General features: G+C 70.7%; 108 protein-coding genes and 1 pseudogene (2 of these 109 only partly in view). 46 read left to right on the top strand and 63 right to left on the bottom strand.

Translation table 11 applies throughout. From position 1 onward, the window contains the following. On the top strand, positions 1-304 hold the end of the coding sequence (locus tag ACWCRJ_RS23865) for a M28 family metallopeptidase (protein ID WP_450941172.1). 665 nt of this gene lie to the left of the window's left edge; the window shows 304 of its 969 coding nt (coding positions 666-969); the start codon falls outside the window, past its left edge; its stop codon occupies positions 302-304. 105 nt (positions 305-409) lie between these two features. Here ACWCRJ_RS23865 and ACWCRJ_RS23860 read toward each other — a convergent pair whose 3' ends face one another. The 7 genes from ACWCRJ_RS23860 to ACWCRJ_RS23830 all read right to left on the bottom strand — a co-directional run bounded on the left by ACWCRJ_RS23860 (position 410) and on the right by ACWCRJ_RS23830 (position 8589). Further along, positions 410-1099: a hypothetical protein gene (locus ACWCRJ_RS23860; RefSeq protein ID WP_450941171.1), complete on the bottom strand. Its 690-nt coding sequence runs from the start codon at positions 1097-1099 to the stop codon at positions 410-412. Further along, complete coding sequence (locus ACWCRJ_RS23855) at positions 1089-1697, bottom strand: hypothetical protein (RefSeq protein ID WP_450941170.1); 609 nt, start codon at positions 1695-1697, stop codon at positions 1089-1091. Before ACWCRJ_RS23855 ends, ACWCRJ_RS23860 begins: the two co-directional genes overlap by 11 nt. A gap of 1467 nt (positions 1698-3164) precedes the next feature. Further along, complete coding sequence (locus ACWCRJ_RS23850) at positions 3165-4661, bottom strand: ABC transporter permease (RefSeq protein ID WP_450941169.1); 1497 nt, start codon at positions 4659-4661, stop codon at positions 3165-3167. After that, positions 4658-5557, bottom strand: coding sequence for a nucleoside hydrolase (locus ACWCRJ_RS23845; protein WP_450941168.1), 900 nt, complete (start codon positions 5555-5557; stop codon positions 4658-4660). The genes ACWCRJ_RS23850 and ACWCRJ_RS23845 overlap by 4 nt, the downstream gene beginning before the upstream one ends. A 202-nt stretch (positions 5558-5759) precedes the next feature. Then, a complete protein-coding gene (locus ACWCRJ_RS23840; RefSeq protein ID WP_450941167.1) occupies positions 5760-6716 on the bottom strand; it encodes a hypothetical protein in 957 nt (318 codons plus the stop codon). A 74-nt stretch (positions 6717-6790) separates the two neighbouring features. Next, a complete protein-coding gene (locus ACWCRJ_RS23835) occupies positions 6791-7540 on the bottom strand; it encodes a hypothetical protein (protein ID WP_450941166.1) in 750 nt (249 codons plus the stop codon). A gap of 68 nt (positions 7541-7608) precedes the next feature. Then, complete coding sequence (locus ACWCRJ_RS23830) at positions 7609-8589, bottom strand: peptidoglycan DD-metalloendopeptidase family protein (protein ID WP_450941165.1); 981 nt, start codon at positions 8587-8589, stop codon at positions 7609-7611. Between the two features lie 362 nt (positions 8590-8951). On the opposite strand from ACWCRJ_RS23830, the gene ACWCRJ_RS23825 reads away from it, so the two are divergent. From ACWCRJ_RS23825 to ACWCRJ_RS23745, 17 genes are all read left to right on the top strand, one after another. After that, positions 8952-9365: a DUF6668 family protein gene (locus ACWCRJ_RS23825; protein ID WP_450941164.1), complete on the top strand. Its 414-nt coding sequence runs from the start codon at positions 8952-8954 to the stop codon at positions 9363-9365. Between the two features lie 12 nt (positions 9366-9377). Beyond that, positions 9378-9647, top strand: a complete 270-nt coding sequence (locus ACWCRJ_RS23820) for a hypothetical protein (RefSeq protein WP_450941163.1) — start codon at positions 9378-9380, stop codon at positions 9645-9647. Between the two features lie 207 nt (positions 9648-9854). Further along, positions 9855-10139, top strand: coding sequence for a hypothetical protein (locus ACWCRJ_RS23815; RefSeq protein ID WP_450941162.1), 285 nt, complete (start codon positions 9855-9857; stop codon positions 10137-10139). 36 nt (positions 10140-10175) lie between these two features. Then, on the top strand, positions 10176-10946 hold the full coding sequence (locus tag ACWCRJ_RS23810) for a hypothetical protein (RefSeq protein WP_450941161.1): 771 nt from the start codon (positions 10176-10178) through the stop codon (positions 10944-10946). Position 10947: 1 nt separating this feature from the next. Continuing rightward, positions 10948-12123, top strand: a complete 1176-nt coding sequence (locus ACWCRJ_RS23805; protein WP_450941160.1) for a hypothetical protein — start codon at positions 10948-10950, stop codon at positions 12121-12123. Between the two features lie 101 nt (positions 12124-12224). Continuing rightward, positions 12225-13718, top strand: a complete 1494-nt coding sequence (locus tag ACWCRJ_RS23800; RefSeq protein WP_450941159.1) for an SCO6880 family protein — start codon at positions 12225-12227, stop codon at positions 13716-13718. Beyond that, positions 13715-15217 (top strand): ATP/GTP-binding protein, encoded by a 1503-nt coding sequence (locus tag ACWCRJ_RS23795; RefSeq protein ID WP_450941158.1) that lies wholly within the window; start codon positions 13715-13717, stop codon positions 15215-15217. The genes ACWCRJ_RS23800 and ACWCRJ_RS23795 overlap by 4 nt, the downstream gene beginning before the upstream one ends. Next, on the top strand, positions 15214-16971 hold the full coding sequence (locus ACWCRJ_RS23790; RefSeq protein WP_450941157.1) for a type IV secretory system conjugative DNA transfer family protein: 1758 nt from the start codon (positions 15214-15216) through the stop codon (positions 16969-16971). Before ACWCRJ_RS23795 ends, ACWCRJ_RS23790 begins: the two co-directional genes overlap by 4 nt. Next, positions 16968-17354 carry a DUF4913 domain-containing protein gene (locus ACWCRJ_RS23785; RefSeq protein ID WP_450941156.1) on the top strand — a complete coding sequence of 129 codons (387 nt, stop codon included), beginning with the start codon at positions 16968-16970 and terminating at the stop codon, positions 17352-17354. Before ACWCRJ_RS23790 ends, ACWCRJ_RS23785 begins: the two co-directional genes overlap by 4 nt. Positions 17355-17442: 88 nt before the next feature. Continuing rightward, on the top strand, positions 17443-18804 hold the full coding sequence (locus ACWCRJ_RS23780; RefSeq protein ID WP_450941155.1) for a hypothetical protein: 1362 nt from the start codon (positions 17443-17445) through the stop codon (positions 18802-18804). A gap of 362 nt (positions 18805-19166) precedes the next feature. Then, a complete protein-coding gene (locus ACWCRJ_RS23775) occupies positions 19167-20348 on the top strand; it encodes an amidase (protein ID WP_450941154.1) in 1182 nt (393 codons plus the stop codon). Continuing rightward, on the top strand, positions 20345-20899 hold the full coding sequence (locus ACWCRJ_RS23770) for an NUDIX domain-containing protein (RefSeq protein ID WP_450941153.1): 555 nt from the start codon (positions 20345-20347) through the stop codon (positions 20897-20899). Before ACWCRJ_RS23775 ends, ACWCRJ_RS23770 begins: the two co-directional genes overlap by 4 nt. 104 nt (positions 20900-21003) lie before the next feature. Then, positions 21004-21954, top strand: coding sequence for a hypothetical protein (locus ACWCRJ_RS23765; protein ID WP_450941152.1), 951 nt, complete (start codon positions 21004-21006; stop codon positions 21952-21954). Continuing rightward, complete coding sequence (locus ACWCRJ_RS23760) at positions 21951-24746, top strand: ATP-binding protein (RefSeq protein WP_450941151.1); 2796 nt, start codon at positions 21951-21953, stop codon at positions 24744-24746. Before ACWCRJ_RS23765 ends, ACWCRJ_RS23760 begins: the two co-directional genes overlap by 4 nt. Before the next feature lie 650 nt (positions 24747-25396). Beyond that, positions 25397-26452, top strand: coding sequence for a C2 family cysteine protease (locus ACWCRJ_RS23755; protein ID WP_450941150.1), 1056 nt, complete (start codon positions 25397-25399; stop codon positions 26450-26452). Between the two features lie 4 nt (positions 26453-26456). Beyond that, positions 26457-26729 (top strand): DUF6406 domain-containing protein, encoded by a 273-nt coding sequence (locus ACWCRJ_RS23750; protein ID WP_450941149.1) that lies wholly within the window; start codon positions 26457-26459, stop codon positions 26727-26729. Positions 26730-26859: 130 nt separating this feature from the next. Further along, the gene (locus ACWCRJ_RS23745) at positions 26860-27462 is read left to right on the top strand and encodes a flavodoxin family protein (protein WP_450941148.1); all 603 of its coding nucleotides are present in this window, start codon (positions 26860-26862) and stop codon (positions 27460-27462) included. A 7-nt stretch (positions 27463-27469) separates the two neighbouring features. Here ACWCRJ_RS23745 and ACWCRJ_RS23740 read toward each other — a convergent pair whose 3' ends face one another. The 4 genes from ACWCRJ_RS23740 to ACWCRJ_RS23725 form a co-directional block, all read right to left on the bottom strand. Then, positions 27470-28438 carry an ABC transporter permease gene (locus ACWCRJ_RS23740; protein WP_450941147.1) on the bottom strand — a complete coding sequence of 323 codons (969 nt, stop codon included), beginning with the start codon at positions 28436-28438 and terminating at the stop codon, positions 27470-27472. Next, on the bottom strand, positions 28425-29402 hold the full coding sequence (locus tag ACWCRJ_RS23735; RefSeq protein WP_450941146.1) for an ABC transporter ATP-binding protein: 978 nt from the start codon (positions 29400-29402) through the stop codon (positions 28425-28427). Before ACWCRJ_RS23735 ends, ACWCRJ_RS23740 begins: the two co-directional genes overlap by 14 nt. Before the next feature lie 69 nt (positions 29403-29471). Continuing rightward, the gene (locus ACWCRJ_RS23730) at positions 29472-30821 is read right to left on the bottom strand and encodes a LolA family protein (RefSeq protein ID WP_450941145.1); all 1350 of its coding nucleotides are present in this window, start codon (positions 30819-30821) and stop codon (positions 29472-29474) included. Positions 30822-31487: 666 nt separating this feature from the next. Further along, entirely contained in the window at positions 31488-32498 is a 1011-nt protein-coding gene (locus tag ACWCRJ_RS23725; RefSeq protein WP_046919435.1) for a polyprenyl synthetase family protein, read from the bottom strand. 968 nt (positions 32499-33466) lie between these two features. Between ACWCRJ_RS23725 and ACWCRJ_RS23720 the strand changes: the two genes are divergently transcribed. Continuing rightward, positions 33467-34210 (top strand): transglycosylase SLT domain-containing protein, encoded by a 744-nt coding sequence (locus ACWCRJ_RS23720; protein WP_450941144.1) that lies wholly within the window; start codon positions 33467-33469, stop codon positions 34208-34210. Positions 34211-34273: 63 nt separating this feature from the next. Here the strand turns inward: ACWCRJ_RS23720 and ACWCRJ_RS23715 are convergent, their stop codons facing one another. Beyond that, positions 34274-35080 carry an HAD family hydrolase gene (locus ACWCRJ_RS23715; RefSeq protein ID WP_450941143.1) on the bottom strand — a complete coding sequence of 269 codons (807 nt, stop codon included), beginning with the start codon at positions 35078-35080 and terminating at the stop codon, positions 34274-34276. 347 nt (positions 35081-35427) lie between these two features. Between ACWCRJ_RS23715 and fahA the strand changes: the two genes are divergently transcribed. The 7 genes from fahA to ACWCRJ_RS23680 all read left to right on the top strand — a co-directional run bounded on the left by fahA (position 35428) and on the right by ACWCRJ_RS23680 (position 44184). Further along, the gene (gene fahA / locus ACWCRJ_RS23710; RefSeq protein WP_450941142.1) at positions 35428-36696 is read left to right on the top strand and encodes a fumarylacetoacetase; all 1269 of its coding nucleotides are present in this window, start codon (positions 35428-35430) and stop codon (positions 36694-36696) included. 397 nt (positions 36697-37093) lie between these two features. Beyond that, entirely contained in the window at positions 37094-37900 is an 807-nt protein-coding gene (locus ACWCRJ_RS23705) for a GntR family transcriptional regulator (RefSeq protein WP_450941141.1), read from the top strand. 42 nt (positions 37901-37942) lie between these two features. Beyond that, positions 37943-38170 (top strand): 4Fe-4S dicluster domain-containing protein, encoded by a 228-nt coding sequence (locus ACWCRJ_RS23700; protein ID WP_010986276.1) that lies wholly within the window; start codon positions 37943-37945, stop codon positions 38168-38170. A 27-nt stretch (positions 38171-38197) separates the two neighbouring features. Continuing rightward, positions 38198-39550 (top strand): ABC transporter substrate-binding protein, encoded by a 1353-nt coding sequence (locus ACWCRJ_RS23695; RefSeq protein ID WP_450941140.1) that lies wholly within the window; start codon positions 38198-38200, stop codon positions 39548-39550. Next, entirely contained in the window at positions 39547-40479 is a 933-nt protein-coding gene (locus tag ACWCRJ_RS23690; RefSeq protein ID WP_450941139.1) for an ABC transporter permease, read from the top strand. Before ACWCRJ_RS23695 ends, ACWCRJ_RS23690 begins: the two co-directional genes overlap by 4 nt. Further along, positions 40463-41287, top strand: coding sequence for an ABC transporter ATP-binding protein (locus tag ACWCRJ_RS23685; protein ID WP_450941138.1), 825 nt, complete (start codon positions 40463-40465; stop codon positions 41285-41287). The genes ACWCRJ_RS23690 and ACWCRJ_RS23685 overlap by 17 nt, the downstream gene beginning before the upstream one ends. A 38-nt stretch (positions 41288-41325) precedes the next feature. Continuing rightward, positions 41326-44184 carry a fumarate reductase/succinate dehydrogenase flavoprotein subunit gene (locus ACWCRJ_RS23680; protein ID WP_450941137.1) on the top strand — a complete coding sequence of 953 codons (2859 nt, stop codon included), beginning with the start codon at positions 41326-41328 and terminating at the stop codon, positions 44182-44184. Between the two features lie 154 nt (positions 44185-44338). Here the strand turns inward: ACWCRJ_RS23680 and recQ are convergent, their stop codons facing one another. The 15 genes from recQ to ACWCRJ_RS23605 form a co-directional block, all read right to left on the bottom strand. Continuing rightward, positions 44339-46399, bottom strand: coding sequence for a DNA helicase RecQ (gene recQ / locus ACWCRJ_RS23675; RefSeq protein ID WP_450941136.1), 2061 nt, complete (start codon positions 46397-46399; stop codon positions 44339-44341). A gap of 265 nt (positions 46400-46664) precedes the next feature. Then, on the bottom strand, positions 46665-48314 hold the full coding sequence (nuoN, locus tag ACWCRJ_RS23670) for an NADH-quinone oxidoreductase subunit NuoN (RefSeq protein ID WP_450941135.1): 1650 nt from the start codon (positions 48312-48314) through the stop codon (positions 46665-46667). Beyond that, positions 48311-49882 (bottom strand): NADH-quinone oxidoreductase subunit M, encoded by a 1572-nt coding sequence (locus ACWCRJ_RS23665; protein WP_450941134.1) that lies wholly within the window; start codon positions 49880-49882, stop codon positions 48311-48313. The genes nuoN and ACWCRJ_RS23665 overlap by 4 nt, the downstream gene beginning before the upstream one ends. A 5-nt stretch (positions 49883-49887) precedes the next feature. Continuing rightward, positions 49888-51783 carry an NADH-quinone oxidoreductase subunit L gene (gene nuoL, locus ACWCRJ_RS23660; protein WP_450941133.1) on the bottom strand — a complete coding sequence of 632 codons (1896 nt, stop codon included), beginning with the start codon at positions 51781-51783 and terminating at the stop codon, positions 49888-49890. 15 nt (positions 51784-51798) lie between these two features. After that, the gene (gene nuoK, locus ACWCRJ_RS23655; protein WP_005481399.1) at positions 51799-52098 is read right to left on the bottom strand and encodes an NADH-quinone oxidoreductase subunit NuoK; all 300 of its coding nucleotides are present in this window, start codon (positions 52096-52098) and stop codon (positions 51799-51801) included. Continuing rightward, positions 52095-52931: an NADH-quinone oxidoreductase subunit J gene (locus tag ACWCRJ_RS23650; RefSeq protein ID WP_450941132.1), complete on the bottom strand. Its 837-nt coding sequence runs from the start codon at positions 52929-52931 to the stop codon at positions 52095-52097. The genes nuoK and ACWCRJ_RS23650 overlap by 4 nt, the downstream gene beginning before the upstream one ends. Next, positions 52928-53569, bottom strand: a complete 642-nt coding sequence (nuoI, locus tag ACWCRJ_RS23645) for an NADH-quinone oxidoreductase subunit NuoI (RefSeq protein WP_450941131.1) — start codon at positions 53567-53569, stop codon at positions 52928-52930. The genes ACWCRJ_RS23650 and nuoI overlap by 4 nt, the downstream gene beginning before the upstream one ends. Beyond that, positions 53562-54926, bottom strand: coding sequence for an NADH-quinone oxidoreductase subunit NuoH (gene nuoH, locus ACWCRJ_RS23640; protein WP_450941130.1), 1365 nt, complete (start codon positions 54924-54926; stop codon positions 53562-53564). Before nuoH ends, nuoI begins: the two co-directional genes overlap by 8 nt. Next, the gene (locus ACWCRJ_RS23635) at positions 54923-57427 is read right to left on the bottom strand and encodes an NADH-quinone oxidoreductase subunit G (RefSeq protein ID WP_450941129.1); all 2505 of its coding nucleotides are present in this window, start codon (positions 57425-57427) and stop codon (positions 54923-54925) included. Before ACWCRJ_RS23635 ends, nuoH begins: the two co-directional genes overlap by 4 nt. After that, a complete protein-coding gene (gene nuoF, locus ACWCRJ_RS23630) occupies positions 57424-58779 on the bottom strand; it encodes an NADH-quinone oxidoreductase subunit NuoF (protein ID WP_450941128.1) in 1356 nt (451 codons plus the stop codon). Before nuoF ends, ACWCRJ_RS23635 begins: the two co-directional genes overlap by 4 nt. After that, positions 58779-59609 (bottom strand): NADH-quinone oxidoreductase subunit NuoE, encoded by an 831-nt coding sequence (nuoE, locus tag ACWCRJ_RS23625; protein ID WP_450941184.1) that lies wholly within the window; start codon positions 59607-59609, stop codon positions 58779-58781. The genes nuoF and nuoE overlap by 1 nt, the downstream gene beginning before the upstream one ends. Positions 59610-59638: 29 nt before the next feature. Then, positions 59639-60979, bottom strand: a complete 1341-nt coding sequence (locus ACWCRJ_RS23620) for an NADH-quinone oxidoreductase subunit D (RefSeq protein ID WP_450941127.1) — start codon at positions 60977-60979, stop codon at positions 59639-59641. Then, on the bottom strand, positions 60976-61752 hold the full coding sequence (locus ACWCRJ_RS23615) for an NADH-quinone oxidoreductase subunit C (RefSeq protein ID WP_450941126.1): 777 nt from the start codon (positions 61750-61752) through the stop codon (positions 60976-60978). Before ACWCRJ_RS23615 ends, ACWCRJ_RS23620 begins: the two co-directional genes overlap by 4 nt. Further along, complete coding sequence (locus ACWCRJ_RS23610; protein WP_450941125.1) at positions 61749-62303, bottom strand: NuoB/complex I 20 kDa subunit family protein; 555 nt, start codon at positions 62301-62303, stop codon at positions 61749-61751. Before ACWCRJ_RS23610 ends, ACWCRJ_RS23615 begins: the two co-directional genes overlap by 4 nt. A gap of 15 nt (positions 62304-62318) precedes the next feature. Beyond that, positions 62319-62678, bottom strand: a complete 360-nt coding sequence (locus ACWCRJ_RS23605; RefSeq protein WP_005476348.1) for an NADH-quinone oxidoreductase subunit A — start codon at positions 62676-62678, stop codon at positions 62319-62321. A 717-nt stretch (positions 62679-63395) separates the two neighbouring features. On the opposite strand from ACWCRJ_RS23605, the gene ACWCRJ_RS23600 reads away from it, so the two are divergent. After that, entirely contained in the window at positions 63396-64232 is an 837-nt protein-coding gene (locus tag ACWCRJ_RS23600) for a C40 family peptidase (protein WP_450941124.1), read from the top strand. Positions 64233-64560: 328 nt separating this feature from the next. On the opposite strand, the gene ACWCRJ_RS23595 is transcribed toward ACWCRJ_RS23600, so the two are convergent. Then, the gene (locus ACWCRJ_RS23595) at positions 64561-65853 is read right to left on the bottom strand and encodes a geranylgeranyl reductase family protein (RefSeq protein ID WP_450941123.1); all 1293 of its coding nucleotides are present in this window, start codon (positions 65851-65853) and stop codon (positions 64561-64563) included. Positions 65854-65998: 145 nt separating this feature from the next. Between ACWCRJ_RS23595 and ACWCRJ_RS23590 the strand changes: the two genes are divergently transcribed. Together ACWCRJ_RS23590 and ACWCRJ_RS23585 are read left to right on the top strand one after the other, a co-directional pair. After that, positions 65999-66505 carry a GNAT family N-acetyltransferase gene (locus tag ACWCRJ_RS23590; RefSeq protein ID WP_046913400.1) on the top strand — a complete coding sequence of 169 codons (507 nt, stop codon included), beginning with the start codon at positions 65999-66001 and terminating at the stop codon, positions 66503-66505. A gap of 146 nt (positions 66506-66651) precedes the next feature. After that, positions 66652-66975 carry a PASTA domain-containing protein gene (locus ACWCRJ_RS23585; protein ID WP_450941122.1) on the top strand — a complete coding sequence of 108 codons (324 nt, stop codon included), beginning with the start codon at positions 66652-66654 and terminating at the stop codon, positions 66973-66975. A 76-nt stretch (positions 66976-67051) separates the two neighbouring features. Here the strand turns inward: ACWCRJ_RS23585 and ACWCRJ_RS23580 are convergent, their stop codons facing one another. The 3 genes and pseudogenes from ACWCRJ_RS23580 to ACWCRJ_RS23570 all read right to left on the bottom strand — a co-directional run. Beyond that, positions 67052-69013 (bottom strand): zinc ribbon domain-containing protein, encoded by a 1962-nt coding sequence (locus ACWCRJ_RS23580; RefSeq protein WP_450941121.1) that lies wholly within the window; start codon positions 69011-69013, stop codon positions 67052-67054. 198 nt (positions 69014-69211) lie between these two features. After that, on the bottom strand, positions 69212-69910 hold the full coding sequence (locus ACWCRJ_RS23575) for a demethylmenaquinone methyltransferase (RefSeq protein ID WP_450941120.1): 699 nt from the start codon (positions 69908-69910) through the stop codon (positions 69212-69214). 66 nt (positions 69911-69976) lie between these two features. After that, positions 69977-70119, bottom strand: a pseudogene (locus tag ACWCRJ_RS23570) (acyltransferase family protein); the annotation flags it as partial. Between the two features lie 333 nt (positions 70120-70452). Here ACWCRJ_RS23570 and ACWCRJ_RS23565 point away from each other — a divergent pair. After that, positions 70453-71493, top strand: a complete 1041-nt coding sequence (locus tag ACWCRJ_RS23565; RefSeq protein WP_450941183.1) for a chitinase — start codon at positions 70453-70455, stop codon at positions 71491-71493. A 38-nt stretch (positions 71494-71531) separates the two neighbouring features. Here the strand turns inward: ACWCRJ_RS23565 and ACWCRJ_RS23560 are convergent, their stop codons facing one another. From ACWCRJ_RS23560 to ACWCRJ_RS23540, 5 genes are all read right to left on the bottom strand, one after another. Continuing rightward, positions 71532-71981: an imidazolonepropionase-like domain-containing protein gene (locus tag ACWCRJ_RS23560; protein ID WP_450941119.1), complete on the bottom strand. Its 450-nt coding sequence runs from the start codon at positions 71979-71981 to the stop codon at positions 71532-71534. A gap of 7 nt (positions 71982-71988) precedes the next feature. Then, positions 71989-73188 carry a cyclic dehypoxanthinyl futalosine synthase gene (mqnC, locus tag ACWCRJ_RS23555; protein ID WP_450941118.1) on the bottom strand — a complete coding sequence of 400 codons (1200 nt, stop codon included), beginning with the start codon at positions 73186-73188 and terminating at the stop codon, positions 71989-71991. 115 nt (positions 73189-73303) lie between these two features. Beyond that, a complete protein-coding gene (locus ACWCRJ_RS23550) occupies positions 73304-74071 on the bottom strand; it encodes a prepilin peptidase (RefSeq protein WP_450941117.1) in 768 nt (255 codons plus the stop codon). Between the two features lie 104 nt (positions 74072-74175). Then, positions 74176-75903, bottom strand: coding sequence for a serine/threonine-protein kinase (locus ACWCRJ_RS23545; protein WP_450941116.1), 1728 nt, complete (start codon positions 75901-75903; stop codon positions 74176-74178). Positions 75904-76120: 217 nt separating this feature from the next. Beyond that, positions 76121-76966, bottom strand: a complete 846-nt coding sequence (locus ACWCRJ_RS23540; RefSeq protein ID WP_005476378.1) for a menaquinone biosynthetic enzyme MqnA/MqnD family protein — start codon at positions 76964-76966, stop codon at positions 76121-76123. Between the two features lie 380 nt (positions 76967-77346). On the opposite strand from ACWCRJ_RS23540, the gene ACWCRJ_RS23535 reads away from it, so the two are divergent. After that, entirely contained in the window at positions 77347-77550 is a 204-nt protein-coding gene (locus tag ACWCRJ_RS23535) for a cold-shock protein (RefSeq protein WP_007490911.1), read from the top strand. Between the two features lie 144 nt (positions 77551-77694). Here ACWCRJ_RS23535 and ACWCRJ_RS23530 read toward each other — a convergent pair whose 3' ends face one another. Beyond that, positions 77695-78234, bottom strand: a complete 540-nt coding sequence (locus ACWCRJ_RS23530; protein ID WP_450941115.1) for a DUF4115 domain-containing protein — start codon at positions 78232-78234, stop codon at positions 77695-77697. Between the two features lie 309 nt (positions 78235-78543). Between ACWCRJ_RS23530 and ACWCRJ_RS23525 the strand changes: the two genes are divergently transcribed. Next, positions 78544-79053: a GNAT family N-acetyltransferase gene (locus tag ACWCRJ_RS23525; protein WP_450941114.1), complete on the top strand. Its 510-nt coding sequence runs from the start codon at positions 78544-78546 to the stop codon at positions 79051-79053. On the opposite strand, the gene ACWCRJ_RS23520 is transcribed toward ACWCRJ_RS23525, so the two are convergent. Next, entirely contained in the window at positions 79037-79519 is a 483-nt protein-coding gene (locus tag ACWCRJ_RS23520) for a hypothetical protein (RefSeq protein WP_450941113.1), read from the bottom strand. The genes ACWCRJ_RS23525 and ACWCRJ_RS23520 overlap by 17 nt on opposite strands. Positions 79520-79671: 152 nt before the next feature. On the opposite strand from ACWCRJ_RS23520, the gene ACWCRJ_RS23515 reads away from it, so the two are divergent. Beyond that, a complete protein-coding gene (locus ACWCRJ_RS23515; RefSeq protein WP_450941112.1) occupies positions 79672-80163 on the top strand; it encodes a hypothetical protein in 492 nt (163 codons plus the stop codon). A 23-nt stretch (positions 80164-80186) separates the two neighbouring features. On the opposite strand, the gene ACWCRJ_RS23510 is transcribed toward ACWCRJ_RS23515, so the two are convergent. Then, complete coding sequence (locus ACWCRJ_RS23510) at positions 80187-82154, bottom strand: AMP-dependent synthetase/ligase (RefSeq protein WP_450941111.1); 1968 nt, start codon at positions 82152-82154, stop codon at positions 80187-80189. Between the two features lie 294 nt (positions 82155-82448). On the opposite strand from ACWCRJ_RS23510, the gene ACWCRJ_RS23505 reads away from it, so the two are divergent. Next, entirely contained in the window at positions 82449-83564 is a 1116-nt protein-coding gene (locus ACWCRJ_RS23505; RefSeq protein WP_450941110.1) for a MaoC family dehydratase, read from the top strand. Between the two features lie 391 nt (positions 83565-83955). Here the strand turns inward: ACWCRJ_RS23505 and ACWCRJ_RS23500 are convergent, their stop codons facing one another. The 7 genes from ACWCRJ_RS23500 to ACWCRJ_RS23470 all read right to left on the bottom strand — a co-directional run bounded on the left by ACWCRJ_RS23500 (position 83956) and on the right by ACWCRJ_RS23470 (position 88784). After that, on the bottom strand, positions 83956-84615 hold the full coding sequence (locus tag ACWCRJ_RS23500; protein WP_450941109.1) for a TetR/AcrR family transcriptional regulator: 660 nt from the start codon (positions 84613-84615) through the stop codon (positions 83956-83958). Positions 84616-84651: 36 nt separating this feature from the next. Continuing rightward, the gene (locus ACWCRJ_RS23495) at positions 84652-85032 is read right to left on the bottom strand and encodes a DUF4229 domain-containing protein (protein ID WP_450941108.1); all 381 of its coding nucleotides are present in this window, start codon (positions 85030-85032) and stop codon (positions 84652-84654) included. A 98-nt stretch (positions 85033-85130) separates the two neighbouring features. After that, a complete protein-coding gene (locus ACWCRJ_RS23490) occupies positions 85131-85655 on the bottom strand; it encodes an N-acetyltransferase family protein (RefSeq protein WP_450941107.1) in 525 nt (174 codons plus the stop codon). Positions 85656-85764: 109 nt separating this feature from the next. Further along, positions 85765-86199, bottom strand: a complete 435-nt coding sequence (locus ACWCRJ_RS23485) for a hypothetical protein (protein WP_450941182.1) — start codon at positions 86197-86199, stop codon at positions 85765-85767. A gap of 107 nt (positions 86200-86306) precedes the next feature. After that, entirely contained in the window at positions 86307-87470 is a 1164-nt protein-coding gene (gene mqnE / locus ACWCRJ_RS23480) for an aminofutalosine synthase MqnE (protein WP_013001539.1), read from the bottom strand. Between the two features lie 66 nt (positions 87471-87536). Beyond that, a complete protein-coding gene (locus ACWCRJ_RS23475; protein WP_005476412.1) occupies positions 87537-87992 on the bottom strand; it encodes an Lrp/AsnC family transcriptional regulator in 456 nt (151 codons plus the stop codon). Positions 87993-88085: 93 nt separating this feature from the next. Further along, positions 88086-88784 carry a UbiX family flavin prenyltransferase gene (locus tag ACWCRJ_RS23470; RefSeq protein ID WP_450941106.1) on the bottom strand — a complete coding sequence of 233 codons (699 nt, stop codon included), beginning with the start codon at positions 88782-88784 and terminating at the stop codon, positions 88086-88088. A gap of 91 nt (positions 88785-88875) precedes the next feature. Between ACWCRJ_RS23470 and ACWCRJ_RS23465 the strand changes: the two genes are divergently transcribed. Beyond that, on the top strand, positions 88876-89499 hold the full coding sequence (locus ACWCRJ_RS23465; RefSeq protein ID WP_450941105.1) for a rhomboid family intramembrane serine protease: 624 nt from the start codon (positions 88876-88878) through the stop codon (positions 89497-89499). Here ACWCRJ_RS23465 and ACWCRJ_RS23460 read toward each other — a convergent pair. Genes ACWCRJ_RS23460 through ACWCRJ_RS23450 form a run of 3 tightly spaced genes read right to left on the bottom strand, consistent with a single transcriptional unit; the run spans position 89489 to position 92463 of the window. Then, positions 89489-90061 carry a Uma2 family endonuclease gene (locus ACWCRJ_RS23460; protein WP_450941104.1) on the bottom strand — a complete coding sequence of 191 codons (573 nt, stop codon included), beginning with the start codon at positions 90059-90061 and terminating at the stop codon, positions 89489-89491. The genes ACWCRJ_RS23465 and ACWCRJ_RS23460 overlap by 11 nt on opposite strands. A 45-nt stretch (positions 90062-90106) precedes the next feature. Beyond that, a complete protein-coding gene (gene mqnP, locus ACWCRJ_RS23455) occupies positions 90107-91009 on the bottom strand; it encodes a menaquinone biosynthesis prenyltransferase MqnP (RefSeq protein WP_450941103.1) in 903 nt (300 codons plus the stop codon). Then, positions 91006-92463 (bottom strand): menaquinone biosynthesis decarboxylase, encoded by a 1458-nt coding sequence (locus ACWCRJ_RS23450; RefSeq protein ID WP_450941102.1) that lies wholly within the window; start codon positions 92461-92463, stop codon positions 91006-91008. Before ACWCRJ_RS23450 ends, mqnP begins: the two co-directional genes overlap by 4 nt. 116 nt (positions 92464-92579) lie before the next feature. Between ACWCRJ_RS23450 and ACWCRJ_RS23445 the strand changes: the two genes are divergently transcribed. Then, the gene (locus tag ACWCRJ_RS23445) at positions 92580-92987 is read left to right on the top strand and encodes a PLD nuclease N-terminal domain-containing protein (protein WP_450941101.1); all 408 of its coding nucleotides are present in this window, start codon (positions 92580-92582) and stop codon (positions 92985-92987) included. Between the two features lie 36 nt (positions 92988-93023). Here ACWCRJ_RS23445 and ACWCRJ_RS23440 read toward each other — a convergent pair whose 3' ends face one another. Next, complete coding sequence (locus ACWCRJ_RS23440; protein WP_319696715.1) at positions 93024-93350, bottom strand: ArsR/SmtB family transcription factor; 327 nt, start codon at positions 93348-93350, stop codon at positions 93024-93026. A 115-nt stretch (positions 93351-93465) separates the two neighbouring features. Here ACWCRJ_RS23440 and ACWCRJ_RS23435 point away from each other — a divergent pair, with 115 nt between their 5' ends. After that, positions 93466-94464: a quinone oxidoreductase family protein gene (locus tag ACWCRJ_RS23435; RefSeq protein ID WP_450941100.1), complete on the top strand. Its 999-nt coding sequence runs from the start codon at positions 93466-93468 to the stop codon at positions 94462-94464. Between the two features lie 175 nt (positions 94465-94639). Here the strand turns inward: ACWCRJ_RS23435 and ACWCRJ_RS23430 are convergent, their stop codons facing one another. Beyond that, complete coding sequence (locus tag ACWCRJ_RS23430) at positions 94640-95323, bottom strand: response regulator (protein ID WP_450941099.1); 684 nt, start codon at positions 95321-95323, stop codon at positions 94640-94642. Further along, positions 95320-96444 carry a sensor histidine kinase gene (locus tag ACWCRJ_RS23425; protein ID WP_450941098.1) on the bottom strand — a complete coding sequence of 375 codons (1125 nt, stop codon included), beginning with the start codon at positions 96442-96444 and terminating at the stop codon, positions 95320-95322. Before ACWCRJ_RS23425 ends, ACWCRJ_RS23430 begins: the two co-directional genes overlap by 4 nt. 251 nt (positions 96445-96695) lie before the next feature. Between ACWCRJ_RS23425 and ACWCRJ_RS23420 the strand changes: the two genes are divergently transcribed. Beyond that, positions 96696-97001, top strand: a complete 306-nt coding sequence (locus ACWCRJ_RS23420; RefSeq protein ID WP_450941097.1) for a hypothetical protein — start codon at positions 96696-96698, stop codon at positions 96999-97001. Between the two features lie 157 nt (positions 97002-97158). Here ACWCRJ_RS23420 and ACWCRJ_RS23415 read toward each other — a convergent pair whose 3' ends face one another. After that, complete coding sequence (locus ACWCRJ_RS23415; RefSeq protein ID WP_046704127.1) at positions 97159-97536, bottom strand: SH3 domain-containing protein; 378 nt, start codon at positions 97534-97536, stop codon at positions 97159-97161. A 403-nt stretch (positions 97537-97939) separates the two neighbouring features. Next, entirely contained in the window at positions 97940-99148 is a 1209-nt protein-coding gene (locus ACWCRJ_RS23410; protein WP_450941096.1) for a sensor histidine kinase, read from the bottom strand. A gap of 249 nt (positions 99149-99397) precedes the next feature. Between ACWCRJ_RS23410 and ACWCRJ_RS23405 the strand changes: the two genes are divergently transcribed. From ACWCRJ_RS23405 to ACWCRJ_RS23390, 4 genes are all read left to right on the top strand, one after another. Continuing rightward, the gene (locus ACWCRJ_RS23405; protein WP_450941095.1) at positions 99398-99880 is read left to right on the top strand and encodes a nucleoside deaminase; all 483 of its coding nucleotides are present in this window, start codon (positions 99398-99400) and stop codon (positions 99878-99880) included. Beyond that, entirely contained in the window at positions 99864-100847 is a 984-nt protein-coding gene (locus ACWCRJ_RS23400) for an isopenicillin N synthase family dioxygenase (protein WP_450941094.1), read from the top strand. The genes ACWCRJ_RS23405 and ACWCRJ_RS23400 overlap by 17 nt, the downstream gene beginning before the upstream one ends. A 173-nt stretch (positions 100848-101020) precedes the next feature. Next, positions 101021-101812, top strand: coding sequence for a hypothetical protein (locus ACWCRJ_RS23395; RefSeq protein ID WP_450941093.1), 792 nt, complete (start codon positions 101021-101023; stop codon positions 101810-101812). Further along, on the top strand, positions 101805-102200 hold the full coding sequence (locus ACWCRJ_RS23390) for a GntR family transcriptional regulator (protein ID WP_450941092.1): 396 nt from the start codon (positions 101805-101807) through the stop codon (positions 102198-102200). Before ACWCRJ_RS23395 ends, ACWCRJ_RS23390 begins: the two co-directional genes overlap by 8 nt. Positions 102201-102206: 6 nt before the next feature. Here the strand turns inward: ACWCRJ_RS23390 and ACWCRJ_RS23385 are convergent, their stop codons facing one another. From ACWCRJ_RS23385 to ACWCRJ_RS23375, 3 genes are all read right to left on the bottom strand, one after another. Beyond that, positions 102207-102515 carry a peptidoglycan-binding domain-containing protein gene (locus tag ACWCRJ_RS23385; protein WP_450941091.1) on the bottom strand — a complete coding sequence of 103 codons (309 nt, stop codon included), beginning with the start codon at positions 102513-102515 and terminating at the stop codon, positions 102207-102209. A 184-nt stretch (positions 102516-102699) separates the two neighbouring features. Beyond that, complete coding sequence (locus ACWCRJ_RS23380) at positions 102700-103077, bottom strand: peptidoglycan-binding domain-containing protein (protein ID WP_046914235.1); 378 nt, start codon at positions 103075-103077, stop codon at positions 102700-102702. A 245-nt stretch (positions 103078-103322) separates the two neighbouring features. Further along, entirely contained in the window at positions 103323-103754 is a 432-nt protein-coding gene (locus tag ACWCRJ_RS23375) for a DUF7848 domain-containing protein (RefSeq protein WP_450941090.1), read from the bottom strand. On the opposite strand from ACWCRJ_RS23375, the gene ACWCRJ_RS23370 reads away from it, so the two are divergent. The 4 genes from ACWCRJ_RS23370 to ACWCRJ_RS23355 all read left to right on the top strand — a co-directional run bounded on the left by ACWCRJ_RS23370 (position 103743) and on the right by ACWCRJ_RS23355 (position 106205). Further along, entirely contained in the window at positions 103743-103892 is a 150-nt protein-coding gene (locus ACWCRJ_RS23370; RefSeq protein WP_450941089.1) for a hypothetical protein, read from the top strand. The genes ACWCRJ_RS23375 and ACWCRJ_RS23370 overlap by 12 nt on opposite strands. A 196-nt stretch (positions 103893-104088) precedes the next feature. Next, complete coding sequence (locus tag ACWCRJ_RS23365; protein ID WP_450941181.1) at positions 104089-105045, top strand: helix-turn-helix domain-containing protein; 957 nt, start codon at positions 104089-104091, stop codon at positions 105043-105045. Next, positions 104987-105115: a DUF397 domain-containing protein gene (locus ACWCRJ_RS23360; protein WP_450941180.1), complete on the top strand. Its 129-nt coding sequence runs from the start codon at positions 104987-104989 to the stop codon at positions 105113-105115. The genes ACWCRJ_RS23365 and ACWCRJ_RS23360 overlap by 59 nt, the downstream gene beginning before the upstream one ends. A gap of 73 nt (positions 105116-105188) precedes the next feature. Then, positions 105189-106205 carry a hypothetical protein gene (locus tag ACWCRJ_RS23355; protein WP_450941088.1) on the top strand — a complete coding sequence of 339 codons (1017 nt, stop codon included), beginning with the start codon at positions 105189-105191 and terminating at the stop codon, positions 106203-106205. 110 nt (positions 106206-106315) lie between these two features. Here ACWCRJ_RS23355 and ccsB read toward each other — a convergent pair whose 3' ends face one another. The 6 genes from ccsB to ACWCRJ_RS23325 form a co-directional block, all read right to left on the bottom strand. After that, positions 106316-107440, bottom strand: coding sequence for a c-type cytochrome biogenesis protein CcsB (gene ccsB / locus ACWCRJ_RS23350; RefSeq protein ID WP_046920343.1), 1125 nt, complete (start codon positions 107438-107440; stop codon positions 106316-106318). Then, a complete protein-coding gene (resB, locus tag ACWCRJ_RS23345) occupies positions 107437-109236 on the bottom strand; it encodes a cytochrome c biogenesis protein ResB (protein ID WP_450941087.1) in 1800 nt (599 codons plus the stop codon). Before resB ends, ccsB begins: the two co-directional genes overlap by 4 nt. Before the next feature lie 4 nt (positions 109237-109240). Beyond that, positions 109241-110026, bottom strand: coding sequence for a cytochrome c biogenesis CcdA family protein (locus tag ACWCRJ_RS23340; RefSeq protein ID WP_450941179.1), 786 nt, complete (start codon positions 110024-110026; stop codon positions 109241-109243). Between the two features lie 10 nt (positions 110027-110036). Beyond that, entirely contained in the window at positions 110037-110636 is a 600-nt protein-coding gene (locus tag ACWCRJ_RS23335) for a TlpA family protein disulfide reductase (protein WP_450941086.1), read from the bottom strand. A 65-nt stretch (positions 110637-110701) separates the two neighbouring features. Further along, positions 110702-111943 (bottom strand): hypothetical protein, encoded by a 1242-nt coding sequence (locus ACWCRJ_RS23330; RefSeq protein ID WP_450941085.1) that lies wholly within the window; start codon positions 111941-111943, stop codon positions 110702-110704. 723 nt (positions 111944-112666) lie between these two features. Next, positions 112667-113204, bottom strand: the 3' portion of a protein-coding gene (locus tag ACWCRJ_RS23325) for a histidine phosphatase family protein (protein WP_450941084.1). It continues 137 nt past the right edge of the window; the window shows 538 of its 675 coding nt (coding positions 138-675); its start codon lies beyond the right edge, outside the window; it ends in the stop codon at positions 112667-112669.

The following is a 113204-nucleotide window of genomic DNA, read 5'->3' as shown; positions in this document are numbered from 1 at the left end:
CATCGAGCAGACCTTCAAGGACTACTTCACGGGCATCGGCGTCCCGACCGAGATCGAGACCGAGGGCGACGGCCGCTCCGACCACGCGCCCTTCAAGAGCGCGGGTGTCCCCGTCGGCGGCCTCTTCACGGGAGCCAGCCGCACCAAGACCGCCGCGCAGGTCACCAAGTGGGGCGGTACGTCAGGCCAGGCCTTCGACCGCTGCTACCACTCGTCCTGCGACACCACGTCCAACATCAACGACACGGCGCTCGACCGGAACAGCGACGCGCTGGCGTACGCGGTGTGGGAGCTGTCGGAGTAGTCCGAGGCAGGGTTCGAGGTGGTCCATGCCCGGGGTCGGCCGGTCGGCGGGGAGCGCCGTGGCCGGGCCCGGGCCGGGTACGTGGTGATCGCGTGACCGGGCGGGTCAGCGTCGCGGCTGGTGAGTGGGTGCGCCGGGGGTGCCCGAGCGGGTGGGCGCGTAGGACGGTGGGCGGGTGGCGGTCACGGTGTGCCGTGTCGTCAGGGCGTGGGTGTGGGCCGGGGTCGCGCTCGCCGACCTGAGGCGGGACGCGACCGCCGTGGGCATGCGGGTGCTCTCGGCGAGACCGGCGGCCGCTTCCGAGCGCAGGGCACCGAGCCGGGCCAGATGGCTCCGCCGGCCCGCCGGGGTGAGCGCCGTGATGTCGACGCTCAGGGCGGACCGTACGGTCCCGGGGTGCGTCGGAATCGGGGCGGCGCCCTGTCCGGGGGCGCGGGACGGGTCCAGGCCGGCGGACCGCAGGGCCGCGGCGCGGGCGCTCCAGGGGGCCTTCTCGGGTGTACGGCGGTGCGGGGTGCGGGGGTTGCCGTCCCGGGCGCCGGGTGCGGGCGCCGATCGGTCGAGGGTGCGCCAACTCATCGTGCCGGTCAGCTCGTTGAAGGTGACCTCGACCCGGGGGCGGGGACTGGGGCGTTCGGGGGACGACGGGTGCGGGGAGCGGCGGCGGGCCGCGTGGGAGCGCCGGGCGACGGCCGGGTCGCGCGGCGTGTCCAGGGGGCGGGGAGGGGCCGGCTGCGTGGCACCGGCCCCGGCGGGTCCCCTGTCGTGGTGGTTGCCGGCGGGGTCACTGACCATGGGCGTAGGGGGCGGAGTCGAGGGCGCGGGCCCGTTCGGTGAGGCGGGTCATACGGGTGCGGGCCTTCTCCAGTTGCTCCAGGTCGTCGGCGGCGGGCCCCGCGTCGGCGGCGAGGTCGGTCCAGACGGCGATCAGGTCGCGGCCCAGGTGCAGGCCCTGGAGCGGGTCACGGACCGCGCGCCAGGCGGCCGCCGCGCTCTGGATGTTGCCGTACGCGGCACGCTCGTCGCGCAGACGGTGACGCAGACCCGCCAGGTCGAGGGAGAGGTGGAAGGAACGGAGGGCGTCGCCGGCCAGGTAGGCGATGTAGGCGGTCAGTTCACGAAGCTTCAGCACCTCGGGGTGGTGCGGGCCCAGCGCCACGGTCGCCTGGGCGACGGCCTGCTCGGCCATCTCCGCGGCCTCCTGGATACGGCCCAGCTTCACCGCCTCGTTGATGTGGGACAGGGGCTCCGCGAAGGGGGATGCCGCACCGCCGCTCGTCCCCTCCAGCTCCAACACGGCTTCAGCCACCCCGTCGAACTCCCGAACCGGCGCTGGTTTGGGACCGGGGTCCTCTTCCTCGACCTTCCACTCGGGAGCGAGATAGGAATCCATCGCGGACTCCTCTGGAGGCGCGAGCACGGGTGCCGGCGCCGAAGGGGGCACGATCGCGGGCATCGGATCGGAAGGCTGGTTGGGGGTCGGCGGCCAGGGTTGCGGCTCCAGCAACGCAGGAAGCACACCGCAGTCCGAGGTAAGAGCCGGTTCCCGACCCTGGCTCGGCGGCCACGGTTGCGGAGCCACGGCCGCCCCCGGGGCGGGGATGAGTTCGGTCACCGGGCCGAACTCACCCGTCGGGGGTGAGACGGTACCGATGGCCGGGGCCTGGTGCCGACTTCCGGCAGATGACGGATCCGCCCTGCCTGCCTCGGCCGTGATGCCGGGCGGGTCCTGCGAGGGCCTCGGGGCCTCGGGTGACTGCGCGAGTGGACCGTGCTTCGGTTCCGGAACCTTACGCAGGACGAACGTCGACGGCGCGACGCCACCCGTCGCCGGCTCCGATGGCCCTTGTTTCGCTCTGGTGAGAGGCATCGTCCGGGGCTCTCCGGACGGGCGCACCGGAGCGATGGACTCCGCCGCAGCCATCGGCTCCACCGCCGACAACCGCATGGTGCTCGACTCCCGCCTCGTCCGAGAGGCGAGGTCGCCGTGTGAGGAGTCACCGCCCTCTGCCTGTGTGTACGGGACTTCGGAAGCCACCACCGGCTCGGCAAGAGGTGCGGCTTCAGATGCAGGGCGCCCGGCGGTCGCGTGCTGCGGCGCGGGCACCCCGGCCGAGGCGGAAGGCGCGCCCCGCGTTGCGTGCCGCGCCTCAGGCTCTTGCCGCACCTCGTCCGCGGCGTTAGGCGCGGCTACGGCCGAAGGGCCGACCGCTTGTTCCGGTACCGCCGACTCCGGTACGGCACGCAGGATCTGGGTCGACCTGTCGCGGCGAACTGCCGGCGAGATCTCCGGACGCGCGACTGCCACGGCGGTCTCGGACAGCTGCCCGCCGGCAAACCGAGGCTCGACCGCGTCCCCGGCCCGTGGCTCGGCAATCGCCTCGCCGACGAGCCGGGGCTCTCCCACCCGGACCGGCTCTCCGGCGAACTGGCTGGCACCGTCCACGCACACACGCAACGGCACCACAAACCCGATGCGCTCATCGTGCACCGTGGCGTGCACAGGGTGGCCGGCAGCGAGGGCGATTCGGTGGAGGTGCTGAAGGACGGCCTCCTGGATCTCCTGGCCGTGCGCCGCGACGACCGATACGCCTCCGATCCAGGCAGCACCCGCCCCAGGGCCGACCGCGGGGACGTGAACATCGACCGGCACCGCCGCCGGGGCGGCCGAGGATGCCGAACGCTTTTGTTCCCTCTTCTTCTCCCGGCTGGGTCGACGCATCTGTTCCCTCACTCTGTCGTGCCGGGGAACCGGCCACACACTTGGTCCCAAGTCTCCCGGCTCGCCCACGGTTTCACGTCACCACGGCGTCACAGACACGTCGCAGAAGCCTGACCGGCTCGGCCTGGTGGCCATGGTTCAGCGCTTCGGCCCTCCCTTGTCGCTCCCCGGCGGTGGCGGCCCGGGCTGCCGAGGTACTCGCCAGGAGCCTGCGCCGGTGGTCCTGCCGGTCTGCTGGTTTGCGGGGTTCGGTGCACCAGGAGTGCCCGGAGACCTTCCCTTCCGGTGAAGCCCGGCGGCCTTGGCCACCGACGTTGCCCCACCGCCGGCCTGCGTCGAGAGGGAGGCACCAGAGGCGGTCACGACCCCGCGCAGGTGCTCCTGCGGTGTCTTGCCGCTGCCGGGCGCCGGCGTGATGGCGTCCTTGGCGAACCGCTTCTTCTCTTCGAGAGTCCTCAACTCGCCGAACCGCTTCCAGAGCGGTTCGGCCGCCTGCTGGTTCACTCCTGCGTGCTTCAGTGCCTTGTCCAGGTCCTTGACGACGTTCTTGTCGCCGCGCCGGACGAAGCTGTCCAGGACAGTGGAGAGCCTGCCGTCGGTCCCCCCGTCCCTGGCCACCCAGGACCGCACCTGGTCGGTGAACCTCTCCCGGGACTGCTGGAGTTCACCCTTCCAGTCGCGCCCCGCGTCGCGGCTCCGTGCGGTCTCGAGCGCGCTGTCGTGCACGGCGAGCACAGCGGCCGCCTTGACGGCTTCACGCACCTTCGGATCGCGGTACTGATCGGCGACGCGCACCGGATTGATGCCCACCAGAGGCTGCGGGTCGAACTGTTGCGGTAACTGCTGAGGACCCTGCACGGTGACGTTGACCGGACTGCCCATCGGCCCGTGCAGCGTCTCCTCGATCACACCGAGAGCATCCTGGTTGCCGAAGGTCTGTGAACGCTGCTCCGGAAGGTACGGTTGAGGAAGCCCCTGCCAGACGGCGTCCGGCTCCTGATGGAAGACATAGCCCTGCTTGGCCTCGGGGTGCGGGTCGTCCGGGGAGAGCGCCAGAAACGCGTACCTGCCCTGTATCTCCGTTTGTGGATAAGCCGACGTCATCAGTTCCTGAACGGTGCCTTTGAAGCTGGTGTCCACCACCGTGACCGAACTGTCCGGCAACCCCATCGGGACTCCCGAGGCGCGGAGGTAATCCGTGAGATGCCGGTAGGAACCGTCGACGTCCGCCGGATCCACCTTCTTGCGGGCGCCACGGAATGGCTCGGCCTCCGGGAAACTCGCTCCGGCGTTCTTCTCCAGGTCCTGGAGCGCCGCATCGACCACTGCCCGGGAGACCACCACCTCACGGCAGTGCCGGTCGAAGAACTCCGGATCCAGCCCGCGCACCGCCGCGGCGAGACTGTGACCGTCCCTACCGAGGAAGGCGATGACTCGGTCGGGGTTCTGCCGGACGTCGGCACGCAGATCGTCGAGCATCTCCGCGGAGACGGACACGATGAACGGCCCGCTGTGTTCGCGGAAGGCTGTGTATGCCTCGTCCACCGCCTGACGCTGTGCGGGGTCCTGGAGACCATAGGCCGCGTGGATGTCGGCCACCTGGCCATACAGTTCGTCAACAGGGCGCAGGGTCATCTGGATCCCTCTTCAGCCGACTTCCAGGCCGGGTCCAGCCGCTGGGAGAGCCACTGCATGAAGGCGGGGTAACGCGCGGACAGGCTCAGCCAGACCTGCACGCCTGCTTCAGAGCGGGTGGTGCGACCGATTCCGTCGACCGCCACCGGCATCCTGTCGAACTCGACGAAGGGCAGTTGGAGCGCGGCCGACAAGGTCAGCGCGTCGTGCTGGATCGTTCCCGGGTGGAAGCGTTCGAACCACTGCCGCATATGAGCCACCAGCAGGGCGGCCCATGCGGGTGCACCGGGTGAGGCAAGGAGCCGGTAGACCGGGTGGTCGGCCATGATCTCGATGGCCGTGGTGAACGTGACCTCGGAGGTGACGAAGTACGGCGTCGGCAGCAGGCCCTTGCCCACCGCGTCGAAGACCTTGTGCACGGACGGCACGTCCAGTCGGAAGTTGTGCTCTGCCCGGCTGGGGTCGCGGTAGTTCAGGGCCCCACCCATCTGAGTGACATGGAGCCGGGAGGCCAGTTCGGGAGCCTCTTCCAACACCAGCGCGAGATTGCTGAGCGGGCCCATGCCGATCCACTGCACCGGTCCCGGCGCTGCCGCGCACACGGCTCGCACGGTCGCTACGACATCGGCCGACTGCGCGGGGAGGTCGTCGGGCACCAGCCCCTCCGCGCAAAAATACTTCGTGTCCCCGAGAGAGATACCCGAGGCGACCGCGACATCCGTACGCCCGGTCAGGTCGAGCAGAAACCGGGCGAACCTGGCCCGCGCTCCGTAGCCGCCAGCCGGTCCGGTCTCGTCGCTGGTCAGCACGAGGGCCAGCCGCGGCAGGCAACGAGCCGCCGCCGTGACCGCCAGGGCGTCGTCGGCGTCGCCGCCGATGTCCGTATCGATGATCACCGGAGCTGAGCGGAGATCTTCTGGCCAGTTCCCGGTTGCCCGCATGCGGGCGCTCAGTGCGTCCAGACCCGTTCCCGGAAGTGCTTCCCCTGACTCCACGAGGGCGCGCCACTCGGCTCGGATGTCCTCCCGGGAGATGGGTTCGTCGTCACGGCTCTCGCCCATGTCTGCCTTCTCTTTCTCCTCGACGGTGCCATCAAAATCATTGGCTCTGTTGGCGGACGCGTACGCGTTCGGTGAGGCGGCCCATGCGGGCACGGGCTGCTTCAAGTTGCTCGGGATCGACTTCGGCCGGGACGCCATCGGCGGCCAGCTCGCTCCACAGACTGATCAGTTCACCACCGATGGCCAGCCCCTGCGACGGGTCACGAACGGCTCGCCACGCGGCAGCCGCACTCTGCACGTTGACGTAGGCCCGTACGTCTCCCTGACGTCTGCGTATCCTGGCGAGGTCCATGGACAAAGCGCACGAGCGCTGCGCATCGCCTGCCAAATAGGCTATGTAGGCCGCCAGTTCACGCAGTTGGAGCACCTCTGGATGTTCTTCACCCAGGGACTTCGTCGCCGAAGCGATGCTCTGTTCCGCCATCGCCGCCGCCGACTCGATCCGGCCCCTCTGCACGGCCTCGTTGATCCGCAGCACCGGCTCGGCAAGGAGAGACGGGGCGACCGACTCCGCCGTGGCGGCGGAAACCGTCTGGGGTGGGGCGAGGGCTGCCGAGGGTGCCGTAACGGGCTCAGGAGAAACGCGAACAGCGGGCTGCGGCGCCGGTGCGGGTTTCTTTGCGGGGACCGGCCGCGCACTCGGCTCCGGAGCCACGGCGGGAGCCGACTCCTCCGCCTGTCCCGGGACGGGACTCCTACCCGGCCCATCGGCTGTCCCAACCGCTGCCGTGACCATGCCCCCGGCCAACGGCACCGGCTCGCCGGCGAAATGACTCGACCCGTCCGCCACGACCTTCAGCGGAATGCTGAACCCGATGCGCTGGTCGTGAACCAACGCGTTCACCGCGTGCCCCGTGGCGAGAACCAGCCGGTGAAGATAGTTCAGTACCTCCTCCTGGACGCTCTCGCCAGGACCAGCAACGACGGGGAGACCGCCCACGGTGACCTGGCCGTGGGCGGGCACGTTGACCTCAATGGGGGTGAGCGCCGACAAGGGATCCCGTCCCTGCTCGGGCCGGCCCCTGTGACGCTGCTTCTCGCCGCGACCGAATCTGGACATCGCTTCCCTCACTGGGCGGAAGAGTGTGCGGAGGTGGCGGAGGCTGACGGGCTCTCCGGGCTCGGGGGATCCACGGCCTCGATCACGTTCACATCATTCACACGCCACGCATCACCCGCCGCAGAACGTACCAGCTTGAGATAGGCGTTCAGCCGTGGTCCTCGGCCGTTCCAGCCGTCCCGGCCCTGTGCCTTCCCCTCCACGACGAGGTTGCGGTAGGCGACCCGCGCACCGTCCTTGGGTGCGTCGTCCTCCAATTCGACGCTCACCGTCACGGTGGTCCAGGCCTGATGCCGTGCCCAGACGTTCCAGTCGTTCCCGGGTCCGCTCGCCGCCCGGTAGGAACGCTCGATGGCGGCTCTGCGCTTCGTGCACCAACGGGTCGCGCGCAGCAGGGCGTCGTGAGGACTCGCGTCGTACTTCGTGTCGTAGCTGTACGCCAGTTCGGCCCAAGCATGGGAGACGGCGGTGGCGTCGTTGTCGTCCACGGCCTTCTGCGTGGGCACATGCGCGTCGAGGCCGAGGGGTTTTCCGGACGGCACCGGCGCCTTGGGGTCGATGGAGGGTTGCGCCGACGCCGACGACTCGCTTCCACTCTGTCCGGTCTGGCTCTGACGGTGATCGGGCAGTCCGCATCCCGACAACAGGGCGAGCGCAGTGGCGGCCGTGAGCGCCCCGGCCACGGCCCTGCGCAGCGTACGGCCGGGTCGTGTCCGCCACACGAACGAGGCCGCCCGCGGGCCGCACCCGCTGTCCATCCGGATCACCCGCCCTGACAGATCGGGCGCTCGTGTCTCCGCCGCCCCCATGACGTCCCCCTCTTCCACTACTTCAGCCCCAGCCACGGAGCCGGGTCCACATACTTCTCATTCTCCGTGACTTCGAAGTGGGCGTGCGGACCGGTCGAGAAGCCGGTGGAGCCGACCGCGCCGACTCGCTGGCCGACCTTGACCTGCTGTCCCACGGAGACGGCGAAGGCAGACATGTGGTTGTAGGTCGTGGTGACCTTCTTGCCATTGATCGTGCCGTGCGAGATGACCACACGGTTGCCGTAGCCGTTGGACCAGCCGGCGAAGGTCACCTTGCCGTCCATGGCAGCCAGGAAGGGCGTCCCCGCAGGCGCCCCGAAGTCGATGCCCGTGTGCAGCTTGTAGACGTGCTGGATCGGGTGCATGCGCATGCCGTAAGGGGAAGTGACCAGCAGCTTGCCGCGCAGCGGCGCCGCCATCCGCTGGCCGGCGGGGATCTCACCCGGCGGATCGTCGACCGACTCGTACTTCGGAATCAGCGACTTGATGCGCACGACGTAGTTCTGAGTCTCGGTGTACGGCGGTATGCCGTGGTACTGCTCGACGGCACCCGGGCCCGCGTTGTACGCGGCGAGTGTCAGGTCGAGGGTCTCTCCGGATGCCTGTCCGCGCTTCTTGTACCCCTCGACGTCCTCGGCGAGGGCACAGTCGTAGCGCCCCTGCGCCATGATGGCGTCACCCGGGTCGTACGGCGACACGCGGCCGTTGCCGTCGTCGTCCCTGCCCCAGGTCTTCCAGGTGCCGGGCATGAACTGGGACAGTCCCTCGGCGCCCACCGGTGACTTGGCGTTGGGGTTCCAGCCCGACTCGGCCTCGATCTGGGCCGCGATGACAGCCGGCTTGATCACATCGCACTGCGCGCCGGCCTTGAGGACCCAGGGGACGTACTGCGCGGGTACCGCGCCATCGCTGAGACCGCCGCCCACTCCGTTCCCCTGAGCCTCGGCTTCGACGTCACCTCCGACTCCCACCATCATGACCACGGGAAATATGATCATCGCCACTCCACCCAGCACCACCCATGTGGTGGGACTCCCCCCGTTCTGCGACATTCGCTCCCCTCAGCATCAAGTAGCTCTACGGCATGGTCAGTTGAGTCTCACAAGCATCGGCCTTCGCGTAAGTAACCACCGGGTCACGAACTTGTCCCAAGGCTTCGCGTGGTATTACCTGTCACTCTGACATCAGAGATCATCAAACCGTAATCCGTTGATCCAGCACGGGGGGAGATTCGGCGGTGCAAGGGAGCACGCCAGGCGGACCGGAAATCTGGCTTCGCGGGCCGGTCACCGCGCCTGGGCAACCAGCACCATCTCCGCCCGCGGAAGAAGCGCCGCCGGTCCGGGAGCAGTTGGCCTGGGTGGCCGTGCACGGTGGTGCGGGCGCGTCGACGTTGGCTGCCGTCTTCGGCGGCGTCGACATCGGCCGCGCCTGGCCCCGGCCGGAACAGGGAGAGCCCGGCTCCATTCTGCTGGTGGCCCGTACGCATGCCGCCGGACTGTTGGCGGTGTCGCAGACACTCGATCTCTTCCGGCGCGGGGAACAGCCATCCGGTCTCACTCTCGTCGCCGTGGTGTTGGTGGCCGACGCACCCGGACGCCTGCCCCGTCAACTGCTTCAGCGCATCAAGGTGATCGGCTCGGCCATCGAGGTCCACCGGGTGCCCTGGATGCCGGCTTGGCGGACGGGGGACCTCACCGCTCCCATGCCGCGCGAGACGGCGACGTTGGGCCAGCTGCTCACGACTGCCTCGCCGCATTCGGAAAGACCATGACGAGGAGCATCAGTGGCGACGCCCAAACCCTTTGACGACAGCTCACCCGATCCCATCGAGATCAGTCCTGCGGTCACCACCAGTCTCGACGAGGTTCTCGGCTACATCGCTTGGCTTGTCTCCGCCGCCGCGGTGGCAGGTCTGCTGTTCATCGGAATCCGTATGGCGATCGCCGTACGGAACGGCGGTCGCGACGAGTATCTACGGGAGTTCCTCCTGGTGATGTGCGCCTGTGTGCTCGGCGCCACGGCCGGACCGGTCGTCGGTTTCCTCTTGGGCTGAACCTGGCGGTCCAGCACATTCGGAGCCGGTGAGTCCGGATCTGAAGCGTGGTACCGCATGCGCGGACACTCCGCTCAATGTCGCGGACATGTCACCAGCGGGTGGCAATTCGCTACATGGCTTGGGCAATGAAGCCCGAGCCGCCACTCTCGTCTAGCCACCATTACGTCATCGGCCCACAGTGGCCCAGCAATTCGGGGAGAAAGCATGTTCAAGACACTCGCAAGCAAGGCGCAGGCCGAATTGCTGGCCGCTCCCAATCCGAAGGCGGATGCGCCGGAGGCCCTCACGGACAAGGTCGACACGGTCCTCGGTCTCCTCGCCTGGGCGGGTACCGCGGCGGGAGTGGCCGGCGTGTTGATCACCGGCGCCATGATGGCGATCTCCATGCGGCGAGGGGAAGGCTCCGAGCACATGGGCCGCCTCGGCATGGTTCTCGGCGGCTGCGTCCTGGTGGCCACGGCCGGTCCGATCGTGAACTTCGTCTTCTAGACCGATCTTCTGGAGCCAGTGAGAGGAAGACCGACGGTGGTGAACTCCCGCCAGGCCCAGGGAGGAAGCGGAGAATGGGAGCAACCTTTCTGGCAGCAGCGCGGCTGGATCCTGTCAGCCGCGTTCCTTCTGGCCCTGCTCTTCATGGGTGTCGTCGGCGTGGTGATCGGCGACGGTAACGACACGATGCAGGCGGACGACGCCCCTGCCCCGGCCCCGAGCCCGACCGCCACACAGGCCGACGACAAGACCGCCGACACCCGTCCCGCAGGCTGCCGCACCGACGACAGTGACCAGGAGAAGCCCACCGCGGTCCCCAAGGACTTCCGATGGAAGGCCAACGGCACCACGCTGGTTCCCGTCTCGAAGAGCGCGGGCCCGCTCAAATACGATGGCCCCGTCTGGTCCTGTTTCGCGCACACGCCGATGGGAGCGGTGCTCTCCGTCCACTCCATCACCGACCACCTCGGTTACGCGGGTTGGCGTGACGTCATCGAACGTCAGGTCGTCCCGGGGAAGGGACGCGACGCTCTGATCGCCAGCCGTTCCCAGGAGGAGGACCGCCCCAGGTCGGGCAAGGCGGAAGCCAGCGGTTACTCCGGGTTCGCGGTTCTCTCGTACAGCAAGGAAGCCGCGACCGTGATGGTTCTGGTCCGCGGCCCCAACGCGGGCGTGTACGGCACCGCTTCGATCAATGTGGCCTGGCACGACGGCGACTGGAAACTCGCCCCCGAGTCGGACGGCACAATCTACTCCGGAGTGGCGCAGGTCAGCGGCACCAACGGCTTCGTCACCTGGGAGGCGTGAGATGGCCGACTGCTCCGCACTCATATTCGATTGCATCGGCACAGGCCTGGAATGGGCTCTGAACTCGGGTGGTGAGGCTCTCGCCGCCGGCGGAGTCCTGGCCTTCGCCAAGGCGATCGGTGAAGCGACCTCGGAGGTCCTCAAGTCACTCACCGGCGTCTGGATCGATGTCAAGCCGGTGGGCCCCGAACCCGTCATCCACGAGATCGAGGGGGCGACCAACATGTTGGTCGCCTATGTGGCTGTGGCCTCCCTGCTGATCGCCTGCATCCGGATGGCCGTCGACCGACGGGGCGAGTCGATGAAGGTCGCGTTCATGGGGATGTGGAGGGTGCTCCTCGTCGGCGCCCTCGCGGTCCCGGTGATGCGGGCACTCACCACGGCATCGGACACCTATGCCGCCAATGTCTACGAGGCGTCCAACCTGGGCGATCAGGCCGAGACCATCCTCGGCGTCATGACGATGCACTACCCGGGCCTGATGCTCATCTTCGGCCTGCTCGTCATCATCTCGACCCTCGTGCAGATCTGTCTGATGTACATCCGCATCGGCGTCATGATCATGTTGATCGGCACGCTTCCGCTGGCGGCCGTGTCCTCGATGACCGGATGGGGCGAGGGCTGGTGGAAGAAGCACATCGGCTGGCTGGCAGCCTGGTTGCTGTACAAGCCCGCGGCCGCTCTCATCATCTACTCCGCCACCGCGATGACGAGAAACCCCAATGACGTGGGCCAGGTCATCGCGGGCATGGCCATGCTGGCCATGGCCACCTTTGCCCTCCCCGCCCTGCTCAAGCTGATCGTCCCGGCCACCGCCGCACTCGGCGGCACGTCCGGCGGCACCGTCGCCCTCAACTTCGCCAACAACGTGGCCAGTGGAGCGGTCAGTCTCGCGGGTGGCTCCGGCGGAGGCGGAGGTGGCAGTTCGTCCGGGCCGAAGGGCTCTCCGTCCGCGGGGGCCGGAAGCCCGGCCGGCGGTGCCGGTGGCGGTGCCGCCGCGGGAGGCGCGAGAGGTGCGGGTGCCGCAGGCGGAACAGCCGCCGCAGGTGCAGCCACCGGTGGCGCGGCCGTCGCCGTCCAGGCTGCGGCAGTGGTCGCGCAGGCCCAGCTCTCCGCAGCCACTGAGGTCATGAACTCCCTCGACGACAACGACGGGATGAAGGGTCACAACCAATAGCCCGTCGGTCCGTCGACACCGGCCCGGGCCGGCCCCCCGGCCCGGGCACTCCCTCACCTGCCAGGCCATGAGCCCGTGCAAGCCGGAAGAAGGAAGAACCCATGTCCAGCGACGCCATGACGCGTCCCACGTACGGGAACTGGCGGCGCCCTCGCCGCCCCGGACTCGGTCCACTAGGCCTCCTCGGCACCGTCGTCGCCTTCGGCGGACTCCTGGTGGCGCTGCTGGCCTCGTTGGTCTCCCTCATGGCAGCCGTCGTCGTGCTCGTGCCCGTGGCACTCTTCCTCGCACCTCTCGCTCTGCGCACAATGGACGGCCGCAACGTCTATCAGCTTCTTGCCGTGCGCATCGGCTGGATGAAACGGAAGGCGAACGGCTCGACCACCTACGTCTCCGGCCCGCTCTCCCGCCGACCCGGAGGCCGCTTCCAGCCGCCTGGTCTGCTCGCCCGTACCAAGATGTACGAGGGCCGGGACGCCTATGACCGCTCGTTCGGCGTGATCCACCACCCAGGCCGCAATCTCTACACCGTGGTACTCGCCTGTGAGCCCGACGGCGGTTCGCTGGTGGACCCCGAGCAGGTCGACGTCTGGGTGGCGTCCTGGGGCGACTGGCTGGCCCGTCTGTCCCACGAGCCAGGTCTGCGCGGCGCGCAGGTCGTCGTCGAGACAGCCCCGGACACCGGCACCCGGCTCGCCGCGGAGGTCCTGCCCCGTATCGCGCCCGACGCCCCCGCCGCAGCCCGCGCCGTGATGGAGGAGGTCGTCGAGCGCTACCCGTCCGCCTCCTCCGAGATGCACACGTACATCGCGCTGACCTACGGTCCGACCGGTGGTCCCAAGCGGGACGTCGACGACGTGATCACCGACCTGTCCATGCGGCTTCCCGGCTTGTTGTCCGGGCTGGTCGCCGCTGGCGGCGGTTCCGCGTACCCGCTGTCGGCCGAACGGCTCGCCGAGATCGTGCGGGTGGCCTACGACCCGGCCATCGCCCCCGACGTGCTCAGCGCCCGTGCCGAGAACGCGACGACCGGTCTGGAGTGGGCCGACGCCGGCCCCGCGGCAGCGGTCGAGAGCGTCAACGCCTACCGGCACGACTCGGGTGTCTCGCGCACCTGGATGCTGACGCTGGCGCCGCGTGGCACGGTCCGTTCCGGCGTGCTGCGAGGCCTGTTGGAGCCTGCCCCAGGCACCCGACGCAAGCGGGTCTCGCTGATCTATCGGCCGATCGACCCGGCGACCTCCGCCCGAATCGTGGAATCCGACCGTCGCTCCGCCCACTTCATGGCGAGTTCACGGGGTGGTCTGGTGGAGGCACGTGCCACGTCCGAGGTACGGGCGGCGGAGCAGACGGCGGCCGAGGAAGCCTCCGGTGCGGGGCTCGTGGAGTTCTCCATGATGGTGACGGTCACCGTGGACAGTGAGCAGGAGCTGCCCGACGCGTCGATCACCGTCCGCAATCTCCAGGCCTCCTCGCGCATCGTGATGCGCCCTGCTGACCGCATGCAGGCGTCGGCGTTCACGTGCACTCTTCCCGTCGGCCTGCTCCCGTGGGAGCACACCCTCGTGCCGTATCAGATCAGGGAGGCACTGTGAGTAAGAGCGATCCGCAGCGGCCGCCCCGCCCTGTCATAGCCCCGCCTCGCGGCTGGTCCGGGCCGGGCGGCGGCCAGGTCGGCCATGTCGATCCGCCGTCGATGTGGCGGTCCACCACCGTTCAGGCATGCGGACTGTGGCCGTTCGCGGCCGGATCCGGCGCGCCTATGACGGGCGTCCCGCTCGGCCAGCACCTGCACACCGGCGCGACCGTGTGTGGCGACCCCATCTCATGGTTCACCCGCGCCCGTTACATCTCCAACCCCTCCCTCTTCATGCTCGGAATGCCGGGCCTCGGCAAGTCCACGCTGGTGAACCGGATGCTGATAGGCATGTCGGCGACCGGCATCACCCCGCTGGTCCTGGGCGACCTCAAGCCGGACTACGCGGACACCGTCCGGGCCCTCGGCGGTCAGGTGATCTCCATCGGCCGGGGTGTCGGTGGCATCAACGTCCTCGACCCCGGCGCGATGGGCCAGGCAGCGGCACGGATCGGTGGCGAGCGGGGGCGGGTGCTCGCGGCGGAGGCACACGGTCGTGTCCTCAACATGGTGGCCGCACTCATCACGATCGTGCGCGGCCGGCCCATGGACGACCACGAGCAGTCGGTCCTCTCCGCCTGTCTGCACCACCTGACGGAGCGGACCGAGCCGGGACGGCCCCCGCTCCTTCCCGATCTGTTGCGCGTGCTGGACGAGGGTCCCGACCGGGTCCGCGCGGTGACCCTGGACCGCGGCAATGAGGCCCGCTACCAGGAGGCCGTCGACCCGCTGCACCGCTCGCTCCTCGGCGTCCTGGACGGTCCGCTGGGCGACACATTCGCCACCGAGACGTCGACCCGCATCGACCCCGCGTCGCCCGCCGTCTGCGTCGACATCTCCCGTATCGGCGAGGCGGACACTCAGCTCACGGCCGCGGCGATGCTCGCGGCCTGGTCGGACGGCCTCGGCACGGTAGCCGCCGCGCACGCCCTCGCGGATGCCGGTCTCGCTCCCCAACGCTGGTTCTTCACCGTCCTGGACGAACTGTGGCGCCCGCTCCGCGCCGCCTCCGGCATCGTCGAACGCATCGACGCACTCACCCGCCTCAACCGCTCCCTCGGCCTGGGCGACGCGAAGATCACGCACACGCTGAAGGATGCGGAGGCCCTCGGCAGCGAGGCCGACCGGGCCAAGGCGCGCGGCTTCGTCGAGCGGGCCGGCATGGTCGTGTGCGCGGGGCTGCCGCGCACCGAGATGCGCGAACTGGGCGAGATCGTCGGCATGTCGGAGCGGGAGATCGAGCTGGTCTCCTCCTGGTCGTCGCCTCCCGGCTGGGCCAGCACCGGCGGCAACGAGGAGCCGCCGGGCCGTGGACGCTTCCTCATCAAGGTCGGTGGGCGCCCCGGTATCCCGATCAAGGTGTCGATCACGGACACGGAGCGCAATCTGCACAACACCAACACCCGGTGGACCGGGAACAAACTGAACCTCGCGAAGCCACCGGAGGCATCGAGATGAGTACGCGTCCCGCGCGCAAGGGCCAGTCCGCCGGTGACGATTTGCTCCCCTGGATCATCCCGGGCGTGGCCTTCCTCGTCGGTGGTCTCTTCACCGGCGCCTGGCTGGGCGGCACACTCGGTGCGGCGCTGTCCGCCGGCGGCTGGGATCCGCCACCCTTCTCGCTGAACACGCTGGCGACCCTGGTCAAGGACGGTCCGCGGGCACTGTGGCCGCAAGCGTCGAGCGGCGCGGTGACGGCCGGAATCGCCACCGTCTTCGGGGTGTTCGTCGCCCTGGTGGTCACTGTGATCATCCTCGTACGTGGCCGCGGGAGACGCCCCGACGGCCTCGCCGCCCGCAAGGAACTGGCCGGCATGCTCCCCAAGGGCGCGGCCGAGCGCGCCCGTTCCCTGCGCCCGTCCCTGTCCAAGGCCGCCAAGCTGGAGCCGGACGAGACCGGCAACCTTCTGGGCAACCTCGAACCCAACGGGCCCGAACTGCGCTCCAGCTACGAGGACGTGGAGCTGGACCTGATGGCCCCGCGCGCCGGCAAGTCCACCGGCATCGCCGTCCCCCGCGTCCTGCGCGCCCAGGGCAGCGTCCTGCTGACCTCCAACAAGGCGGACGTCTACAGCGTCACCCGTGCCGAGCGCGAACGGGTCGGCCAGGTATGGGTGTTCGATCCGCAGGGCATCGCGCACACTTCGCGCGCCATGTGGTGGGACATGCTCGCCGACGCCGCGACCATCGAGGGCGCCAGGCGGCTCGCCGGCCACTTCGTCGGCGCGGTCAACGACGACGCGTCGAAGCGCGACTTCTGGATCTCCGCGGCCCAGAACACGCTCACGGCGCTCTTCCACGCCGCCAACCGCGGCGGGCGCGGAATCGACGAAGTCCTGGCATGGCTCGCCGATCCGGCCGACCGCACCCCCATCGACCTGTTGCGCGACGCGGCCATGCCGGCCCTCGCCGACCAGTTGCAGGGCACCATCCAGGGTGCCGTCGAGACCCGGGACGGCATCTACGAGACGGCCCGGCAGTGCGCGGCCTGTCTCCTCGACCCGGCGATCGCCGCCTGGGTGACACCGGACCCGAAGCTGCCGCAGTTCCTGCCGGACCGGCACGCCCTCTCGCGCGACACCCTGTACCTGCTGTCGAAGGACGGCGGCGGCTCGGCGGCGGGTGTCATCGCGGCGGCCGCGGACTCGGTGCTGCGCGCCGGTGTCGTCGCCGCCGAGCGGATGGGCGGCCGCCTCGACCCGCCCATGACGGCGGTGCTGGACGAGGCCGCCAACGTCTGCCGCATCTCCGACCTGCCCGACCTCTACTCCCACCTCGGTTCCCGTGGCATCAACATCGTGACGCTGCTGCAGAGTTACCGTCAGGGCGTACGTGTCTGGGGCGAGGCCGGGATGGACGCGCTCTGGAGCGCCGCCACCATCAAGCTGCTCGGCGCGGGCCTCGACGACGCGGACTTCGTGGAGAAGGTGTCCCGGCTGGTCGGCGAGCACGACGTGTCGACGGTCAGCCACTCCAGGAGCAAGGACGGCCGCTCCCGCTCCACCTCCTACCGTCTGGAGCGCATCCTGCCCGCGGACCGCATCCGCGCCCTCCCCAAGGGCACCGCACTGCTCCTGGCCACCGGGGTCAGGCCCGCCCTCGTCCGCCTGCGCCCCTGGTACGCCGAGCCCGGCGCCGACCGGATCCAGGCGGCCGCCCAGGCAGAGGTGAAGGCCATCACCGCCCGCGCCGTGGAGAAGGCCGTCCGATGACCACTGCTCAGGATCAGGCCGGAGCGCCACCCTTCATCCTCTACCTGGACGGCGAGGACTACGCCGAGGAGATGCGCAACCTGGCCCTGTGGGTCTCGGATCTCCTCCTGCCCGTCTACGGCCGCGAGGTCAGCTCGCAGCAGCCCTGGTGCCCCCGCTGGTGGGAGCACCTGGAGGCGGTGGCCCGGCTGCACGCGCTCTGGCTGGCCTGGCAGGAGTACACCGACCCGACGGCCGGCGCCTCGGGCCCCGCCGTCTGGCATCGCGACCATCTCAGCCCCGTACTCGCCGAACTGCGTTCTCCCACAGGACCGTTCGCGGGCTGCAAGCAAGGCAACCATAGAGTGAAGGCGGTGCCGACGGTCGAGACATACGACGGCTGACGTTCGAGCACGCTCGATGTGAGACCGCCCGCCGAGGCCCGGCAGCCGGTGTCGACGAGGCCCCCCACGTGACGAGAAGGAACAGAAGATGCACAGGACGAAGGCAGCCGTGGCCGTCACCCTGGCAGGGGTGCTGCTCGCCGGATGCAGCGCGGACGGCGACGGCGGTTCCGACACCGGCAAGGGCGACAAGGGGTCCGGCACGACGGCCCCTTCCTTGGCCGAGCTCACCGTGCCGTCCGCGTACGACGGTGCCAAGGGCTGGGATCAGGAAATCGACTGGGTGCCGGAGAACACGGAGTCGCAGATGCCGGTGACGACGGACGGGGCGACGGTCGCGTACATCCTCCGGTCCGGTGACGGTTACACGGTCCAGGCCCGGGACAGCGCCACGGGCAAGGTGCGGTGGACGAGTTCCCCATACCAGGTGCCGACCGTGATCACCGACAAGCCTTCCTACGGGTACGACGAGGACAACGTCGAAATTCCGCAGGTCGCCGTCACCCGACAGAATGGCCGCACCTATGTCGCGGCCTGGGCACACGGCCAGCAGGAGGGAGACGCCCTCGCCACGAGCCAGGAGATCGTGCAGGTCGACCTCTACGCGATGGACTCCTCCGGCACCTCCATCGCCCCACTGCACCGTCGCTCCGTTCCCGTCACCGCCAACAAGGGCACGGTCAGGGTCCACGAGGGCGCGAACAAGACCGGGCTGGTCTTCACATGGGAGGACAACCCCAGCGTGCTCGCCGCATCCGTCGACGCCGCGACCGGCAAGGTCACGCAGTACGACGCGTCCCACCGGATTCCCGACTGCACGCTCATGTGCGGCGACCAGTCCGTGGTGGCCGTGACCTCGAAGGGCCCTGTGGCACAAGGTTCGTTGGACGGTTTCGGTCTCATGGGCGGGTGGTCCTCCCGGGACATCGCGCCGAAGGGCGCCGACCCTGGCCTGGCCGACAGTCCCAAGGGGCACATCGCCGCCGTCCGCAACGGGGTGTTCCTCGCCAACTGGAACGCCGACGACGACCCGGACACCCGTCTCTGGTCCGCACACGACCTGGTCACCGGGCGTCTCCTGGGCAGCATGACATGCGGCGAAGGGACCACGTACACCGTCACCGACGGCGTGGCCTCCCCCGACGGCCGCTATGTCGCCCACAATTCCGTCGCCTTCGACACCAAGTCGGGTACAGGGCTCTGTCTCCAGGGCGACGACACCCGCCGGACCATCGGTGTCCGTGCGCTCACGGACGACGGCATCGTCTACGGCGAGACCGACGCCGAGAGTGGCGCCAAGCCCGTGATCGAGCTGAAGGTGAGCGACGGCAAGCCGAAAGTCCTGCCCGAGGGAACACAGCTCCCGGCGGCGATCCTGAAGGACGCGGCACTGTTCACCCTGCGGGAGAACGGTGCGGGTGTTCTGGTCTGCGTTCGTCAGGGGCGCTGACAAGCGGCCGCGTACGATGCGGGACTCCGACCGGGCGAGGCAAAATATGGGCTACCCAACCCGCTCCCTCGTCGGCACCCCGGTCCCCCTTGTCCAAGGCAGCCGCGCTGACCCCCCGCGGACGAAGCAACAGCGGTGCCGGCAATCCGACGAACCAGACACCGGAAGCGCCCCACAGGGGCCCGCTGTCTCCCCGGTCCACCCGCGGAACCCCCAGCCGCCGACTCCTCACGGCCCGTCCCGCCGACGAGCCGTTCGGGCTCGGCAGCAGCCGCGTACGCCGGCCCTGCCGTCGCTCGGCGCCTGCGGACGGGCTCGTTCATCAAGTCGGCCACATGAAAGCGTAAGGACGGTCGTCACCTATGAGGGTTCCGATTCAGCGAGCCGATCAGATCGCCACAGCCGTCCGAGCGGGTGAGACGAGGGCCGTCGACGTCGTCGCGGCCACGCTCACCCGGATCGAGCAGGCCGAGCCCACGTTGTGCGCCTTCGCCGAAGTGTGGACCGAGGACGCGCTGCGGTCGGCGGTGGAGGTGGACGCGCGGGTCGCCCGCGGCGAGTGGTTGCCGTTGGCCGGGGTGCCGATCGGGGTGAAGGGGCGGGGCGGGCTGCGTTCGGCGGCGGCGCGGGCGCTTGTCGCGGCCGGGTGCGTACCCGTGGGGGCGACCTCCGTGCCCGGCCCCGGCACCCCCTGGCAGACCTGGGGGCTCGGGGCCGGCGGCCGGACCCTCAACCCCTGGCGGGCCGACCGGACTCCGGGCGGCTCCTCCGCCGGGTCCGCCGCGGCGGTGGCCGCGGGCCTGGTCCCGATGGCGACCGGCACGGACGGCGCCGGGTCGGTCCGCATCCCGGCCGCCTGGTGCGGTGTCGTCGGCTTGAAGGCCACCAACGGCCGCCTCCCCTCCGCCGACCGCACCGGTCTCGCGACCCCCGGCGTCCTCGCCCGCCACGCCTCGGACGCGGCGGCGTACTGGCGGTGCGTGGCGGGTGAGACCGCCGAGGGCGCGTACCGGCCGCCCAGCGCCGTCTGGTCCTCCGACCTCGGCTTCGCCGGCACCGATCCCGAACCCGCCGCCGTCGCCCACCGCGCGGCGCTCCGCCTCGCGGACGCCGGCCTCGTCCGGCTCGTACGCCCGAGCGTGCCGCCGCGCCTGGAGGACCCCGCCCCGGCCTGGTCGGCCCTGCGCTCCGCGCCGGCGTCCGACGCCGCCACCCTCCGGGCCGCCCGGGAACTCCGCGACGGGAACGACCGGCGGCTCGCCGCGCTCCTCACCGAGGCCGATCTGATCCTCACCCCCACCACACCCAACGCGCCCCACGGTCACGAGGGCCCCGGTGACCGCTACTCCACGGCCCTGACCTGGGCGTTCAACCTCAGCGGGCACCCCGCCATGAGCATGCCCGCCGGGTTCGGCGCCGACGGCTGCCCGATCGGACTGCACCTGGTGGCGCGGCACGGCGAAGAGACACTGTTGGTGCGGGTGGCGCAGGCCGCCGAAGCCGTCCGGGCCCGCCCCGGACCGAGAGCGGGGGACCTGGCATGAGATGGACCGTCCACGGTGAGCACGTGATCCACGACACCCCCTGGGTGCGGTTGCGCTCGCTGGACGTCGAACGGCCCGACGGCACCCGCGGCGACTACCACGTGGTCCGGCTGCGGGACCTCGCCGTCACCGCGGCCGTCGACGCCCGGCGGCGGGTCCTGATGATGTGGCGCCACCGCTTCGTCACGGACACCTGGGCCTGGGAACTGCCCATGGGCCTGGTCGAGGACGGAGAACGGCCCGAGGAGGCGGCGGCGCGGGAGCTGGAGGAGGAGACCGGCTGGCGGCCGGGGTCACTGCGGGAACTGGTCTACGCCGAGCCGGCGGCCGGTGTCACCGACACCCGGCACTTCGTGTTCCGCACGGACGACGCCCGGCGCGTCGGCGAGCCCACGGAACGCAACGAGTCCGATCGCCTGGAATGGATCCCCCTGACCGACATGCCGGGCCTCATCACCCGCCGGGAGATCGTCAGCAGCGCCACGCTCGTGGGTGTCATGGCCCTGTTGCTGGCACGCTCCGACGAGACGCCGTCCGTACCGGGCCGGTGACTGGCTGTCAGACCCTTGGTCTAGGGTGATCAATCGCCAGGGCTTACGGGCTACTTGTGTACGGGGAAACGTGCGCGCGGAGAACGTGGCACGGGGAAACGGGGATGATGGACACGACAGGGACGGGGAGCCCCGTCGACTGGGCGGCCTCCGGCGCGGTGGGCCCGAACGTGGCGTACCGCAATCAGACACTGCAGTACCGGGACGTCGAGCTGAGCTTCGACGAGTCCGTGGAGTTCAGGACCGTCAGACAGCTGTGGTTCCAGGCGGCCGTGGCGTCGTTCCTGGTCTTCTTCGTCGTCGGTCTGCTGCCGGCCCTCCTGACGGCCGACGTCGACGCCGTCGGCCCCGGTCTGATTCTCTCGGTCATCATCTTCTGGGTGGTCTTCCTGCTGGTCCGGCAGAACGAGCCGATCTCGGAGTGGAAGACACTCCTGGAGGACAAGGCCGCGGCCTCCTCCTCCGCGTACGCGACGATCTACGGCGCGCTGACCAGCCGCCGGATCCCCGTCACCGCCGTTCCCGCCCGGATCCGCAGCGACATCGCGCCGGAGGTCGTGCACAACCGACTGGTCGTCACCAGCGGCCGCTACGTGGCCTATGTGACCGTCTTCGCCTACGGCACCAGCCTCTACGTCGGCTGGACGATGTGGCGCAGCCGCTCCGGCGCCGTCGTGATCGGGCACTTCGTGAAGGATGTCGTCGCGTCGATGCTGAACCGCGCGGGCAGTCTCAACCAGATGCTGCGCACCGACCGGCCGCGCGCCATGCGGGAAGCAGTGCACTCGGCAGCCCGTGAAGGTGTGGAGATCGCGATCAAGGGCATCGAGGTGCCCCTGGCCTCGGCCTTCGGCCAGGAGCCCCCGGTCCGGTCGGCCTCGGCCCCGGCCGCCCCGCCCGGACCTCCTGCCCCGCCGGTGTACCCGGCGGGGCAGCCCACGCCCGGGTACCCGGCGGCGGGTCCGACGGGTCACATACCCATGGCACCGCCGGCACCGCCCGTCGCCCCGCACGCCCCCCTGGACGCGAACGGGCAGCACTGGAACGGGAGTTGAGCGCCACCGACCGGGCGGCGGCCGGCGTGCTGACCGTGTCCGACGGGACGACCGTTTGGGCCTGGACCGCGGTACGCGTCGATGCCGCGGCCGATCTCACCGAGACCCGGGAGTACGCGGATCTCGCGGAGGACGACCGCCGGATCAAGGCGGTCGCCGCCGAGACGGCCTGGCTGACCGGCCAGTGGGGCACGGCACACGGCGAGCGCGTCGAGTTGCGTTACCTCACCGATCCGGCGGAGCGGGGCATCACCTGCGCCCTGCTCGGCCGTGTGTCGGCGGCCACGCCCGACCGGGCGGAGGCGGCCGCGCTCGCACTGCGCACCCGGCTGGCCGCACTGCCCCGCCATGTGCTCGCGAGCCCGGTCGAGGACCCGGCCGAGGTGGCGCGACTGCTGACCCCGTTCACGCCCGAGCCCGTCGCGGGTGTGGCCGAGATCCGCAAGCGGTACCGCGCCGGGGTGCCCAACCGTCCCGACGCGGGAGTGCGCTACTACCTGTCTCCCCAGCCGTTCACCGCCTCGGCGCCGCCGTGGGACGCGCTGTGGCGGGCGCTGGCCGAGCACCCGTACCCGGTGATGCTCACGGTCGGCCTGGAACCGTACGTCGTACCGGACGACCTCGGACCGCTGCTGCACCGCGTCGCCACGCAGTACGGCCGGCTCGGCACCCAGGGCCAGGTGCCGGACGGCCTGTGGTCGCCGGGCACCCAGCTCGCCCCGGACGCCTTCGCCGTGGACGCCTCCCGGGTGTACGCCGACGCCGCGCGCCGCTACACGGGCCGCGCCTTCCGCATCCGGATCGCCCTGGCCTCGCCCGCGAGGCTTCCCGAGTCGCTGGCCGAGCTGACCGGCGCGACGGTGTCCCCGCAGGAACGGGCACGTGAGCAAGGAGTGCTCACGGAGACGTTCAGCGGGCCGGCGCACAGCGTGGCGTGGCCGGGCCCCGGTGAACTTCCGGCCGCCTGGCAGGGGTTGACCAGCCTGGAGCACGGACGCTGGGGCGGCGACCACTGGTGGCGGCTGCCCGAACCGCTCTCGCCGCAGTTGCGGCTCCTCGCGGAGCTGGTGGACGCCCGCGAAGCGGGAGCGGCGTTCCGGCTGCCACTGGCGGTGAACGGCCACATGACCGGTTTCCCGGTGCGGCGCCCCGGTCTCGCCGGTGAGACGGCGTACCGCGCGGACGGCCCCGCGATCACCTTGGGCCGCCAGCTCGTCCACGACACCCCGGCCGGGCCCCTGGGCATCGGACTGGACGACCTCACTCGCCACGCCCTGTTCGTCGGGACCACCGGTTCGGGCAAGACGAACACGACCCTGGCCTTCTGCGAGCAGCTGTGGCGCGACCACCGGGTTCCGTTCCTCGTCATCGAGCCGGTCAACTCCGAGCTGAACGACTACCGCTGGCTCGCCACACGTCCCGGGTTCGAGGACCTCGTGGTGCTCACCGTGGGGGACGAGACGACGGCTCCCCTGCGCCTGAACCCGTTCGAGGTTCCGGCCGGGGTGCGCATCAGCACCCATGTGGCCGGGCTGCTGGCCTGCTTCGACGCGGCGTTCGGCCTGTGGGACCCGCTGCCGAACATCTACAACCGGGCGCTGCGGGCCACGTACGCGCGCAAGGGCGTCGTACCGACGGACATCGCGGGCCCCGATCATGAGTGGCCCACGCTGCGTGACTTCATCGCCGAGATGCGCCGGGAGTGCGAGCGGCTGGACTACTCCGGCGAGATACGGGACAACATCGTGGCCGCGTCCCGGCTGCGGGCCGAGTCGCTGGCCGAGGGCGCCTGCGGCAGCACGCTGGACGTGACGCGCTCCTACCCGGTGGCGGAACTACTGCGCCGCCCGGTGGTTCTGGAGCTGGCGGCGATCGGCGACAACGAGAAGGAACAGTCGCTCGTGACCGCCCTGATCCTCCAGGCGATGACCGAGCACTACAAGGCGAACCGCCCCGGCGGCTCACTCTCCCACGTCACGGTGATCGAGGAGGCACACCGTCTGCTCGGGCGGCCCGTCGCCCAGTCCGGTGACGCGAAGGAGGGCAACGCCCAGGCGCGGGCGGCGCAGGCCTTCGCCAACACCCTCGCCGAGAACCGGAAGTACGGCGAGGGCGTGGTCATCGTCGAGCAGGTTCCCGGCAAGCTCGTGGAGGACGCGTACAAGAACACCAACCTCAAGGTCATGCACCGGCTGCCCGCCGTCGCCGATCGTGAGCTGATCGGCGGCACCATGCGCTTTTCCCCGGACCAGGAGCGCTACGCGGCCACCCTGGAGCCCTTTCACGCCTTCGCCCACCACGACCGCCTCGACCGCCCGGCTCTGATCACGGTGCCCGACGTCCGCGCGGCGGCGGCCCGGGAGGCGGGCGTGGACCGGGCCCCCTTGGCCACCTCCCCTCAACTGGCCTCCCGTTTCCGCGATTTCGCGGCCGAGGTGACGTCGGTGTCCGACGCCCTGACCCCCTTTCCCGAGTGCGACGGCTGTGCCCACCGCTGTGCGTTCCGCTCCCGCGCGAGTACTGCCGTCTGGCCCGAGAACGCGAAGGATCTCAGGGAGCGGGTCGCTCGGTACCCCAAGTCCAAGCCGGAGCAGTCGGCCTGGTGGGGCGACACGGCGGGCTGGGTCGCCGAGCTTGCGGACACGGTCCCCCTCCGGGACCCCGCCCCGGACGCCCTGCGCGACTACCGGGCCTGCGTCTTCATCCATCTGGCCCGCGCGGCCTGGCAGCGCAAGACCCTCCCGTGGGTCCGTCTCTACCGCGCCCACACCACCCCCGGACCCTCCGCATGAACGACCGGCCCTCGGAACAGCCACCACCCCCGGAGACAGCACCGGCCCCGACGGACGCGCCGGACCCGACGGGCGAATCGACAGAGGCTCCGGAGCCGGCGGAGCCCCCGCAGCCCCCGGACCCGCTGGAAGCACCGGGGCCGACGGCGGCCCAGGAGGACATGGAAGCCCCGGAACCCACGGAGGCGCCGACTCCGGCAGGGACACCTGCCCCTGCGGAGCAAGGGGCCCCCGACCCACCCGAGGCACCGGTGGAACCAAGCGATCCGACGGAGCCGGCCGGGCGGACGGAGCACCTGGAGCCGGCAGAACTCACCGCACCCATGGAGCCGCCAGAGCCCTCCGAGCCCGCGCAGCCGACAGAACTCACCGAACTCACGCAGCCTGCGGAGCCCGTGGCTCCCGTGGACGCATCTGACCCGGTGGAGCCCACGGACACGCCCCCACCGATCGAGGTCACGGAAGATTCCGGCGAAACCGTCGCCTCGGAGACCCCGGAGACCCCGGGGGCGGCCGTCCCCGGGGACGCCCCGGACCCTTCAGAGGCACCGGCCACCTCCGACGACATGGCGCCCGCCCCGCCGGAGGCACTCGCCCCCGCGACGACCGAGTCGGACTCGGCACCCGAACCGCATCCCGTCGACAGCGAGGTGCCGACGGAACCGGCAGTCGTCGAGCAGCCGGCCCGGACGGACACGACGCAGGCCGCCTTGTCGGAGGCCCCCGATCCCTTCGAGGCCGAGGAGCCGGACGACACGGCGGAGGGCGGCATCCTCGACTGGGCGCACGACGTGTTCTCGCACATGGGGAAACCGGCCGATGTACCGGTGCCGAAGGAAGCGACGATCGACAGACCGGACTTCAACAATGTGGACCTGCCGGGTATCGGGCCACTGATCGAGTACGGAACCCCTCTCGACCGCCCCGACGGCACACGCCTCCCCCTCTTCGACGGCCCACCGGCTCGGGAGCAGACGCAGCAGGGCATGCTCGACGACTGCGGGGTCATCGCGACCATGGGTGCGGTCGCCGGACACCGGCCCGAGTTGATCTCTCAGTGCGTTCGCGAGAACGACGACGGCACGTACGCGGTGACGCTCCACCAGACGAAGCATTCCTTCGATGGGGACTGGCGCCACTTTCATCCCACGGGTGCCGTCACGCACCTCACTGTCACGGCGGACCTCCCCGTCGAGGCCGGATTCCAGGAGCGCCCGGTGTACGCCACATCGGGCGGCAGCAATGTGGCTTGGCCCTCTGTCCTCGAGAAGGCGATCGCCGGGGTGGATCAGACATGGGACGACTCTCGGCCCAGATCGGATTCGGGGTACGCGAGGCTGGACCGGGGCAGCAATCCCAACGTTCGCGCCGAACTGCTCGCCCAGCTCACCGGCGATTCGGCCTACACCGAGGACTTCCCCACGAAGTACGACATGCAGGGCCGCAGCCCGGACCGCCAGCTGGTGGATACCTTTCGCGAGAAGCTCGCCGAAGGGCGTCCCATACTCGTGGGCACCAACGCGCCCAAGGACGACCCGTCGCCCCTGCCCCACAAGCTCTTCCCGAAGCACGCCTACGAAGTGACCAAGATGGATGACCGGGGTCTGGTGCATCTCCGGAACCCGCACAATCGCACGAACCCAGACCCGATGACCGTCAGCCAGTTCAAGCAACACTTCAAGAACCGCTACACGACAACGGAGTGACACAGTGATCGACCAACTCGCGCTGCGCAGCGGAGTTCCGCGCCAGACCGAGGACGCCTGGTTCGCCGTACGCCACCTGTACGCCCCCGTCGGCCGGCCCACGAGGGTCTACCTGATCGTCGCAACCGACGAGGAGCGGGAATTCGAGCTGGGCGTCGGCGACACGTTCCCCGTCCGGGACCAGACCTGGACCTTCGAGCGCATCGAGAAGCCGGCCACCGGCGACGACCAGTACGTGGTCCTGCGCAAGGTCGAGCCCGCGCCCACCGCGGACTGAGGGAATCGCCGTACGGCACGGCGGGCACTCCCCTAGGCCCCTCCTTGGCAAATTCATGCATGTGCATATATTGTCCATGCATGTAGTCACCGTGCGCCACCGGCCCACGCCACCGCCCCAGGGGGACCCCATGACCCGACGTTTCCTGTTCGTCCTCGGCAGCAGCCGGTCGGACGGCAACTCCGAGATGCTGGCCCGTGCGGCCGCCGAGCAGTTGCCGGACGGGGTCGAGCGGCGCTGGCTCGACCTCGCGGAGCACCCGCTGCCCGACTTCGAGGACCTGCGGCACGACAGCGACCACGTACGGCCGCGCGGGGACAACAGGGCGCTGCTGCTGGACGCCACGCTCGCGGCGACCGACCTCGTGATCGTGTCGCCGCTGTACTGGTACTCCGTGTCCGCCCAGGTCAAGCGATACCTCGACCACTGGTCGGGCTGGCTGCGCACCCCCGGGGTGGACTTCAAGGCGACGATGGCCGGCCGCACCCTCTGGGGCGTCACCGCACTCGCGCACGAAGAGGAGGAGGTCGCCGAGCCGCTCGTCGGTACGCTCAACAACTCCGCCGCGTACCTGGGCATGCGCTTCGGCGGGGTTTTGCTCGGCAACGGCAGCAAGCCCGGTGACGTGCTCCGGGACACGGCGGCCCTCTCCCGCGCGAAGACGTTCTTCACCGAGCCCGGCGAAGCGCCCCGCGCCCGCTTCCCCTACGACGCCGACGCCGAGGCCGCGTGAGCGGCGCCTACGCCGTGATGTCCTTCGCCGTGAACCTCGCCCACGCCGCCGACCCGAACACCGCCGCGTACACGGCCTGGAGGCCGAGGTTGCGCTGGAGGTCGTCCCAGTAGACCGGCTCGCGCATGAGGTCGGCGAAGGAGAGCCAGTAGTGGGAGAAGAAGTAGGGGTGGAGGGCGTCGAGCTGCGGGATCTGGTCGAGGATCTGGACGGTGATGAGCAGCCCGACCGTGGTGGCCATCGCGGCGATACCGCTGTTGGTGAGGGTGGAGACGAACAGGCCGAGGGCCGCGACCCCGATCAGTGAGGCGGCCACCGCGAGCGCGATCAGCAGTGCCCTCAGCAGTCCCTCGGCGAAGCCGATCCGCGTGCCGGAGATCGTCGTCAGGTCCCCCAGCGGGAACAGCAACGCCCCGACCGCCAACGCGGAGGCCGCCACGACGAGGGTCGCGACCAGGCAGAACGTCATGGTCGTCGCGTACTTGGTGAGCAGCAGCCGGGTCCGGCCCGCCGGTGAGACCAGCAGATAGCGCAGAGTGCCCGCGTTCGCCTCGCCCGCGATCGCGTCACCGGCGATCACGCCGACGGCCATCGGCAGGAAGAAGGGGAGCGTCGCGGCCAGCGCCGTGAACACCAGGAACAGCCCGTTGTTGGTGATCTGCGCGATGAACGCGGGCCCGCCGCCGCCGTCCGGGCCGCCTCCCGCCGACGACCCGTCACCCGTCTCGATCCGTACCGCGATGCCGACCAGGACCGGCACCGCCGCGAGCACACCCAGCAGCGCGATCGTCCGCCACCGCCGGAAGGTGGTGACCAACTCGCTGCGGAACAGCCCGAAGGTCCAGAGGAGGCCGGGCCTGCGGGCTGCGGCAGCAGCGGCCGTAGCAGAAGCAGTAGCAGTAGCAGTAGCAGTAGCAGTAGCAGTAGCAGTAGCAGTGACAGACGAAGCCGGTTCCGGCGTGTCAACCCGCGACATCGAAGCCCTCCCCCGTGAGCGCCACGAACGCGTCCTCCAGCGAGGCGCGTTCGAGGGCGAAGCCGCGGACACGGACGCCCGCGGTGACCAGTGCGGCGTTCAGTTCGGCGAGATCCCGGTCGGGGGGAGGCGGTTCCGCCGTCACCCTGCCTCCCTCGCCGGTCCGGTGCGCGGCGGCACCGTCCTCCTCCGTCACGACCACGTCCCCGATGCCCTGTTCCTTGAGCACCCTGACCGCGTCCGCCGTGTCGGGGGTGGTGACGACCAGACGGCCGCGCGCGCCGGCGGCCAGTTCGGCCACCGGGCCCTGGACGACGAGCCGGCCGCGGGTCATGACGGCGGCATGGGTGCACACCTGCTCGATCTCGTCGAGCAGATGCGAGGAGAGGAAGACGGTGGTGCCGTCGGACGCCAACTCCCTCACCAGCGAACGGATTTCGCGCATGCCCTGCGGGTCGAGGCCGTTCGTCGGCTCGTCCAGGACGAGCAGGCGGCGCGGCTGGAGCAGCGCCGCGGCGAGGCCCAGGCGCTGCTTCATGCCCAGCGAGTACGCCTTCGCCTTCTTGCCGGCGGCGGCCGCGAGCCCCACCCGGTCGAGCGCGGCCTCGACCCGGGTACGCCGGGTGCGCGGGTCGGCGGTCGGGTCGGCGGAGTCGTAGCGCAGCAGGTTGTCTCGGCCGGAGAGGAAGCCGTAGAGGGCGGGTCCCTCGATGAGCGCGCCCACGTGCGGGAGCACCGTCCGGGTGGAGCGGGGCATGGGCAGGCCGAGGACCCGGGCGGTGCCCGAGGTGGGCTCGATCAGGCCCATCAGCATGCGGATGGTGGTGGTCTTGCCCGAGCCGTTCGGGCCGAGGAAGCCGAAGACGCTGCCGCTGGGCACCGTCAGCTCCAGGTGGTCCACGGCCACCTGGCCGCCGCGGAAGGTCTTGGTCAGCCCCTGGGTGTGGATGGCTGCGTCGGTCATGGCTCCCCTCGGGTACGGCCGGTGGGGCGGGGCGACGGTCTCGCCGTCCCGCCCCACCGGCCGGCGTCGCTACTTCGCCGCGTCGGCCGCCTTCACCAGCGCGTCCTTGGTGACGGCACCCGCGTACACCTTGCCGTCCTCGGTGAACAGGACGTTGATCAGCCGGGTCTTGAAGACCGTACCCGTGCCGAACTCGCCCTTGACCGGGTCGCCGAGGGAGTTCAGGAAGCCGTCGACCCGGGCGTCGCCGGAGGAGTCGCCGCCGGTGGGCATGGAGCCGCCCTCGGCGCCGTCGTCGAACACGGCGATGGTGCTCCAGCCCTTGCCGATCGTCTTCGGCCCGTCGAGCCCGGAGTCCTGCGGGCCCTTGCGGTCCTTGCGGCTCTCGGTGTTCTTCCCGTCCTTGAACTCCCCGCCCTTGCCGGGCCCGCCGAACACGGAGTCGCCGAACCCGGACTCGTGGTCGCCCGACTTCCCGGCCCCGTCGGCCTCGTCCGCCTCGGTGACCTTCGCGCCCTTCGGCGGGGTGAAGTCGAACGTCGAGGCGCTCGGCTTGCCGAAGTCGACCTTCGTGAAGCCCGCGTCCACGACGGCCGAGCCGCCGCTCGCCGGGGTGAGCGTGAACTTCAGCGGCAGCCCCGTCTTCGCGTCGACGGCGATCGAGATCGCCCCGACCGTCGAACCGGACTGCTTCGGCTCGATCACCAGCTTGTACGCGTCCCGCCCGGCGACCCGCGCGGTCCCGTCGACGGTCACGGACGTGGTGTCGTCGACGGCCTTCAGGGCCTCCTCGGCGAGCTTCTGCGGGGTGGCGGGCGCGTCCTCGAACTCGTCGGGAGCGTCCTTGGGCCCCCGCTGGTCCTTGCCCTCGTCGACGCCGGTCGCGTGGTACACCTCGTTCGAGGCGCTGTCGTACGCCCACAGGTCGTCGCCGTTGTGGATGACGCTGTACTCGGCGGCGTCGTCCAGCAGCGAGAGCTTCTGCTTGTCGGGGCCGTCGGTGGCGACCCGCAACGTGTGGGTGCCGGTGGCGAGTTCGAGGAGCTTGGCGGAGGGGTCGGCGGCCGATCCGCCGTCACCCCCGGAGGGCCCCTGCGAGGCAAGGCCGCCCGCGAGACCGCCCAGGTCGGGCAGGCCCAGATCCGTGGTGATCTTCACCGTGCCGGACACCTGCTCCACGTCCGAGGCGGCGATCTTCTCGATGAGTTCCTGCGCGCTGATCTTCGGCAGATCGGGGTCACCGGAGCCGGCGAAGGCCGGGACGAGCCCGATGGTCGCGGCGGCGACGCCCAGCACGGTGACCGGGACGACGTACCGCGCGGCCTTGCGTCGCCGTGCCGAGCGCATCTCCTCGGCCTCGGCCGCGAGCGCGGCGGCGTCGCCGGACCTGGCGCTGTCGTCGGTTTCGTACGGTGCCATGTGTGCCTTACCTCCGTCGTCGGCGGCGGCGTCTCTCGGAGCCGCCATTCTCACCCGAATCGGTGAGGAGTGGTGATACCCATCTGACCAAATCGGCCGGAGAGAAGCGTCAGACTCCGGGCTCAACTCGACGTACTGCTACGGGATGACACAACGAGGCGGAGCGTCCACCCAACCCGTAGGGGTCGTCGGGGAGAGCCGCAGCCGTCGGTACGAGTCCGGAGTACCCCACCGGTGTTCGCCGACGCCACCCGGACCGCGCGGGCCCGGTTCCCGGCAGCCGCCGCGCCGCACCGCGAGACGGGATCCGGCCTCGACCGTCCTCCCGGCAGGCACTCGGGGCCACAGAGCAGCGGCTCGCCCGTAGACGCGGGCGAGCCGGGAGGGCGACCACGGCCGACCGGTGCAGCCCCGGCGGCTGCCGGCAGCCGACCGCCGCCCCTCGCCCCCCGGCACCCGGCACCCGGCACCCGGCACCCGGCACCCGGCACCCGAAGGAGGCTGACCAGCGCGAACCCGGACGCGGTGGAAGCCCACCGCCGCGAACCCAGGACCCGACCGAAGCCCACCGCCGCCAGCCCCGGCCCCGACGGAAGCCCACCGCCGCGAGCCGGAAACCCGGCGGAAGCCTGCCGCCACAGCCCCACCACTCGGCGGCGACCGCGACTACCCGGCCCGGTGCACCACCGCGTCGCACAGTTCCACCAGGGCCGCCTTCGCGTCGCACTCCGGGAGGGGGGCCAGAGCCGCTCGCGCCTCCTCGGCGTAGCGGATCGTGTCGCGGCGGGCCTGTTCCAGGGCGGGGTGGACGCGGAGGCGGGCCAGGGCCTCGGCGTGGCGGGCGTCGTCGGTGAGGTCGGAGTCGAGCAGTTCGCACAGGGCGATGTCGTCCGGCAGCCCCAGCCGCCCCGCCCGCTCGCGCAGCCGCAGCACCGGCATCGTCGGCACATGCTCACGGAGGTCCGTGCCGGGCGTCTTGCCGGACTCGTGCGAGTCGGAGGCGATGTCGAGGACGTCGTCGGCGAGCTGGAAGGCCACCCCGAGCCGCTCCCCGTACTGGGTCAGCACGTCGACCACGGTCTCGTCGGCGCCCGCCATCAGCGCGCCGAGCCGCCCGGCGACGGCGACCAGCGATCCGGTCTTGCCGCCCAACACGTCGAGGTAGTGGTCGATCGGGTCACGTCCGTCGCGCGGCCCGGCGGTCTCCAGGATCTGCCCGGTGACCAGCCGCTCGAAGGCCTCGGCCTGGATGCGGACGGCGTCGGGACCGAGGTCGGCGAGGACGTGCGAGGCACGGGCGAAGAGGAAGTCGCCGGTCAGCACGGCCAGGGAGTTGTCCCAGCGGGCGTTGGCGCTCGGCACGCCCCGGCGCACCTCGGCCTCGTCCATCACGTCGTCGTGGTACAGCGTGGCGAGATGCGTCAGCTCGACCACCACCGCCGAGGGCACGACACCCGGCGCGTAGGGGTCGCCGAACTGCGCCGCGAGCATCACCAGCAGCGGCCTGAACCGCTTGCCGCCCGCGCGCAGCAGATGCTGGGCGGCCTCCTGGATGAACGGGACCTCGCTCTTGGTCGCCTCCAGCAGACCCTCCTCGACGGCCGCCATTCCGGCCTGGACATCGGCTTCGAGAGCCTGGTCCCGCGCGCTCAGCCCAAACGGCTCGACGACGGTCACGAGGGTTCTCCTGTCTGCTGACGTCTGATGACGGTCACACGGTCGGTCTAGGTCGCTCTCACGGTCGATGACAAAGTTTGTCGATCTGTCGCTGTCATCACCCGAGTCAGCGTATCCGGTCACCTTTCGATCACCGCGAGCGCCCACGGCTTCGTCTCCAGTGGTATGGGACCGCACCTCCCCCATTCTTGATCAACCGATCCACGCCGATATCCATCGACGCGCGTGCCGCACCCGTCCGCGCCCGGCCCGTACGCCTGCCCGCGGGCCCGCACGCCCGCCCGCACACCCGCCCACGGGCCCGCACACACGCCCGCTCGCGACGGGTACCCACCCTTCCCCGCGACGACGCATGGACGGCCCCCGGCCCCCGGCACGACCTCCGACGCGATCCCCGTCCGCCCGGCTCCCCGCTCGGACGCCCGTCGATTTCGTACCAAATACACCCCCTTCCCTCAGCCCGAGTTGACCGATTTGCGCCTTACCCTTCATTTCATCCGACTTCTCCCGTGAGTTGAGTCACCAGCCTCCCCCTGCCTCCCGTGCGGCACCCACGTCCCACGTCGTCGATTTTCCCTTTGCGGTAGGCAAGTTGAGCCATGTACGAGGTATCTGATCTTGGGTCGAATCACAGCAAACTCAAGGTCAACTGGACCAAAGCGCCAAACCGGGACTTGTTCCGGTCGTGTGCTCTCGCATACGTTCACACCCCGTCCGGACGGACCGCCGAATCCTGCCGCCGCCCCGGACTCCCCACCCATCACCACTCATCCACGCACGGCAGGAGCGGGGGACCCAGGTAAGCCGTCGGTCCGAAGACCCTCTTCGGACCGACTACGGGGTGAAGCCACGCGCAGTACGCCCAGCGGACGCGGCACGCACAGCGACCGCCGGGACGACGCGCACGGCCGGGCATCTCCAGCCCGAACCCGACAGCTCACCTCGCAGGCGACGGAGAGGAATTCACCATGCCCGCACACGGCAAACACCGTCGTCCCCGAAGCAACGCGCTGACCCGTGGCATCGTCGCCGCCGGCACCGGAGGGGCCGCACTGGCCCTCCCGCTCACGGTCGCCACGACCGCGAACGCCGCCACCCCGGCCCAGGCCGCCACCTCCGTACAGTCGGCCCCGCAGTCCGCGCCCGCAGCGACGCTGCCCAAGCCCACGACGTACAAGGTGGTCTCCGGCGACACGCTGTCCTCCATAGCGCGCAAGCACCACATCAAGGGCGGCTGGCAGCAGCTCTACAAGAACAACCGCGCGGCCATCGGTGACAACCCGGCGCTGATCCGGCCGGGCCTGAAGCTGAAGCTGAACGCGACCAAGCCGGCCACGGCCCAGAAGTCGTCGACGGCGCCCAAGGCCACGCAGGCGTCGGTGAAGACCTACGCGAACAACCTGGACGGCTGGATCCGCGAGTCGCTGGACATCATGGCGCAAAAGGGAATTCCCGGGACGTACAACGGGATCTACCGCAACATCATCCGTGAATCCTCGGGCAACCCGCTGGCCATCAACAACTGGGACTCCAACGCCGCCGCGGGCACCCCCTCGAAGGGTCTCCTCCAGGTCATCGACCCGACGTTCGCCGCGTACCACGTCTCCGGCACCCCGTACGACCCGTACGACCCGGTCGCGAACATCACGGCGGCGTGCAACTACGCCGCCGACCGGTACGGCTCGATCGACAACGTCTTCGGCGCGTACTGAGCCCTGCGGCTCCCCCTTCTTCATCTGTTCCCCTGGGCCGGCGGGCCCAGGGGAACAGCCCGTTCACGGGAAGATCTTCTCCAGCACCACGGCGATGCCGTCGTCCTCGTTGGAGAGGGTCACCTCGTCGGCGACGGCCTTGAGTTCGGGGTGGGCGTTGGCCATGGCGACCCCGTGCGCGGCCCAGTCGAACATCGGGATGTCGTTGGGCATGTCACCGAAGGCGATGGTCCGCCGCGAGGTCAGCCCGAGATGGTCGGCGGCCAGGGCGAGGCCCGTCGCCTTGGTGATGCCGCATGGCTGGAGTTCGACGGTGCCGGGCCCCGACATGGTGACCGTGGCCAGCGAGCCGACCGCCATGCGCGCCGCCGAGGCCAGCTCGTCGTCCGACAGGTAGGGGTGGCGCAGCAGCACCTTGCTGATCGGCTCGCACCACAGGTCGTCCCGGCGTGGCACCTGTACCGCGGGCAGTGTGGGGTGCGGCATGAGGTAGCCGGGCTCGATCAGGGTGAGACCGTCGACCCCGTCCTGGTCGACGGCGGCGTACACCTGTCCCACCTCGGCCTCGATCTTGCCGAGCGCGGTCTCGGCGAGTTCCCGGTCCAGGGTGACGGACCACAGCAGCCGGTCCGCGCCGTGGTCGTACAACTGCGCGCCCTGTCCGCACACCGCGAGCCCTCCGCCGCCGAGGTCCTCCAGCAGTGGGCGCACTCTGGGCGCCGGCCGTCCCGTCACCACGAGGTGCTGAGCACCGGCCCTCGTGGCCCGCGCCAGCGCGGCGAGGGACCGGTCGGAGAGCGTGTCGTCACTGCGCAGGAGCGTTCCGTCCAGGTCAGTGGCGATGAGTGAATATGCGGTGGGAGCGGCCATGATCAGAGAATACGGATGCCACGCCCCATCGGTTCGACGCTAACCGGACGACGTCCGGCATCCCGACCGCCATGACGACCCCGTACGTCAACCCCCTTTGCCCGAACGGCAGTTCAGCGAGCCGTCGGCGTAAGTGCGCACGCACAGGACGCACACACGGCGCGGGCACACAGGGCGGGCACACAGCGCGTGCGCGACGCGCGCACGATCGCGTGCACGCCCCCTGCCCGGACCTTGCGTACCCGGACATTGCGAACTCTTCAGACACTCCCCGATCTTCGCACCGCCCCGTAACGTGTGCCGCGACCAGAGGAACGACGGAAAGCACGAGAGCGAGGCAGCACCTGATGCCCCACGTCGATGTCCCCGAAGGCGATCCGTTCGACATCCCCGAGGGTCACCCCTTCGGCATCCCCGAGGGTCACCCCTTCGGGTCGCACAACCTCCCCTACGGGGTCTTCTCCCCCGCCGGCTCCGACGCCCGTACGGTCGGGGTCCGTCTCGGCGACCACGTCCTCGACGCCGCGGCCGCGGCCCACGCCCTCGGCTCCCCGTACACCGCGCTCCTCGCCCATCCCACGCTGAACCCCCTGCTCGCCGCGGGACGTACCGCCTGGTCGGACCTCCGGCGGGCCCTGACCGCGTGGCTCACCGTGCCCTCGCACCGGGAGACCATCGCGCCGCACTTCCACGCGCTGTCCGAGGTGCGCCTGCATCTGCCGTTCGAGGTGGCCGACTACGTCGACTTCTACGCCTCCGAGAACCACGCGCGGAACGTGGGCCGCATCTTCCGGCCCGACTCCCCGGACCCGCTGACCCCCAACTGGAAGCATCTGCCGATCGGCTACCACGGCCGGTCCGGCACGGTCGTGGTCTCCGGCACGGAGGTGGTACGGCCGTCCGGGCAGCGCAAGGCGCCCGCCGATCCGGCGCCCGTGTTCGGCCCGTCCGTGCGGCTGGACATCGAGGCGGAGGTCGGGTTCGTGGTGGGCGTGCCCTCGGACAGGGGGCGGCCGGTGGGACTGCGGGACTACCGCGACCACGTCTTCGGGCTCTGTCTGCTCAACGACTGGTCCGCGCGCGATCTGCAGGCCTGGGAGTACGTTCCGCTCGGCCCGTTCCTCGGGAAGTCCTTCGCGACGTCGGTCTCGGCGTGGATCACTCCGCTGGAAGCCCTGGACGAGGCACGGGTGGCGCCGCCGGAGCGCACGCACCCGCTCCTCCCCTATCTGGACGACTCCGGGCCGGACGTCGACCTCGGGGGGTACGACCTGCGGATCAGCGTCGCCGTCAACGGACACGTCGTCTCGGAGCCGCCCTTCTCCACGATGTACTGGACCGCCGCCCAGCAACTGGCCCACATGACCGTCAACGGGGCGTCCCTGCGCACGGGCGACCTCTACGGCTCCGGCACGGTCAGCGGGGCCGAGGCGGGCGAGCGGGGCTCCCTGCTGGAACTCACCTGGAACGGGCGGGACGCCCTCGACCTCCCCGACGGCAAGCGCACGTTCCTGGAGGACGGCGACGAGGTGACCCTCACGGCCTGGGCGCCGGGGCCGGGCGGGGCGAAGGTGGGGCTGGGCGAGGTGAGGGGGCGGGTCCGGGCCCGGGACTAGGGGGTGCCTCCGGCGGCGGGGCGGCGTGGGTGCGCTCGGGGGCTTCGGGGGCCGGCGACTTGGGTGGCTGCGGGCGCGTCCTCGCCGTAGGGGTGGGTGCTTCGTCGGCGGGGTCACGTCCCTCGTGGTTGCTCGCGCAGTTCCCCGCGCACCTATGGGCGCGGCCCGTGCCCGCCGGCACGCGCAGAGGCGGACGGGCGGAGCCGGGAGGGCGGAGGGCTGAGGAGAGGGCGAATCCCAGCCATTGACCCTCGTATCCCACCCACTGGACAACCCGGTGGCAGATCTTCGTCACACCGCCGCAAAACCCCAGCTCAGAACCGGCAGGTTCGGGCGGCAACATGGCGCAATACTCCGGCAACATTTCCTTCCCCACCATTTCGGTATGGTTCGAAACATGCCACCCACCGACCGCGTCCGAGAGCACGCCGGCCAGGGCGCGACCACCGTCGCCGCCCACCGCGCGCGGCGTCGGCTGCGTGCGGACCAGGCGCGGCAGCTCGCCGACCTCCTCCGTCGCCAACTCCTCACCGGCGGCTTCGAGAACGGCACCCTCCCCCACGAGTCCACCCTCGCCACCGACTACCGCGCGACCCGCAACACGGTCCGCGAGGCCCTGGACCTCCTGCGCGCCGAGGGCCTCGTGGAACGGTTCCCCGGCGTGGGCACCGTCGTCGTGGCCCAGAAGTACCCCCACGGCCTCGACCATCTGCAGGGCCTCGCGGAAACCCTCCGCGAACACGGCACGGTCACCAACGAGGTCCGCACCATGGGCCCCGCCCCGGCCCCGGCCCCCGTGGCCGACCGCCTCCACCTCCCACCCGGCACCGACGTCCTCTACATCGAACGCCTGCGCCGGCTGAACGGCCTCCCCCTCTCCCTCGACCTCACCTACATCCCCCTCGCCCTCGGCTCCCTCGACCTCGGCACGGCACTCCTCGGCGCCGACCTGGAGAACACCGACGTCTTCCGCCTCCTGGAGACGATCACCGGCCGGCGCCTCGGCCACGCCGAGATCACCCTGGAGGCGGTGAACGCGGACACCCACTCCGCCGCCGTACTCGAAGCCCCGCGCGGCTCGGCCGTCCTGATGCTGGAACGGCTCACCCACCTCGCCGACGGCCGGCCCGTCGACCTGGAGTTCATCCGCTTCCGGGGCGACCGCATCTCGATGAGCGGTCTGCTGCACCGCTCCCTGTACTAACCCCCGCAACAGCCCCTGTTCCGCCCCTCCCTGGAGACAGCCATGCCTTTGGCGCCCCAGCGGGCCGACGTGCCCGTGACCATCGACGAGTCGAAGTGCATCGACGGCTGCACCCTCTGTGTGGACATGTGCCCGCTGGACTCCCTGGCCATCGACGAGAGCAACGGCAAGGCCTACATGCACGTCGACGAGTGCTGGTACTGCGGCCCGTGCGCGGCCCGCTGTCCCACCGGCGCCGTCACGGTCAACATGCCCTACCTGCTCCGCTGAACGCTCCGGTGAGAGGCCCGAACACCCATGAAGACCAAAGCAGTCACCCTGGCCACAGCCCTCCTGCTGCCCCTGACCCTGACCGCCTGCGGCAACGGCAGTGACACCGCGGCGGACGGCGGGACGGTCACCGTCACCGTCGGCTACCAGTCCAAGACCATCAACACCGTCACCGCCGGCACCCTCCTGCGCTCCCTCGGCTACTTCGAGGACGAGCTGAACGCGCTGGGCGGGAAGACCACGTACAAGGTCGACTGGCAGGACTACGCCACCGGCGCCCCCATCACCGCCCAGATGACCGCCGGGAAGATCGACATCGGCTCGATGGGCGACTTCCCGCTGCTGCTCAACGCGGCCCGCGGCAAGCAGCTCGGCAAGCCCACCCGGCTCGTCGCGGCCACCGGCTACAACCTCCGGGGCGGTCTCAACACCATCGTCACCACGCCGGACTCGAAACTGAGCACGCTCAAGGACCTGAAGGGCAAGAAGGTCTCCACGAGCATCGGGTCGGCGGCCGACGGCACCCTCGTACGGGCGCTGAACGACGCCGGCCTCGACGCCGACAAGGACATCGAGAAGCTCAACCAGCAGCCGGCCGTCGGCGCCTCCGCCCTCTCCGCCGGCAGCACCGACGCCCTGTCGCAGTTCGTGGCCTGGCCGGGGCTGCTCACCTACCAGGGCAAGGCGAAGGCCCTGTACGACGGGGCCCAGCTGGACCTGCCGACCTTCCACGGCGTGACGGCCCGCGAGGACTTCGCGAAGCAGCGGCCGGCCGTCCTGGAGGCCTTCCTCAAGGCCCAGGCCAAGGCCACGGACTACCTGAACGAGCACCCGGTCGAGGCCGCCGAGAAGGTCGCCGACGCCACGGGACTGCCCGCCGAGGTCGTCTACCTCTACAACGGCGCCCACGGCATCGCGACCTTCGACCCCGCGCTGAAGCCCGCGCTGATCGCCGCACTGAAGAAGGACGTGCCGATCCTCAAGGCCGCGAAGCTGACGGGCGACGTGGACGTGGACGCGTTCGTCGACGACCGGTACGTCCGCAAAGCGCTCGGCTCCGCCGCGTACGACAAGCGGCTCGCGGCGGAGCCCGCCCCGGCCGCGGCCGAGGTCTGGCCCAAGAACGCCACCGAGACCCGCTCCTTCAAGACGGCCGCCGAACTCCTCGCCTACGTGGCCGGACACAAGGACGGCATCCGCGCCGCGTACGTCCCGGACGCCACCACCGGCACCCAGTGGTTCGCCGACAAGGCGGTGTGGGTGGCCGACGGCGACCGGCTCCTGCCCTTCGTCGCCCCGGCCACGGCGAAGGCGTACGTCGCCGGACACGACGGCGCCGAGATCGTCACCTACGCCGCCGCCCTGGAGCGGGCCTCGTGAGCCGCCCCGCGAAAACCGGCGCCCGGCGCGTACGGAGCCCCGGCTCACGGCCCGCCGCCCGCTACGCCCTGCGCGCGCTGTCCCTGGTCGCCGCCCTCGGTCTCTGGCAGCTGCTGACCAGCCTGGACGTCGACGTGTGGCTGCGCTTCTCGCAGTTCCCCACGGTCACCGACGTGGCGCACGCCTTCGCGGACCGGGTGACCGGGCCGGACTACTGGACCGACCTGACCGACAGCCTCACCCGCATCCTCACCGGCTTCCTGCTGGCGGCGGTGCTGGGTGTGGCGGTGGGCACCCTCGTCGCCCGGTCCCGTCTCGCCGAGGACCTGCTGGGGCCGGTCCTGGAGGTGATCCGCCCGATCCCGGCGATCGCCCTCGTCCCGGTGGCGATCCTGCTGTTCCCCTCCAACGAGCAGGGCATCGTCTTCATCACCTTCACCGCCGCGTTCTTCCCGGTCCTGGTCTCCACCCGGCACGCCGTACGGGCGCTGACCCCGGTGTGGGAGGAGGCCGTCCGCACGATGGGCGGCGGCCGGTGGCGGGTCCTCGCCTCGGTCGTCCTGCCGGGCGCGCTGCCGGGCATCTTCGGCGGCCTGTCGGTCGGCATCGGGGTGTCCTGGATCTGTGTGATCTCCGCCGAGATGATCTCCGGGCAGTACGGCGTCGGCTACCGCACCTGGCAGGACTACACGGTCGTCAACTACCCCGGCGTCTTCGTCGGCATGGCCACGATCGGGGTGCTGGGCTGGCTGACGTCGACCGCCGTGGAGCTGGTCGGCCGGCGGCTGACGCACTGGCTGCCCCGTACGTCGTCGGCCCCCGCCGCCCGCCCCCGAGTGCCGCGAACCGCCGCACCGGGGGCCGTCCCCGCGACCCCCGTCCCCACCACGGCCGAGCCCGAGGAGGCACGTGATGAGCACCTCGTCTGAGACCCGGGCCCAGGTCCGTACCCAGGCAACGGCGCCGACGCCGGCCGTCGAGGAGAAGCGGACGCCCGCCCCCGGGCGCGGCACCCGCCTCGCCCTCCATGACGCCGACCTGGGCCGCCCCGACGCCGTCGCCCTGGCGGATGTCGGCCTGGACATCGCTCCCGGCGAGATCCTCACCGTCGTCGGACCGTCCGGCTGCGGCAAGTCGACCCTCCTGCGCACCCTGGCGGGCCTGCTGCCGCCGCTCGCCGGAGAGATCACCCAGGACGGCACCCCGCTGACCGGCCCCTCCGCCGAACGCGCCCTCGTCTTCCAGGAGGACGCCCTCCTGCCCTGGCGCACCCTGCGCGCCAACGTCGAACTCCCCCTCGCCATCCGTGGCCTGCCCCGCGCCGAACGCCGCACCCAGGCCGAGGCGTGGCTGGCGCGGGTCGGGCTCGCCGAGTACGCCCGGCAGCTGCCGCACCGCGTCTCCGGCGGACAGCGCCAGCGCGCACAGCTGGCCCGCGCCCTCGCCGGGCGCCCCCGCGCCGTCCTGATGGACGAGCCGTTCGGCGCGCTCGACGCCCAGACCCGCGCCGGGATGCAGGACCTGCTGGTGGAGGTGTTGCGGGGCACGGGCGCCACGGTCGTCTTCGTCACCCACGACGTGGACGAGGCCCTGTTCCTCGGCGACCGCCTGGCCCTCCTCGGCTCCGGCCGGCTGACCGCCGTACGGGACGTCCCGCGCCCCCGCGACCGTACGGCCCACGACGACCCGGCACGCGCGGCCCTGCGCCGCGACGTCCTGACCTCGCTCAGCGACTGAACCTCACGCAGCGACTGAGCGCTCGCGTACCCGCGTACATGAAAGGCACTTCGGTGGACACGGTGGACACGGTGGAGACCCCCCTCACGATTCCGGCGCTCGCCGACGCCGACGAGCTGACCTGCGACGTCCTCGTCATCGGCGGTGGCACCGCCGGCACCATGGCGGCCCTGACCGCCGCCGAGCACGGCGCGAACGTCCTGCTCCTGGAGAAGGCGCACGTCCGCCACTCGGGCGCCCTCGCCATGGGCATGGACGGCGTCAACAACGCCGTCATCCCGGGCCGCGCCGAACCGGACGACTACGTCGCCGAGATCACCCGCGCCAACGACGGCATCGTCGACCAGTCCACGGTCCGCCAGACCGCCACCCGCGGCTTCGACATGGTGCGGCGGCTGGAGTCGTACGGGGTGAAGTTCGAGAAGGACGAGCACAACGAGTACGCGGTCCGCCAGGTCCACCGCTCCGGCTCCTACGTGCTGCCCATGCCGGAGGGCAAGGACGTCAAGAAGGTCCTGTACCGGCAGCTGCGGCGGCGCGAGATGCGTGAGCGGATCCGTATCGAGAACCGGGTGATGCCGGTCCGCGTGCTCACGGCCGGCGAGGGCGCGGAGCGGCGGGCCGTCGGCGCGGCGGGCTTCAACACCCGCACCGGACAGTTCGTCACGGTCCGCGCGGGCGCCGTCATCCTCGCCACGGGCGCCTGCGGCCGCCTCGGCCTGCCCGCCTCCGGTTACCTCTACGGCACCTACGAGAACCCCACCAACGCGGGCGACGGCTACGCCATGGCCTACCACGCGGGCGCCGAACTCACCGGCATCGAGTGCTTCCAGATCAACCCGCTGATCAAGGACTACAACGGCCCCGCCTGTGCCTACGTCGCCAACCCCTTCGGCGGTTACCAGGTCAACCGGCACGGCGAACGCTTCGTCGACTCCGACTACTGGTCCGGCCAGATGATGGCCGAGTTCGCCGCCGAGATCGCCTCCGACCGCGCGCCGGTCTATCTGAAGCTGAGCCACCTCCCCGAGGAGTCCGTCTCCGCGCTGGAGTCGATCCTGCACACCACGGAACGCCCCACCCGCGGGACCTTCCACGCCGGCCGCGGCCACGACTACCGCACCCACGACATCGAGATGCACATCTCGGAGATCGGCCTGTGCGGCGGCCACTCGGCCTCGGGCGTCCGGGTGGACGACCAGGCCCGTACGACCGTCCCCCGCCTGTACGCCGCCGGTGACCTCGCCTGCGTCCCGCACAACTACATGATCGGCGCGTTCGTCTTCGGCGATCTGGCGGGCGCGGACGCCTCCCGGTACACCCCGTACGAGGGCGAGTTGCCGCCGGACCAGCTCCGCGACGCGCACGAGCTGATCTACCGTCCCCTGCGCAACCCGGACGGCCCTCCGCAGCCCCAGGTCGAGTACAAGCTCCGCCGCTTCGTCAACGACTACGTGGCGCCCCCGAAGTCCGGCTCCCGGCTCTCCCTCGCCCTCAACGCCTTCGAGCGCATGCGGGACGACATCGCCGAGATGGGCGCCCGCACGCCGCACGAGCTGATGCGCTGCGCCGAGGTCTCCTTCATCCGTGACTGCGCCGAGATGGCCGCCCGCGCCTCCCTCGCCCGCACCGAGTCCCGCTGGGGTCTCTACCACGACCGGCTCGACCACCCCCACCGCGACGACACCTCCTGGTTCCACCACCTCGACCTCCACAAGTCCCCTGTCGGCGCCATGGAGTTCACCGCCCGCCCCGTCGCCCCCTACCTCGTCCCCATCGAGGAGTTCACCCCGGTCGGCGGCCCCTCCCGGCACCTGGGCGAGGTCCACGCGGAGAACGTGGCGACGGCGGGGTCGCGAGATGTGGCACCGGTTGCTGCGGGAGTCGCCGGGGTTGCGGGGGTTGCGGGGACGGAGTCCGAAAGCGGTTCGGCTGCCGACGGGTCCGGAAGGGGGGCCCTCCCCCTCCCCTCCCACCCCACCCCCCCGACCTCCTCCACCCGCCTCCTCGAACTGGTCGCCCTCGCCGAGGAGCAGCCCGAACTCGACGCCCTCCGGCCCTACCTGGCCGATCCGGCACCCGCCGTCCGGCGCGAGGCGGTCGCCGTGCTCACGGAGACCCTCCCGCCCGGCACCGGTTCCGCCCTCGCCGAGGCTCTCCGCGACTCCGCCGCCGAGGTCCGCGCCGCCGCCGCGGCCTCACTGCGCGAACTCGTCGAGACGCTCCCGCCCGAGCCCGCCCTCCGCGACGGCCTCGCCGCCGCCCTGGCCGAGCCCGACCCGGTCGTCCGCGCCGCCGCCCTGGACGTGCTGCGCGCCCTCAGCCTCGGCGACACCGCCCTGTACGCGGCCCTTCTGCCGGACTCCGACATCTCCGTCCGCATCGAGGCCGTACGCGCCCTCGTCTCGGTCGACGCCGCCACGGAACTGGCCGGGGCCGCGACCGCCGACCCCTCCCGCGAGGTCCGCGTCACGATCGCCAAGGCCCTGGCCACGGTCTCGGCGGACACCGCACACCCCCGGCCCCCCGCCGTCCTCGCCGCGCTGACCGCCCTGACCGACGACTCCGACCCCCTGGTCCGCGCCGCCGCCTACGCCGCCCTGGGCACCGTCGGCTGCCCCCCTCCGCTCGCCGCCCGAGCCGTCACCGCCCTCACCGACCCCGCCTGGCAGGTCCGCGCCGGCGCCGCCACGGCCCTCTCCACCGCCACCACGGCCGTCGCCGTCCCGGCCCTGGCCGAAGCCCTGGCGGACTCCAACGCCGACGTCCGCAAAGCCACCGTCCTCGCCCTGACCCACCACACCACCACCGAGGAAGCCCGCACCGCCCTCACGACAGCCACGAAGGACTCCGACGCCGACGTGAGGGCCTACGCGTCCCGGGCGCTGGCGGCCTAGGGCTTGGCCCAGGGCTCGGAAGGGCCCCCAGGTGCTGTGAAGGGCAAAGGCTGCGGCAGGTCGTGCGCCGGGGCGGTACCGGCTCGGTGCGCCACCGGCGAGCGTGGACCGCCGGGCAGGAGGCGCATACCTCGACCTGTCTCCTGGGGCCCTACTAGGCCCAGTCGTCGTGCTCGGGCTCCGGTTCCACGTCGGGCCAGTCGAAGTCCTGTCCCGTGTCGGTGTCACCCTCCGGAGCCGGGCCGGACGTGCTCCCGGGCACCGAGGCCGCCGCCGGAGCCGGGGCCGAGGCGCCCCCGGAATGCCCTCCCAGCGACTCCAGCACCCCCAGCACCCCCTCCCCGTACGTCGCCAGCTTCTTCTCGCCGATTCCGCTGATCGTGCCGAGTTCGGCGACGGACGTGGGGGCCGTGGCCGCGATCTCGCGGAGGGTGGCGTCGTGGAAGATGACGTACGCCGGGACGCCCTGTTCGCGGGCCTGGTCGGCGCGCCAGGCGCGCAGGGCCTCGAAGACGGGGAGCAGCTCGTCGGGGAGTTCGACCGCCGCCTTCGGCTTGCGGTCGCCCCGGCCGGAGCCGGAGGAACCCGAGCCGGAGGACGCCGCCCGCGTGGTCACCGGCTTCTTCGGTTCCTTGCGCAGCGGCACGTCCCGCTCCCGCCGCAGCACCACCCCGCTCTCCTCGGTGAGCACGAGCGTGCCGTACTCGCCCTCGACCGCGAGGATCCCCTCCGCGAGCAACTGGCGGACGACGCCCCGCCATTCGCCCTCGGACAGTTCCTCGCCGATGCCGAAGACGGAGAGCTGGTCGTGGTCGAACTGGATGACCTTCGCGGTCCGCCGCCCCAGCAGGATGTCGACGATCTGCACGGCGCCGAACTTCTGCCCGCGCTCCCGCTGCAGCCGCACCACCGTGGAGAGCACCTTCTGCGCGGCGACCGTGCCGTCCCAGGTCTCCGGCGGTACGAGACAGGTGTCGCAGTTGCCGCAGCCCTCGGCCTGCGGTTCCTGGCCGAAGTACTGCAGCAGTTGGCCCCGGCGGCACTGGGCGGTCTCGCAGAGCCCCAGCATCGCGTCCAGATGGCTCGCGGCCCGGCGGCGGAACGCCTCGTCACCCTCGCTGCCCTGAATCATCTTGCGCTGTTGTATGACGTCGTTGAGGCCGTACGCCATCCATGCCGTGGACGGCAGTCCGTCGCGGCCGGCGCGGCCGGTCTCCTGGTAGTAGCCCTCCACCGACTTCGGCAGGTCCAGGTGGGCGACGAACCGGACGTCGGGCTTGTCGATGCCCATGCCGAAGGCGATCGTGGCGACGACCACGAGCCCTTCCTCGCGCAGGAACCGCGACTGGTGTGCCGCGCGGGTCCCGGCGTCGAGGCCGGCGTGGTACGGCACCGCCTCGACGCCGTTCTTGCTCAGGAACTCCGCCGTGCGCTCCACCGAGTTCCTGGACAGGCAGTAGACGATGCCCGCGTCGCCCGGGTGTTCCTGGCGCAGGAAGGACAGGAGCTGCTTCTTCGGGTCGGCCTTGGGCACGATCCGGTACTGGATGTTGGGCCGGTCGAAGCTGGCCTCGAAGTGGCGGGCCCGGGGCATGGCCAGCCGCTCGGTGATCTCCCGGTGCGTCGCGCGGGTGGCGGTGGCGGTGAGCGCGATGCGCGGCACGTCCGGCCAGCGCTCGCCGAGCAGGGAGAGGGAGAGGTAGTCGGGCCGGAAGTCATGTCCCCACTGAGAGACGCAGTGCGCCTCGTCGATCGCGAACACGGCGACCTTGCCGCGCCCCAGCAGGTCGAGTGTGGCGTCGAGCCGCAGCCGCTCGGGGGCGAGGTAGAGCAGGTCCAGCTCCCCCGCGAGGAACTCCGCCTCCACCAGGCGCCGCTCGTCGAAGTCCTGCGTGGAGTTGACGAAGCCGGCGCGGACGCCCAGCGCCCGCAGCGCGTCCACCTGGTCCTGCATGAGCGCGATCAGCGGGGAGACCACGATGCCCGTACCGGGCCTGACCAGGGACGGAATCTGGTAGCAGAGAGACTTGCCGCCGCCGGTGGGCATGAGCACGACGGCGTCGCCGCCCGCGATCACATGCTCGATGACCGCCGCCTGCTCACCCCGGAAGGCGTCGTACCCGAAGACCCGGTGGAGTACGGCCAGCGCCTCGCTGTCCGCCTCGGTGGTCCTGCCTTCGTCCGCCATCACACTCGTCACGCCCGTCCCGCTCATCGCCTGTCCCCGCGCCCTTGCGTCCTGTGCCCTTGCGTCCTGTGCCGCCCGTGCGCCCTCTGCCCGTGCGTACCGCCGGTGCGTCCTGTGCCGCCCGTGCTTCCTCCAGCCCCTGCCACCATAGGCGCCCGCACCGACAGCCTCGGAGTTATCCACAGGCTCCACCCGTGCGGGGGGCCCGGCCCGGTCCCGGCCCGGTACGGACGGCGGGACCCGGCCCCTGAAGGAGCCGGGTCCCGCCACATCCGACCGACCGAGCGGAGCGCTACCGCACGAACACGCCCGCCTGTCCCGCCAGGTCCAGGAAGTACTGCGGCGCGACGCCGAGCACCAGCGTGACGGCGACCCCGACCGCGATCGCGGTCATGGTCAGCGGCGACGGCACGGCGACGGTCGGCCCCTCGGGGCGCGGCTCGCTGAAGAACATGAGCACGATGACGCGGATGTAGAAGAACGCGGCGATGGCCGAGGAGATCACACCGACCACGACGATCGCGCCCGCGCCGCCCTCCGCCGCCGCCTTGAACACGGCGAACTTGCCCGCGAACCCGGAGGTCAGCGGAATGCCCGCGAAGGCCAGCAGGAACACCGCGAACACGGCCGCCACCAGGGGCGATCTACGGCCGAGCCCGGCCCACTTGGACAGGTGGGTCGCCTCGCCGCCCGCGTCCCGCACCAGGGTCACCACGGCGAACGCGCCGATCGTCACGAACGAGTAGGCGCCCAGGTAGAACAGCACGGACGAGACGCCGTCGGGCGAGGCCGCGATGACACCGGCGAGGATGAACCCGGCGTGGGCGATCGAGGAGTAGGCGAGCAGTCGCTTGATGTCGGTCTGGGTGATGGCGACGATCGCGCCGCCCAGCATGGTGACGATGGCGACGGCCCACATGACCGGCCGCCAGTCCCAGCGCAGGCCCGGCAGGACGACGTACAGGAGCCTGAGCAGCGCGCCGAAGGCTGCCACCTTGGTCGCCGCCGCCATGAAGCCGGTGACCGGTGTGGGCGCGCCCTGGTACACGTCGGGCGTCCACATGTGGAACGGCACCGCGCCGACCTTGAACAGCAGGCCCATGACGATCATGGCGGAGCCGATGAGCAGCAGCGCGTCGTTGCCCATGGTGCCGGCGAGGGCGGGGTTGATGTCGCCGATGGTGCCGTCGACGACCTGGGCGATCGTGGCGTACTTCACCGAGCCGGCGTAGCCGTAGAGCAGGGCGATGCCGAAGAGGGTGAAGGCGGAGGCGAAGGCGCCGAGCAGGAAGTACTTGACCGCGGCCTCCTGCGACATGAGCCGCTTGCGGCGGGCCACGGCGCACAGCAGGTACAGCGGGAGGGAGAAGACCTCCAGGGCGATGAACAGGGTCAGCAGGTCGTTGGCCGCCGGGAAGATCAGCATGCCGCCGATCGCGAAGAGCAGCAGCGGGAACACCTCGGTGGTGGCGAACCCGGCCTTCACGGCCGCCTTCTCGCTGTCGCTGCCGGGCACGGACGCGGCCTGCGCGGCGAAGGAGTCGACCTTGTTGCCGTGCGCCTCGGGGTCGAGGCGCCGTTCGGCGAAGGTGAAGACGCCGAGGATGCCGGCCAGCAGGATCGTGCCCTGCAGGAACAGGGCCGGTCCGTCCACGGCGATGGCGCCCATGGCGGCGATGCCGGCTTTCGTCGTGCCGTAGCCGCGGGCCGCGAGGGCGACGACCGCGGCGAAGGACGCGGCGAGGGCGACGACGGAGAGGAACACCTGGGCGTGGTAGCGGGACTTGCGTGGCACGAAGGCCTCGACCAGGACTCCGATGATCGCCGCCCCGAGGACGATCAGGGTGGGCGACAGCTGCCCGTATTCGATCTTCGGCGCGTCGATCTTGGTGATCGGGTCGGCCGCGGTTGTCCACAGGCTGTGGACGGCTGATGCGCTCACTTGGCCGCCTCCACCTCGGGCTGGGGGTCCTTCTTCTGGACGTCGGACATGGTGTGCTCGACCGCCGGGTTGACGATGTCGGTGAGCGGCTTCGGGTAGACGCCCAGGAAGATCAGCAGAACGATCAGCGGGGCGACCACCACGAGTTCCCGCGCCCTCAGGTCGGGCATCCCCTCGACCTCGGCCTTCACCGGGCCGGTCATCGTCCGCTGGTAGAGGACGAGGACGTAGAGCGCGGCGAGGACGATGCCGACGGTGGCGACGATGCCGACCACCGGGTAGCGCGCGAAGGTGCCGACCAGGACCAGGAACTCACTGACGAACGGGGCGAGTCCGGGCAGCGACAGGGTCGCGAGGCCGCCGATCAGGAAGGTGCCGGCGAGCACCGGGGCGACCTTCTGCACGCCGCCGTAGTCGGCGATGAGCCGGGACCCTCGCCGGGAGATCAGGAAGCCCGCCACCAGCATGAGCGCGGCGGTCGAGATGCCGTGGTTGACCATGTAGAGCGTCGCGCCCGACTGGCCCTGGCTGGTCATCGCGAAGATGCCCAGGACGATGAACCCGAAGTGCGAGATCGACGCGTACGCCACCAGCCGCTTGATGTCCCGCTGGCCGACCGCGAGCAGCGCCCCGTAGATGATGCTGATCAGCGCGAGGACCAGGATCACGGGGGTCGCCCACTCGCTGGCCTCGGGGAACAGTCCGAGGCAGAAGCGGAGCATCGCGAAGGTGCCGACCTTGTCGACGACGGCCGTGATGAGGACGGCGACCGGGGCCGTGGACTCCTGCATGGCGTTGGGCAGCCAGGTGTGCAGGGGCCACAGCGGGGCCTTCACCGCGAAGGCGAAGAAGAAGCCGAGGAACAGCCACCGCTCGGTGTTGGTGGCCATCTCCAGCGTGCCGTTGGCGCGGGCCTCGGCGATCTCGGGGAGCGAGAAGTTCCCGGCGACCACGTACAGGCCGATCACCGCGGCCAGCATGATCAGACCGCCGACCAGGTTGTAGAGGAGGAACTTCACCGCGGCGTACGACCGCTGGGTGGCCGCCGTCTCCTCGCCGTGCTCGTGGGCACGGTCGCCGAAGCCGCCGATGAGGAAGTACATCGGGATGAGCATGGCTTCGAAGAAGATGTAGAAGAGGAAGACGTCGGTGGCCTCGAAGGAGATGATCACCATCGCCTCGACGGCCAGGATCAGGGCGAAGAAGCCCTGGGTCGGCCGCCACCTCTTGCTGCCCGTCTCCAGCGGGTCGGCGTCGTGCCAGCCCGCGAGGATGATGAACGGGATCAGCAGGGCCGTGAGCGCGATCAGCGCCACCGCGATGCCGTCGACGCCCAGTTCGTAGCGCACCCCGAAGTCAGCGATCCAGGCGCGGGACTCGGTGAGCTGGTAGCGGTCGCCGCCCGGATCGAAGCGGAACGCGATGATCGCGGCGAGCACGAGCGTGCCCAGCGAGACGGTCAGCGCCAGCAGTTTCGCGGCGTTGCGCCGCTGGGCCGGGACGGCGGCCGTGGCGATCGCCCCGAGGGCCGGGAGCGCCGCCGTCGCTGTCAGCAGAGGAAAGGACATCGGTATCAGACCGCCCTCATCAGCAGGGTCGCGGCGATGAGGATCGCAGCACCGCCGAACATCGAGACCGCGTACGACCGGGCATAGCCGTTCTGGATCCGGCGCAGCCGCCCGGAGAGGCCGCCCATCGAGGCCGCCGTGCCGTTGACGACACCGTCGACCAGGGTGTGGTCGACGTAGACGAGGGAGCGCGTGAGGTGCTCTCCGCCGCGGACGAGGACGACGTGGTTGAAGTCGTCCTGGTAGAGGTCGCGCCGGGCGGCCCGGGTGAGGAGCGATCCGCGCGGGGCGACGACGGGGACGGGCTTGCGCCCGTACTGGAGCCACGCGAGGCCGACGCCGATGATCATCACGGCGACCGTGGCCGTGGTGACCGCGGCGGCGCCGATCGGCGGGTTTCCGTGCTTGTGGCCGGTGACGGGCTCCAGCCAGTGGAGGAACCGGTCGCCGATGCTGAAGTACGCGCCGCCGAAGACCGATCCGACGGCCAGGACGATCATGGGGATCGTCATGACCTTGGGCGACTCGTGCGGGTGCGGCTCGTGGCCGTGCTCGTCGGGCTGCCAGCGCTTCTCGCCGAAGAAGGTCATCAGCATCACGCGCGTCATGTAGAACGCGGTGATGGCCGCGCCGAGCAGGGCCACGCCGCCGAGGATCCAGCCCTCGGTGCCGCCCTTGGCGAACGCCGCCTCGATGATCTTGTCCTTGGAGAAGAACCCGGACAGGCCGGGGAAGCCGATGATCGCGAGATAGCCGAGGCCGAACGTGATGAACGTGATCGGCATGTACGTGCGGAGGCCGCCGTACTTGCGCATGTCGACCTCGTCGTTCATGCCGTGCATGACCGAGCCGGCGCCGAGGAAGAGCCCGGCCTTGAAGAAGCCGTGCGTCACCAGGTGCATGATCGCGAAGACGTAGCCGATGGGACCGAGGCCCGCGGCGAGCACCATGTAGCCGATCTGCGACATCGTCGAGCCGGCGAGCGCCTTCTTGATGTCGTCCTTCGCGCAACCGACGATCGCACCGAAGAGGAGCGTGACCGCGCCGACGACGGTGGTGACGAGCTGCGCGTCCGGGGCGCCGTCGAAGATGTTCGCGGAGCGGACGATCAGGTAGACACCGGCGGTGACCATGGTCGCGGCGTGGATGAGGGCCGAGACCGGGGTCGGGCCCTCCATCGCGTCCCCGAGCCAGGACTGCAGCGGCACCTGGGCGGACTTGCCGCAGGCGGCCAGCAGCAGCATCAGCGCGATGGCGGTGAGCTTGCCCTCGCTCGTCTCACCGGTGGCCGCCAGGACCGGCCCGAAGGCGAAGGTCCCGAAGGTGGTGAACATCAGCATGATGGCGATGGACAGGCCCACGTCACCGACGCGGTTGACCAGGAACGCCTTCTTCGCGGCGGTCGCGGCGCTGGGCTTGTGCTGCCAGAAGCCGATCAGCAGGTACGAGGCGAGGCCGACGCCCTCCCAGCCGACGTACAGCAGCAGGTAGTTGTCGGCGAGGACCAGCAGCAGCATCGCCGCGAGGAACAGGTTCAGATAGCCGAAGAAACGGCGGCGGCGCTCGTCGTGCTCCATGTACCCGATGGAGTACACGTGGATGAGCGAGCCGACTCCGGTGATCAGCAGGACGAACGTCATCGACAGCTGGTCGAGCTGGAAGGCGACGTCCGCCTGGAAGCCCTCGACGGGGATCCAGCTGAACAGGAACTGGCCCATCTCCCGGTGTTCGGCCTCCTTGCCGAGCATGTCGGCGAAGAGGACGACCCCGAGGACGAAGGAGGCGGCGGCCAGCGCCGTACCGATCCAGTGGCCGACGGCGTCGAGCCGCCGGCCGCCGCACAGCAGGACGGCGGCTCCGAGCAGGGGCGCCGCGATCAGCAGCGCAATCAGGTTCTCCACGATTCTTCCGACCCCTTACAGCTTCATCAGGCTGGCGTCGTCGACCGAGGCCGAGTGGCGGGACCGGAACAGCGACACGATGATCGCGAGTCCGACCACGACCTCCGCGGCGGCGACGACCATCGTGAAGAAGGCGATGATCTGGCCGTCGAGATTGCCGTGCATCCGGGAGAAGGCGACCAGGGTGAGGTTGCAGGCGTTGAGCATCAGCTCCACGCACATGAACACCACGATCGCGTTCCGCCTGATCAGGACGCCGGTGGCGCCGATCGTGAACAGCAGGGCGGCGAGATACAGGTAGTTGACGGGATTCACTTCGATGCCTCCCCGCTCTTGCCGCCGTTTCCGCCGGACGTGCGCTCCAGGCGGTCCTCGGCGCGCTGCTCCAGGGCCTTGAGGTCGTTCAGCGCCTCGGTCGACACGTCCCGGACCTGGCCCCGGTCCCGCAGGGTCTTGGCCACGCTCAGCTCGGACGGGGTGCCGTCGGGCAGCAGACCCGGGATGTCGACCGCGTTGTGCCGGGCGTAGACGCCCGGGGCCGGCAGCGGCGGGAGGTGCTTGCCCTCGCGTACGCGCTCCTCGGCCAGCTCGCGCTGGGTCTTGGCGCGCTCGGTGCGCTCACGATGGGTGAGGACCATGGCGCCCACCGCGGCCGTGATCAGCAGGGCGCCGGTCAGTTCGAAGGCGAACACGTAGTCGGTGAAGATCAGGGCCGCGAGGCCCTCCACGTTGCCGCCGGCGTTCGCCGTGCCGAGGCCGTTGAACTCCGTCAGGGAGGCGTTGCCGATGCCCGCGATCAGCAGGATGCCGAAGCCGGCGCCGCACAGGAGGGCCAGCCAGCGCTGGCCCTTGATGGTCTCCTTCAGGGAGTCCGCCGCGGTGACACCGACGAGCATCACCACGAAGAGGAACAGCATCATGATCGCGCCGGTGTAGACGACGATCTGCACGATGCCCAGGAAGTAGGCGCCGTTGGCGAGGTAGAACACCGCCAGGATGATCATGGTGCCGGCGAGGCAGAGCGCGCTGTGCACGGCCCTCTTCATGAAGACGGTGCACAGGGCGCCGATCACGGCGACCGTGCCGAGCACCCAGAACTGGACGGCCTCGCCGGTGGAGGTCGTGTAGGCGGCGAGTTGCTCCGTCATCGGCCGACCGCCTTGTGCGACGCCGGCTCGTCCTCACCGAAGGTGGACGCGGCCTCCTGGGGCTTCTCCCCCTTGGACACGGCCGTCTGCCGCACCGTGCCGGGCGCGGCCTCGGTGACCAGACCCCGGTAGTAGTCCTGCTCATCGGTGCCCGGGAAGATCGAGTGGGGCGAGTCGACCATGCCCTCCTCCAGCCCGGCGAGCAGCTGCTCCTTGGTGTAGATGAGGTTGGCGCGACTGCTGTCCGCCAGCTCGAACTCGTTCGTCATCGTGAGCGCGCGGGTGGGGCACGCCTCGATGCACAGGCCGCACAGGATGCAGCGGGCGTAGTTGATCTGGTAGACGGCGCCGTACCGCTCGCCCGGCGAGTAGCGCTCCTCGTCGGTGTTGTCGGCGCCCTCCACGTAGATGGCGTCGGCGGGGCACGCCCAGGCGCACAGCTCGCAGCCGACGCACTTCTCCAGGCCGTCCGGATGGCGGTTGAGCTGGTGCCGGCCGTGGAACCGCGGGGCCGTGGTCTTCTGCTGCTCCGGATACTGCTCGGTCAGCCGCTTCTTGAACATGGCCTTGAAGGTCACGCCGAAGCCGGCGACGGGGTTCTGGAAACCCTGCTTGTTCTCTTTCGGCTCCTCAGCCATCGGACGCCTCCCTCCCATTCGAAGATCCGTCACTGTCAGTATCGGACCCGCCACTGACAATCAGCTCCCGCTCCCGGCGCGGACGCCTGCGCGGCACCGGCGGGAGGGTCTGTCCGGGCAGGGGCGGTACGGGGAAGCCGCCGGCCATCGGGTCGAAGGCGGCCGGTTCGGCGGGCTGGTCCCGGGCCTCGCGCCGGTCGCGGAACATGTCGGCGACGACGGAGAGGAGGAACAGCACGATGACGGCACCGGCGACGTACAGGGCGATCTCGGCGAAGTCGTAGTTCTCGTTGCGCAGGGTCCGTACGGTCGCGACGAGCATCAGCCACACCACGGAGACCGGCAGGAGGACCTTCCAGCCGAGCTTCATCAGCTGGTCGTAGCGGACGCGCGGGAGGGTGCCGCGCAGCCAGATGAAGAAGAACAGCAGCAGCTGCACCTTCACCACGAACCAGAGCATCGGCCACCAGCCGTGGTTGGCGCCCTCCCAGAAGGTGCTGATGGGCCAGGGGGCCCGCCAGCCGCCGAGGAAGAGCGTCACCGACACGGCGGAGACGGTCACCATGTTGACGTACTCGGCGAGCATGAACATCGCGAACTTGATCGACGAGTACTCGGTGTTGAAGCCGCCGACCAGGTCGCCCTCGGACTCCGGCATGTCGAAGGGGGCGCGGTTGGTCTCACCGACCATGGTCACGATGTAGATCAGGAACGAGACCGGCAGCAGCACGATGTACCAGCGGTCCTGCTGCGCCTCCACGATCGCCGAGGTCGACATCGACCCCGAGTAGAGGAAGACGGAGGCGAACGCGGCGCCCATGGCGATCTCGTACGAGATCATCTGGGCGGCGGACCGCAGGCCGCCGAGCAGCGGGTAGGTGGAGCCGGAGCTCCAGCCCGCCAGGACGATGCCGTAGATGCCGACCGAGGCCACGGCGAGGATGTAGAGCATCGCGATCGGCAGGTCGGTGAGCTGCATCGTGGTGCGCTGGCCGAAGATCGAGATCTCGTTGCCGGCCGGACCGAAGGGGATCACCGCGATCGCCATGAAGGCCGGGATGGCCGCGACGATCGGCGCGAGGACGTAGACGACCTTGTCCGCGCGTTTGACGATGACGTCTTCCTTCAGCATCAGCTTGATGCCGTCGGCGAGGGACTGGAGCATGCCCCAGGGGCCGTGCCGGTTGGGGCCGATGCGCAGCTGCATCCAGGCGACGACCTTGCGCTCCCACACGATGGAGAACAGCACGGTCACCATCAGGAAGGCGAAGCAGAAGACCGCCTTGACGACGACCAGCCACCAGGGGTCGCGGCCGAACATCGAGAGGTCCTCTGCGGCGAGGTAGTACGCGCTCATGCCTCCACCTCCTCGGGGGCCTCGGCGGCGAGCGTCGCGGGGCCGATACGGACGAGTGCGCCGGGCTGTGCCCCGGTGTCGGAGGCGACGCCCGAGCCGGTGGAGTTCAGCGGCAGCCAGACCACGCGGTCGGGCATCTCGGTGATCCGCAGCGGCAGTTCGACGACCCCGGCGGGGCCGCTCACCGCGAGGACGTCGCCGTTCTTGACGCCGGCCTCGGCGGCCGTGGCGGCGGACACGCGCGCGTGGGCGGCGTGCCGGGTACCGGCGAGGGCCTCGTCGCCGTCCTGGAGGCGGCCCTGGTCGAGCAGCAGCCGGTGCCCGGCGAGGACGGCCTCTCCGGCGGCCGGGCGCGGCAGTCCGGCGGCGACCTCCACGGGCTCGTTGGCCCGCGCGCCGTCCCATCCGCCGAGGCGCTCCAGCTCCGCGCGCGTGGTGCGCAGATCGGGCAGCCCCAGGTGGACGTCCATGGCGTCGGCCAGCATCTGCAGGACCCGTCCGTCGGTGGGTGCCACCGGGCGGGTCATCTGGTCGGGCTTCAGCGCGGCCTCGAACATCCGCGCGCGGCCCTCCCAGTTGAGGAAGGTGCCCGCCTTCTCGGCGACGGCGGCGACCGGCAGGACGACGTCCGCCCGGTCGGTGACCTCGCTGGGCCGCAGTTCCAGCGACACCAGGAAGCCCACCGCGGTGAGTGCCTCACGCGCGCGCGGCGGATCGGGCAGGTCGGCGACCTCCACACCCGCCACGACCAGGGCCCCGAGTTCGCCGGTGGCGGCGGCCTCCAGGATCTGCCCGGTGTCGCGGCCGTAGCGCGTGGGGAGTTCGGCGACGCCCCAGGCGGAGGCGACCTCCGCGCGGGCGCGCGGGTCGGTCGCCGGGCGTCCGCCCGGCAGCGCCGACGGCAGCGCGCCCGCCTCGACGGCGGCCCGCTCCCCGGCGCGGCGCGGGATCCACGCGAGCTTCGCGCCGGTCAGGGACGCGGCCCGTACGGCGGCGGTGAGCCCGCCCGCCACGGCCGCGAACCGCTCCCCGACGACGATCACGGCGCCCTCGGTGCGCAGCGCCTCGGCGGCCCTGGTGCCGTCCTCGTCCAGTCCGAAGCCGCTCGCGAGGGCGTCCAGCCACTCGGTCTCGGTGCCGGGCGCGGCGGGCAGCAGCGTGCCGCCGGCCTTCGCGAGGCCCCGGGTGGAGTGCGTGGCCAGCGAGAACACCCGCTGCTTGTGCTTACGCCAGGCCTTGCGCAGCCTCAGGAAGACGCCGGGCGCCTCCTCCTCCGCCTCGAACCCGACCAGCAGCACGGCGGGCGCGTTCTCCAGGGAGGCGTACGTGACGCCCGTACCGTCGAGGTCACGGCCGCGGCCGGCGACGCGGGCGGCCAGGAAGTCGGCCTCCTCGCCGCTGTGCGCACGCGCGCGGAAGTCGATGTCGTTGGTGTCGAGGGCCACGCGCGCGAACTTGCTGTACGCGTAGGCGTCCTCGACGGTGAGCCGGCCGCCGGTGAGGACACCGGCCCGGCCGCGCGCGGCGAGGAGTCCGCGGGCGGCGGCCTCCAGGGCCTCCGGCCAGGACGCCGGTTCCAGGACGCCCTCGGCGTTGCGGACGAGGGGGGTCGTGAGCCGGTCCGGGCGCTGCGCGTAGCGGAACGCGAACCGTCCCTTGTCGCAGATCCACTCCTCGTTGACCTGGGGGTCGTTGGCCGCGAGGCGCCGCATGACCTTGCCGCGCCGGTGGTCGGTGCGGGTCGCGCAGCCACCGGAGCAGTGCTCGCAGATCGACGGGGAGGAGACGAGGTCGAAGGGGCGCGAGCGGAATCGGTACGCCGCCGAGGTCAGCGCACCGACGGGGCAGATCTGGATGGTGTTGCCGGAGAAGTACGACTCGAACGGGTCGCCCTCTCCGGTGCCGACCTGCTGGAGCGCGCCCCGCTCGACCAGTTCGATCATCGGGTCGCCGGCGACCTGGTTGGAGAAGCGGGTGCAGCGGGCGCACAGCACGCACCGCTCACGGTCGAGCAGTACCTGGGTGGAGATCGGTACGGGCTTCTCGTAGGTGCGCTTGCGGCCCTCGAAGCGGGACTCGGAGTGGCCGTGCGACATGGCCTGGTTCTGCAGGGGGCACTCGCCGCCCTTGTCGCAGACCGGGCAGTCCAGCGGGTGGTTGATGAGCAGGAGCTCCATCACCCCCTTCTGGGCCTTCTCCGCGACCGGGGAGGTGAGGTGGGTCTTGACGACCATCCCGTCCGTACAGGTGATCGTGCAGGACGCCATGGGCTTGCGCTGGCCCTCGACCTCGACGATGCACTGGCGGCAGGCGCCGACCGGGTCCAGGAGGGGGTGGTCGCAGAAGCGGGGGATCTCGACGCCGAGTTGTTCGGCGGCCCGGATGACCAGAGTGCCCTTGGGCACGCTGATGTCCATGCCGTCGATCTTGAGCGAGACGAGATCCTCCGGCGGGACCGCCGCGTCGCCTCCGCCGGAGGGAGCGCTGGTGGTCACAGTCATGCGTTCACCTCCGCGTGCTTGTCCTTGTCGGCCCAGACGGTCGACTTGGCCGGGTCGAAGGGGCAGCCCCGGCCCGTGATGTGGTCCTCGTACTCCGCGCGGAAGTACTTGAGGGAGGAGAAGATCGGCGAGGCGGCGCCGTCGCCGAGGGCGCAGAACGACTTGCCGTTGATGTTGTCGGCGATGTCGTTCAGCTTGTCGAGGTCGCTCATGACGCCCTTGCCGGCCTCGATGTCACGCAGCAACTGCACGAGCCAGTAGGTGCCCTCGCGGCAGGGGGTGCACTTGCCGCAGGACTCGTGGGCGTAGAACTCGGTCCAGCGGGTGACGGCCCGTACGACGCAGGTCGTCTCGTCGAAGCACTGGAGTGCCTTGGTGCCGAGCATGGAACCCGCGGCGCCCACTCCCTCGTAGTCGAGAGGGACGTCGAGGTGCTCGTCGGTGAACATCGGGGTCGAGGAGCCGCCCGGTGTCCAGAACTTGAGGCGGTGCCCGGGGCGCATTCCGCCGCTCATCTCCAGCAGCTGGCGCAGCGTGATGCCGAGCGGTGCCTCGTACTGGCCGGGGCTCACGACGTGGCCGCTGAGCGAGTAGAGCGTGAAGCCGGGGGACTTCTCGCTGCCCATCGACCGGAACCATTCCTTGCCCTTGTGCAGGATGGCGGGAACCGACGCGATGGACTCGACGTTGTTCACGACAGTGGGGCACGCGTAGAGGCCCTCGACAGCGGGGAAGGGAGGACGCAGTCGCGGCTGACCACGGCGGCCTTCGAGCGAGTCGAGCAGCGCGGTCTCCTCACCGCAGATGTACGCGCCCGCGCCCGCGTGCACGGTGATGTCGAGGTCGAGTCCGCTGCCCAGGATGTTCTCGCCGAGGAAGCCGGCCTCGTAGGCCTCACGGACGGCCTCGTGCAACCGCCGCAGGACGGGGACGACTTCACCCCGCAGGTAGATGAAGGCGTGCGAGGAACGGATGGCGTAGCACGCGATGATCATGCCTTCGACGAGGCTGTGCGGGTTCGCGAAGAGGAGCGGAATGTCCTTGCACGTTCCGGGTTCCGATTCGTCGGCGTTGACCACCAGATAGTGCGGCTTGCCGTCCCCCTGGGGGATGAACTGCCACTTCATTCCGGTCGGGAATCCCGCGCCGCCCCGGCCGCGCAGCCCGGACTCCTTGACGTACGCGATGACCTCGTCCGGTGACATGGCCAGCGCCTTGCGCAGTCCCTCGTAGCCCTCGTGCCGTCGGTAGACGTCGAGCGACCACGCCCTGTCCTCGTCCCAGAAGGCCGACAGCACGGGTGCGAGCAGTTTGTCCGGGCTGGTGCCCTTGATCTCGGGTGCCAACGTCATCACTCCCCCTCCTCGGCTGCCGGACCGGCCGGGTGGGCGGGGTCCGAGGCCGACGTGTCCTGCGGCGCGTCGTGCGAACTGAGGTGCTCGGTGGGTGACGGCTCGTGCACCGTGTCGCGCGGCTCGTCGTGCGGACCGCCGTCCCGTGGGTGGACCACGCGCGCGGGTCCGGTCTCTCCCCGGGCCAGCCGGAGGCCGACCAGCGAGGCGGGACCGGCGCCGCCGCTCGCCTCGACGGCCCCGGGCCGCTGGTCGGGGAACCCGGCGAGGATCCGCGCGGTCTCCTTGAAGGTGCACAGCGGCGCCCCGCGTGTGGGCGCGACCTCGGCTCGCTCGCGCAGGTCGTCGACGAGGCGCTTGGCGCTGTCGACGGTCTGGTTGTCGAAGAACTCCCAGTTGACCATCACGACCGGCGCGAAGTCGCAGGCCGCGTTGCACTCGATGTGCTCCAGCGTGACCTTGCCGTCGTCGGTGGTCTCGCCGTTGCCGACGCCCAGGTGGTCCTGCAGCGCCTCGAAGATCGCGTCGCCGCCCATCACCGCGCACAGGGTGTTGGTGCAGACGCCCACCTGGTAGTCGCCGGAGGGCTTGCGCCGGTACATGGAGTAGAAGGTGGCCACCGCGGTGACCTCGGCCGTGGTCAGGCCGAGCACGTCGGCGCAGAACCGCATGCCGGTGCGGGTGACATGACCCTCCTCCGCCTGCATGAGATGCAGCAGCGGCAGCAGGGCGGACCGGGAGTCCGGGTAGCGGGCGACGACCTCGGCGGCGTCGCGTTCCAGCCGGGCTCGAACGTCGTCCGGGAAGTCGGGCGCGGGCAGCTGGGGCATGCCCAGGCTGACGCCCTCGGGGGTGGTGGTCACCGGTCGACGCCTCCCATCACGGGGTCGATGGACGCGACGGCGACGATGACGTCGGCGACCTGGCCGCCCTCGCACATCGCCGCCATGGCCTGCAGGTTGGTGAAGGACGGGTCCCGGAAGTGGACCCGGAAGGGGCGGGTGCCTCCGTCGGAGACGACGTGCACCCCGAGTTCGCCCTTGGGCGACTCGACCGCCGCGTACGCCTGTCCCGGCGGGACGCGGAAGCCCTCGGTCACCAGCTTGAAGTGGTGGATCAGGGCCTCCATGGAGGTGCCCATGATCTTCTTGATGTGGTCCAGGGAGTTGCCGAGTCCGTCCGGTCCGAGCGCGAGCTGGGCGGGCCAGGCGATCTTCTTGTCACCGACCATGACCGGGCCGGGCTGTAGCCGGTCCAGGCACTGCTCGACGATCCTGAGGGACTGGCGCATCTCTTCGAGCCGGATCAGGAAACGGCCGTAGGAGTCGCAGGTGTCGGCGGTCGGGACGTCGAAGTCGTAGGTCTCGTATCCGCAGTACGGCTGCGCCTTGCGCAGGTCGTGCGGGAGGCCGGCGGAGCGCAGGATCGGGCCGGTGGCGCCGAGGGCCATGCAGCCGGACAGGTCGAGGTGGCCGACGTCCTGCATACGGGCCTTGAAGATGGGGTTCCCGGTGGCGAGCTTGTCGTACTCGGGGAGGTTCTTCTCCATCTTCTTCACGAACTCGCGGATCTGGTCCACCGCGCCGGGCGGCAGGTCCTGGGCGAGTCCGCCCGGCCGGATGTACGCGTGGTTCATGCGCAGGCCGGTGATCAGCTCGTAGATGTCGAGAATGAGTTCACGATCACGGAATCCGTAGATCATGATCGTGGTCGCGCCCAGCTCCATGCCGCCGGTGGCGATGCACACCAGGTGGGAGGAGAGCCGGTTCAGCTCCATCAGGAGCACGCGGATGATCGTGGCGCGGTCGGGGATCTCGTCCTCGATGCCGAGGAGCTTCTCCACGGCGAGGCAGTACGCCGTCTCGTTGAAGAACGGCGTCAGGTAGTCCATGCGCGTCACGAACGTGGTGCCCTGGGTCCACGTGCGGTATTCGAGGTTCTTCTCGATGCCGGTGTGGAGGTAGCCGATGCCGCAGCGGGCCTCGGTGACGGTCTCGCCGTCGATCTCCAGGATGAGCCGGAGCACACCGTGGGTGGACGGGTGCTGGGGGCCCATGTTGACGATGATGCGTTCGTCGTCGGACCGGGCGGCGGTCTCGGCGACCTCGTCCCAGTCACCGCCGGTGACCGTGTAGACGGTGCCCTCGGTGGTCTCGCGCGCCGAGGCGGCGGACTCGGCAGATGCGTGCTGCGTGCTCATGAGTACGACCTCCGCTGGTCCGGAGCCGGGATCTGGGCGCCCTTGTACTCGACGGGGATGCCGCCGAGGGGATAGTCCTTGCGCTGCGGGAAGCCCTGCCAGTCGTCCGGCATCATGATCCGCGTCAGTGCGGGGTGGCCGTCGAAGACGATGCCGAAGAAGTCGTACGCCTCGCGCTCGTGCCAGTCGTTGGTCGGGTAGACCGGGACGAGCGACGGGATGTGCGGGTCGGCGTCGGGGGCCGAGACCTCCAGGCGGATCAGCCGGTTGTGGGTGATCGAGCGCAGGTGGTAGACGGCGTGCAGCTCGCGGCCCTTGTCGCCGGGGTAGTGGACGCCCAAGACGCCGGTGCACAGCTCGAAGCGCAGGGCCGGGTCGTCGCGCAGGGTCCGGGCGACGCGCGGCAGGTGCTCGCGCTCGATGTGGAAGGTGATCTCGCCGCGGTCGACGACCGTTTTGTCGATCACGTTCTCGGGGACGAGGCCCTGTTCCTCCAGGGCGCCCTCCAGCTCGTCGGCGACCTCGTCGAACCAGCCGCCGTAGGGGCGGCCGGCCGCGCCGGGGAGACGGACGGAGCGGACCAGGCCGCCGTAGCCGGAGGTGTCGCCGCCGTTGTTCGCGCCGAACATGCCGCGCTGGACGCGGATCTCCTCACCGCCGTCGCCGCGCTGGCCGGGGAGGTTGGAGGCGGCGAGGTCCTTCTCGGGGTTCACCCCGTTCGAGCCGCCCGCATCCGGTCCGCCGGCACCGTTCTTGCCGTTCGCGTCGCTCATCGCAGCAGCCCCTTCATCTCGATGAGGGGGAGCGCCTTGAGTGCCGCTTCCTCCGCCTCGCGGGCCGCGTCCTCGGCGTTCACGCCCAGCTTGGACGTCTGGATCTTCTGGTGGAGCTTGAGGATCGCGTCCATCAGCATCTCCGGCCGCGGCGGGCAGCCGGGCAGGTAGATGTCGACGGGGACGATGTGGTCGACGCCCTGGACGATCGCGTAGTTGTTGAACATGCCGCCCGACGACGCGCAGACCCCCATGGAGATCACCCACTTGGGATTGGGCATCTGGTCGTAGACCTGCCGCAGCACCGGCGCCATCTTCTGGCTGACCCGGCCGGCCACGATCATCAGGTCCGCCTGGCGCGGCGACCCCCGGAACACCTCCATTCCGAAGCGCGCCAGGTCGTAGCGTCCCGCGCCCGTGGTCATCATCTCGATGGCGCAACAGGCGAGGCCGAAGGTGGCGGGGAAGACGGATGCCTTGCGTACCCAGCCCGCGGCCTGCTCGACGGTGGTCAGCAGGAAACCGCTCGGCAGTTTTTCTTCGAGTCCCATGGTCTTAAAGGCCCCTCAGTCCCATTCCAGGCCGCCGCGGCGCCAGACGTACGCGTAGGCGACGAAGACGGTGAGCACGAAGAGCAGCATCTCCACGAGCCCGAAAACACCCAGGGCGTCGAAGGTGACGGCCCAGGGGTAGAGGAAGACGATCTCGATGTCGAAGACGATGAAGAGCATCGCCGTCAGGTAGTACTTGATGGGGAAACGCCCTCCGCCGGCCGGCGTGGGGGTGGGCTCGATCCCGCACTCGTAAGCCTCGAGCTTGGCCCGGTTGTAGCGCTTCGGGCCGATCAGCGAGGCCATGATCACGGAGAAGATCGCAAAGCCTGCCCCGAGGGCTCCCAGTACGAGGATGGGCGCATAGGCGTTCACCGCTCCTCGCTCCTCTCAGTCGGCACTGACTGCTGGCGGATTGCGTCGGTCCTGATCACCGGCCCCACCGGTCCCACGAACTCCGCCCGTCCCGACGAAGATCGCGAACATGTGAAGCAGGTCACAAGCCCAACTGCCCCGCATCCTATGCCTGCCGGTCTGTGATCTGCGACACGGGGTGCGGCACCGAGTTTGTGATCTCCACCACCTGACGAACGATCATGATGTCGGACGCAGGTCGATCTTCATACCGGAAGCGCCAGACTGATCACCAGAAGTGACATTTTCGTTCGTTACCGCTGGTCACGCGGGGCGTCTCCATATCAAGAGATTTCCGCTGCATGCAAATTGGTGTTGGACGAGGCCGCTTGGTAGTGCGCGACGTTCACGCCCGGGAGGGAGTCCGGCGACGGATGTGGACGTGTGCACGCGTTCACGAGCGCCCGGGAGCGAGCCCTCCCGCGCGGGACGTCGCGTGGACGGGTGGCCGTTCTGTGACCTGTGTCACATGCAAGTGAGATCGAATCAACCAGCCTTGGCCACTCGCTGCGATCGATGGTAAGCGCAGGGCAATTCGGACGTATTCACGAAAGCGCATGATCACAGGCACAGTGGACCGTGTCCGCTATGCCCGTTACGGCGTCAATAAAGAGTGACGCACAGGGAATTTGGGGCCTCCGTTGAACAACTGTGGCGCAGCACACGTTTCTTGAAGGTATGGAGGAGTCGCTGGTACCGCTTGTACCCATGTCCCACACCGCTCACATACGCAGCCACCGGAAACCGCGCCGCAACGCGTCCTCGATCGCGATGCGCGCCGGAGTCGCCGGTGGCGTTCTCAGCACCGTGGCAGTGGCCGGCGCGTCCACGTCGGCTTTCGCGGCGGAGCCGGTGACGCAGACGCTCGAACTGCCCACCCTCACGGCCGACCTGGCCACGCAGGCCGCGCAGTCCGCGGACGCCACGCAGGCGATGGCGGCCGACTACCAGCTGCAGGCCGAGCGTGACACGGCCGCCGAACAGGCCGCCAAGCAGGCCGAGAAGGACCTGGTCAAGGCGAAGAAGGAAGAGGCCCGCAAGAAGGCCGCCGCCGAGGCCGAGCGCAAGGCCGAGGCCGAGCGTGCCGCGCGCGACAGCGAGCGGACCACCCTGACGACCAACTCGTCGACCACCACCACGACGACGACGGCGCCCGCCAGTGGCAGCGTCGGCACGGTCATCGCCTTCCTCAAGGCACAGCTCGGCGACGCCTACGTGATGGGCGCCACCGGCCCCAACGCGTGGGACTGCTCCTCGCTGGTACAGGCCGCCTTCAAGCAGGTCGGCGTGGACCTCCCCCGGGTCTCGCAGGACCAGTCGATGCAGGGCACCGAGGTCTCGCTGTCCAACCTTCAGGTCGGCGACATCCTGTACTGGGGCGCCAAGGGCTCCGCGTACCACGTGGGTGTCTACGTCGGGAACGGCCAGTACCTCGACGCGGCGAACCCCTCCAAGGGCGTCGTCATCCAGGACCTGTCCGGCTACCCCGCGACGGGCGCGGTGCGCGTGCTCTGAGGCCTCGCCTCCGCGCGGTCGCCCAGACGCTTTTTTCGAGAGGGCCGCTCTCCCCGAGGGGAAGCGGCCCTCCGGGCTGCCCTCAGGAAGGCCACAGAGGCCCCACAGAGCCGCTGTCACCCCATGCCGAGGGTCGCGGGCGGGCCCGGCCGCCGAACGGCCCCGTCGTCACGTCTGACGGGTTCCCGCGTCCGGGGCCGGTACACCTCGCGTGTCGCGCGGCAGGGGACGCCCGCATCGTCCGGCTTCGGGCGGCGGGCGCCGAGGCGGCCGGTGCGGGGCGGCCGGTGCGGCCACCCCGCTCACGCACTGGGGTGCCACACCCCGGTCACGCCTTCGGGGCCACCTTGCTCAGGCCGTTGATGATGCGGTCCATCGCGTCGCCGCCGGTGGGGTCGGTGAGGTTGGCCAGCATCTTCAGGGTGAACTTCATCAGGAGCGGGTGGGTGAGGCCCCGCTGTGTCGCGAGCTTCATGATCTTCGGGTTGCCGATGAGCTTCACGAAGGCGCGGCCCATCGTGTAGTAGCCGCCGAAGGTGTCCTTGAGGACCTGCGGGTAGCGCTGCAGGGCGAGTTCTCGCTGCCCGGGGGTGGTGCGGGCGTGGGCCTGGACGATGACGTCGGCCGCGATCTGCCCGGACTCCATGGCGTAGGCGATGCCCTCGCCGTTGAACGGGTTCACCATGCCGCCGGCGTCGCCGACCAGCAACAGGCCCTTGGTGTAGTGGGGCTGGCGGTTGAAGGCCATCGGGAGGGCGGCGCCGCGGATGGGCCCGGTCATGTTGTCGGGGGTGTAGCCCCACTCCTCGGGCATGGAGGCGCACCAGGCCTTCAGGACGTCACGCCAGTCCAGCTCCTTGAAGGCCGCGGAGGTGTTGAGCACGCCCAGGCCGACGTTCGACGTGCCGTCACCCATGCCGAAGATCCAGCCGTAACCGGGCAGGAGACGGTCCTCGCCCGGCCCGCGCTTGTCCCACAGTTCCAGCCAGGACTCCAGGTAGTCGTCGCCGTGGCGCGGGGAGGTGAAGTACGTACGGACCGCGACGCCCATCGGACGGTCCTCGCGGCGGTGCAGGCCCATCGCGAGGGACAGACGAGTGGAGTTGCCGTCGGCCGCCACCACCAGCGGGGCGTGGAAGGTGACTTCCCGCTTCTCGTCGCCGAGCTTGGCGTGCACGCCGGTGATACGGCCCGTGCGGTCGTCGATGATCGGCGCGCCCACGTTGCAGCGCTCGTGCAGCCGGGCGCCCGCCTTCTGGGCCTGGCGGGCGAGCTGCTCGTCGAAGTCGTCGCGCTTGCGGACCAGTCCGTAGTTCGGATAGGCGGCGAGATCCGGCCAGTCGAGCTGGAGACGGACGCCGCCGCCGATGATCCGCAGACCCTTGTTGCGGAGCCAGCCGGCCTCCTCGGAGATGTCGATGCCCATCGACACCAGCTGCTTGGTGGCGCGCGGTGTGAGGCCGTCGCCGCAGACCTTCTCCCTCGGGAAGCTGGTCTTCTCCAGGAGCAGCACGTCCAGTCCGGCCTTCGCCAGGTAGTACGCGGTGGTGGAACCGGCTGGCCCGGCCCCGACGACGATCACATCGGCGGTGTGTTCGGTAAGGGGCTGGGGCTCGGTCACGACGGGTTCTCCCCAAGTAGTAGAGGGTGCGAAGCAAAGCCTGCGGGCCGCCCGCGGGCCGGACGGCCAGAAAACATGTGCCGACAGGCGTCGGACATGGGCAGTCTATTCAGCGGTACCGATCATCGGCTGAAGGGCTGCCCCTGTGACCAGAGCTCTGCCCGACGTACGGCTGCGCGTCCCCACCGACGAGGACGCCTTCGCCTGGCACCGGATCTTCGACGATCCCGACGTCATGGAGTTCCACGGCGGCCGGTCCGCCGAGCTGTCCGTCTACGAGGAGCTCACCGCGCGCCAGCGCCGCCACGACGCCGAACACGGGTTCTGCCTGTGGACGATGCTCGACGAGGAGGGCCGGGCCATCGGCTTCACCGGTGCCCAGCCCTGGCCCCGCGAGTGGGGTCCGACCGGCGAGATCGAGATCGGCTGGCGGCTCGCCCGGGACCACTGGGGCAAGGGGTATGTGACCGCCGCCGCCACACAGACCCTGGAACGGGTGCGGGAGGCGGGCGTGGGCAGCGTCGTCGCCATGGTCAACGCCCGCAACGAGCGGTCCATCGCGGTGGCCCGGCGGCTGGGTATGGAGCTGGCGGAGACGTACACGACACCGGTCTCGCGGCAGGAGGGCCACTGCTACCGGCTGGCGCTGTGAGGGGCCACCTGTTCCACCTGTTCCATCTGTTCGAGATTTCGCCAACTCGTCACCCAGAGTAGCGGTTTGCCGCAGATTGCCACGCAGTGCTTCCGGTCGGACCCGCTCGGCGGATACTCTGCCGGTACCGCTGGGGGTGAACATCTGTGCGCATAACACCCAAGTCATCCGAAGTGCGTGTGCCGCGGTTCGTCGGCCTGATGGCCGTGGACGCGCGCGAGACGGCCGAGGCGGACGGGCTGACCCTCGTCGCGCCCGACCGGCCCGACCTCCGACTCGCCGCCGTGGACCACGTCGTACGGCAGTACCCGCCGCCGGGCGTGAAGGTGCCGCGCGGGGCCGCGGTGACGGTGTGGTTCGAGTCGGGCGACGACGGCGGCGGTGTGCGGGAGCCGCGCCGCGGTGGACCGCCGCCGGGGTTGCGCAGGGCCTTGGACGAGCCGGGGGATCCGTTCCCGGTTCTCCGGTAGCCCGGCGAGGACCCGGGTCCGGGGCTGCCCCGCGCCTCGACGGCGCGGGTCGCCGCCACTTCCCTCCGGACCCTCCCTACTTCTGCCAGAGCAGGATCGCCGCCGCCCCTCCCCCGCCGATCACGAGGGCCGCGACGATCGTGACGATCCAGACCAGGGTCCGGCTGCGGGCGGCCGAGGCCCCGGGTGCCCCGGGTGCCCCGGGTGCGACGTGGTGGTGGCCGAGTTCGACGAGCGGGGGCTCGTACGACGCCGAGGCCGGCGCCGGCGCGGGCGCCGGGGCCGGGACGGACGGCTGCTGCTGCTGCGGGACCCCGTGGGCCGCCGGGCCGCCGCTCGGCATGGCGGGGATCGGCGCGGCGATGACCGCCGTGCGTGCCCCGGCCATCTGGACCAGATAGGGCGCGAGGAAGGCGGCACCGAAGATCCACAGGAGGCCGAAGAGCAGCGCCTCGGGGATGTCGAGGCCCACGTCCACCTGGCCCGCGGCCGAGAACTCGCTGCTGAAGTCGGACGTGGCGGAGCCGGACGCCTCCATGCCGAAGCCGCTGACACCGGCGAGGAGGAGGAAGAGTCCGAAGAAGACCCCGGCGGCGAGGAGTTGCTCGCCGCGCCCCGAGGAGCGGCGGGCCGCCAGAACCCCGAGGGTCAGGGCGCACACCGCACCGAGCGTCAACGCCCCCACGACCGCCCAGGAGTTGACGGCGTCGCCCAGTTCGGAGAGCCCGAACGACTCGCGCTCGTAGCCGCCGCCGTACGGGCCGGACTCGACGAGCCCGTAGTCACCGGACGAGTCGCCGCCGCCGAACGACGAGTCGCTGCCCTGACTCGTACGGCCCGCCTCGCCCTGGACGGACGCGCCCCAGCCGAGGCCGAGGAGGTGGACGGCGAGGTTGGGCAGGACGAGCAGCACGAGGAGGAGCGGGTTGAGTTCCTCGTCCCATTCGCCCTGCCACTCGTCGTTCGCCGCGAGGACGACGAACGCGACGAGCGAGCAGAGGACGAGGACGATCGCCATGGCCCGTACGGCCGTCCCGGTCGCCCGGAACAGGGCCCGGGGGCCGGGGCGGACGGCCAGCCAGGCGGCCAGGTCGTCGCGTTGCAGCAGACCGGCCGAGACGGCGGCGGTGAGCAGCAGGGCGCCGAGGGCCGCGCGCCAGACCGATGTCGAGACCTCGACGACCGCGATCTCGGGCTCTCCGAACAGCGCGAGCAGCAGCACGGCGACCGTCACCAGCAGCGTGACCCGCACGGCCGCTTCGAGCCCGGCGGTACGGCCGCCACCGGGCACCGCCGCGGGCACCCCGGCGTACGTGCCGCCGTGACCGCCGGCGTGGGTACCACCCGGCACGCCGCCGTACGCACCACCGCCGTACGCACCGCCGTACGCGCCACCGCCGTACGCGCCACCGCCGTACGCGCCCCGCGTCACCAGGCGGGTGCGGAGCAGCCGTACGCCGATGAAGAGGGCGCCGACGAAAAGGGCGGTCACCGTGAGCGGGACCAGGGTCACGGAGAGGGCGCCCTCGGCGGACCGGAACTCGCCGGAGTAGTCGCCGCCGCCGGACTCGGAGATCTCGAAGCCACCGCCGAGGCCCTGGAGGAGGCCGGCGAGGGCGAGGCCGAGACGGTCGCCGAAGCCGACGAAGTCCCCTTCGTCCTGGCCGCTCTGGCCGTACGACGGGATGGCCAGGGCCACGGCCGCGAGGAAGAGGAGTCCGACCGGCCAGAGGGCGGCCAGGGCCGCACCTGCCCAGTCACCCCGGAAGGCCCGGCCGAAGAAGGCGCCGACGGGTGAGGGACGGGCGGGGGCGGGGGCGTACTCGGGCGGGGGCGGCGGCGGGCCGGGGGGTGCGCCCGGCGGGCTCGACGGAACCGCCGGTGGGGCGGCCGGCGGAGCGGCCGGTGGCGCCGGAGTCGCCCCGGTTCCCGCGCCGGGCGCCGCCGCCGGGACCGGCGGGCGTTCCCGTCCGCACTTCATGCAGAAGCGCGCCTCGTCGGGGCCGGGTGTTCCGCAGTGCGGGCAGTAGGACGTCATGCAACGCTCCGTAATTCAGAGAACTCGTGCCGTGAGGTGACGTGCTCAGGGGTCGCACCGGTGAGTCGTGAGACATCACCGGCGCGTACCGACGTATCAACGGACGGTAGTTTCTGTTGACCGGTTCCCGTCAACCGGATTCCCTCGCGGGCATCCCTCGTGCGGGTGAACCAGGAGTGTCGCGGGTGTCCTCGCGCCCTACGGGAGGGCCTTGAACCCCCGGTGCAGCGCGACGATCCCGCCCGACAGGTTGCGCCACGCCACCTTGTCCCAGCCGGCCTTCCGGAGCCGCTCGGCGAGACCCGCCTGGTCGGGCCAGGCGCGGATGGACTCGGCGAGATAGACGTACGCGTCGGGGTTGGACGACATCGCGCGGGCCACCGGTGGCAGCGCGCGCATCAGGTACTCCGTGTAGACGGTGCGGAACGGCGTCCAGGTCGGGTGGGAGAACTCGCAGATCACGACGCGCCCGCCGGGCCTGGTCACCCGGTACAGCTCGCGCAGCGCGGTGTCGGTGTCCTGCACGTTGCGCAGGCCGAAGGAGATGGTCACCGCGTCGAAGGTGTCGTCCTTGAACGGCAGCCTCGTGGCGTCACCGGCGGTGAACGGCAGCCAGGAGGTGCGCTCCTTGCCGACCCGGAGCATGCCGAGGGAGAAGTCGCACGGCACGACGTACGCGCCGGTCCGCGCGAAGGGCAGGGACGAGGTGCCCGTGCCGGCGGCGAGGTCCAGGATCTTCTGGGCGGGGCGCGCGTCGACCGCCTGCGCGACCTCCTTGCGCCAGCGCCGGTCCTGTCCGAGGGACAGCACGTCGTTGGTCAGGTCGTACCGTTTCGCCACTCGGTCGAACATCGAGGCGACTTCGTGCGGCTGCTTGTCCAGGGATGCGCGGGTCACGGGCCCATTGTGGCAGTACGGGCCGCACACCCACGCGGCGCCCGGCCCGACACCGGCCACCCGGCGTCACGGCAGCAGTCCCGGTTTCCTCCCCGCCGCCACGTCCTCCACCCAGCCGCAGAGCAGCACGAAGGCGCCGATCAGCAGCCGGCCGACGCCGAACATGAACCACTGGCCGCGAGGATCAGGGCGATCTCGTGCCACAGGTAGAACACGGGGCCCTCTGGGGCGAGGTTTTCGTTGGCGGACTCGGATTGCATATCCCCGGACATTGGGCGGGCATTGTTCGGGGAATTCCCGGCTTCTCTGGCGAAAGGCCCATGAGAAACGTCTGAACCCATCCGTTTCCTGAGAGAATCCGTGAACGAATGCGAAGCGGCCGGTGTTTGCCTTTGGGGGATACTCCTCGCCGATACGGGCACGTTTGCCCGATTGGCGAACCCTTTGTCGGTAGCCATTCCGTGACCGGCCTTCGGATCTGCAATCTTCAGAAAGCACACATGAAGCACAGCCGGGTGTGATTCATTTCCCTCGTGAGTACCGTGAGGAATTCCCTGAAACCGGTCGTCGCACTGATAGGCCTGGTGGCCCTGGCCTGTGCGGGTTGCACCGCGAGGACCGAGGGGCCCGCGTCCGCGCCGGGTGGTCCGTCGCGTTCGGCCACCGCCACCCCGTCGGTCACCGGGGAATCGCCCGCGAAGGCGTCCGGCACGTCCACGGCGTACGCGCCGTACGTGAGCGCCACCGACGCCTCCGGCCTCGACGACGCCGGGTCGGCCGCCGCCTACAACCTGGCGTTCGTGATCGCCGACGGCGACGCGTGCACGCCCGCGTGGAACGGCACGGAGGCCGTCGACGACGCGGCGGTGAGGTCCCGGATCGCGGCACTCACCGACTCCGGGGCGTCGGTGCGGGTCTCCTTCGGCGGGGCCTCCGGGCCGGAGCTGGCGGAGGTCTGCGACAGCGCGTCCGAGCTGGCCGAGGCGTACGGCGCGGCGCTGGACGCGGCCGGCTCGACCGCGGCCGACTTCGACGTCGAGGGCGACGCGCTGAAGGACTCCGGCTCCGTCGACCTGCGCTCAGCGGCGATCGCGCTGCTCCAGAAGGACCGCCCGGACCTCACCGTCACCTTCACCCTCCCCGTCATGCCCTCCGGTCTCGACGCGGACGGCGTGGCCCTGCTCGACTCGGCCAACGACCACGCCGTCCAGGTCACCACGGTCAACATCATGACCATGAACTACGCCAGTTCGTACGGCGGTGACATGGGCGGCTACGCGGAGCGGGCGGCCGAGTCGGCGCACGCGCAGCTGAGGGACGTCTTCGGCACGAGCGAGTCCACGGCCTGGGGGGCGTTGGCGCTGACCTCGATGCTGGGCGTCAACGACGTCGACAACGAGACGTTCACGCTGGAGGACGCGGCGCAGGTGCGGGCGTTCGCCGAGGACAAGGGGGTGGCCTGGGTGTCGATGTGGGCGACGTTCCGGGACCGGGAGTGCGGGGGCGGGGCCGACGACGAGCTGGTCGACTGCAGCGGGGTCGAGCAGACGGACGGGGCGTTCGGCGAGGCGTTCTCCGGGTGAGGCGCACCCCTGAGGACGCACTGCGGTGGCGCGGCCCCTCAGCGACGTCGGTGGACCAACCGCCCCGCGCACACCGTGGCCAGGCAGCTGCCGGAGTCGTCGAGGACCACCAGGTCCGCCCGGCCCTGCGCGACGATGGCCGGGCTGTGCGGCCGTGGCAGTACCCGCACGTGGTTGCGCTCGGCGGCGGAACGGAGTTCCGGGGTGCCCGCGTGCTGTTCCAGGACCGCCGTCGCGCCGGACTTCAGTACCGCGTGGACGCGTTCGCGCGGTGACGGGGCGTCCGGGAGCGGGTCCTCGTGCACCCGGCCGGGCCCGAGGACGCCGGGCCACCGCCGCACCCGGGCGGCCGGAAACCGCTGCCGGAGGTCCTCCGCCGGCCCCACGGCCTCGATCCGGGTGCCGTCCACCACGACGGCGCCGTCCTTGATCGGCTCCGGGTCGTCCCAGGTGCGCCGCACCTCGTCGGCGGCGTGAATCGTCAGCACAAGCGCCCTAGTTGGCGTTCAGCAGCTTGAGCTCGGGGTGGGCCGTGCCGCCCTCGATGGCCGTGGACGAGATGTGGGACATGACCCGCTCGTCGACGGGGTCGTTCGCCGGGTCGTCGTGGACGACGATGTGCTCGTAGGTGGTGGTCCGCTGGGCCGGGACACGGCCGGCCTTGCGGATCAGGTCGATGATCTCCATGCGGTTGGAGCGGTGCTTGGCACCGGCGGAGGAGACGACGTTCTCCTCCAGCATGATCGAGCCGAGGTCGTCCGCGCCGTAGTGCAGGGAGAGCTGGCCGACCTCCTTGCCGGTGGTGAGCCAGGAGCCCTGGATGTGGGCGATGTTGTCCATGAACAGCCGGGCGATGGCGATCATGCGCAGGTACTCGAAGAGCGTGGCCTGCGTACGGCCCTTGAGGTGGTTGTTCTCGGGCTGGTAGGTGTACGGGATGAAGGCCCGGAAACCGCCCGTCCGGTCCTGTACGTCACGGATCATCCGCAGGTGCTCGATGCGCTCGGCGTTGGTCTCGCCGGTGCCCATGAGCATCGTGGACGTGGACTCGACGCCCAGCCCGTGCGCGGCCTCCATGATCTCCAGCCAGCGCTCGCCGCTCTCCTTCAGCGGGGCGATGGCCTTGCGGGGGCGCTCGGGAAGCAGCTCCGCGCCGGCGCCGGCGAAGGAGTCCAGACCGGCCGCGTGGATCCGGGTGATCGCCTCCTCCACGCTCACCTTCGAGATCCGGGCCATGTGCTCGACCTCGGACGCGCCGAGGGAGTGGATGACCAGCTGCGGGAACGCCTTCTTGATGGCCGCGAAGTGCGTCTCGTAGTACTCCACCCCGTAGTCCGGGTGGTGGCCGCCCTGGAACATGATCTGGGTGCCGCCCAGCTCGACGGTCTCCGCGCACCTGCGCAGGATGTCGTCGAGATCGCGTGTCCAGCCCTTGTCCGTGGCCTTCGGCGGGGCGTAGAACGCGCAGAACTTGCACGCCGTGACGCACACGTTCGTGTAGTTGATGTTCCGCTCGATGATGTACGTCGCGATGTGCTCCGTGCCCGCGTACCGTCGCCTGCGCACGGCGTCGGCGGCGGCGCCGAGCGCGTGCAGCGGGGCGTCGCGGTAGAGGTCGAGCGCCTCCTCTGGCGTGATCCGCCCACCCTCGGCGGCACGGTCGAGAACGGACTGGAGATCGGCCTTCTCGGTCACCGGGGGCGTCCCTTTCATGAGGGTTGAACGGACCGGGCCAGCCTACGCCAGGGCCCGGGATCACCCGACGTCAGCCCGTCCGGCTGTGGACGACTCAGGGGACGGGGAGTTCGCCTCAGGCCGCGTACGCCTCCAGCAGCAGCCCTGCGTACGCGCCGGCGATCATGAACGGCCCCAGGGCGACCAGCTGTCCGCGTACGGCGCGGCCCCGGGCCGCCAGGACCAGGGTGTACGCGCTGCCGATGAGCGCGCCGGCGAACGTGCCGAGGTACAGCGCGCCCCAGCCGTACCAGCCGAGGACGGCGCCGAGGCCCAGGGCCAGTTTCACGTCGCCGAAGCCGAGGGCGACGGGTCTGATGAGGAAGAAGAGGAAGTAGAAGCCGCCGAGGACGAGTGCGCCGTAGGCCGCCGTGCGCCACTGGCCCGCGTGCTCGGGGACGAACGCGACCACGCCCAGCAGGGTGAGGGCCAGGGCCGCGAAGGGGAGGGTCAGGGGGTCGGGGAGGCGCTGGGCGCCGAGGTCCACGAGGGCGAGCAGGATGCCCAGGGGGGCGAGGAGCAGCCATACGGCGAGTTCGGGGCGGGGGCCCGTGGCCAGGGCGAGGGTGGCGCAGACGAGGGCGGTCGTGGTGGCGACGGTGGGGGTGCGGGGGCCGTAGGCGCAGGTGGGGGGTGGGCCTGTGGGGGCTGTGGTGCAGCGGGCGAGGCCCAGCCAGCCGCCCGCCGTGCCGGTGATGCGGTGGCCGGCGGGGCACGTGTGGTGCCAGGGGGTGTCCTCGTCGGTCGTGAGGCGGTAGGCGGGGCGGGGGAGCAGGGTGCCCGCGGCCGCGCCCCAGAGGGCGGCGGCCAGGGTGAGTGCGATCAGCCAGGGGTCCGGATCCACGGGGGCAGCCTATGAGGGGGTGGGCTCGGGGTGAACCGGGGTGATCTCGCCCCCGCCACCCCGGACCAGCCCCGCCCCCCGGACGAACACCCGGGCCACCGCCCCTACTTCACCTTCGCCAGACGCGCCGTCGGGTTGCCCGCGTCCTTGTTGGTCGAGGTGTAGTCGAGTTCCTCGCCCACGGGGGTGAGCGTGATCTCGTGGGTGTTCCTGGTGCAGGTGCCGGGGTTGTTCTTGGTGTCGGCGATGCTCGTGGCGACGATGTTCTTGTCGGTGACCTTCTTGAGGACGAGCTTGTCGTCGCAGGTGCCGCCGAGAAGGTCGACGGAACGGAACGTGCCCAACGGGTCGCCGGGCGAGGCCTGTTCGAGGGTGATGGTGAAGGTGCCGGCGGGGAGGCTGCCGGAGAGGGCGTAGCCGTCGCCCTCCCAGGTGCCCAGGTACTTCCCGGGCAGCTCGCCCGGCGCGTCCCCCGGCGCCTCCGTGTCCTGGTCCCGCTCGCTCGGACTGGCCTCGGCCGACGGCGCCTTGGTCGCCGTGTCGCCCTTCTCGTCCTCGCCGTTCAGTATCCCGAGCCCGACCAGCGTCCCCACGCTCACCAGCGCGAACGCTCCCGCGATCGCCAGGGCGACCGAGCAACTCACCTTCCGGCCGCGCCCGTTCGCCGCGCTCGTGGACGCGGCCGCCACGCTCAGCGACAGCTTGCCCGGCGTCGGCGGCGCCGTGTCCGCCACCGAGACGTCGGACCGCTGCCCCGGCACGTGCGTCACGGGCGGCGCGTGCGAAGGCATCACCGGCGGCGGCCCGAACACCCCGCTCGCGGCGGCCGCGTCGGCCTTCGCCTCGCCGGTCGGCATTCCCACCGCCGACTCCCCCGTCCTCACCGCCCCCACCGACGGGCTGCTGAACCCCACCGGGCCCGACGGGACCTCCTCCACCATCTCCAGGTTCAGCAGCTGCACGGCGCTGCGGCCCACCTGTTCCACCAGCGGCCCCGGCAGCCAGCCCGCCGACACCAGTCGGGCCGCGCCCTGGGGGGCCAGGGCGCGGGCCACCTCCTCGGGGGCCGGGCGGGCGGCGGGCTCCTTGGACAGACAGCGCTCGACCAGGTCGCGCAGGTCGCCCTCCAGACCGTCCAGGCGCGGCGGCTCGTGGACGACCTTGTAGAGGAGGGCGGCGGAGGAGTCACCGGGAAAGGGGGACTGACCGGTCGCGGCGTACGCGAGGACCGCGCCGAGGGAGAAGACGTCGGCCGCGCCGGTGATGCCCTTGCCGAGGATCTGCTCCGGGGACATGTAGCCGGGGGAACCGATCGACACGCCCGTCGAGGTGAGCGAGGCCGTGCCGTCCGTGGCGCGGGCGATGCCGAAGTCGATCAGGAGGGGGCCGTCGACCGTCAACAGCACGTTCGACGGCTTCACGTCGCGATGGACCAGGCCCAGCGCGTGCACCGCGACCAGCGCTTCCGCCAGGCCCGCGCCCAGGACCCGTACCGAGTGCGGGGGCAGGTGGCCGCCGTCCGCGATCGCCGCCGCGAGGGACGGGCCGGCCGCGTAGCCCGTCGCCACCCACGGGACCGGTGCCTCCGGGTCCGCGTCCAGCACGGGGGCCGTCCAGGAACCGCCCACACGGCGGGCCGCGTCGACCTCGCGCCGGAAGCGGGCGCGGAACTCCTCGTCCAGGGCGAAGTGCGGATGCACGATCTTGACGGCGACGGTACGGCCGCCCGCGCTGCGCCCCAGATAGACCCGGCCCATCCCGCCGGACCCGAGCCGGCCGAGCAGCCGGTAGGGCCCCACGACCGTGGGCTCGCCGACATCGAGCGGTTGCATGGGCGGCACCTCCCCCGTACGTCTCGCGCGCCACCCCGTACGGTCCCGTACGAACTCTCCTCGACGCACGACTCCCCAGAAGCCTAGTGCCGTACGCCCGAAGGGGAATGCGAACGTCGGGGGCCGATCGGCGGCGGTCGCACGGGCCTGTCCCACAGAACGCGGAATACGTCGATCGAAACTCCGGGAAGTTCGCCGGGACTTCGAGGGGAAATGTTCAGGAAAGCAGGTCGACCTTCACGTCCGCCGGAAATCCGGTGGTCGGGCCGACCCGCCGCGCGAACTCGGCGACCGCGCTCAGCTGGGGTCCGCCGAAGCGGAAGTCGAGGGTGGTGAAGTACCGCTCCAGGACCCGCTCGTCGAAGGCCTCCCAGCGGGCGGCCTGCTCGGCGACCTTGGCCACCTCGGTCAGGGACAGGTCGCGGGAGGCCAGGAACGCCTCGTGCACCTTGCGGGTGACCTCCGGCTCCCGCTCCAGGTAGTCCCGCCGCGCCGCCCACACCGCGAAGACGAACGGCAGCCCCGTCCACGCCTTCCACATGGCGCCCAGGTCGTGCACCTCCAGGCCGTAGTTCGGGCCGTCGAGCAGATTGGCCCGCAGCGCCGCGTCCCCGATCAGCACCGCCGCCTCCGCCTCACGCATCATCAGCGGGAGGTCGGGCGGGCAGGTGTAGTACGAGGGCTGTACGCCGACGCTCTCGGCCAGAAGCAGTTGCGCCAGGCGTACGGAGGTGCGCGAGGTGGAGCCCAGCGCGACGCGTGCGCCGTCCAGGCGGTCCAGCGGCACCTGGGAGACGATGACGCAGGACATCACCGGGCCGTCGCAGCCGACGGCGATGTCGGGGAAGGCGACCAGGTCGTCCGCGTTGCGCAGGAACTCGACGAGCGTGATGGGCCCGATGTCGAGGTCTCCGCGCACCAGCTGCTCGCTGAGCTTCTCAGGGGTGTCCTTGGTCAGCTCGAAGTCGAGGAGCGTGCCCGTTCTCGCGAGCCCCCAGTACAGGGGCAGGCAGTTCAGGAACTGGATGTGGCCGACGCGCGGCCGGTTGCGAGAATTGTCCACATCGCGAGGCTAGCCCTCATGGGGTACGGTGCGGGCTCCGGGGGCCGGGAGGGGCTCCCGAAACCGGATGTACACCCTGTGTCAACGCTTTCGACGGCGTGTCGCCAGTGGGGCCGGTGGTGCGGAAGAGGCGATGCGTCAACCCGCGAGTCGAGCCGATCAAACATCCGGGTGACGTGATCTTGCCCTCTATTGCATTCCCCTGCCTGCGTGCTAGGCTCGCCGCAAGTTGCAGTTTGGTTTCCCTTGCAGTACAGAGCCTGCGGAGCATGTAACCGCGGGCTCTCGTCGTTTTCAGACGTATGCAGTTGTGCGGCATCTTGTTTTCACACTTGCAGGGTTCTGGAGCAGGGCAAACCCTTTGGGCCCAAGGAGGGCTTATGGCTACCGGAACCGTGAAGTGGTTCAACGCCGAAAAGGGCTTTGGCTTCATCGCCCAGGAAGGTGGCGGACCGGACGTGTTCGTCCACTACTCCGCCATCAATGCGAACGGCTTCCGTTCGCTGGAGGAGAACCAGCAGGTCTCCTTCGACGTGACGCAGGGCCCGAAGGGCCCGCAGGCGGAGAACGTCACCCCCGTCTGATCGAGGGATGCCCCTCTGACGACGTCTGAGAGCAGTACCCAAGGAGCCCCTTGCCTTTCGGCGAAGGGGCTCCTGCCTTTTCCCGGCGCCGGCTGTCCGGGCCGGCGCTCCCGGGTTCGCCGAGGCCGGTCGTCCCTGGTGGGGTCAGTCGTCCTTGGTATAGGTCAGACGGACCACCTTGCCGGGGGCGAAGTCGCGGTCGATCCTCTTCCCGTTCACGACGAGGCGGAGGGCGCTCGCCTCGCCGAGGACCAGGTCGATCGACTCCTCGGCGGAGAGTGCCTTGGTCTCACCCGGTTGGAGCAGTCCGTCGTAGAGAAGTTCGCCGGCCGAGTCCTTCGCCGAGACCCAGCTCCGGCCGTCCTCGGCGGTGACACGGACCGTGACCTCGTTCGCGCCGTCCCGCGCGCCGGCGCCTTCCGAGGACTCACCGGCCGCCGAGGAGATCGGCCCGTGGGGCGGCGACGCGCCGGTCGTCCCGTCCCGGTTCGCCACGTACACTCCGGCGGCGACGAGCACGCCCACGATGAGCAGGGCGACGAGGGCCGCGACCGGTCCGCGCGAGCGCGTGGGGCGGACCGTGCCCGTGCCTCCCGTACCTCCCGTGCCTCCCGTGCCGTCTCGGCGTTCGACGCTGTCGACGTCGTCGCTGCCGCTCCGTGGCAGATCCGCTCCCGACTCCACTGCTGCCGGCCTCCCCCCGTGCGACACCGCGCACTCTAGGACGGCGCGGGACGAGGGACCGTTCCCGAACGGGCCGGGGAATCAACGGGCCCTGGGAGTCAGGGCGAGGACGGAGCGGGGTGGTCAGCGCGAGGGACGGCCGTCGCCGGAACGGCTGCCCCGCGGTTCCTCCAGCATCCGCCGCAGCCGGACGCCCCGCCCCAGGTCCGGGTTCGAGGCCCTTGGCCACGAAGAGGGCCCCGCGTCCCCCGGGCCTCCTTCCTCGCGAACTGCCTTACTCGCGGGCCGGGTCGGCCGTAGCCTGCCCGCATGATCGATCAAGGTTTGGTGGACGGGGTGGGGCGGCGGATCACCCTGCACGAGGTCGACGACGAGAACTGGCGGGCCGTCGCGGACGTCGCTCCCCTGGACGGCCAGCGGCGGTACGTTCCGGCACTGGCCGCTCGATACCTCCTGCTGTCCCTCCGCGAGGGCGTGTGGAACTCGCTCGCGGTCCGCGCCGACGACACCGTGGTGGGGCACGTCATGTGGGGGCGGGACGAGGACGGCTCGTACTGGGTCGGCGGGATGCTGATCGACGGTGCCGAGCAGGGCAGGGGGGTCGGGCGGGCGGTGGCGCGGACCCTGCTGCGCCGGCTGGCGGACCGTCCGGACTGTACGGTCCTGCGCCTGTCGTACCACCCGGAGAACACCACCGCCGAGCGCCTGTACACCTCGCTGGGGTTCGTTCCTGTGCCCTCCTGTGAGGGGGACGCGGACGACGAGGTGGTCGCCGAGCTGTCCGCGGCGTCGGTCGGCCGGGTCAGCGGCGCTCCTTGAAGTGCGTGGCCGTGAAGAGCGCGGCGGTGGCGCAGGCCACTGTCCCGGCGAGGACGAACAGCCCGCCGTCGTCGCCGGGCGGGACCAGCGGCATGTCCCGGCCCAGCATGCGCACGAACACCCACGCGTAGGTCCACCCGGCCACGCCGAGCGCGGCGAACGCCAGGGCGACCTTGCCGTTGGCGGAGGTGGGCAGGGAACGGATGCCGTCCAGCACCCGTCGTGCGTCCAGGGCCTCGGCCTCCGGCCGCCGCTGGCGCTGGTGGAGACCGAGGAGCAGGAAGGCGGCGGCGTAGACGGCCCAGCCGGCGAAAGACAGGTGGTCCGCGAAGGGGTCCCCGTCGCCCGGCTCTCCGAAGGTCCGGACTCCGGACCAGCTCCAGAGTACGGCGGCCAGGAGCATGGCGGCCGCCGAGAGCCGGCCCCACTTCGAGGACAGCAGCTGCGTCATGCGTCTTCGTTCCATGTGACCGCACGGTATCGACTGCGTCCGCGCGTACGACAGGCCGTTGCGCTGGGAATTCGTCAGGACGTACAACCTCCCCCGGCCGGGACGACTCTCTCAGGGAGGGTCGGCATCGGCCGACGGGTCGAAAACGGTCGGAACGGGGTGGGGTCATGGGGTCGGTGCGGAAGCGCGGCGTGTTGCTGTGCTGTGGTGGGCTGGTGGTCGTGTTCGGGGTGGGGGCGGCCGTGTGGTGGAACTGGTTGCGGGCGCCGTACTCGCTCGCCGACTCGCCCGGCGTCGATGTGACCGTGCGGGCCGAGAAGTCGCGGTATCCCGATGTCCGGAAGACCGCCGAGGACGTCGACACCGTCGTGCGGGCGTATGTGCAGCGGCTCAAGGCCGGTGACGTGGAAGGACTGATGGAGCTGGCCGGGCCCGCGTACGACGGGACCCGGGGCGCCGCCTACGAGCATGTGCGGGAGTTCGGCGAGGGCGCCCGAGGGCATGTCGACGTCACCGTGCTGGAAGGGGTCGTGGACTACTTCAATCCCGTGCGGCTCACCTACGGCGGCACCGACCAGAAGCAGGAGCTGCTGCTGGTCAAGGACGACGGGTACTGGTGGGTCGGGCTGGGGGAGGGTGACCCGGCGGCGGGGAAGTAGGGGCCCCTCGCCGCGGGCCGGGACTACGTCTCGTACAGCCCCTCGATCTCCGTCGCGAAGGACCGCTCCACGACCTCGCGCCGCAGCTTCATCGACGGGGTGAGGTGACCCTCCTCCTCCGTGAAGCCGCCGGGGACGATAGTGAACCTGCGGATGGACTCGGGGCGGGAGACGAGCCGGTTGGCCTCGTCCACCGCGCGTTGCAGGACGGCTCGCAGGTCCGGGTCGGTGGCGAGGTGGTCGAGGGGGGTGTCCTGCTTGGCGTTCATCAGGGTCCAGTGGGTGATGCCCTCGGGGTCCAGTGTCAGCAGGGCGGTGACGTAGGGGCGGCGGTCGCCCACGACCATGGCGTGGGCGATCAGGGGGTGGGAGCGGAGCCAGTTCTCCAGCGGGGCCGGGGCCACGTTCTTGCCGCTGTCGGTGACGAGGATCTCCTTCTTCCGGCCGGTGATCGTGAGGTACCCCTCGTCGTCGAGCCGGCCTATGTCCCCGGTGGCGAACCAGCCGTCGGGACCCGCCGGGACGACTCCGCCGGCCTGGGGGTCCCAGTAGCCACGGAAGATCTGGCCGCCGTGCAGCAGGATCTCGCCGTCGGCGGCTATCCGGATCCGTGTGCCGGGCAGGGGGCGGCCGACCGTGCCCAGGCGGGGGAGGTTGGGCGGGGTGACGGTCACGGCCGCCGTCGTCTCGGTCATGCCGTACCCCTCGAAGACGTCGATGCCCGCGCCCGCGTAGAAGGCGGCGAGGCGGCGGCCGAGGGGGCTGCCTCCGCAGATGACATAACGGACCCTGCCGCCCAGCGCCTTGCGGATGCGGCGGTAGACCAGGGGGTCGTAGAAGGTGCGGGCCGTTCTGAGGAAGGCGGAGGGGCCGGGCCCGGTGCCGTGCTGTTCGGCCTCCAGGGCCTCGCCGTAGCGGCGGGCCACGGCGGAGGCCCTGTCGTACGAGGAGGCGCGGCCCATGCGTTCGGCGGAGGCGCGGGCCGTGTTGAAGACCTTTTCCAGGACGTAGGGGATGACCAGGAGGAACGTCGGACGGAAGGACTTGAGGTCGGCGAGCAGGTCCTCCGTGCGGAAGCTCGGCGAGTGGCCGAGGCGCACCCTCGCCCGCATACAGCCGATCGCCACCATGCGGCCGAACACATGGGCGAGAGGGAGGAAGAGGAGGGTGGAGGCCTCCTCGTCCGTCTTCGCGCGGAAGATCGGGTAGAGGAGGTCGATCGCGTTGTCGACCTCGGCGCAGAAGTTGCCGTGGGTGAGGGCGCAGCCCTTGGGGCGGCCGGTCGTGCCCGAGGTGTAGATGAGGGTCGCCAGGGTGTCCGGGCCCAGCACCCCGCGCCGTACGGCCACTTCCTGGTCGGACACGTCCCGGCCCCGCTCGGCCAGCCGGCCCAGGTGGTCCTTCTCGAAGACCCACATGTGGCGCAGGTCGGGGATGCGGTCGAGTTCGGGGCCGAGGGCGGCGGCCTGACCCGCCGTCTCCACGGCCAGCGCCACCGCGCCCGAGTCCTGGAGGATCCAGCGGGTCTGGAAGACGGAGGAGGTCGGGTAGACGGGGACCGTCACCAGGCCCGCCGCCCAGGCCGCGAAGTCCAGGAGCGTCCACTCGTACGTCGTCCGCGCCATGATCGCGATACGGTCGCCCGGCATCAGGCCCTCGGCGATCAGACCCTTCGCCAGCGCGAGCACCTCGGCGGCGAACTCGGCCGCCGTCACGTCCCGCCACCCGCCCTCGCCCGTACCGGCGTCCCGCTCCTGGTTCCGGCCCCCGTCGCCCCCGTCCGCGTTCCGCTCCGTCGCCGCGGACCCACGCTTGCGGCTGAGGACGACCGCGTCGGGCGCGTGGGTCGCGTTGTCGAACGGGATGTCCGCGAGCGAGCCGTAGGCCGCCGGCTCGGCGAGCGCGGGGACGTACGCCTCTCGGACGGTGCCGTCCAGCCGCTTCAACTCTGGTTCCAGCAGCGCGGGTTCGGTGTGTTCGAGGCTGGACACGGGCGGCTCCTGGGCGTTCGGTGTGCCCGGATCGTACGGGGTTGGTGTGTGAGGTGCGTGTGAGTGTAGCGATGGTCCGGAGATGGAACCGGGCCGGGGATGTGCAGTGTCGCAGGCCGCCCGTGCGCGGCTCCCGCGCAGGTCAAGGGGGTGTCAAGTTACCTGAGGGTCGCTCACGTCCCGGAGCGCACGGAAGGCCTGCCCAGCCCTTACCTTGGGTAACCTGACCCTTGGGTAAGACAGCGGATCCGGCGCGGGGAGCGGAGCCCGGCGCGGGGAGAGGGAGGCCGTTCGATGCAGCCGACGCCCACGCACGTCCTCGCGGCCCCACCGGCACTCACCCCCCTTCTCGCCAGGGGCGCCCTCGGCTCGCCGCGCAAGAGCCGCGGGCTGCGGGGCACCGGCTTCCCGCCCCTGCCGCCGGGCCGGTTCCCCCGGCTCGTCCTGCCCGGCGTCCGGATCGACCTCGCCCGTCTAGCCGCGTACGAGCGCGTCTGCGGGTTCCCCACCGGGGAGGACGCCGTCCCGCTGACGTATCCGCACGTCCTCGGCTTTCCGCTCGCCATGCGGATCATATCCGGCCGCGACTTCCCGTTGCCCCTCCTCGGACTCGTGCACACGTCGGTCGAGATCACCCGACGCCGCCGGCTGCCCGCCACCGGGGAGTACGAGATCACCGTGTACGTCGAGGAGTTGGCGCCCCATCGCCGGGGCACGGAGGCGACGGTGGTGACCGAGGTACGGGACGGGAGCGAGGGCGAGGGCAAAGGCGGTTTCGGGGGCGGGGCCGGGGTCGCGTGGGAGTCCCGGAGCACGTATCTCGCCCGGCACGGGCGGGGAGAGGGGACGGGGCGGGCCACGGCCGACGGGACGGGGCGGGCCACGGCCGACGGGACCGCACGGACTGCGGCCGACGGGAGTGGGCCGACGCGGGCCGACGGGAGCGGGCCGGAGCCGACCGGTGGGAGTGAAGCGGCACAGGCCGGCCGGAGCGGGTCGGCTTCGGCCGGCCGGAGCGGGTGGGCGCCCCAGGGGCTTCATGCGGTGCCCGGGGTGGCCGAGTGGCGGTTGGGCGGGGATGTCGGACGGCGGTACGGGGCCGTGTCCGGGGATCGCAATCCGATCCATCTGCATCCGCTCGGCGCCCGCCTGTTCGGGTTCCCGCGGGCCATCGCGCACGGCATGTGGACCGTGGCCCGCTGCCTCGCCGAGTACGGCACTCCCCCGGCGGCCCTCGTCCGCGCGGAGTTCCGGGCTCCGGTGCCCCTGCCCGGCACGGTGACGTACGCGGCAGACGCCGGGACGTGGGGCGGCTTCGAACTGCGCAGCGGAGGCGTCCCGGGACCGGACGGGGAACAGGTCCGGCCGAAGGTCCATGTGAGCGGCCACGTGTATCCGCTGGTTGTCTGAGCACACGTGCCGTTCACCGGGTGGTGCGGCGGAGGGTGGCGCCCGCGTTGCGCAAGGTGGGGGCGGCGTAAGGGGGCGGCGTAAGGGGGCGGTGTTCGGCTGCGGGTCGGTGGGGGCTGGTCGCGCAGTTCCCCGCGCCCCTGAAAAGCAGGGGCTGCGCCCCGTGCTTTTCGGGTCCGCAGGCGGCTGTCTTCCAGACCCGCGAAGTCGAGGCTTGCGGGCCCGCGACGCCGTCGCATGCGGGTCCGCCAGGCCGGTCGTCTCCAGAGTTGCGAGCCGTCACCTTCGGTCAGACCCGCGAAGCCCTCGCTTGCGGGCCGCGGGGGCCCGGTCTTCAGGGGCGCGGGGAACTGCGCGAGAAGCCCACCGGGCCCGCGGCCGACGACGGGCGCTACTCCTCGCACTCCCCCGCGGGCGGCGGGGTCCATGGGCGGCCCTCCATGAGGTCGCCCAGACCCGCCCACGCGAAGTTCATCAGGGTCGCGGCCGCCTGGCGGGCGGTGATGCCGGGGGTCGCGTTGGCCCAGGCCGCGAGGGCCTCGGCGGCGCCCACCAGGCCCTCCGCGAGGCCGGCCACCTCGCGCTCGGGCAGCGACGGATCGCGACGGGCCTCCCGGGCCGCGACCAGGATCAGCCCGGTCACGAACGCCACCATGTCCTCCCGCATCGCCGCCACTTCGGCGGCGAACGGTTCCCCGTGCGTCCGGGCCTGAAGGTGCAGCACGGCCCAGGCGTCCGGGTTGCGCGCGGTGTGCGTGAAGAACGCCCGCAGGCCTTCCCAGAGTTGGCGGTCGGCGGGCAGCTCGGGGTTGACGCCCGCGCGCACGGCGGTGGTGAGCGCCGTGACCTCGCGGCGGATGCAGGCCGTGAAGAGGTCTTCCTTGGAGTTCAGGTACAGGTACACCAACGGCTTGGACACGCCCGCCAGTTCGGCGATCTCGTCCATCGACGCGGCCCGGTAGCCGCGCTGCCCGAAGGTCCGCACCGCCGCGTCCAGCATCTGTTGTTCCCGCACCGCGCGGGGCATCCGTTTGCTCTTCACAGCACCCATGCGGGCAAGCGTACGGTTCCGGGCGGGGGCGGGCTCCTAGGAAGCCTGGCCGGACGCCGGCTCGGTGGCCCTGACGGCGTCGTCCTTCTTCGTCTCCTCGGCCGCCACCGGCGTCGGTGCCTCGGTCCGCGCCTCGTCGTCGGCCTCGTCCTCCTGGTTGCGGTTGGCAGCGAGATTGGACTTGACGCGGTCGATGGAGCGGTCGAGTCGGGGGGCGATCCGCTCGGAGGCCCGGTCCCGCTCCTTGCGCAGGGCGACGAAGCTGATCGGCGCGGAGATCAGCAGGGCGAGGACGACCACCCACATGCCGTTGGAGGCGCCGAGGCCGCGCGGGGCGACGCCGGAGTAGACGAGGGCCCAGACGACCACGAAGCAGCCCGCGAAGATGCCGAGGCGCATCAGTGTGTAGCGGAGCATCTCAATCCACTCTTCCGTTTCCGTGCCGGACGTTGCCACAGGGCGTCTTCCAGTGAAGCACGGTCGACGGGCGATCTTGCAGGGGGGTTGTGCCGGTTTCAGGTCAGGGGCAGGAGCATCGTGATGTCGTCGCGGTGGTCGCCGGGGGCGACGCGTATCGCGCCGGGGACTCGGCCGACCTCCTTGTAGCCGCAGGAGGCGTAGAAATGTTCGAGGCCGTGGCCGCCCCGGCAGCCGAGGCGGACGGCGTCTATGCCGTCGAAGCCGCGGGCGGCGGTCTCGACCGCCGTCATGAGGGCGCGGCCGTGGCCCTTGCCCTGGTGGGCGGGGTGGACCATCACCGTGTAGAGCCAGACCCAGTGGGTCATCAGGCGGTGGGTGTTGAAGGCGAAGAAGGCGGTGGCGGCGGGGCTGCCGGTGTCGTCCAGCCCGAGAAGCAGGCGGTGCCTGCCTTCCGCCATCGCCATGAGGTGCTTGAGAAGCTCCGGACGGATCTCCTCCGCGGTCACCGGCGGAACGAAACCGACGGCTCCGCCGGCGTTGGAGACGTCCGCCCAGAGGGCGAGGATGCCGTCGTGGAGGGCGGGGGTGAGGGGCGGATCGAGCTGGAACGTAAGGGCCATTGAAGAAGAGTAGTCATTACCTGACGAGCCACTCACACTTCTCCGGCCCCACTCCGGCCCTTCTCCGGCCCCACTCCGGCCCTACTCCGCCCCTTCTCCGGCCCTTCGATCAGGACCAGACCGACACCACGTCGGAGCAGTTCTGATAGCTGCCCCTCACCACGCACACCCACATCAGGTACTCGACGTCCTCGACGACATCACCCGAGTCCCTTTCCGTGTAAGGGGCGTTGTGGCCGCGCGTCGTGGCGATCCGGCCGTTGCTGATCTGCGCCTCGATGCCATAGCCGTCCGAGCGCGCGTCGTGGGCCTCCAGCGTGTCCCCCGTCGAGATCTCTCCCGGATCGCTGTACCAGGTGGCATAGCCGGCGTACTCGCCGTCGATGGAGACGTAGATGCGCTGATTGCGATAGATGGTCGTCCGATCCGGGTCGAACGACACCGAGGGTGCCGCGGCGGCCGGAGTCACGCCCGTCATCACGGTGCTCGCCGCGAGTACGAACGCTCCGGCCAGCGTGCCGAGCCTGCCCCAGGAATACCTCATCACGTTTCCCCCTCCTGTGATGCAAGAAGGGGAAAGCCTGCGATCTTGATCGTGCCCCTGTCAAGGGTGCACAGGACGCACGTCGCCCTCGGACCCGCGTCGGCGGCTCACACCCGCATCGGCTGCGGAGATTCCCGACGTGCCGGGTCCGGGCCGTCGTACTCGCGGATGATCTCGTACCTCGTGTTCCGTTCCACCGGGCGGAAGCCCGCGTCGCGGATGAGGTCCAGCAGGTCCTCGCGGGTCAGCTTGTTCGGCGTGCCGTAGTTGTCCGCGTCGTGGGTGATCTTGTACTCGACGACCGAGCCGTCCATGTCGTCGGCACCGTGCTGCAGCGCCAGCTGGGCCGTCTGGACGCCGTGCATGACCCAGAAGACCTTGACGTGGGGGACGTTGTCGAAGAGGAGGCGGGAGACCGCGAAGGTCTTCAGGGCCTCGGCACCCGTCGCCATCTGGGTGCGGGCCTGGAGGCGGTTGCGGACCTTGCCGTCCTGCATGTCGACGAAGTCGTGCTGGTAGCGCAGGGGGATGAAGACCTGGAAACCGCCGGTCTCGTCCTGCAGTTCACGCAGGCGCAGGACGTGGTCCACCCGGTGGCGCGGCTCCTCGATGTGGCCGTAGAGCATGGTGCACGGGGTCTTGAGACCCTTCTCGTGCGCCAGGCGGTGGATCCGCGACCAGTCCTCCCAGTGGGTGCGGTGGTCGACGATGTGCTGCCGGACCTCCCAGTCGAAGATCTCCGCGCCGCCGCCGGTGAGGGATTCGAGCCCCGCGTCGATCAGCTCGTCGAGGATCTCCGACGCCGTCAGGCCGCTGATCGTCTCGAAGTGGTGGATCTCGGTGGCCGTGAAGGCCTTGAGCGAGACGTTCGGGAGGGCCGCCTTCAACTCCTTCAGCGAGCGCGGGTAGTAGCGCCACGGAAGGTTCGGGTGCAGGCCGTTGACGATGTGCAGCTCGGTGAGGTTCTCGCCCTCCATCGCCTTGGCGAGCTTCACCGCCTCCTCGATGCGCATCGTGTACGCGTCCTTCTCCCCCGGCTTGCGCTGGAAGGAGCAGTACGCGCACGACGCCGTGCACACGTTGGTCATGTTGAGGTGGCGGTTGACGTTGAAGTGGACGACGTCGCCGTTCTTCCGCGTCCGCACCTCATGCGCCAGACCGCCCAGCCAGGCCAGGTCGTCCGACTCGTAGAGCGCGATGCCGTCCTCGCGGGTCAGCCGCTCGCCGGAGCGGACCTTCTCCTCCAGCTCGCGCTTGAGCCCGACGTCCATGCCCACACCTTTCACCGACCGACCACCGACCTACCGACTTGCCCGCTCAACCCTACGTCCACCGCCCTACTCCTCCTCCGGCAGCTCACCCACCCGGTTCTCCCACTTCGTGGAGAGCACGATGGTCGTACGGGTCCGGGAGACACCGGCGGTGCCGGAGAGGCGGCGGATGGTCTTCTCCAGACCGTCCACGTCGGGGGCGCGCACCTTGAGCATGAAGGAGTCGTCGCCCGCGATGAACCAGCAGTCCTCGATCTCGGCCAGGTCCCGCAGCCGTGTCGCCACGTCCTCGTGGTCGGCGGCGTCGGAGAGGGAGATGCCGATGAGGGCGGTCACGCCGAGGCCGAGGGAGGCCGCGTTGACGGTGGCGCGATAGCCGGTGATGACCCCGGCCGCCTCCAGCCGGTTGATGCGGTCGGTGACACTGGGTCCCGACAGACCGACGAGGCGTCCCAGCTCCGCGTAGGAGGCCCGGCCGTTCTCCCTCAGGGCCTGGATGAGCTGCCTGTCCACCGCGTCCATGCGATCGGTTGCCTTCCGCTGAAGAGTTGCGTTGTGAGTGATGCGTGAGGTCGTACGGGGTCGTGCGGGACGAGGGGTGAGCGGGTGGGGCGCTCAGGTGGCGGTACGGGAGGCGCGCGCGCCGCCCACGTCGCCCTCCCAGCGCCGGTACAGGGTGTGCGGGACGCCCGCCGCGTCCAGCGCCCGTCCGGCGACGAAGTCCACCAGGTCCTGGATGTGCGTGGCGCCCGCGTAGAAGGCCGGGGACGCGGGCAGTACGGTCGCGCCCGCCTCGTCCAGGGTCACCAGGTGGCGCAGGGTCTGCCCGCTCAACGGGGTCTCGCGTACGGCGACCACCAGGCGCCGGCCCTCCTTGAGGGTCACGCTCGCCGCGCGTTGCAGCAGATCCTTGGAGAGCCCCAGGGCCACGCCCGCGACGCACGCGGTCGACGCGGGCACGATGAGCATCCCCTTGACGGGGTACGAGCCCGAGGACGGTCCGGCGGCCAGATCCCCGGCGCTCCAGTGCCGTACGCGGTCGCCGTCGAGGTCCACGGTGAACGTGCCGGGCTTGCCGTCGGCGCCGCGGGTCAGCCATTCCCGCAGGTCGTCGCGCCAGTGGGCGTCCCGGAAGGAGATACCCGTCTCGTCGAGCAGGGTCAGCCGCGAGGCCCGGGACACCACGAGGTCGACGCTCTCGCCGGCGGCGAGGAGCGCGCGCAGCACCGCCGCGGCGTATGGGGTGCCGGATGCGCCGGACACCCCTACGATCCAAGGCGTACGCGGCGTCTCTCCTGGCTTGACTGGGTTCACGGCACCGAGCCTATCCGGCGCCGCGGGACGGGAACCGGTCAAGGGGGCACGGTCGTTTCCCGGAAGGGACGAGTTGACTCGGGGGTTCGACATGGCTGGTGGGGTACGCGGGGCGCTCAGCCCTGAGCGGGAGTGGTCGCGCGGGGACCGTGCGAAGGCCGCGGCCAAGCTGATGGTGGGCTGGGTGGCGCTGCTGTGGCTGCTCGAAGTGATCGACGTGGCGAGCGGTCAGGCGCTGGACGACTTCGGGATCATTCCGCGCTCGGTGCCCGAGCTGGTCGATGTCGTGCCGGCCTCGTTCATCCACTTCGGCTTCGCCCACGTCGCGGCGAACAGCGTGCCGCTGCTGGTGCTGGGGTTCCTCTCAGCGCTCGGTGGGCTGCGCCGTTTCGTCGCCGTGTGTGCGCTGATCATCGTCGCGGACGGGCTGGGTGTCTGGCTGATATCCCCGGACAACACGAACACGGCGGGCGCCTCCGGCGTCGTCTTCGGGCTCTTCGGGTTCCTGGTCGTCAGCGGGTTCGTGGAGCGTCGGCTGCTGGGGGTGACGGTGGGTGTCCTGGTCGCGGCGGTCTGGGGCGGCTCAATTCTCGCGGGCATCGCGCCGAACGAGACCGGCATCAGCTGGCAGGGCCATCTGATCGGGCTGGTGGCGGGGGTGGTGTCGGCGTTCGTGTTCCGGCGGCGTGGACCCCGCACGGCGCTCACCGCGTAGCGCGCGCCTTCGGGTCCACGGGGAGGCGGGCGGTGGCGATCGTGAGCTTGCCGAAGGGAGAGCCGACGGTCAGGTCAGGGCCGTAGGGGATGGTGTCCCGGCCCCGGTAGCCGTCGGGACCGGGATTCCACATCATGACGGCGTGGCCCTTGAGCGGATCCAGGATCACGTAGTGGGTGATGCCTCGGGAGGCATACCAGCGAGGCTTGATCTCGTAGTCGCGGCGGATACTCTCCGGCGACACCACTTCGGCCACGAACTCGATCAGATCGGCGGGATACGAGCTGCGGTTCTCCGCTTCCGCCTCGGCCGGGATGACCGCGATGTCCGGGCAGAACTCGTTGGCATCGTCGAAGGGGAACGCCACATCGCTCACCAGCGCCCAGTCCGGCGGAAGCTGCTCCTCCAGGTTCGCCGACACCCTCAGGATCGTCTTCCCGTGGAACGGCCTGACCGGGTTCATCACGATGCTGCCCTCGACAATCTCCGTCAGATAGCCGGGGAACATGTCCTCCAGCCTGCTGAGCTGTGAGTGCAGGCGGTCAATGCCCGAGACGGTCACGCTGGCCTCCCTGGGGTCCTGCCCTCGATGGTAGGCCGACGGTAATCAGAGGGTCAGGCCCCGGACCAGAAGATCCAGCAGCGCACACACGAACAGGGCAATGCCGATGAACCCATTGACACTGAAGAACGCCCGGTTCAGCCGGGACAGGTCGTGCGGCCGGACGATCGTGTGCTCGTACACGAACGCGCCCGCGACGATCGCCAGCCCCAGCCACAGGAAGGCGCCCGCGTCCGTCATCACCGCGTACCAGACGAACAGCGCTGTCGTCAGGGCGTGGCACACGCGCGCCGCCCACACCGCCGCCGGGACGCCGAAGCGGGCCGGGACCGACAGGACGCCGGACTCGCGGTCGGAGTCGATGTCCTGGCAGGCGTAGATGAGGTCGAAGCCGCCGATCCAGATGCCGACCGCCAGGCCGAGGACGACGGCCTCCCAGGACCACTCCCCCGTGATGGCGAGCCAGCCGCCGACGGGGCCCATGGCCTGGGCGAGGCCGAGGATGGCCTGGGGGTAGTTCGTGAAGCGTTTGCCGTAGGGGTAGACGACCATCGGGATCACGGCCACGGGGGCCAGGGCGAGGCAGAGGGGGTTCAGCAGGGCCGCCGCGCCGAGGAAGATCACCAGTGCGATCAGCGCGCCCGTCCAGGCGTGCTTGACCGACATCGCGCCGGTCACCAGTTCGCGATGCGCCGTACGCGGGTTACGGGCGTCGATCTCGCGGTCGATGATCCGGTTGACCGCCATCGCGAACGTACGCAGGCCCACCATGCAGATGGTGACGAGGAGTAGCCGGGCCCAGTGGACGTTGCCGTCCAGCCGGAACATGGCGGTGAGCGCGGCGATGTACGCGAAGGGCAGCGCGAAGATCGAGTGCTCGATCATCACCAGCCGGAGAAAGGCCTTGGTACGGCCCGGCTGCGGGATCGCGGCGGAGGCGCTGGTCACAGGCCGTACTCCTTCCAGCGGCGGTCGACCAGGGCCGCCGTGGCCGGGTCCGACTCGACCATGTCGGGCCAGCCCCCGTCCCGCGTGTAGCCCTCCTCGATCCACTTCTTCGTGGCGTCGATGCCCGCCTTGCCGCCCCAGAACTGCTGGTAGGAGGCATGGTCCAGATGGTCCACGGGGCCCTCGACCACCGACAGGTCGCGGGAGTAGTCCGTGTTGCCGAGGGCGCGCCAGGCGACCTCGTGGAGGTCGTGGACGTCGCAGTCGGAGTCGACGACCACGATCAGCTTGGTCAGGGACATCATGTGGGCGCCCCAGATCGCGTGCATGACCTTCTGCGCGTGCTTGGGGTACTTCTTGTCGATCGAGATGATCGCGCAGTTGTGGAAGCCGCCCGCCTCGGGGAGGTGGTAGTCCACGATGTCCGGGACGATGATCTTCAACAACGGCAGGAAGAAGCGTTCCGTCGCCCGCCCCAGCGGCCCGTCCTCCGTCGGCGGGCGGCCCACGACGATCGACTGCAGCAGCGGCCGCTTCCGCATCGTCACGCAGTCGATCTTCAGTGCGGGGAACGGTTCCTGCGGCGTGTAGAAGCCGGTGTGGTCGCCGAACGGGCCCTCCGGGAGCGTCTCCCCGGGCTCCAGCCAGCCCTCGATGACCACCTCCGCCTGCGCCGGCACCTGCAGCGGCACGGTCTTGCAGTCCACCATCTCGATCCGCTTCCCCGAGACGAACCCGGCGAACAGGTACTCGTCGATGTCACCGGGGAGCGGGGCCGTCGAGGCGTAGGTCACGGCGGGCGGGCAGCCGAAGGCGATGGCGACGGGCAGGCGCTCGCCGCGCCTGGCGGCCACCTGGTAGTGGTTGCGGCTGTCCTTGTGGATCTGCCAGTGCATACCGATGGTGCGCCTGTCGTGGCGCTGGAGGCGGTAGAGGCCGAGGTTGCGTACGCCGGTCTCGGGGTGCTTGGTGTGGGTGAGACCGAGGTTGAAGAAGGAGCCGCCGTCCTTCGGCCAGGTGAAGAGGGCCGGGAGCTGGTCGAGGTCGACGTCGTCGCCCTGGAGGACGACCTCCTGGACCGGGGCGCTGTCCGCCTTCACCTTCTTCGGCGGGACGTGCGTCATCGCGCCGAGCTTCCCGAACGCCTCGCGCACCCCCACGAAGCCCTGCGGCAGTTCGGGCTTGAGCAGGCCGCCGATCTTCTCGCTGATCTCGGCGTACGACTTGAGGCCGAGGGCTTTCAGCAGGCGGCGGTCCGTGCCGAAGACGTTCATCGCGAGGGGCATCGAGGAGCCCTTCACGTTCTCGAAGAGCAGGGCGGGGCCGCCGGCCTTGTTGACCCGGTCGACGATCTCCCCGACCTCCAGGTAGGGGTCGACTTCGGCCTTGATGCGCTTGAGATCGCCCTCGCGCTCCAGTGCGCGGAGCAGGGAGCGAAGATCGTCGTAAGCCATGCGGACAAGTATCCCCGAGGGGCTACCCTGACCCCGTCACGGGGCCCCGCGCACGGTCCCGCCGTCGTGTCCGGCGGCCGGTCGACCGGCCGCCACCGCTTCCAGGGGGCTGTTCCATGCTCAGGGTGTTGCTTTACCTCGTGCCGCTGGCGCTGACGATCTACGCGTTCATCGACTGCCTCAACACCCCCGAGGACGAGGCGAAGCACCTGCCGAAGATCGCCTGGGTCTTCATCATCCTGCTCTTCTGGATCGTCGGCCCCATCGCCTGGCTCGTCGCCGGCAAGCTGCGGGGCGTCCCCGGGAGCGGACGCACACCCTCCGAGTGGCACCGCGACCACCGCACGGAGTACGTCGCCCCCGACGACAACCCCGAGTTCCTGAAGTCCCTCGCCGAGGACAACAAGAAGGACGAGTCCCTCCTCAAGAGCTGGGAGGCCGACCTCCGCCGCCGCGAGGAGGAGCTGAGGCGGCAGGAGGAGGAGAAGGGCGAGAAGCGGGAGAAGAAGGACGGCGAGGAATAGGGACCGGCGAGGAGCAAGGTTCCTCGCGCCGCCGCCTCAGTCCTCGCGCAGGACGAGCGTGAGCAGTCCGGGGAAGCGGGTGTCGAACTCCTCGCGACGCAGGCGGTTGACGCGTTTGGCGCCCTCGTCGCGTTGTTCGACGAGTCCGGCGCCGCGGAGCACCGAGAAGTGGTGACTGAGGGCGGCCTTGCCGACCGGCACGTCGAAACTGCCGCAGCTGCGCGTCCAGACCGGCGAGCCCGCCAGTTCCCGTACGAGCGCGACGCGTACGGGATCGGCGAGGGCCGCGAGGGCGGTCAGGACCGGAACGTCGTCGGGGTGGGTGTGCTCGGGAGCCGCCCGGTGAGCGGCGCGTTCCGCCATGTCCGCCCCTCCCCTCGCGCTCCTGGCGGAGCGTTCGCTTCTTGCAGAGTGTTCGACGAGAACCATACACTCGCGAGTGTTCGCTTTTCATTGAACAGTCGAGCGGGAGTCCGGCATGCGCGCGATCGAGTTCCAGGAGTACGGCGCCCCCGAGGTCCTGAAGGTGGTGGAGGCGGAGGCTCCCGAGCCCGGGCCCGGCCAGGTGGGCGTCGACGTGGCGTACGCGGGGGTGAACTTCGCCGATCTGAAGGCCCGCGCCGAGGGCTACCGGGTCCCGGCGCTCCCCTACCGCCCCGGTCTGGAGGTCTCCGGGCGGGTGCGCGCCCTCGGCGAGGGCGTCGAGGGGCTGAGCGTCGGGCAGCAGGTGACCGCGCTGACGGACGCGGGCGCGTACGCGGAGGTCGTCGTGGCCGATGCGGCAACCGTGTTCCCGCTGCCCGAGGGGGTCGGCCTGCGTACGGGCGCCACGTTGCCCACCGTGCTGCCGACGGCGTACGCGCTCGTGCACGTGGTGGGGCGGCTGCGGGCCGGTGAGACCGTACTGGTGCAGGGCGCGGCGGGTGGGATCGGCACCGTGGCGGGCCAGTTGGCGAAGGCGGCGGGCGCGGCGGCGGTGTACGGGGTCGTCTCGGACGCCGCCAAGGCGAAGCACGCGCTGGACCACGGCTACGACGAGGTCTTCGCCGGTACCGGCACCGGGTTCTTCACGGACGAGGTGCGGGCCGCGACCGGTGGCCGTGGCGTCGACCTGGTGCTCGACCCCGTCGGCGGCGACACGCTCCGCGCCGGGCTCGCCTCCCTCGCCCCGTTCGGCCGCCTGGTCTCCTTCGGCAACGCGAGCGGGGAGCGGCCGTGGGCCGTGGGGCAGCCCGAGCTGTACGCCCTCGGTCTGACCGTCTCCGGGTTCTCGATCCTCGCCCTCGCCAAGTCCGCCCCCGCCGAGCTGCGTACCCTCGCCGAGCGGGCCTTCGCCACGGTCGTCGACGGGGTGGTGTCCCTGCCGGTGACCGCGGAGTTCGGCCTGGCGGAGGCGGCGGAGGCCCACCGGTTGATGGGCACGCGCAAGAGCGTGGGAAAGCTGCTGCTGCGGGTGGGGGGCGAGGAGGAGGCGTAGAGCACAGGTGCCGCCCCCGCACCGCCGACGGTGACGGTGACGAGCCTGGTGGCCTCCGCCCTCCGCCGGACCGGCCCGCCCTCAACCTGACCGGCCCGCTCTCAGCCGGACCGGCCCCTCCCTCGACCGAGAACCCCCTCCCCCGTGAGATCAATCCCGTACGTCGAAGGCGGCCTCAGCCACCGGGCGTGACCAGCCCCGTCTCGTACGCGACCACGACCGCCTGTGCCCTGCTGCCCAGCGCCAGCTTGGTCATGGTGCGGTTGAGGTGCGTCTTCACGGTCGCCTCGCTGATGTAGAGCCGGTTCGCGATCTCCAGGTTGGACAGGCCCCGGGCGATGAGTTTGAGGACCTCGACCTCACGCGAGGTCAAGGCGCCCAGGCGTGGCGGCTGTTCACCGGCACCGGCGGCCCCGCCCTGCCGGGCGAACGCCTCGACCAGCCGTCGCGTGACGCTGGGCGCGAACAGCGCGTCGCCTCCGCCGACCGCGGCCACCGCGGCGAGCAGCCGCTCGGGTCCCGAGTCCTTGAGCAGAAACCCCGAGGCTCCGGCCCGCAAAGCCCCGTACACGTACTCGTCGAGGTCGAAGGTGGTCAGCACCAGGACCCTGGGCGCGGGATCGGGGGCCTGGGCGAGGATGTGCTCGGTGGCCTGAATGCCGTTCATGCCGGGCATCCGGATGTCCATCAGGATCACGTCGGGCCGGGTCCGTGCCGCCACCTCGACGGCCTCCGCGCCGTCTCCCGCCTCCCCGACGACCTCGACGCCGGGCGCGGCCACCAGCAGCCCCACCAGGCCGGCACGGATGAGGAACTGGTCGTCGACGACGAGCACCCTGGTATCCCGGCATCCCGTCATTCCGCGGTGTCGTCCTCCCGGCGCACGGCCTGCGCGGAAGTCGGCAGGCTCAGCCGCACGGCGAACCCCCCGTCGCTCCGCGGGCCGATACTGATCGTCCCGCCGTAGAGCTTGGCCCTCTCCCGCATACCGATCAAGCCATGCCCGCCAACCGTACGAACCTTGTCCGGAATCACCCCCTGCCCGTCGTCCCTGACCGAAACGGTCACCTCGTGCGGCCGGTAGGAGAGTTCCACCTGCGCGCTCGCCCCCGGAGCGTGTTTCAGTACGTTGGTCAGCGCTTCCTGGACGACCCGGTACGCGCACAGTTCGACGCCGGGGGCCAGCGGGCGCGAGGTGCCCTCGATCCGCAGCGTCACGGGGGTGCCGCCGGCCCGGACGCGCTCGACGGTCTCGCCGAGGCGGGCGAGACCGGGCATCGGCGCGGTGGGCGCCCCGTCGTCCGATGCCCGCAGCACCATCAGCATGCGCCGCAGTTCCTCCAACCCCTCCTTGCCGGTGGCGTCGATGGTGTCGAGCGCGGCGCGCGCGGTGTCCCGGTCGGAGTCGAAGACGAACCGGGCGAGACCGGTCTGCACGGAGATCACCGACATGTGGTGGGCCACCACGTCGTGCAGTTCGCGGGCGATGCGGCCGCGCTCCTCGGCGACTTCGCGCCGGGCACGTTCCGCCTGCTCCTGGCGCAGCCGACGGGCGAGTCCGTCCAGCCTGCGGGCGACGAGGCCGAACCGCCAGAGCATCGTCGGGTAGACGACGGCCTGCCCGACGACGGACGCGATCGAGTCGGTGTGGCTCACCACGCCCGCGTAGACCCAGGTGGCGCCCATCAGCGCCGCGCAGGGCACGGAGACGCGCGGGTGCCGCAGGGAGGCCACCGTGTAGACGGCGAGCATGGGGCCGAAGGAGCTCACCACGGGCCAGTAGCCGGCGGTGACGTACCCGCACCAGATGAGATGTACCAGGCAGCAGATGGCGACCGGTGACCGGCTGCGGACCGTGAGCGGCAGATGGACCAGGAACACCAGGGCGTAGCCGGCCGCGTCGAGCGGGTCCTGCCCCTGGCTCACGGCCTCCTGTGCGAGCAGCAGGGCCACACCGGCCAGCGCCGCGGCTATGAGCACGTCGACGACTGAGGGGCGAGACGGCCGGATCCGCACCGCCGCAGCGTATCGCCGCTCCCGGCGACCGGGCGTCAACCTCCTGCGGTACAGCGGAAGTTGCAGGAACCGCGCGTCTACCGCACTGCGTCGACCCGGAGTTCCACCCGGCGTGGGACGACGCCACGAGTGGCCCGCCCGTAGCGTCCTGGACCAGCACCACGACGAGCCGGCTGACCGTCGGCCGTCGCTTCCGAGAAGGGGAACCGGAACTCATGAAGATACGTAGAACCCTCGCCCTCACCACTGCGGCGGTCGCTCTCGGTGGCGGGCTCGCATTCGCCCCCGCCGCCTCCGCCGCCTCCTCCGGCAAGGCCGTCGCCCAGGCCATGTCCTGTTCGACCACGAAGATCAGCGACTACCGTGCGTCCGGCTGGTGCTCCGGCGGCAGCAACTGGCGCGTCGGCGTCAAGTGCACGGACGGCCAGCACTACTACTCCGGGATCAGCAGCATCCGCGGAACGAAGTACGTCGCCTGCGGCAGCGGCAGGATGACCCACCGCTGGATCGACATGTGGTGACCCTTCACCCAGGTCACCCGGGCTACCCGGGCCACCCGGGCCACCCGGGCGCAGGAGTTCACTGACGCCCTGCCGGCCACGACGGCACGGCGCCGGACGCCCGGCGGCCCGTCCTCCCCGGGGGTGAGGACGGGCCGCCGGGCCGGTTCCGGGCGTGTCAGCAGTGGTTGACGTAGCTCTGGATGTGTCCCGTCGACAGGTAGAAGTCGCTGACGTACCGGGATCCGCTGGGCGAGTAGAGCTTGGCCCAGATGTTGTAGCCGTTCACGGAGCTACCGGTGGTCCAGCAGTCGACCTCGACCTTGGTGCCGTTGGCGAGGGTGTACAGCGGGGAGGCCTGGGAGCTGGGGCCGGTGCGCACCGTCAGCCCGTTGGGCGCGCTCTGCACGTATGCGCACATCGCCCGCGAGTCGCTCCCGAAGGATCCGCACCGGAACGCGTCGGCGCTGGCCGCGGGCGCGAAGGCCATTCCGGCGGCGAGGATTGCGGCGGCTCCGGTCGCGACGACGGTTGCCTGAAGGCGTGAGGATCTCATCGTGTTCTCCCTGTGAAGTCGGTACGTCCCGCCAGTCCGTGCGGACTGTTCGGTCATGGACATGCAGGAAGTTACGCGGAGCGTCGGCCGGGCCACGTCAACCCGGGGGTTGGTCCCGGGTAAACCCTCGCGGTAGCCGCGCCGGTCGCCCGTGCCGCTCCGTCAGCCATGGCAGGGCCCGTCGACAGGGCCCGTCGGCAGGGCGGCGTGCCCGGCCGGTGCCGGGTGCCCGGCCGGTGCCGGGTGCCCGGCCGGTGCCGGGTGCCCTGCCGGTGCCGGGTGCCCTGCCGGTGCCGGGTGCCCGGCCGGTGCCGGGTGCCCTGCCGGTGCCGGGTGCCCTGCCGGTGCCGGGTGCCCTGCCGGCAATCGTGGCGTCGGCCGGTTGGGCGTCGGCGACACGTCCTCACCTGCCGCGGGGCACCGGAATGGTCAGTCCCACTTCGAACCCGCCCCGCGGGCCGGGGCCGGCGGTCACCGTCCCGCCATAGATACCGGCCCGCTCGCGCATGCCGATCAAGCCATGGGCAGCGGGCCCCGCGGTGGTACCGGCCGGCACCGGCTCCTGTCCGTCGTCGGTGACACGGACGCGGACCGTGGCTTCGTCATAGTGCACCGCGACGCTCGCGTTCGCGGCCGACGCGTGTTTCATGACATTGGTGAGGGCTTCCTGGATGACCCGGTAGACGCACAGGTCGACGCCTGGCGGCAGCGTGAACGGGGTGCCCGTGATCCGGACGTCGACGGGGACGCCCGCGGCTCCGACGCGCCGGGCCAACTGGTCCAGCCGCCCGAGTCCGGGCGGCGCGTTGCAGTCTCCCGCGCCCTCCCCTTCCTGGACGCTCTCCATCCCTTCCCTGAGCACGACAAGCATGCGGCGCATCTCCTCCATCGCCTCGTGGGCACTGCCCGCGATGGTGTCCAGCGCCTTGCGGGCCGTTTTCGGATCGGAGGTGAAGACGTATCCGGCCAGACCGGTCTGGACGGAGATCACGGACACGTGGTGCGCGATCACGTCGTGCAGTTCACGGGCTATCTTCATGCGCTCGGCGATGACGGCCCGCTGCGCCTTCTCCTCCTGCTCCAGGCGCAGTTGCTCGGTGAGCACGGCGAGCCGCTCGCCGCGCTCCGCGAGCCGCCGGGCCCGGTCGCCGGTCACCCACAGGACGGCGACCATCACGGTCACGAAGACCACGCTGAGCGGGCCGATCCCGGGCTCGGCGAGCCGCGTGCCCCACAGCAGCACGAGCAGCGACACGGCCGCGCACTTCGCCACGGCCCTGCGCGGGCACAGAGCCGCGACGGTGTAGAACGCGAGGCCCAGTCCGCAGACGACGACCACGTGGTAGTAACCCAGGGTGAAATAGCACAGCGTGCAGGACGCCGTACTGACCAGCACGGTCAGGGGAGCCCGGCGGCGCACGGCGAGCGGGAGGTAGACCAGGGCGATCAGGGCGTACGCCCATGCGTCGGCGGGCCGCCAGTAACCTTGCGGGTCGGGCCAGTTGCGGAGCATGGAGCTGGAGATCCAGACCGACACCACGGCGTAGACGGTGTCCGCCACCTGCGGGAAGACCCTGCGCACCGCCATGCTCCACGGGTGCCGCGCGGACATCGTCCGAGCCTGGGTCCGGAGCGATCGCTCCCCCCGGTTCTCAACCACAGCCACACCCCTGGTGGTACGTCGGCAGTCACCCTCGTCGCGGGCGTGGTTCAACCCATGTTCGGGGCAGGAGCGAACGGCCCTTCCGGCCGGCTGCGGCCCCTCGCCCAGCGCTGTGCCGGAGTGTCCCAGACAGGCCCGGCTCGGGCGACGGCGCGGGCCATAGTCGTAGCCCCGCTGATTCGAGGGCAGAGTGGGCTCATGGACCAGCCGCAGTCACCGACTCATTCCGGCGCACAGGCACGCGCATGGCTCGCCACCGCCGTAGAGGAGGCGCGGGCCGGGCTCGCCGAGGGTGGCATCCCCATCGGGGCCGCGCTCTACGGGCCGGACGGCAGCCTCCTCGGGCGCGGTCACAATCGGCGGGTCCAGGACGACGATCCCTCCATGCACGCCGAGACGGCCGCGTTCCGCGCGGCGGGACGGCAGCGGACGTATCGCGGTACGACGATGGTGACGACGCTCTCGCCGTGCTGGTACTGCTCCGGCCTGGTGCGGCAGTTCGGGATCTCGCGGGTGGTGGTCGGCGAGGACACGACCTTCCACGGCGGGCACGACTGGCTCGCCGGACTCGGCGTGGAGGTCCTGGTGCTGGACGACCCGGAGTGTGTGTCCCTGCTGCGTGACTTCGTCGAGAACAACCCGGCACTGTGGAATGAGGACATCGGTGACATCGGTGAGTAGGCCCAGGACGCCCCGCATCCCCACCATCGATCTGCGCCCCTGGCGCGACGGCGGCCCCGAGGTCCGCGCCCGGATCGCCCGCACGGTGGACGAGGCGCTCCAGAGCGCCGGTTTCCTCCTCGTCACCGGCCACGGCGTGGACCCGGCCCTGCGCGGCCGCGTCCGGGAGGCCGCCCGCGCCTTCTTCGTCCTGCCCGTCGAGGCCAAGCGGGCGTACGAGGTGAAGGTCGGCGGGCGGGGCTGGCTCGGGCCGGGAGCCGAGGCGAACGGGTACGCGGAGGGGACGCGGACGCCGCCGGACCTCAAGGAGTCGCTGACGTTCGCGACGCACGAGCCGTTCGACGACCCGGTCGTGAACGCCGAGTGGTACGCGCCGAACGTGTGGCCGGCGGAGGTGCCGGAACTGCGGGCGCCGTGCGAGGAGTACCTGGCGCGGATGGGCGAGCTGGAGAACCTCCTGCTCGCCCTCCTCGGCGAGGCGCTCGGCCTGGAGCCGGAGTTCTTCTCCCGGCACATGAGCCACCCCACCTACGGCTTCAACATCAACTGGTACCCGGGCACGGAGGTCATCGGCGACCCGGTGCCGGGCCAGTTCCGGATCGGCCCGCACACCGACTTCGGCACGGTCACGATCCTCGACCGACAGGCCGGGAAGGGCGGACTCCAGGTGTTCACGGACGAGGGCGGCTGGGAGGACGCCCCCTACGACCCCGACGCCTTCACCATCAACGTCGGTGATCTGCTGGCCCGTTGGACCGGGGACCGCTGGCGCTCCGGGCGCCACCGGGTCCTGCCGCCCCCGGCCGACGAACCCACCGAGGAGCTGATGTCGCTGGTCTACTTCGGCGAGTGCACCCCGGGCACGATCGTGGAGTCCGTGCCGCCGCCGGTCGGCCGGGTGGCGCACCCGCCGGTGGACTCGCACGTGTACCTGCGGGCGCAGCTGGACTCGATCACCGTCGGCTGACCCCTCGCTCCCTCGTCACGGCAGGGAGATCTCCTCACCCGGGAACCCTCGCGCCCCACAGACCGTCTCCCCCCGCATCCACATCACCTTGTATCGAGTGTTTGACACAAGATCCCGGCCCGGGGCATCTTGTACTCACTGCTTGATACAAGATGATCCGGGGGGATCTCCGCATGCTCGACACCGCCCCGCTCCGGCACCGGCTCCTCGACCACGCCGACCACTACGCCCGCTGGTCCGGGCTGGCCATCGGTCTCGTGCTCGCCCAGGCGCTGTCCACACTGGGGGACGTCGAGTTCGAGCAGCGCGTGGTGTTCTGCATCACCGCCTTCGGCCTGTGCGCGGTGGCCGGCGTCCTGCTCGCCGATGCCCTGACCCTGCGCCCCCAGGAGGCGGTCCGCACCGCGAGCCTCGCCCCGCGCCTGGTCAGAGACCACGTCCCCCCGCACATGGGCCCCCTGATCGCGCTCCAGGGGGTCTCCCTCGCCGTCCTGCTGGTGCTCACGGCCGCCACGGCCTCCGTCGACCCCGACCGCATCCTCAGCACGGGCAAGGTCCTCACCCTCACCTGCAACGGGATGCGCGCGACCGCCGGCCCGTGGCCCGGCCTGTACTACACCCTCCCGATGTTCGGCGCGCTCGCCATAGCCACCCCCACCTGCGTGTGGGCCCTGCGTCGCATCACCCACGGTCCGGGCGAGGAACAGCAGCGCCGGGACCGCGCGTGGGCCGTCACCGGGGCGTGGGGCCTGCTGGTGTCGAGCCAGCAGCTGTACGCCGTACTGATGGTCTCCCTCGCGCTGACGGAGACGGGCTGCGCCGGCGTGCTGGGCGTGCTCACCTTCTGGGTGTTCTACCCGCTCGCCCTCCTGAACCTGTTCACCGTCGCCTGGTCCCTGGTCACCGTGGTGGCACCCCGGGCCGTCGACGACGAGGCGACAGAGGGGGTCTCCGACGATGAGTGAGGCCGCCGTCCGCGTCGACACCACCAGCCAGGTCCCGCCGTACGAGCAGATCCGCGCCCAGCTCGCCGCCCTGATCGTCACCGGCCGGCTGGCCGAGGGCGACCGGCTGCCGACCGTCCGCCAGCTGGCCACCGACCTCGGGCTCGCCCCGGGCACGGTCGCCCGCGCCTACCGCGAGCTGGAGGCCGGCGCGCTGATCCGCACCCGCCGGGGGGCCGGCACCCGGGTGGCGGCCCCACCGGCCCGACCACCCCACCCCGACACCCACCAACTCACCACTCTGGCACGCGACTTCACCTCCTCGGCCCGCGCCCTGGGCGCGGACCCGGAGGCGATCCTCACCGCCGTACGCGACGCTTTGGGGCCGGAGCGGCCGGGCCCGCCCTGAGCGCGGTCATCGGTGCAGGGCCGTCCAGAAGACCGGGCCGAGGATGCCGTCGTAGGTGATCCCCTCGGCGCGGCAGAACTCACGCACCGCCTGTTGGGTCCGCGCGTCGTAGACACCGTGGTCCGCAACGGCGTAGCCGCGCCGGATGAGCAGGCATTGCAGATGGGCGACGCCGGAACCGGATTCACCGATCCGGAAGCCGGTGGGATGCGACGGGGCGCCCCACGGGCATTCGGCGGGCTCGACGGCGAAGGCCCGCGCGGGGGTGTCGGCAAGCGCCGGTGCCGCGCTCGGGCCGAGCGCGAGGCCGGTCACGACCGTGAGGAGAGCGGCGAGTCCGGGACCCGCGCGGCCCGGGCGGGGACGGGGCCCGCGAGGCGTACGGAACATACCGGGCATGACGTGGTTGCCTCCCATTGCTGTGCGAGGTGCGCGGTGGGGGAAACAGGTGTCGGCCCGCGGTCGGGGACCGCGGGCCGACAGTGAGGCACGGATGCGGTCAGCAGCCGTTGCGCAGGCGGTTCCAGGTGATGGGCCCGATGCGGCCGTCGACGCCTATGCGGCAGGTGGCCTGGAAGTCACGGGTGGCCGTTCGGGTGTTGCCGCCGAAGTCACCGTCGACGCCGGTCGGGCCGATGTAGAAGCCCCAGTACTGGAGCAGACACTGGGCCTCGCGCACGGCGTTTCCGGTGCTGCCGTACGCGATCTCGGGCGGGGTGACGGCGCCGTGGTACCCGCAGTAGAGGGCGGTGGGGGCGAATTCCTTTGCCGGGGCAGCCGGGGCCGCCGTCGCGCTGGTCATGGAGATGGCACTGGTGCCGGCCATCAACGCGGCCACGACCGCGCCGGATGCGGCGAGCCTTCGGATGCGTCTCATTTCTGTTCACTCCTGTACTGGGTGACAGTTCGGACGACTCGAAGCTATGAGACGCCACGCTCCAGCGTGAAGGAGTGTTCCAGCCGGGTCACCCCTCCCCCTACCGTCACTCCTGACCAGCGAGTTGCTTCATGGGACACCTAGGGGCGCAACTCCACCAGGGGCATCGACAGGACCGGAATGTCCGATTCCCCGTACAGAAACGCGAAGTGAGGACTGCCGAACGACGTCGGCGTCGTCCACCCTCACCGTCGCCACAGGGGCACCTCCTCCAGCGGCTCCAGCACCGAGTAGTCGCCGAAGCTCCGCCGGTACCGCAGGTGCCGGGTCTCCTGGGTGTGCCCGCGCTGCCACTCCTCCACCGCCGCCGGATCACTCCGTACGCCCGACTCCGCGCCGCACTCCGTCTCGTCGCCCGACACGCACCGCGCCTCGTACTCCGGCTCCGCCGTGGCGTCCTGCGCGATGACGTACGGCACGTACCGGAACACCCGCCGCGTACGGGCGCCTCCGGCGTGCTCCCGTCGCTGATGGTGCCGCAGCAGCACGTTCGCGTCGGTCTCCGCGCTCCGGTCGTACCGGGCCCGCGCCTCGTCCCGCCCTACGGCCAGATCGGCGCAGGCCGCGCAGCCGGGCACCGGAACGGGCGGGCTGCCCAAGGGGTCATGTCGACGCACCGTCACACCCTCCTCTTCGTCCGGTGGTTGGCCGCCCTCACCAGCGCCCCGATCCGCTCCTCCGCCGTCGCCGGCCGCAGCGTCCCCGGGTCCGCCTCCCACTCCCGGCCGCCGCCCACCGGCCGCAGCATCGCGTAGGGCCCGACCCTGTCCCGGTACTCCCCCACGCGCCGCGTCCGCGGATCGTAGACAAGCTGTCCCTCTGGTTCCACGCACACTCCACAGCCCTGTTCCGTCACTCTGGGTGTACACAGCGTCGCCGAAGGGAACGGTCGCCATCAATGCGGTACGTGTGGCACTGGGCCTTTGCCACGGACGGCACGAGGGGGACGTCATGACGAGGCGGAACGCGGAAGGGGCGGGCGGGGCCGGGAGTTCGGCCCTGTTCGGCGAGGTGCTGCGGCACTACCGCGAAGCGGCGCTGCTGACCCAGGAGTCCCTCGCGAGAGAGGTCCCGTGCGACCGCTCCCAGGTGGCGAAGGTCGAGGCGGGCACACGGGTGCCGAGCGAGCAGTTGGCGAAACGGTGCGATGAAGTGCTGGACACGGGTGGGGTGTTGGTCAGGATCTGGGCCAAGGTCGACTGGTATCCGGCGGTCCAGCATCCTGATTGGTTCGAGCGCCGGGTGGAGATGGAGACGGTGGCGGTCGGACTGCGGGAGTACCAAGAGCGACTGGTGCCCGGCCTGTTGCAAACGGCGGACTACGCCCGGGCACTCTTCTCCCGGGCCACGGCGGACGAAGAGGTGGAGGAACGTGTCCGGGCCCGAATGAGCCGCCAGCCCCGCTTCCTGTCCGACGAGGGCCCGCTGTACGTCGTCGTTCTGGACGAGAGTTGTCTCCGCACCGCCGTGGGCAGTCCCGACATCATGCGGGAGCAGTGCGAACATCTGCTGAGCGTGGGTCGGCGCCCCAACATCCGTATCCAGGTGGCTCCGGCGGACCTCTTCGGAATCTTCCGTCCCAGGCAGTCGATGTCCTTGATCGAGCTGCCCGACGAACGATGGCTCTACTCCGAATCGATGGACCACAGCCACTTCAGCAACGAACCGACGGCTTACGCCCGTTATAGCCGAACCTATGATGTCCTCAGGGCCGACATCCCGTCAGCTCAAGAGTCCGCCGCCCTGATCAGCGACGTGATGGAGGGGTACGAGCAGCATGGACAAGTACGAGCTGAGCGCGGCGACATGGATCAAGAGCAGCCACAGCGGCGACAACGGCGGCAACTGCATCGAAGTAGCCCCCGATATCCCCGGCCTCGTCCCCGTCCGCGACAGCAAGAACCCTGACGGCCCGGTACTGGTCATCAACCGCTCCGCCTGGCTCACCTTCATAGGCGCCGTACGGTCGGGTTCGTAAACGAACGGGCAGACTTCGCCGTACTCCGAAACAACTGCCCCTCCCTCCACAGCTGTTGATACCCACAGCAGCTATGACAACGGCAACGACGCAGACCCACACCCTCTTCGACATACCCACGGCGTACGAGCACTCCGACGCCCTCCCCTTCGTGGTGCTGGCGGAAGCCGGGGGAACCGGCCGGAGCACGGCGCTGCGGGAGCTGCGGGCCGCGTACACGGGACGGATGCCTGTCGCCCTGATCGACGGCGAGGAGGCGCGGTTCGACCGGCCTCCGCAGGGCCGGCCCCCGGAGACCTGGTCGCCCGCCTACGAGGCGCTGTCGGCCGTCGCGGAGCAGCTCGGGGAGCCCGTGGGCGGGGCGGGGCGGATCACCTTCCCCCGGCTGGCGTGCGGGCTGCTCGCCGTCGCGGCCGGGGGCTGGGGGGATCGCGGGCTGTCGCGGGTCTGCGCCGAGGCCGAGCGGGTGCTGCTGCTGAGCGACACGGGCGGCTGGCTGGCGGGACGGTGGGTGGGAAAGGCCGTGGCGCGGCTGGTGTCGTCGATGTCGGTGCAGGGGCAGCCGGCGGTGGAGGCGATCATCGAGGCGGCGCTGGAGGCGTTCAGCGAGGGGATGTCGTCCTCGCACCGGCGGCTGCGCCGGGGCGCGGTCTGGTACCGCGACCATCCGCACGCGTCCGGCAACCCGAAGCTCGGCCTGGTACTCCTCTCACGGCACTTCAGGGCGGGCGGCGACGCCCGCACCCACGCTGAACACCAACTCGTACGGGCACTGCTCGCGGACCTGGACGACGCGTACGCGGGGGTCGTGCCCCGGGCGCAGCGGGCCGGCCGGCCGGTGGTCCTGCTGGACAACGTGCAGGAGACGGCCGGGCGGCGGTTGATGGAGTCCGTCCTGCACGACCGGGCCGACGGCAGGGCCGACCGGGTGGCGTTCTTCGCCGGACTGCGCGGCCGGGACCATCCGGCCCTGCGGAACGCCACCCGCCGCACGCTCCCCGGGATGGCCGGTACGGGCGGCTGGACACCGGGCAGTACGCCGTCGTCACGGGCCCTGCTGGTGTCCCTGCCGCCCCCTGTGGGCCCCTGAGAGCTTGTCCGTACGCCGAAGGCCGGTTCCCATGTGACGTGGTCATGGGAACCGGCCTTCGGTGTGCGAAGCCGTACGGCGGCGGTGGTGGAGGTGCCGGGGCCGAACGGTCAGGCCCGGCCTCCGACGGAGTGCAGCACGGCCAGGCCCACGTCCGCGTAGGAGTGCTTGCCGCTGACGAAGATGTTGACGCCGTAGTAGTTGAACAGCCAGCAGGCGAAGGCGACGATCGCGATGTACGCGGCCTTGCGGCCCTTCCAGCCGGCCGTGGCGCGGGCGTGCAGGTAGCAGGCGTAGGCGACCCAGGTGATGAAGGACCAGGTCTCCTTCGGGTCCCAGCCCCAGTAGCGGCCCCACGCGTCGCCCGCCCAGATCGCGCCCGCGATGATCGTGAACGTCCACAGCGGGAAGACGGCCGCGTTGACGCGGTACGAGAACTTGTCGAGGGAGGCCGAGGCGGGCAGCCGCTCCATGACGGAGGTCGCGAACCGGCCGGGCCGCCCGCCGCTCGCGAGCTTGCTCTCGTAGGAGTCCTTGAACAGGTACAGGATCGTGCCGACCGCGCCCACGTAGAAGACCGCGCCGCAGAAGATCGCGGTGGAGACGTGGATGTAGAGCCAGTACGAGTGGAGGGCGGGAACCAACTGGTCGCTGGCGGTGTACAAGACAGTGACGGCGAGACCGAGATCGAGGAGGACCGTCGTGATCAGCGGAAGCCCGAGCCAGCGCACGTTCTTCTTCAGCGCGAGCAGCGCGAGGTACACCCCGACGGCCACGGTGGAGAAGGTGATGTTGAACTCGTACATGTTGCCCCACGGCGCCCGCTGCACCGAGAGGGCCCGGGTGAGCACCCCGCCGAATTCGACGACGAAGGCCAGCGCGGTGAGGGACACGGCGATACGGCCGTAGAGGTCGCCCTGCTCGTCCCCGCCGTGCGCACCCGGCCCGTCCGGCACGTCCCGGGCACCGGCGGCGGCCCGCACGACCACCTTCGGCCGCTCCAGCACGCTGGTCCCGCCGGCGGACTTCACCGTCACCGCGGGCGCGTCCGCCTTCTTGGCGTCCTTCGGGTCGGAGGTGAGCGCGGCGGCCGTGCGGCCGACCTTGCTCCGGCTCCCGAAGAGCCACTCGGCGATGTACGCGAAGAAGGCCAGGGTGTACACGGCCATCGCCGAATAGATCAGCGTGTTGCTGATGTTGGCGAGGTTTTCGTTGGTGGCGGCGGCGAGAGTCACTGCTCAGCCCCTTCGGAGGGTACGGCTGGGGGTTTGGGGGTGGATGAGTCCGGGCCCGCGCTGTCCGCGGGCGATCGTGGCGCAGGGGCGGCGGGTTCGGGGGCGTCGGGCTCGGGGGCGTCGGACTCGGGGGCGGTGGGCGCTTCGGCATGGACGACCGCCGCCAGGTCGCCCAGCTCCTCCGGCACCTTCGCCGACTCGCTGCGGCCCAGCCCGGCCATCTCCACGACGGTCACCCCGTCCGGCCCGGTCACCGCCCGCACCCACACCCGTCGGCGCTGGATGAACAGGGACCCGGCGAGTCCGAGGATGGCGGTGATCGCGCCGCCGAGGGCCCATCCGCTGCCGGGCTGCTGGGTGATCTGGAAGCCGGCCCACTCCCTGACCCCGTCGAAGGTGATCGTGCCCGCCCCGTTCGGCAGCGTCATGGACTCGCCGATCCGCAGGTTCTCCCGCACCTGCGCGCCCTTGGAGTCCTTGAACTCCTTCAGCTTGGACTTGTCGAGCTGGTACACGCTCTGCGGGATGCCCGCGTTGACCCGGAGGTCACCGTGGTACGGCTCCAGGTTGAGCACGGGGTTCAGCAGCGCGGGGAACTGCGAGACCACGGCGGTGTTCTTGCCGCCGTACGTCGGAAGGAAGAAGGCCTGGATGCCGAGCTGGTCCCACGCGCCCTTGGCGTCGCGGTAGCCGTCCATGACCTTGATCACACCGGTGGAGGTGATATTGGGATCCAGCGGCAGCAGCGGCGCCGCGTCCTGGAAGACGACCTTGCCCCGGCCGTCCTTGATGGTGACGACGGGAGCGTATCCGTGGCTGACCAGGTAGACCTTCGAGTCGCCGATCTCCAGCGGCTTGTTGACCTCGATCCTGGTCGGCCGCTCCTTGCCGTCGGCGCCGACCGCGTAGTCGACGGAGGCCTCGAAGACGCGCGGCGTGCCCTTGTTGGGGCCGCTCGTCTCGTACGTGGCCCGGAAGTTCTTGAGGTCGAAGCTGAAGGGGTTGAGGTCGTCGGCGGTGAAGAGGTTGCCGGACTTGAAGTCGTCGTACTGCGTGAGGGTGTTGGCGAAGCCGTCGCCCTCGACGATCAGCTTGTTGCCCTCGGACCGGTAGAGCTGGCCCCAGGCGAAGGCGACGAGCATCACGATCAGGGCGATGTGGAAGGCGAGGTTGCCGGCCTCCCGCAGATAGCCCTTCTCGGCGGCGACGGCGTCCCCGGCGACATGCGCGCGGAACCGGCGCTTCTTCAGCGCCTTGAGCGCGGCCTCGCGGACCTGCTCCGGCGTGGCCCGCGTGCGCCAGGTCGCGTAGGCGGGCAGCCGGGTCAGACGCCTGGGCGCGCCCGGCGGGCGGCCCCGGAGCTGGCCGACGAACTGCCCCGTGCGGGGCACGATGCAGCCGATGAGCGAGACGAAGAGGAGGATGTAGATCGCCGAGAACCACACCGAGCTGTAGACGTGGAACAGCCCGAGCTTCTCGTAGAGGGGCCCCAGTGTGTCGTGGCGCCGCATGAAGTCGACGACCCGGGACTCGTCCTGGCCCGACTGCGGGATCAGCGAACCGGGGATCGCCGCGAGCGACAGCATGAACAGCAGCAGCAGCGCGACCCGCATGGACGTCAGCTGACGCCAGAACCAGCGGGCCCACCCGATCACGCCCAGCGAGGGCAGGTGGGGCGCGTCCTCCTCCGGTGCGGTGGAGAGCTGCGAGCCGGCGGCGCCGAGGTCGTTGTCGTCGGGGGTCCCGCTCGCGCGCCGGGCGGCGTTCTCGCGGTTGCCGGAGTCGGTCGTCGTCATTGGCTCAGATCCCAGGGGTGAAGCCGGCGGACCAGACCTGCATCTCCTGAATGATGCGGTCCCAGGCGCCGGTCAGCATGAGCAGTCCGATCGTGATCATCATGCCGCCGCCGATGCGCAGCACCCACGCGTAGTGCCGCTTGACCCAGGCGAAGGCGCCGAGCGCCTTGCGGAAGGCCACCGCGGCGAGCACGAAGGGCAGGCCCAGCCCCAGACAGTACGCCACCATCAGCAGGGCCCCGCGACCGGCGCTGGCCTGTTCGAGGGCGAGGGCGTTGACCGAGGTGAGGGTGGGTCCGATGCAGGGGACCCAGCCGATCCCGAAGAGGGCGCCCAGTATCGGGGCGCCCACGAGTCCGGTGGCCGGTTTGGTGTGGAAGCGGAACTCTCGCGCGGTGAACCAGGGCATCAGCCCCATGAAGAACAGGCCCATGGCGATCATGAGTACGCCGAGCACCTTGTTGAGCACGTCCTGGTGCTCCAGCAGGGTCTGGCCGAAGTACCCGAAGAGCGCGCCTCCGGAGACGAAGACGAAGGTGAAGCCGAGCACGAACAGCCCGGCCCCGGCCACCATCCGGCCCCGGCGCGCGTCGACCAGGTCGGTGCCGCCGACGCCGGTGACGTACGACAGATAGCCGGGCACGAGCGGCAGGACACAGGGCGAGAAGAAGGAGACGAGCCCGCCGAGGACGGCGATGGGCAGGGCGAGCAGGAGGGCCCCGTCGAACACGGTCCTGTTCAGCTCGGCGGCGGTCGTGGTCAGCGCGGCAGCCATGGCCGGATCGGACATTCCGGGCACGTCACTTCTCCGCGAGGATCGGCTTGAGCATCTTGCGCAGCTTCTCCTCACTGAGCGCCTGCTGGGTGCGCGCCGCGAGCTTGCCGTCCCGGTCGACGACGAGGGTGGAGGGGATCAACTGCGGGTTGAGCGACCCCTTCTCGAAGCGCAGCAGGAGCTTGCCCGTGGGGTCGTAGAGGCTCGGGTACGTGACCTTGTACTGCTCCTCGAAGGCGACCGCCGGCCGGGTGCTGGTGTCCCGTGTGTTGATGCCGACGAACTGCACGCCCTGGTCGGCGAGGTCCTCTGCCACCTTCGCCAGGTTGGGTGCCTCGGCGCGGCACGGTGCGCACCAGGAGCCCCACACGTTCAGGACGATGATCTTGCCCTTGTAGGCGGAGAGGTCGAGCCGGTCGCCGTCGATGGTCTTGCCGGAGAGATCGGGCGCGGTGGCCCGGTCCCCCTTCTTCACCGTCGCGATCCCGTCGGAGCCGGTGATGAACCCGGTCCCACCGCCCCCGCCCTCGATGCCGCCGCCCGCGCAGGCGGACAGCGTCAGCACCAGGGCGACGGCCCCGGCGGCGAGCAAAGCGGCACGACTGCGGCTCGTACGGACACTCATGTGAAAAGTTTCGCATGCCCGTTTCGGGGGCTTACGGCGGGGTCGACAGCCCTTTGGTGCGCAGGTCAGGCGGCCGAACCGGCCCCCAGGAACTCCTTCCACCCGCCCGTCGGCTGCTGCCCCACCCCGAGGGTCTGGAGCTTGGCCAGGACGTCCGGGGTCTGCGCGTCCATCCAGTCCACGAACTGCCGGAACGAGACGATGCGCACGTCCCCGTCCTTGGCCTTCTCCTTGGCCCGCGCGATGTGCTTGAGGGCATCCTCGACGGCGTCCATGTAGACCCCGCCGTTCCACTCCTCGAAGTGGTTGCCTATGAACAGCGGCGCCCGGTTCGTCTCGTACGCGCGCTGGAACCCGGCGACGTACGCGCCGGTCGCCTGGGTGCGGTAGGCCGGGTAGTTGGCGGGCGGGGCCTGGGTGGAGTTCTGCGACTGGTTGAACATGATGTTGTAGTCCATGGACAGCACCTCGAAGCCGCGGCCCGGGAACGGCACGGACTGCAGCGGCAGGTCCCAGATGCCCTGCTTCTTCTTGGGCCAGACCTGGAGGCCGCCGGGCGAGGAGGAGTCGTAGCGCCAGCCCAGCTCGCGTGCGGTGGGCAGCAGGTTCTCCTGCCCCAGCAGACAGGGCGTGCGGCCGCCGATCAGCTCCTTGTCGTAGTCGAACGGCAGCGGTTCGACATCCGTCCAGCCGCTGTTGGTCCTCCACTCCTTGACGAACGACTTCGCCTGCTCGATCTCGCTGCGCCACTGCTTGGGCGTCCAGTTCCCGACCGAGCCGTTGCCGCCGCAGAAGTGGCCGTTGAAGTGGGTGCCTATCTCGTGTCCGTCGAGCCATGCGGTACGCACGTGACCCAGCGTCGACTTGATGTGTTCGTCCGTCAGATAACCGATGTCCGAGGCGCCGGGGGCGTTGTTCGGCGGGAGATACACGCGCTTTTTCGACTCCGGAAGGAGATAGATACCGGAGAGGAAGAACGTCATATGGGCGTCGTGATCCCGACCGGCCTTCAGAAACCGCTCGAAAAGACCGTTCCCGACGTCACCGGCCCCGTCCCAGGAGAACACCACGAACTGCGGTGGCTTCTCGCCGGGCGCCAGCGGCCGCGGCCTGCCCGGCTGGTTCGGCTGCTTCCCCGTGTACGAGGTCGAGCCGTCACCCAGCGGCTTCGCCTTCTTCCCCGGCTTTTTCCCGCCGGGCTTCCTGCCGCCCCCGGACCCCCCGGCCCCGCCCGGCTCGCCCCCGAGCCCGGTCCCACACCCGGTCAGCCCCAGCCCCGCGGCCGCCCCCGCCCCGAGCCCGAGCATCCCCCTCCGCGATATCCCGCGCATTACGTCCCCCTCGGTCATTCCACGCACCAGTTCACGTGAAGCACACCGTCTGAGAGGCCCGAAAGGACGAGAGGGTTCCCATTGATCTACACCCGGCACGAATCTTTTACGATCCGCCCTACGCGCTTCCGTCCCATTGAGAACCCCGCACCCCAGGAAAGCCTTTTCCCCGGGCCGCAGGGCACCGCACGGACCCCCTCGGCATCGCGGAGAACCACACGAACACCCCCACCAAGCAGCCCTTCCCCCACCCACCACGCACGGGGGCGCCCAGGGGCGCGGGCACCTTTCCAGGGCCGCAGGCAGCTTTTAAGGGGCGCGGGGAACTGCGCGAACACCCCCACCGACCCGCAACCCCCAACAACCACGCCACCCCGCAGGGACGTCTCAGGGCCGCAGGCAGCACCTCACGGCCGCAGGCAGCCTTCCAGGGGCGCGAGGAACTGCGCGAACACCCCCACCGACCCGCAGCCCCCCGACAACCACACCACCCCACCCGCAGGGACGTCTCAGGGCCGCAGGCAGCCTTCCAGGGGCGCGGGGAACTGCGCGAACACCCCCACCGACCCGCAGCCCCCCGACAACCACACCACCCCACCCGCAGGGGCCCCGTCAGGGGCGCGGGGAACTGCGCGAAACCACCACCACCGGCCCACAGCCCCCCAACGCCCACCCCTCACCCCACCCCAAGCGGAGCGCTCACGCTCCGAAGGCCTTCGATTTCCCCTTCGCCGGCTTCGCCCCCGCCAGCAGATGCGCCGGCACCAGATCCCGCGCGGGCTCGCTGTACCCGACGGACACGATCCTGTCGCCCTGGTACGTGAACGTCGTCAGGGACGCCAGCGTGCACTGCCGCCGGCGCGGATCGTGCCAGAGCCGCCGCCGCTCGACGTACGACCGCACGATCCAGATCGGCAGCTGATGCGAGACGAGCACCGCCTCGTGCCCCCGCGCCGCGTCCTTCGCCGCGTCGAGCGCCCCCATCATCCGCACGACCTGGTCGACGTACGGCTCGCCCCACGACGGCTTGAAGGGGTTGACCAGGTGCTTCCAGTTCTCCGGCCGCTTCAGCGCGCCGTCACCGACACCGAACGTCTTGCCCTGGAAGACGTTGTCCGCCTCGATGAGCCGCCCGTCGGTCGCGAGGTCCAGCCCGTGCGCCTTGGCGACCGGCGTCGCCGTCTCCTGCGCCCGCTCCAGCGGGGACGCGCCGACGTGCGTGACGTCCCGGGACGCC

The sequence above is a fragment of the Streptomyces sp. NPDC002324 genome (assembly GCF_053593335.1).
This window is presented reverse-complemented; position numbering and strand designations above follow the sequence as displayed.

Coding starts and splice junctions, on each gene's coding strand:
- ACWCRJ_RS23330 (WP_450941085.1), bottom strand. CDS start 111,943: ATGCTCGGGCTCGGGGCGGGGGCGGCCGCGGGGCTGGGGCTGACCGGG.
- ACWCRJ_RS23450 (WP_450941102.1), bottom strand. CDS start 92,463: ATGGCTTACGACGATCTTCGCTCCCTGCTCCGCGCACTGGAGCGCGAG.
- ACWCRJ_RS23650 (WP_450941132.1), bottom strand. CDS start 52,931: ATGACGGAGCAACTCGCCGCCTACACGACCTCCACCGGCGAGGCCGTC.
- ACWCRJ_RS23355 (WP_450941088.1), top strand. CDS start 105,189: ATGACAACGGCAACGACGCAGACCCACACCCTCTTCGACATACCCACG.
- ACWCRJ_RS23415 (WP_046704127.1), bottom strand. CDS start 97,536: ATGAGATCCTCACGCCTTCAGGCAACCGTCGTCGCGACCGGAGCCGCC.
- ACWCRJ_RS23475 (WP_005476412.1), bottom strand. CDS start 87,992: ATGGACGCGGTGGACAGGCAGCTCATCCAGGCCCTGAGGGAGAACGGC.
- fahA (WP_450941142.1), top strand. CDS start 35,428: ATGCCCCACGTCGATGTCCCCGAAGGCGATCCGTTCGACATCCCCGAG.
- ACWCRJ_RS23410 (WP_450941096.1), bottom strand. CDS start 99,148: ATGTCCGCGCGGCACCCGTGGAGCATGGCGGTGCGCAGGGTCTTCCCG.
- ACWCRJ_RS23440 (WP_319696715.1), bottom strand. CDS start 93,350: ATGGCGGAACGCGCCGCTCACCGGGCGGCTCCCGAGCACACCCACCCC.
- ACWCRJ_RS23535 (WP_007490911.1), top strand. CDS start 77,347: ATGGCTACCGGAACCGTGAAGTGGTTCAACGCCGAAAAGGGCTTTGGC.
- ACWCRJ_RS23745 (WP_450941148.1), top strand. CDS start 26,860: ATGACCCGACGTTTCCTGTTCGTCCTCGGCAGCAGCCGGTCGGACGGC.
- ACWCRJ_RS23715 (WP_450941143.1), bottom strand. CDS start 35,080: ATGGCCGCTCCCACCGCATATTCACTCATCGCCACTGACCTGGACGGA.
- ACWCRJ_RS23735 (WP_450941146.1), bottom strand. CDS start 29,402: ATGACCGACGCAGCCATCCACACCCAGGGGCTGACCAAGACCTTCCGC.
- ACWCRJ_RS23615 (WP_450941126.1), bottom strand. CDS start 61,752: ATGAGCGACGCGAACGGCAAGAACGGTGCCGGCGGACCGGATGCGGGC.
- ACWCRJ_RS23380 (WP_046914235.1), bottom strand. CDS start 103,077: ATGAGACGCATCCGAAGGCTCGCCGCATCCGGCGCGGTCGTGGCCGCG.
- nuoH (WP_450941130.1), bottom strand. CDS start 54,926: ATGAGCGCGTACTACCTCGCCGCAGAGGACCTCTCGATGTTCGGCCGC.
- ACWCRJ_RS23365 (WP_450941181.1), top strand. CDS start 104,089: ATGACGAGGCGGAACGCGGAAGGGGCGGGCGGGGCCGGGAGTTCGGCC.
- ACWCRJ_RS23580 (WP_450941121.1), bottom strand. CDS start 69,013: ATGACGTCCTACTGCCCGCACTGCGGAACACCCGGCCCCGACGAGGCG.
- ACWCRJ_RS23600 (WP_450941124.1), top strand. CDS start 63,396: ATGGAGGAGTCGCTGGTACCGCTTGTACCCATGTCCCACACCGCTCAC.
- ACWCRJ_RS23700 (WP_010986276.1), top strand. CDS start 37,943: ATGCCTTTGGCGCCCCAGCGGGCCGACGTGCCCGTGACCATCGACGAG.
- ACWCRJ_RS23620 (WP_450941127.1), bottom strand. CDS start 60,979: ATGAGCACGCAGCACGCATCTGCCGAGTCCGCCGCCTCGGCGCGCGAG.
- ACWCRJ_RS23390 (WP_450941092.1), top strand. CDS start 101,805: ATGAGTGAGGCCGCCGTCCGCGTCGACACCACCAGCCAGGTCCCGCCG.
- ACWCRJ_RS23680 (WP_450941137.1), top strand. CDS start 41,326: ATGAAAGGCACTTCGGTGGACACGGTGGACACGGTGGAGACCCCCCTC.
- ACWCRJ_RS23830 (WP_450941165.1), bottom strand. CDS start 8,589: ATGATCATATTTCCCGTGGTCATGATGGTGGGAGTCGGAGGTGACGTC.
- ACWCRJ_RS23805 (WP_450941160.1), top strand. CDS start 10,948: ATGGCCGACTGCTCCGCACTCATATTCGATTGCATCGGCACAGGCCTG.
- ACWCRJ_RS23525 (WP_450941114.1), top strand. CDS start 78,544: ATGATCGATCAAGGTTTGGTGGACGGGGTGGGGCGGCGGATCACCCTG.
- ACWCRJ_RS23790 (WP_450941157.1), top strand. CDS start 15,214: ATGAGTACGCGTCCCGCGCGCAAGGGCCAGTCCGCCGGTGACGATTTG.
- ACWCRJ_RS23850 (WP_450941169.1), bottom strand. CDS start 4,661: ATGACCCTGCGCCCTGTTGACGAACTGTATGGCCAGGTGGCCGACATC.
- ACWCRJ_RS23435 (WP_450941100.1), top strand. CDS start 93,466: ATGCGCGCGATCGAGTTCCAGGAGTACGGCGCCCCCGAGGTCCTGAAG.
- ACWCRJ_RS23740 (WP_450941147.1), bottom strand. CDS start 28,438: ATGTCGCGGGTTGACACGCCGGAACCGGCTTCGTCTGTCACTGCTACT.
- ACWCRJ_RS23610 (WP_450941125.1), bottom strand. CDS start 62,303: ATGGGACTCGAAGAAAAACTGCCGAGCGGTTTCCTGCTGACCACCGTC.
- ACWCRJ_RS23490 (WP_450941107.1), bottom strand. CDS start 85,655: ATGGCCCTTACGTTCCAGCTCGATCCGCCCCTCACCCCCGCCCTCCAC.
- ACWCRJ_RS23430 (WP_450941099.1), bottom strand. CDS start 95,323: ATGACGGGATGCCGGGATACCAGGGTGCTCGTCGTCGACGACCAGTTC.
- ACWCRJ_RS23405 (WP_450941095.1), top strand. CDS start 99,398: ATGGACCAGCCGCAGTCACCGACTCATTCCGGCGCACAGGCACGCGCA.
- ACWCRJ_RS23335 (WP_450941086.1), bottom strand. CDS start 110,636: ATGAGTGTCCGTACGAGCCGCAGTCGTGCCGCTTTGCTCGCCGCCGGG.
- ACWCRJ_RS23730 (WP_450941145.1), bottom strand. CDS start 30,821: ATGGCACCGTACGAAACCGACGACAGCGCCAGGTCCGGCGACGCCGCC.
- ACWCRJ_RS23445 (WP_450941101.1), top strand. CDS start 92,580: ATGCTCAGGGTGTTGCTTTACCTCGTGCCGCTGGCGCTGACGATCTAC.
- nuoI (WP_450941131.1), bottom strand. CDS start 53,569: ATGGCTGAGGAGCCGAAAGAGAACAAGCAGGGTTTCCAGAACCCCGTC.
- ACWCRJ_RS23420 (WP_450941097.1), top strand. CDS start 96,696: ATGAAGATACGTAGAACCCTCGCCCTCACCACTGCGGCGGTCGCTCTC.
- ACWCRJ_RS23520 (WP_450941113.1), bottom strand. CDS start 79,519: ATGGAACGAAGACGCATGACGCAGCTGCTGTCCTCGAAGTGGGGCCGG.
- ACWCRJ_RS23500 (WP_450941109.1), bottom strand. CDS start 84,615: ATGGGTGCTGTGAAGAGCAAACGGATGCCCCGCGCGGTGCGGGAACAA.
- nuoF (WP_450941128.1), bottom strand. CDS start 58,779: ATGACGTTGGCACCCGAGATCAAGGGCACCAGCCCGGACAAACTGCTC.
- recQ (WP_450941136.1), bottom strand. CDS start 46,399: ATGAGCGGGACGGGCGTGACGAGTGTGATGGCGGACGAAGGCAGGACC.
- ACWCRJ_RS23765 (WP_450941152.1), top strand. CDS start 21,004: ATGATGGACACGACAGGGACGGGGAGCCCCGTCGACTGGGCGGCCTCC.
- ACWCRJ_RS23860 (WP_450941171.1), bottom strand. CDS start 1,099: ATGGTCAGTGACCCCGCCGGCAACCACCACGACAGGGGACCCGCCGGG.
- ACWCRJ_RS23485 (WP_450941182.1), bottom strand. CDS start 86,199: ATGAGGTATTCCTGGGGCAGGCTCGGCACGCTGGCCGGAGCGTTCGTA.
- ACWCRJ_RS23665 (WP_450941134.1), bottom strand. CDS start 49,882: ATGTCCTTTCCTCTGCTGACAGCGACGGCGGCGCTCCCGGCCCTCGGG.
- mqnE (WP_013001539.1), bottom strand. CDS start 87,470: ATGGACGTCGGGCTCAAGCGCGAGCTGGAGGAGAAGGTCCGCTCCGGC.
- ACWCRJ_RS23800 (WP_450941159.1), top strand. CDS start 12,225: ATGTCCAGCGACGCCATGACGCGTCCCACGTACGGGAACTGGCGGCGC.
- ACWCRJ_RS23775 (WP_450941154.1), top strand. CDS start 19,167: ATGAGGGTTCCGATTCAGCGAGCCGATCAGATCGCCACAGCCGTCCGA.
- ACWCRJ_RS23815 (WP_450941162.1), top strand. CDS start 9,855: ATGTTCAAGACACTCGCAAGCAAGGCGCAGGCCGAATTGCTGGCCGCT.
- ACWCRJ_RS23340 (WP_450941179.1), bottom strand. CDS start 110,026: ATGTCCGATCCGGCCATGGCTGCCGCGCTGACCACGACCGCCGCCGAG.
- ACWCRJ_RS23495 (WP_450941108.1), bottom strand. CDS start 85,032: ATGCTCCGCTACACACTGATGCGCCTCGGCATCTTCGCGGGCTGCTTC.
- ACWCRJ_RS23685 (WP_450941138.1), top strand. CDS start 40,463: ATGAGCACCTCGTCTGAGACCCGGGCCCAGGTCCGTACCCAGGCAACG.
- ACWCRJ_RS23705 (WP_450941141.1), top strand. CDS start 37,094: ATGCCACCCACCGACCGCGTCCGAGAGCACGCCGGCCAGGGCGCGACC.
- resB (WP_450941087.1), bottom strand. CDS start 109,236: ATGACGACGACCGACTCCGGCAACCGCGAGAACGCCGCCCGGCGCGCG.
- ACWCRJ_RS23855 (WP_450941170.1), bottom strand. CDS start 1,697: ATGGATTCCTATCTCGCTCCCGAGTGGAAGGTCGAGGAAGAGGACCCC.
- ACWCRJ_RS23370 (WP_450941089.1), top strand. CDS start 103,743: ATGTCGACGCACCGTCACACCCTCCTCTTCGTCCGGTGGTTGGCCGCC.
- ACWCRJ_RS23465 (WP_450941105.1), top strand. CDS start 88,876: ATGGCTGGTGGGGTACGCGGGGCGCTCAGCCCTGAGCGGGAGTGGTCG.
- ACWCRJ_RS23395 (WP_450941093.1), top strand. CDS start 101,021: ATGCTCGACACCGCCCCGCTCCGGCACCGGCTCCTCGACCACGCCGAC.
- ACWCRJ_RS23785 (WP_450941156.1), top strand. CDS start 16,968: ATGACCACTGCTCAGGATCAGGCCGGAGCGCCACCCTTCATCCTCTAC.
- ACWCRJ_RS23835 (WP_450941166.1), bottom strand. CDS start 7,540: ATGGACAGCGGGTGCGGCCCGCGGGCGGCCTCGTTCGTGTGGCGGACA.
- ACWCRJ_RS23505 (WP_450941110.1), top strand. CDS start 82,449: ATGCAGCCGACGCCCACGCACGTCCTCGCGGCCCCACCGGCACTCACC.
- ACWCRJ_RS23635 (WP_450941129.1), bottom strand. CDS start 57,427: ATGACTGTGACCACCAGCGCTCCCTCCGGCGGAGGCGACGCGGCGGTC.
- ACWCRJ_RS23695 (WP_450941140.1), top strand. CDS start 38,198: ATGAAGACCAAAGCAGTCACCCTGGCCACAGCCCTCCTGCTGCCCCTG.
- ACWCRJ_RS23545 (WP_450941116.1), bottom strand. CDS start 75,903: ATGCAACCGCTCGATGTCGGCGAGCCCACGGTCGTGGGGCCCTACCGG.
- ACWCRJ_RS23780 (WP_450941155.1), top strand. CDS start 17,443: ATGCACAGGACGAAGGCAGCCGTGGCCGTCACCCTGGCAGGGGTGCTG.
- ACWCRJ_RS23770 (WP_450941153.1), top strand. CDS start 20,345: ATGAGATGGACCGTCCACGGTGAGCACGTGATCCACGACACCCCCTGG.
- ACWCRJ_RS23720 (WP_450941144.1), top strand. CDS start 33,467: ATGCCCGCACACGGCAAACACCGTCGTCCCCGAAGCAACGCGCTGACC.
- nuoE (WP_450941184.1), bottom strand. CDS start 59,609: ATGCCCCAGCTGCCCGCGCCCGACTTCCCGGACGACGTTCGAGCCCGG.
- ACWCRJ_RS23515 (WP_450941112.1), top strand. CDS start 79,672: ATGGGGTCGGTGCGGAAGCGCGGCGTGTTGCTGTGCTGTGGTGGGCTG.